General features: G+C 58.1%; 109 protein-coding genes and 2 pseudogenes (2 of these 111 running past the window's edge). 80 read left to right on the top strand and 31 right to left on the bottom strand.

Features of this window, described 5'->3' with window-relative positions:
• Positions 1–1,601: the 3' portion of an ATP-dependent helicase gene (locus tag RUE5091_RS02140; protein ID WP_058280219.1), read on the top strand. Its footprint begins 796 nt before the window's first position; only the last 1,601 of its 2,397 coding nucleotides appear in the window; its start codon lies off the left edge, out of view; the stop codon is at positions 1,599–1,601.
• Positions 1,602–1,605: 4 nt separating this feature from the next.
• On the opposite strand, the gene RUE5091_RS02145 is transcribed toward RUE5091_RS02140, so the two are convergent.
• Complete coding sequence (locus RUE5091_RS02145) at positions 1,606–1,896, bottom strand: DUF1330 domain-containing protein (RefSeq protein ID WP_058280220.1); 291 nt, start codon at positions 1,894–1,896, stop codon at positions 1,606–1,608.
• A gap of 486 nt (positions 1,897–2,382) precedes the next feature.
• Positions 2,383–2,607, bottom strand: a complete 225-nt coding sequence (locus tag RUE5091_RS02150) for a DUF1127 domain-containing protein (protein WP_058280368.1) — start codon at positions 2,605–2,607, stop codon at positions 2,383–2,385.
• An 891-nt stretch (positions 2,608–3,498) separates the two neighbouring features.
• Between RUE5091_RS02150 and mraZ the strand changes: the two genes are divergently transcribed.
• From mraZ to RUE5091_RS02200, 9 genes are all read left to right on the top strand, one after another.
• Entirely contained in the window at positions 3,499–4,002 is a 504-nt protein-coding gene (gene mraZ / locus RUE5091_RS02160; protein ID WP_082643521.1) for a division/cell wall cluster transcriptional repressor MraZ, read from the top strand.
• Positions 4,003–4,006: 4 nt separating this feature from the next.
• Positions 4,007–4,999, top strand: coding sequence for a 16S rRNA (cytosine(1402)-N(4))-methyltransferase RsmH (gene rsmH, locus RUE5091_RS02165; protein ID WP_058280370.1), 993 nt, complete (start codon positions 4,007–4,009; stop codon positions 4,997–4,999).
• Positions 4,996–5,364: a cell division protein FtsL gene (gene ftsL, locus RUE5091_RS02170; protein ID WP_058280222.1), complete on the top strand. Its 369-nt coding sequence runs from the start codon at positions 4,996–4,998 to the stop codon at positions 5,362–5,364. Before rsmH ends, ftsL begins: the two co-directional genes overlap by 4 nt.
• A complete protein-coding gene (locus RUE5091_RS02175) occupies positions 5,361–7,148 on the top strand; it encodes a peptidoglycan D,D-transpeptidase FtsI family protein (protein ID WP_058280223.1) in 1,788 nt (595 codons plus the stop codon). Before ftsL ends, RUE5091_RS02175 begins: the two co-directional genes overlap by 4 nt.
• A 21-nt stretch (positions 7,149–7,169) precedes the next feature.
• On the top strand, positions 7,170–8,651 hold the full coding sequence (locus tag RUE5091_RS02180; RefSeq protein WP_058280224.1) for a UDP-N-acetylmuramoyl-L-alanyl-D-glutamate--2,6-diaminopimelate ligase: 1,482 nt from the start codon (positions 7,170–7,172) through the stop codon (positions 8,649–8,651).
• Complete coding sequence (locus RUE5091_RS02185; protein WP_058280225.1) at positions 8,648–10,042, top strand: UDP-N-acetylmuramoyl-tripeptide--D-alanyl-D-alanine ligase; 1,395 nt, start codon at positions 8,648–8,650, stop codon at positions 10,040–10,042. The genes RUE5091_RS02180 and RUE5091_RS02185 overlap by 4 nt, the downstream gene beginning before the upstream one ends.
• Positions 10,043–10,066: 24 nt before the next feature.
• On the top strand, positions 10,067–11,149 hold the full coding sequence (gene mraY / locus RUE5091_RS02190) for a phospho-N-acetylmuramoyl-pentapeptide-transferase (RefSeq protein ID WP_058280226.1): 1,083 nt from the start codon (positions 10,067–10,069) through the stop codon (positions 11,147–11,149).
• Between the two features lie 151 nt (positions 11,150–11,300).
• Positions 11,301–12,701, top strand: a complete 1,401-nt coding sequence (gene murD, locus RUE5091_RS02195; protein WP_058280227.1) for a UDP-N-acetylmuramoyl-L-alanine--D-glutamate ligase — start codon at positions 11,301–11,303, stop codon at positions 12,699–12,701.
• Positions 12,702–12,806: 105 nt separating this feature from the next.
• On the top strand, positions 12,807–13,181 hold the full coding sequence (locus tag RUE5091_RS02200) for a glycine zipper family protein (RefSeq protein WP_243470694.1): 375 nt from the start codon (positions 12,807–12,809) through the stop codon (positions 13,179–13,181).
• Here the strand turns inward: RUE5091_RS02200 and RUE5091_RS02205 are convergent.
• Complete coding sequence (locus RUE5091_RS02205; RefSeq protein WP_058280228.1) at positions 13,178–14,356, bottom strand: BaiN/RdsA family NAD(P)/FAD-dependent oxidoreductase; 1,179 nt, start codon at positions 14,354–14,356, stop codon at positions 13,178–13,180. The genes RUE5091_RS02200 and RUE5091_RS02205 overlap by 4 nt on opposite strands.
• A 181-nt stretch (positions 14,357–14,537) precedes the next feature.
• On the opposite strand from RUE5091_RS02205, the gene RUE5091_RS02210 reads away from it, so the two are divergent.
• From RUE5091_RS02210 to RUE5091_RS02285, 16 genes are all read left to right on the top strand, one after another.
• Complete coding sequence (locus RUE5091_RS02210) at positions 14,538–14,873, top strand: cupin domain-containing protein (RefSeq protein WP_058280372.1); 336 nt, start codon at positions 14,538–14,540, stop codon at positions 14,871–14,873.
• Between the two features lie 215 nt (positions 14,874–15,088).
• A complete protein-coding gene (gene ftsW, locus RUE5091_RS02215; protein WP_058280229.1) occupies positions 15,089–16,252 on the top strand; it encodes a putative lipid II flippase FtsW in 1,164 nt (387 codons plus the stop codon).
• On the top strand, positions 16,252–17,349 hold the full coding sequence (locus RUE5091_RS02220) for a UDP-N-acetylglucosamine--N-acetylmuramyl-(pentapeptide) pyrophosphoryl-undecaprenol N-acetylglucosamine transferase (protein ID WP_058280230.1): 1,098 nt from the start codon (positions 16,252–16,254) through the stop codon (positions 17,347–17,349). Before ftsW ends, RUE5091_RS02220 begins: the two co-directional genes overlap by 1 nt.
• Positions 17,346–18,755, top strand: coding sequence for a UDP-N-acetylmuramate--L-alanine ligase (gene murC, locus RUE5091_RS02225; RefSeq protein ID WP_058280231.1), 1,410 nt, complete (start codon positions 17,346–17,348; stop codon positions 18,753–18,755). The genes RUE5091_RS02220 and murC overlap by 4 nt, the downstream gene beginning before the upstream one ends.
• 75 nt (positions 18,756–18,830) lie before the next feature.
• Entirely contained in the window at positions 18,831–19,079 is a 249-nt protein-coding gene (locus RUE5091_RS02230) for a DUF2484 family protein (RefSeq protein WP_207383707.1), read from the top strand.
• On the top strand, positions 19,076–19,324 hold the full coding sequence (locus tag RUE5091_RS02235; RefSeq protein WP_058280233.1) for a DUF2484 family protein: 249 nt from the start codon (positions 19,076–19,078) through the stop codon (positions 19,322–19,324). Before RUE5091_RS02230 ends, RUE5091_RS02235 begins: the two co-directional genes overlap by 4 nt.
• Before the next feature lie 368 nt (positions 19,325–19,692).
• Positions 19,693–20,622, top strand: a complete 930-nt coding sequence (murB, locus tag RUE5091_RS02240) for a UDP-N-acetylmuramate dehydrogenase (protein ID WP_058280373.1) — start codon at positions 19,693–19,695, stop codon at positions 20,620–20,622.
• A gap of 101 nt (positions 20,623–20,723) precedes the next feature.
• The gene (locus RUE5091_RS02245) at positions 20,724–21,647 is read left to right on the top strand and encodes a D-alanine--D-alanine ligase (RefSeq protein WP_112297131.1); all 924 of its coding nucleotides are present in this window, start codon (positions 20,724–20,726) and stop codon (positions 21,645–21,647) included.
• On the top strand, positions 21,635–22,636 hold the full coding sequence (locus RUE5091_RS02250; RefSeq protein WP_082643522.1) for a cell division protein FtsQ/DivIB: 1,002 nt from the start codon (positions 21,635–21,637) through the stop codon (positions 22,634–22,636). Before RUE5091_RS02245 ends, RUE5091_RS02250 begins: the two co-directional genes overlap by 13 nt.
• An 8-nt stretch (positions 22,637–22,644) precedes the next feature.
• Positions 22,645–23,979: a cell division protein FtsA gene (gene ftsA, locus RUE5091_RS02255; protein WP_058280235.1), complete on the top strand. Its 1,335-nt coding sequence runs from the start codon at positions 22,645–22,647 to the stop codon at positions 23,977–23,979.
• Positions 23,966–24,382, top strand: coding sequence for a hypothetical protein (locus tag RUE5091_RS02260; RefSeq protein WP_058280236.1), 417 nt, complete (start codon positions 23,966–23,968; stop codon positions 24,380–24,382). The genes ftsA and RUE5091_RS02260 overlap by 14 nt, the downstream gene beginning before the upstream one ends.
• A 347-nt stretch (positions 24,383–24,729) precedes the next feature.
• Positions 24,730–26,352: a cell division protein FtsZ gene (ftsZ, locus tag RUE5091_RS02265; protein WP_058280237.1), complete on the top strand. Its 1,623-nt coding sequence runs from the start codon at positions 24,730–24,732 to the stop codon at positions 26,350–26,352.
• Between the two features lie 213 nt (positions 26,353–26,565).
• Complete coding sequence (lpxC, locus tag RUE5091_RS02270; protein ID WP_082643523.1) at positions 26,566–27,486, top strand: UDP-3-O-acyl-N-acetylglucosamine deacetylase; 921 nt, start codon at positions 26,566–26,568, stop codon at positions 27,484–27,486.
• A gap of 127 nt (positions 27,487–27,613) precedes the next feature.
• Positions 27,614–28,456 carry an outer membrane protein assembly factor BamD gene (locus RUE5091_RS02275; RefSeq protein ID WP_058280239.1) on the top strand — a complete coding sequence of 281 codons (843 nt, stop codon included), beginning with the start codon at positions 27,614–27,616 and terminating at the stop codon, positions 28,454–28,456.
• A 35-nt stretch (positions 28,457–28,491) separates the two neighbouring features.
• The gene (gene recN, locus RUE5091_RS02280) at positions 28,492–30,141 is read left to right on the top strand and encodes a DNA repair protein RecN (RefSeq protein ID WP_058280240.1); all 1,650 of its coding nucleotides are present in this window, start codon (positions 28,492–28,494) and stop codon (positions 30,139–30,141) included.
• 100 nt (positions 30,142–30,241) lie between these two features.
• Complete coding sequence (locus RUE5091_RS02285) at positions 30,242–31,927, top strand: chloride channel protein (protein ID WP_058280241.1); 1,686 nt, start codon at positions 30,242–30,244, stop codon at positions 31,925–31,927.
• On the opposite strand, the gene RUE5091_RS02290 is transcribed toward RUE5091_RS02285, so the two are convergent.
• Positions 31,924–33,288: a DUF3179 domain-containing protein gene (locus RUE5091_RS02290; protein WP_058280242.1), complete on the bottom strand. Its 1,365-nt coding sequence runs from the start codon at positions 33,286–33,288 to the stop codon at positions 31,924–31,926. The genes RUE5091_RS02285 and RUE5091_RS02290 overlap by 4 nt on opposite strands.
• A gap of 226 nt (positions 33,289–33,514) precedes the next feature.
• Between RUE5091_RS02290 and RUE5091_RS02295 the strand changes: the two genes are divergently transcribed.
• Positions 33,515–34,459 (top strand): ornithine cyclodeaminase family protein, encoded by a 945-nt coding sequence (locus tag RUE5091_RS02295; protein WP_082643524.1) that lies wholly within the window; start codon positions 33,515–33,517, stop codon positions 34,457–34,459.
• Positions 34,460–34,561: 102 nt separating this feature from the next.
• Here RUE5091_RS02295 and RUE5091_RS02300 read toward each other — a convergent pair whose 3' ends face one another.
• From RUE5091_RS02300 to cobS, 7 genes and pseudogenes are all read right to left on the bottom strand, one after another.
• A complete protein-coding gene (locus tag RUE5091_RS02300; RefSeq protein WP_058280243.1) occupies positions 34,562–34,903 on the bottom strand; it encodes a DUF427 domain-containing protein in 342 nt (113 codons plus the stop codon).
• A gap of 60 nt (positions 34,904–34,963) precedes the next feature.
• On the bottom strand, positions 34,964–36,745 hold the full coding sequence (locus tag RUE5091_RS02305) for an aminopeptidase P family protein (protein ID WP_058280244.1): 1,782 nt from the start codon (positions 36,743–36,745) through the stop codon (positions 34,964–34,966).
• 74 nt (positions 36,746–36,819) lie between these two features.
• Positions 36,820–38,697 (bottom strand): cobaltochelatase subunit CobT, encoded by a 1,878-nt coding sequence (gene cobT, locus RUE5091_RS02310; protein ID WP_058280376.1) that lies wholly within the window; start codon positions 38,695–38,697, stop codon positions 36,820–36,822.
• 144 nt (positions 38,698–38,841) lie between these two features.
• The gene (locus RUE5091_RS02315) at positions 38,842–39,561 is read right to left on the bottom strand and encodes a sulfotransferase family 2 domain-containing protein (RefSeq protein ID WP_058280245.1); all 720 of its coding nucleotides are present in this window, start codon (positions 39,559–39,561) and stop codon (positions 38,842–38,844) included.
• 127 nt (positions 39,562–39,688) lie between these two features.
• Positions 39,689–40,462 (bottom strand): hypothetical protein, encoded by a 774-nt coding sequence (locus RUE5091_RS23495; protein ID WP_243470695.1) that lies wholly within the window; start codon positions 40,460–40,462, stop codon positions 39,689–39,691.
• 279 nt (positions 40,463–40,741) lie between these two features.
• A pseudogene (locus RUE5091_RS23835) lies at positions 40,742–41,176 on the bottom strand (glycosyltransferase family 25 protein); the annotation flags it as partial.
• A 6-nt stretch (positions 41,177–41,182) separates the two neighbouring features.
• Positions 41,183–42,169: a cobaltochelatase subunit CobS gene (gene cobS / locus RUE5091_RS02330; RefSeq protein ID WP_058280248.1), complete on the bottom strand. Its 987-nt coding sequence runs from the start codon at positions 42,167–42,169 to the stop codon at positions 41,183–41,185.
• 387 nt (positions 42,170–42,556) lie between these two features.
• Here cobS and RUE5091_RS02335 point away from each other — a divergent pair, with 387 nt between their 5' ends.
• Positions 42,557–43,441, top strand: a complete 885-nt coding sequence (locus RUE5091_RS02335) for a Hint domain-containing protein (RefSeq protein WP_058280249.1) — start codon at positions 42,557–42,559, stop codon at positions 43,439–43,441.
• A 6-nt stretch (positions 43,442–43,447) separates the two neighbouring features.
• On the opposite strand, the gene RUE5091_RS02340 is transcribed toward RUE5091_RS02335, so the two are convergent.
• A complete protein-coding gene (locus RUE5091_RS02340; protein WP_058280250.1) occupies positions 43,448–44,071 on the bottom strand; it encodes a J domain-containing protein in 624 nt (207 codons plus the stop codon).
• A 107-nt stretch (positions 44,072–44,178) separates the two neighbouring features.
• On the opposite strand from RUE5091_RS02340, the gene RUE5091_RS02345 reads away from it, so the two are divergent.
• Positions 44,179–44,433, top strand: coding sequence for a BolA family protein (locus tag RUE5091_RS02345; RefSeq protein WP_058280251.1), 255 nt, complete (start codon positions 44,179–44,181; stop codon positions 44,431–44,433).
• A 461-nt stretch (positions 44,434–44,894) separates the two neighbouring features.
• Here the strand turns inward: RUE5091_RS02345 and RUE5091_RS02355 are convergent, their stop codons facing one another.
• The 5 genes from RUE5091_RS02355 to pepN form a co-directional block, all read right to left on the bottom strand.
• Positions 44,895–45,302, bottom strand: coding sequence for a DUF4177 domain-containing protein (locus RUE5091_RS02355; RefSeq protein WP_058280377.1), 408 nt, complete (start codon positions 45,300–45,302; stop codon positions 44,895–44,897).
• A gap of 136 nt (positions 45,303–45,438) precedes the next feature.
• Complete coding sequence (gene gatB, locus RUE5091_RS02360; RefSeq protein ID WP_058280253.1) at positions 45,439–46,950, bottom strand: Asp-tRNA(Asn)/Glu-tRNA(Gln) amidotransferase subunit GatB; 1,512 nt, start codon at positions 46,948–46,950, stop codon at positions 45,439–45,441.
• 70 nt (positions 46,951–47,020) lie between these two features.
• The gene (locus RUE5091_RS02365; protein WP_058280254.1) at positions 47,021–48,280 is read right to left on the bottom strand and encodes a hypothetical protein; all 1,260 of its coding nucleotides are present in this window, start codon (positions 48,278–48,280) and stop codon (positions 47,021–47,023) included.
• A 132-nt stretch (positions 48,281–48,412) separates the two neighbouring features.
• A complete protein-coding gene (locus RUE5091_RS02370) occupies positions 48,413–48,841 on the bottom strand; it encodes a hypothetical protein (RefSeq protein WP_058280255.1) in 429 nt (142 codons plus the stop codon).
• Entirely contained in the window at positions 48,838–51,390 is a 2,553-nt protein-coding gene (gene pepN / locus RUE5091_RS02375) for an aminopeptidase N (RefSeq protein WP_058280378.1), read from the bottom strand. The genes RUE5091_RS02370 and pepN overlap by 4 nt, the downstream gene beginning before the upstream one ends.
• A gap of 206 nt (positions 51,391–51,596) precedes the next feature.
• Here pepN and RUE5091_RS02380 point away from each other — a divergent pair, with 206 nt between their 5' ends.
• From RUE5091_RS02380 to RUE5091_RS02390, 3 genes are all read left to right on the top strand, one after another.
• The gene (locus tag RUE5091_RS02380) at positions 51,597–53,729 is read left to right on the top strand and encodes a malate synthase G (RefSeq protein WP_058280256.1); all 2,133 of its coding nucleotides are present in this window, start codon (positions 51,597–51,599) and stop codon (positions 53,727–53,729) included.
• 25 nt (positions 53,730–53,754) lie between these two features.
• Positions 53,755–54,180 carry a GlcG/HbpS family heme-binding protein gene (locus RUE5091_RS02385; protein ID WP_058280257.1) on the top strand — a complete coding sequence of 142 codons (426 nt, stop codon included), beginning with the start codon at positions 53,755–53,757 and terminating at the stop codon, positions 54,178–54,180.
• A 220-nt stretch (positions 54,181–54,400) separates the two neighbouring features.
• On the top strand, positions 54,401–55,180 hold the full coding sequence (locus tag RUE5091_RS02390; RefSeq protein ID WP_058280258.1) for a gamma-glutamyl-gamma-aminobutyrate hydrolase family protein: 780 nt from the start codon (positions 54,401–54,403) through the stop codon (positions 55,178–55,180).
• Positions 55,181–55,220: 40 nt separating this feature from the next.
• Here RUE5091_RS02390 and RUE5091_RS02395 read toward each other — a convergent pair whose 3' ends face one another.
• Both RUE5091_RS02395 and RUE5091_RS02400 read right to left on the bottom strand, forming a co-directional pair.
• Complete coding sequence (locus tag RUE5091_RS02395) at positions 55,221–57,461, bottom strand: xanthine dehydrogenase family protein molybdopterin-binding subunit (RefSeq protein WP_058280259.1); 2,241 nt, start codon at positions 57,459–57,461, stop codon at positions 55,221–55,223.
• Positions 57,462–57,464: 3 nt separating this feature from the next.
• Positions 57,465–57,929 carry a (2Fe-2S)-binding protein gene (locus tag RUE5091_RS02400; RefSeq protein ID WP_058280379.1) on the bottom strand — a complete coding sequence of 155 codons (465 nt, stop codon included), beginning with the start codon at positions 57,927–57,929 and terminating at the stop codon, positions 57,465–57,467.
• A gap of 99 nt (positions 57,930–58,028) precedes the next feature.
• On the opposite strand from RUE5091_RS02400, the gene RUE5091_RS02405 reads away from it, so the two are divergent.
• Positions 58,029–58,607, top strand: a complete 579-nt coding sequence (locus RUE5091_RS02405) for a TetR/AcrR family transcriptional regulator (protein ID WP_058280260.1) — start codon at positions 58,029–58,031, stop codon at positions 58,605–58,607.
• Here RUE5091_RS02405 and kynU read toward each other — a convergent pair.
• Positions 58,600–59,793: a kynureninase gene (gene kynU, locus RUE5091_RS02410; protein ID WP_058280261.1), complete on the bottom strand. Its 1,194-nt coding sequence runs from the start codon at positions 59,791–59,793 to the stop codon at positions 58,600–58,602. The genes RUE5091_RS02405 and kynU overlap by 8 nt on opposite strands.
• A 166-nt stretch (positions 59,794–59,959) precedes the next feature.
• Between kynU and RUE5091_RS02415 the strand changes: the two genes are divergently transcribed.
• The 7 genes from RUE5091_RS02415 to RUE5091_RS02445 all read left to right on the top strand — a co-directional run bounded on the left by RUE5091_RS02415 (position 59,960) and on the right by RUE5091_RS02445 (position 67,902).
• Positions 59,960–60,409, top strand: a complete 450-nt coding sequence (locus tag RUE5091_RS02415) for a methyltransferase family protein (protein WP_058280262.1) — start codon at positions 59,960–59,962, stop codon at positions 60,407–60,409.
• Between the two features lie 129 nt (positions 60,410–60,538).
• Positions 60,539–62,110 carry a Re/Si-specific NAD(P)(+) transhydrogenase subunit alpha gene (locus RUE5091_RS02420; RefSeq protein ID WP_058280263.1) on the top strand — a complete coding sequence of 524 codons (1,572 nt, stop codon included), beginning with the start codon at positions 60,539–60,541 and terminating at the stop codon, positions 62,108–62,110.
• Between the two features lie 13 nt (positions 62,111–62,123).
• Positions 62,124–63,578, top strand: a complete 1,455-nt coding sequence (locus tag RUE5091_RS02425) for an NAD(P)(+) transhydrogenase (Re/Si-specific) subunit beta (protein ID WP_058280264.1) — start codon at positions 62,124–62,126, stop codon at positions 63,576–63,578.
• A gap of 156 nt (positions 63,579–63,734) precedes the next feature.
• On the top strand, positions 63,735–64,091 hold the full coding sequence (locus tag RUE5091_RS02430; RefSeq protein WP_058280380.1) for a VOC family protein: 357 nt from the start codon (positions 63,735–63,737) through the stop codon (positions 64,089–64,091).
• Between the two features lie 107 nt (positions 64,092–64,198).
• The gene (locus RUE5091_RS02435; protein ID WP_058280265.1) at positions 64,199–65,476 is read left to right on the top strand and encodes a DUF3422 family protein; all 1,278 of its coding nucleotides are present in this window, start codon (positions 64,199–64,201) and stop codon (positions 65,474–65,476) included.
• 60 nt (positions 65,477–65,536) lie between these two features.
• Positions 65,537–66,679 carry an MFS transporter gene (locus tag RUE5091_RS02440; RefSeq protein ID WP_058280266.1) on the top strand — a complete coding sequence of 381 codons (1,143 nt, stop codon included), beginning with the start codon at positions 65,537–65,539 and terminating at the stop codon, positions 66,677–66,679.
• Positions 66,680–66,738: 59 nt separating this feature from the next.
• The gene (locus tag RUE5091_RS02445; protein WP_058280267.1) at positions 66,739–67,902 is read left to right on the top strand and encodes a M20 aminoacylase family protein; all 1,164 of its coding nucleotides are present in this window, start codon (positions 66,739–66,741) and stop codon (positions 67,900–67,902) included.
• 52 nt (positions 67,903–67,954) lie between these two features.
• On the opposite strand, the gene RUE5091_RS02450 is transcribed toward RUE5091_RS02445, so the two are convergent.
• Both RUE5091_RS02450 and moaA read right to left on the bottom strand, forming a co-directional pair.
• Positions 67,955–69,277 carry a 3-deoxy-D-manno-octulosonic acid transferase gene (locus RUE5091_RS02450; protein WP_058280268.1) on the bottom strand — a complete coding sequence of 441 codons (1,323 nt, stop codon included), beginning with the start codon at positions 69,275–69,277 and terminating at the stop codon, positions 67,955–67,957.
• A gap of 1 nt (position 69,278) precedes the next feature.
• Positions 69,279–70,286, bottom strand: coding sequence for a GTP 3',8-cyclase MoaA (gene moaA, locus RUE5091_RS02455; protein WP_058280269.1), 1,008 nt, complete (start codon positions 70,284–70,286; stop codon positions 69,279–69,281).
• Between the two features lie 90 nt (positions 70,287–70,376).
• Between moaA and RUE5091_RS02460 the strand changes: the two genes are divergently transcribed.
• Positions 70,377–70,808 (top strand): hypothetical protein, encoded by a 432-nt coding sequence (locus tag RUE5091_RS02460; RefSeq protein WP_058280270.1) that lies wholly within the window; start codon positions 70,377–70,379, stop codon positions 70,806–70,808.
• On the opposite strand, the gene RUE5091_RS02465 is transcribed toward RUE5091_RS02460, so the two are convergent.
• Genes RUE5091_RS02465 through glmU form a run of 3 tightly spaced genes read right to left on the bottom strand, consistent with a single transcriptional unit; the run spans position 70,796 to position 74,707 of the window.
• Positions 70,796–71,479, bottom strand: a complete 684-nt coding sequence (locus tag RUE5091_RS02465) for a DNA alkylation repair protein (protein ID WP_058280271.1) — start codon at positions 71,477–71,479, stop codon at positions 70,796–70,798. The genes RUE5091_RS02460 and RUE5091_RS02465 overlap by 13 nt on opposite strands.
• 51 nt (positions 71,480–71,530) lie before the next feature.
• Positions 71,531–73,351: a glutamine--fructose-6-phosphate transaminase (isomerizing) gene (gene glmS / locus RUE5091_RS02470; protein ID WP_058280272.1), complete on the bottom strand. Its 1,821-nt coding sequence runs from the start codon at positions 73,349–73,351 to the stop codon at positions 71,531–71,533.
• A gap of 3 nt (positions 73,352–73,354) precedes the next feature.
• Entirely contained in the window at positions 73,355–74,707 is a 1,353-nt protein-coding gene (gene glmU, locus RUE5091_RS02475; RefSeq protein WP_058280381.1) for a bifunctional UDP-N-acetylglucosamine diphosphorylase/glucosamine-1-phosphate N-acetyltransferase GlmU, read from the bottom strand.
• 134 nt (positions 74,708–74,841) lie between these two features.
• On the opposite strand from glmU, the gene RUE5091_RS02480 reads away from it, so the two are divergent.
• Positions 74,842–75,513 carry an HAD-IA family hydrolase gene (locus RUE5091_RS02480; RefSeq protein ID WP_058280273.1) on the top strand — a complete coding sequence of 224 codons (672 nt, stop codon included), beginning with the start codon at positions 74,842–74,844 and terminating at the stop codon, positions 75,511–75,513.
• Positions 75,514–75,552: 39 nt separating this feature from the next.
• Entirely contained in the window at positions 75,553–76,743 is a 1,191-nt protein-coding gene (locus RUE5091_RS02485) for a DegT/DnrJ/EryC1/StrS family aminotransferase (RefSeq protein WP_058280274.1), read from the top strand.
• Here RUE5091_RS02485 and RUE5091_RS23505 read toward each other — a convergent pair.
• Both RUE5091_RS23505 and RUE5091_RS23510 read right to left on the bottom strand, forming a co-directional pair.
• Positions 76,744–77,364 (bottom strand): annotated as a pseudogene (locus RUE5091_RS23505) (Hint domain-containing protein).
• A gap of 218 nt (positions 77,365–77,582) precedes the next feature.
• Positions 77,583–77,807 (bottom strand): hypothetical protein, encoded by a 225-nt coding sequence (locus tag RUE5091_RS23510; protein WP_243470697.1) that lies wholly within the window; start codon positions 77,805–77,807, stop codon positions 77,583–77,585.
• A gap of 178 nt (positions 77,808–77,985) precedes the next feature.
• On the opposite strand from RUE5091_RS23510, the gene RUE5091_RS02495 reads away from it, so the two are divergent.
• Positions 77,986–79,149 carry an isovaleryl-CoA dehydrogenase gene (locus tag RUE5091_RS02495; RefSeq protein WP_058280275.1) on the top strand — a complete coding sequence of 388 codons (1,164 nt, stop codon included), beginning with the start codon at positions 77,986–77,988 and terminating at the stop codon, positions 79,147–79,149.
• A gap of 44 nt (positions 79,150–79,193) precedes the next feature.
• Here the strand turns inward: RUE5091_RS02495 and RUE5091_RS02500 are convergent, their stop codons facing one another.
• Positions 79,194–79,796, bottom strand: a complete 603-nt coding sequence (locus RUE5091_RS02500) for an OmpW/AlkL family protein (RefSeq protein ID WP_058280382.1) — start codon at positions 79,794–79,796, stop codon at positions 79,194–79,196.
• A 136-nt stretch (positions 79,797–79,932) separates the two neighbouring features.
• Between RUE5091_RS02500 and RUE5091_RS02505 the strand changes: the two genes are divergently transcribed.
• From RUE5091_RS02505 to RUE5091_RS02650, 31 genes are all read left to right on the top strand, one after another.
• On the top strand, positions 79,933–81,459 hold the full coding sequence (locus RUE5091_RS02505; RefSeq protein ID WP_058280276.1) for an AMP-binding protein: 1,527 nt from the start codon (positions 79,933–79,935) through the stop codon (positions 81,457–81,459).
• Positions 81,460–81,591: 132 nt separating this feature from the next.
• Positions 81,592–81,933 (top strand): hypothetical protein, encoded by a 342-nt coding sequence (locus tag RUE5091_RS23025; protein ID WP_131726262.1) that lies wholly within the window; start codon positions 81,592–81,594, stop codon positions 81,931–81,933.
• Positions 81,930–83,534, top strand: a complete 1,605-nt coding sequence (locus RUE5091_RS02510; RefSeq protein ID WP_058280277.1) for a carboxyl transferase domain-containing protein — start codon at positions 81,930–81,932, stop codon at positions 83,532–83,534. The genes RUE5091_RS23025 and RUE5091_RS02510 overlap by 4 nt, the downstream gene beginning before the upstream one ends.
• A 1-nt stretch (position 83,535) precedes the next feature.
• Positions 83,536–83,994, top strand: a complete 459-nt coding sequence (locus RUE5091_RS23030) for a hypothetical protein (RefSeq protein ID WP_131726263.1) — start codon at positions 83,536–83,538, stop codon at positions 83,992–83,994.
• The gene (locus RUE5091_RS02515) at positions 83,984–85,912 is read left to right on the top strand and encodes an acetyl/propionyl/methylcrotonyl-CoA carboxylase subunit alpha (protein WP_058280383.1); all 1,929 of its coding nucleotides are present in this window, start codon (positions 83,984–83,986) and stop codon (positions 85,910–85,912) included. Before RUE5091_RS23030 ends, RUE5091_RS02515 begins: the two co-directional genes overlap by 11 nt.
• Positions 85,913–85,990: 78 nt before the next feature.
• Positions 85,991–86,845, top strand: coding sequence for a hydroxymethylglutaryl-CoA lyase (locus tag RUE5091_RS02520; protein ID WP_058280278.1), 855 nt, complete (start codon positions 85,991–85,993; stop codon positions 86,843–86,845).
• A 9-nt stretch (positions 86,846–86,854) separates the two neighbouring features.
• On the top strand, positions 86,855–87,643 hold the full coding sequence (locus tag RUE5091_RS02525; protein ID WP_058280279.1) for a crotonase/enoyl-CoA hydratase family protein: 789 nt from the start codon (positions 86,855–86,857) through the stop codon (positions 87,641–87,643).
• A gap of 54 nt (positions 87,644–87,697) precedes the next feature.
• Positions 87,698–88,729: a hypothetical protein gene (locus RUE5091_RS02530; RefSeq protein ID WP_131726264.1), complete on the top strand. Its 1,032-nt coding sequence runs from the start codon at positions 87,698–87,700 to the stop codon at positions 88,727–88,729.
• Between the two features lie 150 nt (positions 88,730–88,879).
• Positions 88,880–89,245 (top strand): NADH-quinone oxidoreductase subunit A, encoded by a 366-nt coding sequence (locus RUE5091_RS02535; protein ID WP_050602775.1) that lies wholly within the window; start codon positions 88,880–88,882, stop codon positions 89,243–89,245.
• Entirely contained in the window at positions 89,236–89,769 is a 534-nt protein-coding gene (locus RUE5091_RS02540; protein ID WP_010442777.1) for a NuoB/complex I 20 kDa subunit family protein, read from the top strand. The genes RUE5091_RS02535 and RUE5091_RS02540 overlap by 10 nt, the downstream gene beginning before the upstream one ends.
• 11 nt (positions 89,770–89,780) lie before the next feature.
• Complete coding sequence (locus tag RUE5091_RS02545; RefSeq protein WP_058280281.1) at positions 89,781–90,380, top strand: NADH-quinone oxidoreductase subunit C; 600 nt, start codon at positions 89,781–89,783, stop codon at positions 90,378–90,380.
• Positions 90,381–90,385: 5 nt separating this feature from the next.
• Positions 90,386–90,562: a hypothetical protein gene (locus RUE5091_RS23210; RefSeq protein WP_058280282.1), complete on the top strand. Its 177-nt coding sequence runs from the start codon at positions 90,386–90,388 to the stop codon at positions 90,560–90,562.
• A 123-nt stretch (positions 90,563–90,685) separates the two neighbouring features.
• Positions 90,686–91,909, top strand: coding sequence for an NADH-quinone oxidoreductase subunit D (locus RUE5091_RS02555; RefSeq protein ID WP_207383708.1), 1,224 nt, complete (start codon positions 90,686–90,688; stop codon positions 91,907–91,909).
• Positions 91,909–93,042 carry an NADH-quinone oxidoreductase subunit NuoE gene (gene nuoE, locus RUE5091_RS02560; protein ID WP_058280284.1) on the top strand — a complete coding sequence of 378 codons (1,134 nt, stop codon included), beginning with the start codon at positions 91,909–91,911 and terminating at the stop codon, positions 93,040–93,042. Before RUE5091_RS02555 ends, nuoE begins: the two co-directional genes overlap by 1 nt.
• A gap of 33 nt (positions 93,043–93,075) precedes the next feature.
• Positions 93,076–93,303 (top strand): DUF5337 domain-containing protein, encoded by a 228-nt coding sequence (locus RUE5091_RS02565; RefSeq protein WP_058280384.1) that lies wholly within the window; start codon positions 93,076–93,078, stop codon positions 93,301–93,303.
• Positions 93,304–93,310: 7 nt separating this feature from the next.
• Entirely contained in the window at positions 93,311–94,609 is a 1,299-nt protein-coding gene (gene nuoF / locus RUE5091_RS02570) for an NADH-quinone oxidoreductase subunit NuoF (protein WP_058280285.1), read from the top strand.
• A gap of 5 nt (positions 94,610–94,614) precedes the next feature.
• Positions 94,615–95,031 carry an MAPEG family protein gene (locus RUE5091_RS02575; protein WP_058280286.1) on the top strand — a complete coding sequence of 139 codons (417 nt, stop codon included), beginning with the start codon at positions 94,615–94,617 and terminating at the stop codon, positions 95,029–95,031.
• Positions 95,028–95,426, top strand: a complete 399-nt coding sequence (locus tag RUE5091_RS02580) for a hypothetical protein (RefSeq protein ID WP_243470698.1) — start codon at positions 95,028–95,030, stop codon at positions 95,424–95,426. The genes RUE5091_RS02575 and RUE5091_RS02580 overlap by 4 nt, the downstream gene beginning before the upstream one ends.
• A 98-nt stretch (positions 95,427–95,524) precedes the next feature.
• Complete coding sequence (locus RUE5091_RS02585; protein ID WP_058280287.1) at positions 95,525–95,929, top strand: DUF5333 domain-containing protein; 405 nt, start codon at positions 95,525–95,527, stop codon at positions 95,927–95,929.
• Between the two features lie 3 nt (positions 95,930–95,932).
• Positions 95,933–97,954 (top strand): NADH-quinone oxidoreductase subunit NuoG, encoded by a 2,022-nt coding sequence (nuoG, locus tag RUE5091_RS02590; protein WP_058280288.1) that lies wholly within the window; start codon positions 95,933–95,935, stop codon positions 97,952–97,954.
• A 195-nt stretch (positions 97,955–98,149) separates the two neighbouring features.
• A complete protein-coding gene (gene nuoH, locus RUE5091_RS02600; RefSeq protein ID WP_058280290.1) occupies positions 98,150–99,187 on the top strand; it encodes an NADH-quinone oxidoreductase subunit NuoH in 1,038 nt (345 codons plus the stop codon).
• Position 99,188: 1 nt separating this feature from the next.
• Positions 99,189–99,683: an NADH-quinone oxidoreductase subunit NuoI gene (gene nuoI, locus RUE5091_RS02605; RefSeq protein WP_058280291.1), complete on the top strand. Its 495-nt coding sequence runs from the start codon at positions 99,189–99,191 to the stop codon at positions 99,681–99,683.
• The gene (locus tag RUE5091_RS02610; RefSeq protein WP_058280292.1) at positions 99,680–100,090 is read left to right on the top strand and encodes a carboxymuconolactone decarboxylase family protein; all 411 of its coding nucleotides are present in this window, start codon (positions 99,680–99,682) and stop codon (positions 100,088–100,090) included. Before nuoI ends, RUE5091_RS02610 begins: the two co-directional genes overlap by 4 nt.
• Entirely contained in the window at positions 100,087–100,689 is a 603-nt protein-coding gene (locus tag RUE5091_RS02615) for an NADH-quinone oxidoreductase subunit J (protein WP_058280293.1), read from the top strand. Before RUE5091_RS02610 ends, RUE5091_RS02615 begins: the two co-directional genes overlap by 4 nt.
• A gap of 4 nt (positions 100,690–100,693) precedes the next feature.
• Positions 100,694–100,999 (top strand): NADH-quinone oxidoreductase subunit NuoK, encoded by a 306-nt coding sequence (gene nuoK / locus RUE5091_RS02620; RefSeq protein WP_005984024.1) that lies wholly within the window; start codon positions 100,694–100,696, stop codon positions 100,997–100,999.
• Between the two features lie 6 nt (positions 101,000–101,005).
• Positions 101,006–103,156, top strand: coding sequence for an NADH-quinone oxidoreductase subunit L (nuoL, locus tag RUE5091_RS02625; protein ID WP_058280294.1), 2,151 nt, complete (start codon positions 101,006–101,008; stop codon positions 103,154–103,156).
• Positions 103,156–104,703 (top strand): NADH-quinone oxidoreductase subunit M, encoded by a 1,548-nt coding sequence (locus RUE5091_RS02630; protein WP_058280295.1) that lies wholly within the window; start codon positions 103,156–103,158, stop codon positions 104,701–104,703. The genes nuoL and RUE5091_RS02630 overlap by 1 nt, the downstream gene beginning before the upstream one ends.
• A gap of 15 nt (positions 104,704–104,718) precedes the next feature.
• A complete protein-coding gene (gene nuoN, locus RUE5091_RS02635) occupies positions 104,719–106,161 on the top strand; it encodes an NADH-quinone oxidoreductase subunit NuoN (protein ID WP_058280296.1) in 1,443 nt (480 codons plus the stop codon).
• Between the two features lie 54 nt (positions 106,162–106,215).
• Positions 106,216–106,965, top strand: coding sequence for a biotin--[acetyl-CoA-carboxylase] ligase (locus RUE5091_RS02640; RefSeq protein WP_058280297.1), 750 nt, complete (start codon positions 106,216–106,218; stop codon positions 106,963–106,965).
• A gap of 11 nt (positions 106,966–106,976) precedes the next feature.
• Positions 106,977–107,756 carry a type III pantothenate kinase gene (locus RUE5091_RS02645; RefSeq protein WP_058280298.1) on the top strand — a complete coding sequence of 260 codons (780 nt, stop codon included), beginning with the start codon at positions 106,977–106,979 and terminating at the stop codon, positions 107,754–107,756.
• Complete coding sequence (locus RUE5091_RS02650) at positions 107,753–109,420, top strand: ribonuclease J (RefSeq protein WP_058280299.1); 1,668 nt, start codon at positions 107,753–107,755, stop codon at positions 109,418–109,420. The genes RUE5091_RS02645 and RUE5091_RS02650 overlap by 4 nt, the downstream gene beginning before the upstream one ends.
• Positions 109,421–109,423: 3 nt before the next feature.
• On the opposite strand, the gene RUE5091_RS02655 is transcribed toward RUE5091_RS02650, so the two are convergent.
• Both RUE5091_RS02655 and RUE5091_RS02660 read right to left on the bottom strand, forming a co-directional pair.
• Complete coding sequence (locus RUE5091_RS02655) at positions 109,424–110,125, bottom strand: NUDIX hydrolase (RefSeq protein ID WP_058280300.1); 702 nt, start codon at positions 110,123–110,125, stop codon at positions 109,424–109,426.
• Between the two features lie 25 nt (positions 110,126–110,150).
• Positions 110,151–110,549, bottom strand: coding sequence for a DUF983 domain-containing protein (locus tag RUE5091_RS02660; RefSeq protein ID WP_058280301.1), 399 nt, complete (start codon positions 110,547–110,549; stop codon positions 110,151–110,153).
• A gap of 198 nt (positions 110,550–110,747) precedes the next feature.
• Between RUE5091_RS02660 and RUE5091_RS02665 the strand changes: the two genes are divergently transcribed.
• The 4 genes from RUE5091_RS02665 to RUE5091_RS02680 are packed head-to-tail and all read left to right on the top strand — an operon-like array spanning position 110,748 to position 112,646.
• Positions 110,748–111,215 carry an EF-hand domain-containing protein gene (locus tag RUE5091_RS02665; RefSeq protein WP_058280386.1) on the top strand — a complete coding sequence of 156 codons (468 nt, stop codon included), beginning with the start codon at positions 110,748–110,750 and terminating at the stop codon, positions 111,213–111,215.
• Between the two features lie 6 nt (positions 111,216–111,221).
• Positions 111,222–111,833 carry an RNA polymerase sigma factor gene (locus tag RUE5091_RS02670; protein ID WP_058280302.1) on the top strand — a complete coding sequence of 204 codons (612 nt, stop codon included), beginning with the start codon at positions 111,222–111,224 and terminating at the stop codon, positions 111,831–111,833.
• On the top strand, positions 111,826–112,176 hold the full coding sequence (locus RUE5091_RS02675; RefSeq protein ID WP_243470699.1) for a hypothetical protein: 351 nt from the start codon (positions 111,826–111,828) through the stop codon (positions 112,174–112,176). Before RUE5091_RS02670 ends, RUE5091_RS02675 begins: the two co-directional genes overlap by 8 nt.
• Positions 112,173–112,646, top strand: a complete 474-nt coding sequence (locus RUE5091_RS02680) for a periplasmic heavy metal sensor (RefSeq protein ID WP_058280304.1) — start codon at positions 112,173–112,175, stop codon at positions 112,644–112,646. Before RUE5091_RS02675 ends, RUE5091_RS02680 begins: the two co-directional genes overlap by 4 nt.
• Positions 112,647–112,651: 5 nt before the next feature.
• Here the strand turns inward: RUE5091_RS02680 and RUE5091_RS02685 are convergent, their stop codons facing one another.
• A complete protein-coding gene (locus RUE5091_RS02685; RefSeq protein WP_058280387.1) occupies positions 112,652–114,052 on the bottom strand; it encodes a diguanylate cyclase in 1,401 nt (466 codons plus the stop codon).
• An 87-nt stretch (positions 114,053–114,139) separates the two neighbouring features.
• Here RUE5091_RS02685 and RUE5091_RS02690 point away from each other — a divergent pair, with 87 nt between their 5' ends.
• Positions 114,140–114,217 carry the beginning of a DUF3572 domain-containing protein gene (locus RUE5091_RS02690; protein ID WP_058280305.1) on the top strand. Its footprint extends 207 nt past the window's final position, so the window shows 78 of its 285 coding nt (coding positions 1–78); it begins with the start codon at positions 114,140–114,142; its stop codon lies off the right edge, out of view.

A 114,217-nucleotide genomic window follows, 5' to 3' on the forward strand; every position in this document is an offset into this window, starting at 1 on the left:
TCTGCTGCGTCGGTGACGATGACCAGTCAATCTATGGCTGGAGAGGGGCTGAAGTGGGCAATATTCTGCGGTTCGAAAAAGACTTTCCCGGTGCCTACGTGGTGCGGCTGGAACAGAATTATCGCTCGACCCCGCATATTCTGGCGGCAGCGTCCAACGTGATCCGAGGTAACGAAAACCGGTTGGGTAAAGAACTTTGGACCGACGCGGAAGAAGGTGAAAAAGTCCGTCTGATCGGCCATTGGGATGGCGAGGAAGAGGCTCGCTGGATCGGTGAAGAGATTGACGCGATGCAAGGTGGGACGCGGGGGGCGCGGCCCTTCAATCTGGATGAGATTGCCATTCTGGTCCGGGCCTCGCATCAGATGCGCGCGTTCGAAGATAGGTTCTTGACCATCGGCCTGCCTTACAAAGTGATTGGTGGCCCACGTTTCTATGAGCGGATGGAGATCCGCGATGCCATGGCCTATTTCCGGTTGGTGGTCAGCCCCGGCGATGATCTGGCGTTCGAGCGGATCGTGAACACTCCCAAACGTGGCCTTGGAGACAAGGCACAGCAGACGATTCAGGCGACGGCGCGCGAAAACGGCGTATCTCTGGTCGATGGCGCGCGGATCGCAGTCGACAACGGATTGATCAAGGGCAAAGGCGGCAACGCACTGCGCGAGTTGATCGACGGGTTGGCGCGGTGGAATGCGATGACTCGCGGGCCGCGAATTGAGGTCGACGACGATTCTGTCATTGACGACGGCAGAGCGCCTATGCGGTTCGGTGAGCCGGAGGTGTCGCATATCGAACTGGCCCAGATCATATTGGATGAATCTGGCTATACCGCCCATTGGCAGAACGAAAAATCGCCCGAAGCACCCGGACGGCTGGAGAACCTGAAGGAACTCGTCAACCAGTTGGACAATTTCGAGAATCTGCAGGGGTTTCTGGAACACGTCAGCTTGGTCATGGACAATGAGCAAGAGGGTGACGGGGCCAAAGTCTCGATCATGACCTTGCACGCGGCCAAGGGGCTGGAGTTTCCCGCCGTCTTCCTACCGGGTTGGGAGGACGGGCTGTTCCCTTCGCAACGGTCGATGGACGAATCCGGCCTTAAGGGTCTCGAGGAAGAACGACGGCTAGCCTATGTGGGCATCACCCGCGCGGAGGAAGTCTGTACGATATCTTTCGCTGCCAACCGGCGCGTGTTCGGTCAGTGGAAGAACGCGATGCCGTCGCGGTTTATCGACGAACTGCCCGAAGATCACGTTGAAGTGCTGACTCCTCCGGGTCTTTATGGCGGGAGTCAACCGGCGGCGGGGATTGAAACCCGCGCGGCTGAGGCGAATGTCTACAACTCTCCGGGTTGGAAGCGGATGCAGGCGCGGCAAGGGCAGTATGGAATGTCTCAGCCTCGCGAAACCCGAAATACGGTGATCGACGCAACGGCCGTCGCCAGCTTTACCCTTGGTGAGCGCGTTTTCCATCAGAAGTTCGGCTATGGCGCGGTGGTCGGTATCGAAGGCGACAAAGTCGAGGTGGACTTTGACAAGGCGGGCACCAAAAAGGTGGTGTCGCGTTTCCTGTCAACCAAGGACGACGTGCCGTTCTAAACGGCTACAGACCTTCGACCAGTACCATGTTTGCTGTGGCTGTCTGATGCCGGATCTTGGCGAGTTCTATATAGTCGGGGTCGTCTTTCCACGCCCTGGCGGCCTCAAGCGACGGAAACTCCATCAAGACAATGCCGTTTTCCGCCCAGGTGCCCTCGATCACCTCTACAGGCTTTGAGGATACAGTCAAAAGCCTGCCTCCATGGCGGTCAAAGATCGGCATGAAGCCTTCAAGATATTTCTGATAGCCATCCGGGTCGTGAATGGAGATCTGGGCGATGAAATAGGCGGCCATGGGAAGCTCCTGACATTCAGTTCAGGGCTTCATTCTACACGTGTGGGCAAAAAGAAAAACGGCGGTTCCCAGGGAGGAGGAGGGGAACCGCCGTTCTTTTCAACATCAAGGCAGGGAGGAGAATAGCCCCGATGTATCTGAACCCGGGTTTGATCCCGGTATGTGTAAGTCGCGGCGACACCAGGGAGGAGGAGAGGTGTCGCCGCGCGCTTTCAACATCAGGGCAGGGAGGAGGAGAGCCCCGATGTATCTGCACCCGGGTTTGATCCCGGTATGTGTAAGTCGCGGCGACGTCAGGGAGGAGGACGACGCCGCCGCGCGCTTTCAACACCGGGAAAGGGAGGAGAAGTACCCGGTGTGTTAGTGTCCGGCATTCGGGGCCGGTATAAGGCGCGGCGATATCAGGGAGGAGGAGAGATATCACCGCTGAAATACAGGTCCTAAAGGGAGGAGGAAGGACCTGATCTCGGTTATGTCGGTGCGCGCTTACTGCGCGACGTATTCTTCGGCCGCTTGCAATGCTACGCGGCGGATCATCGAACGGTGTAGGCCCAGATCGGCCAGCTCTCGGTTCGATAGGTCGGACAGTTCGTTCACAGTCCGGCGGTAGACCCGGTGCCGAATGAACCTGGTCTTTGCGGCTTCAATCAGCGATGCCAAGCCGATTTCCGGTGCGCCTTTGAGCGCGGTTCGATGCGTTGCTACAGCCATTTGCATTACTCGATATGTTTAGTTGTTGCCGGGGTGTTCCAGCGTTTGGTTGAGGATGAAGATAGGCAAATGCTGCGCATGCACAATAGGTGAAGTCATCAATGCTGCTATGCAGCAATTGCATAGATATCAATTCGGTAATGCGCTCGTGTATTTTGTAGGGGCCTTGAAGCAGAAGTTTCGAGGGTGTTTTGCCCGCTGCAATGATTTCTGCTTCCTTGAGCGCGTTGATCTTAAGTTGACTGTTCTGTCAATCAGTAGCGGCGCTGGCCCGGCATAAAGAGCGTTATGGAGTGCATGGGAAATCATGGGCTAAGCGTTGAGCTGTCTTCACGCATGGCATCGATTACCTTGGATGTAAGGTGATTCGCGCTGCGAAATCTGAGGAATTGGCTGCTAAGTCAGAAAATAATTCAATAATAGAGAAATATTTGGGAATTTATGGGGCACAGTAATTTTCAGATCACTTTTACTACATATAGGGTTATTAATTAGTTTAACGTCTATCAGTGGTGTAATGCGGGTGGTTTTCAATCGGTTTTCAATCGGTTTTCATATGGGTATATTGCGATTCTTGATTTGAGATTTTGAATTTTCCTGTTGATTTCCATGAATTCCCATGGCATCCCTTATTTATCCGATGAGGACGAGGCACATGGGGCACCAAACGACCCCGAAACAATAAAACAGGTTTCATACAGGCATCTCGCTTTCATCAATCAAGAGATCCGGCGCGCGGGCGAGCAGACATCCCCCCAGGTGGCGCGCGCAGCTGGACATCCCGCACAGCGGGTCAATGCGGCGGGTTGATCAGTGGCAGCAGATCAACCCGCCGTTTTTCATCTGGGGGTGTGAATTTTAAGTGGGGCGCAAGCGGAAGGGACAGTCGTCTTGGCGCGCAGGTTTAGAGGTGAAAGCCACCACAAGGTGGATACGAAGGGCAGGGTGTCGATCCCGGCTTCGTTTCGCCGTGTGCTTGAGGCCTCGGACCCGAACTGGCAGCCCGGTGATACCCCCGAACTGGTGATCGTATACGGTGATCATCGCCGGAAATTCCTTGAATGTTATACGATGCAGGCGATTGACGAGGTCGATCAAAAGATTGATGCGCTTCCGCGTGGCTCAATGCAGCGGAAGATGTTGCAGCGCATGTTCCACGGTCAATCCTTCCCCACCACAGTGGATGAAACCGGCCGTCTGGTTTTGCCAGCCAAGCTGCGTACCAAGATCGGATTGGAAAACGAGGCGTTCTTTATCGCCGCGGGTGATACGTTCCAGATCTGGAAACCCGAGACATATGAATCCGAAGAGTTGGCCTCCACCGAAGAATGGCTGGATGAACAGCCCGAGGATTTCGATCCTCTAGAGTTCCTAGATGGCGTCGGGGACGCGTAACGGCATGGCCGGCGCTGACACCCCTTCTGAGAAGCCGCATATCCCTGTACTGCTGCGACCGTTACTGGCTGCGGTGGCACCGGTGTCTGGTGTTTGGCTGGACGGGACGTTTGGAGCGGGCGGCTATACCCGTGGCTTGTTGGAGGCCGGGGCTGACAAGGTTATTGGCGTGGACCGTGACCCGCTGGCTTTTGAGATGGCGGCTGACTGGGCGGATGGTTATGGCGACCGTCTGGTGATGCAGCCCGGTGTATTTTCCGGACTAGACGAATATGCGCAGGATCTGGATGGGGTTGTTCTGGACCTTGGTGTCTCTTCCATGCAGTTGGATCAAGCCGAGCGCGGCTTTTCCTTCATGAAGGACGGCCCGCTGGATATGCGGATGAGCCAGGAAGGCGAGAGCGCCGCCGATCTGGTGAACACGGCGACCGAGGCACAGCTAGCCGACATTCTGTTTCACTATGGTGAGGAGCGTGCCAGCCGCCGTATCGCGAAGGCTATCGTTAAAGCGCGGGCAGAGGAGCCGGTCACCACAACTCTGCGCCTGGTCGGGATCATCGAATCCTGCCTGCCGCGTCCAAAGCCAGGGCAATCGCACCCGGCAACGCGCAGCTTTCAGGGGCTTCGGATTGCAGTAAACGCGGAATATGATGAACTATTTCAAGGTCTTATGGCCGCAGAACGCGCATTGAGGCCGGGCGGGCAGTTGGCCGTTGTGACTTTCCATTCCATCGAGGATCGGATGGTCAAACGGTTCTTTCAGTCCCGCGCAGGCAAGACCGGGCGGGCCAACCGTTATGCGCCTGAAATGGAACAGGAGCTGCCGCAATTCACACTCAAGACCCGCAAAGCCGTGGGGCCGGATGAGCAGGAGTTGCAAGAAAATCCACGCGCGCGCTCAGCCAAGCTGCGCGTGGCAGTACGGACCGAGGCTCCGGCAGGGGAAATTGATGCCCGCGCCATCGGGATGCCGCAACTGGGGGGAAGGGCAAGATGAAAAGTGTTTTGTATGCGTTAACAGCTCTGTCCGTGTTTGGACTGGCGCTTTGGGCGTATCAGGAGAATTACCGCACTCAGCAGGTGGCGAAGGAAACACAGAAGTTACAGCGCGAGATTGGCATGGCGCAGGTGCGGCTGGCCGTTTTGAACGCGGAATGGGCCTATCTGAACCGTCCCGACCGATTGCGCGAACTGGCCGACCTGAACTTTGAACGTCTCGGCCTGTTGCCGCTGCGCGCTGAACAGTTCGGGCGCGCGGACCAGATTTCTTATGCCGAAGACCCGGACCTGCCTATCGTCGACCCGATTGAATTGCAGGCAATTACCAGTACTCAGGCGCTGGGCGAGGTGCAGATTCCATGACCCGTACCCCTCTGCGTCCTTTGGCCCGTGTTCTTGATGCTCGCGCCCGTGGGGAAAACCCAAAGGCGATCGAGCGGGAAAACATTCGTCAACGTCACGAAAACATGAAAGACCGCGCCCGCGCCCGCGCCGAAGGGCGTCTGTTGGTGCTGGGCCTGTTCTTTTTCTGCGCGTTCTCGGTGGTCGGTGTCCGCATGGGCATGCTTGCCACCTCAGAGGCGCAAGAGCCACTGGCCAGTGCCCCCGGTGCTGCGATTGCGATGCAGCGTGCCAATATCGTGGATCGCGAAGGGCGCATTTTGGCGACCAATCTGGACACGTATTCTGTCTATGCCCAGCCGCCTGCGATGATCGACCCGAATGCGGCCGCAGATCAGCTGGTGGCGATCTTTCCAGATCTGGACAAAGAGCGTCTGGTCAAAGATTTTACCGGCACCCGCAAGTTCCTGTGGATCAAGAAACGTATCTCGCCGGAACAGAAACAAGCGGTGCATGATATCGGCGATCCGGGCATCCTGTTCGGTCCACGCGAGATGAGGTTGTATCCAAACGGACGTCTGGCCGCGCATATTCTGGGTGGATCGGGTTTTGGCCGCGAAGGCGTCAGCGCCGCCGAAGTTATTGGTGTGGCGGGTGTTGAAAAGCAATTCGACGACTATCTGCGTGACCCGGCCAATGGCAACAAGCCGCTGCAACTTTCGCTGGACCTGACCATTCAGGCAGCGGTCGAGCAGGTTCTGTACGGCGGCATGAAAATCATGAACGCAAAAGGGGCCTCGGCCGTGTTGATGAACGCGCACACGGGCGAGGTAATCTCGGCCGCGTCACTGCCATCCTTTGACCCGAACGACCGTCCGCGCCCGCCGACCTCGGGGTTTGATCCGTCAGACAGCCCTTTGTTCAACCGCTATGTGCAGGGCGTGTATGAGCTTGGATCGGTGTTCAAAATCTTTACTGCTGCGCAAGCTGTTCAACTGGGTTTGGTGAATTCTGAGACGATCATCGATACCTCTGGTCCGATGCGGATCGGGCGGTTCCCGATTGGTGAGTTCAACGGCAAGAACTACGGCAAGATCAGCGTTGCGGATGTGATCGTCCACAGCTCGAACCGTGGCACGGGCCGATTGGCGTTGCAGATCGGCGCGCGCCGTCAGCAGGATTTCCTTGAGGCGCTGGGTATGTTCGAACCCACCCCCTTTGAAATCGTCGAGGCCGCCGGCGGTGAACCGCTCAAGCCCAAGAAATGGGGCGAGCTGAGCACGGTGACCATTTCCTATGGTCATGGTCTGTCAACCAGCCCGATGCATCTGGCGGCCGGATATGCGGCGATTGCCAATGGCGGGCATTATGTCAGCCCGACTATTCTGCGTAAGAACGGTGCGCAGTACGGACCGCGGGTCATGTCTGAAAGCGCTGCAAAACAGGCGCAGAACATGCTGCGGCGTGTGGTGACAGATGGCACGGCCAGCTTTGGCGATGTTGCTGGATATGACGTGGCTGGCAAAACTGGTACGGCGGATAAGCCCAAGCCACGCGGTGGGTATTACGATGACAAAGTGATCGCGACCTTTGCGACGTTCTTCCCGGCCTATGATCCGAAATATGTGCTGATCGTCACGCTGGATGAGCCGTCGATTGTTGCCTATGGCGAAAAGCGCCGGACGGCGGGTTGGACAGCTGTTCCGGTGGCCGCCGAGTTGATCGGACGGATCGCCCCGTTGCTTGGGTTGCGTCCCCGGCTTGAGCCTGAGGCACGCGCTGCTATAACCCTGACCTCAAATTAGGCTGTCCAGCAGAGGTGGGTCATGGGCACAAGGACGAAAACACTTAGCCAACTGGCCCTGACAGCGCGGGGCGGAGCGAATCCCGACATCACCGGACTGGCCGTTGATAGCCGCGAGGTAAAGGATGGCTATCTGTTTGCCGCGCTTCCCGGCACTCGCGTTCATGGCGGAGAATTCATCCAATTTGCCCTGCGAATGGGGGCTGCTGCGATCCTGACGGATGCTGAGGGCGCTGAAATTGCGGCCGACGAGTTGGCCGCCTCAGATGCTGCATTGATCGTGGTCGAAGACCCCAGGCAGGCGCTGGCCGGATGCGCCGCGCTTTGGTTTGGGGCCCAGCCGAAGACCATCGTAGCCGTCACCGGGACCAACGGCAAAACGTCCGTGGCCACCTTTGTGCGCCAGATCTGGATGGAACTTGGCTTGGCCGCTGTCAATCTTGGAACAACGGGAGTTGAGGGGACCTGGACCGCACCCTTGGCGCATACCACGCCTGAGCCGATCACTCTGCACCGCTGTTTAGCTGAAGCTGCTGAAAACGGCGTGACCCATGCTGCGATGGAAGCGTCCTCGCACGGGCTCGAACAGCGTCGTCTGGATGGTGTGCATCTGGCCGCCGCAGGCTTTTCGAATTTCACACAGGATCATCTGGATTATCACGAAACCTTCGAGGCTTATTTCTCCGCCAAGGCGGGGTTGTTTGATCGGGTTTTGCCACAGGATGGCACGGTGGTGATCAACATGAGCGATCCAAAAGGTGCCGAGGTTCGCAATATTGCCGAAGCGCGCGGTCAGAAAATCCTGACTGTCGGGTTGGGCGATGCCGATCTGTGTCTGATCGGTCAGCGCTTTGACGCGACGGGGCAGGATTTGCGGTTCTCGTGGCAGGGGAAGGTACTCCAAACCCGTCTAAACCTGATCGGAGGGTTTCAGGCCGAGAATATCCTGCTCGCCTGTGGGCTGGTCATCGCCGCAGGGGAAGAGCCCGAGCGCGTGTTCGAAACCCTGCCGCATCTGACAACCGTCCGGGGCCGGATGCAGCTGGCCGCGACCCGCGACAACGGCGCAGCGGTTTTTGTCGACTATGCCCATACTCCAGATGCGGTAGCGACAGCACTTAAGGCGATGCGGCCGCATGTCATGGGCCGCCTGATTGCAATTGTTGGCGCGGGCGGGGACAGAGATGCCACCAAACGCCCGTTAATGGGCAAGGCGGCGGCTGATCACGCGGACCTTGTCTTTGTTACCGACGACAACCCACGTAGCGAAGACCCGGCCACCATCCGCGCCGCTGTTTTGCTAGGCGCGCCGGAGGCCACCGAAGTTGGTGACCGGGCCGAAGCCATCCTGCGCGGCATTGATGCTCTGCAACCTGGTGATGCGCTGTTGATTGCCGGGAAAGGGCATGAGACCGGGCAGATCGTCGGTGATCAGGTGCTGCCGTTCGACGATGTGGAACAAGCCAGCATCAGCGTGGCCGCGCTGGACGGGAGGGTTGCATGACGCTTTGGACAGCAGCCGAGGCGGCAGAAGCCACTGGCGGGTGCGCCACCACCGATTGGGTGGTAAATGGCGTGTCGATCGACACCAGAACCATTCAGCCAGGCGATATGTTCGTGGCCCTCAAAGACGTGCGTGACGGGCATGATTTCGTGGCGCAGGCGCTAGAAAAAGGCGCGGGCGCGGCGTTGGTGTCGCGTATCCCCGAGGGTGTTCCGGACGACGCGCCTCTATTAATTGTCGATGATGTTCAGACCGGACTTGAGGCGCTGGGGCAGGCGGGCCGTGCCCGGACCGGTGCGCGCGTGGTCGGTGTGACCGGCAGCGTCGGTAAGACGTCCACCAAGGAAATGCTGGCCACCATTTTGGAAACGCAAGGAAAAACCCATGCCAGCGTGGCCAGCTACAATAACCATTGGGGCGTTCCCCTGACGCTGGCGCGGATGCCGCGAGACACCGAATTCGCGGTGATCGAGATCGGCATGAACCACCCCGGAGAGATTGCCCCACTGGCACGGCAGGCACGCCCGCATGTGGCGCTGGTGACGACCGTTGCGGCGGTACACCTTGAGGCTTTTGAATCCGTTGCGGGCATCGCTGAAGAAAAGGCCGCAATATTTGAGGGGCTCGAGCCCGGTGGCGCGGCCATCGTGAATGCCGATATCCAGCATGCAGAGATTTTGCGTCAGGCCGCGCAAGACCATGGGGCCGGGATCGTTGATTTTGGTCGTCAAGCTGTGGACTTCGGTCTGATCGACGTTTCGCAAGGGGGCGACTCGGTCCGTGCTAGTGCTACGGTGCGTGATGTGACTATCACCTATGAGGTACAGTCCGCTGGTACCCATTTTGCCATGAATGCGTTGGGAGCATTGGCGGCTTGTGTTGAAATGGATGTTGATCTTGATGACGCTATTGCGGCTCTGCGCCAATGGTCTCCGGTCAAGGGGCGGGGCGTGCGTGAAGTGATGCCGCTGGCGACGGGCGGGCAGATTGAATTGTTGGACGACAGCTACAATGCCAATCCCACCTCGATGGAGGCGGCGCTGGATGTACTGGCCGCGGCCCAGGGAACGCGCCGGATCGCTTTTCTGGGCGATATGAAAGAGTTGGGCGCGCAGGAAACCGCCATGCATGCCAGCATGGCGGATGTCGCGGCAATGGCTCAGATCGATCAGGTTCACTGTATCGGTCCATTGATGAAGGCGCTGCATGAAGCGCTGCCCGAGGGCAAGCGCGGGCTGTGGAGCAAAACAAGCGCCGAGATGGTCGGGCACCTGCCGGATTTGATCCAGGCCGGTGATACAGTTCTGGCCAAGGGTTCTCTGAGTATGGCGCTGGCTCAGATTGTTGACGGTTTGCGGAAAATGGGGCAAGGGAGCGCGCTTGACCCATGACCTCCGCGTGAGAAAGGTTTTGACATGCTCTATTGGTTGACCGCCCTGTCGGATGGGGGGGATTTCTTTAACCTCTTCCGCTATATCACCTTCCGTGCGGGCGGAGCCTTTATGACCGCGCTGATCTTTGGTTTCATCTTCGGCAAACCGCTGATCAACGTGCTGCGCAGGAAGCAGGGTAAAGGCCAGCCGATCCGGGATGACGGGCCCGAGGGACATTTCTCCAAAGCCGGAACGCCAACTATGGGCGGATTGCTGATCGTGGGCGCGCTGGTGACGTCAACGCTGGTCTGGGCGCGGTGGGACAATCCGTATGTCTGGATGGTGCTGTTCGTTACGTTGGCCTATGCGGCCATTGGCTTTGCGGATGACTATGCCAAGGTGTCCAAGCAGAACACCAAGGGTGTGTCTGGCAAGATGAGGTTGGCGCTGGGTGTTATAATCGCAGTTCTAGCATCACTCTGGGCCTCTCTTCACCACCCCGAAGCCTTGCAATATCAGCTCGCGGTACCGGTGTTAAAAGATACATTGCTCAATCTGGGGGTTTTCTACATTCCCTTTGCTATCGTGGTGATCGTTGGGGCCGCCAATGCCGTGAACCTGACCGACGGGCTGGATGGGTTGGCGATCATGCCAGCGATGATTGCCGCCTCGACACTTGGCATCATTGCCTATGCGGTCGGCCGGGTCGACTTTACCGAATATCTGGACGTGCATTATGTGCCGGGCACGGGTGAGATATTTATCTTTACCTCGGCGCTGTTCGGCGCGGGGCTTGGGTTCCTTTGGTATAATGCGCCGCCTGCTGCCGTGTTTATGGGCGATACCGGTTCGTTGGCTTTAGGCGGTGCATTGGGTGCGATTGCCGTTGCCACCAAACACGAGTTGGTGCTGGCTGTCGTTGGCGGACTTTTCGTTGTAGAGGCGCTGAGTGTGATCATTCAGGTGCTCTATTTCAAACGAACAGGGCGCCGCGTGTTTCTGATGGCGCCGATTCATCACCACTATGAGAAAAAAGGTTGGGCTGAGCCGACTATCGTGATCCGGTTCTGGATCATCTCTCTGATCCTGGCGATGATCGGTTTGGCGACATTGAAAGTCCGGTAACGCTCCCGCCAGGTTCGGCGAACCTGCGGTCCACCTGCCACCTGTTGGGCCCGGCTCGCGCTGATGCGCGAGCCTTTTGCCACCCTTGCCAATGGGGATTTCTTCTGCGCAGTGTGACGGCCAAATTGGACGTCAGAAGAAGGTAGGTAGCATGATCCCGGTCAAAGGGTTTTCGGGGCAGAAGGTTGCGGTTCTGGGGCTTGGCCGATCGGGTCTGGCCACGGCCCGTGCATTGCGGGCGGGCAAAGCCGAACCGGTCTGTTGGGATGACAATCCTGCTGCCCGTGAGCAAGCCGAGGCGGAAGGGTTCACTTGTACCGATCTGCACCGGCATGGGGCGTTTGACGAAATAGCCTCGCTGATCGTGTCGCCGGGTATTCCGCATCTTTACCCGGAACCGAACCGGGTTGTGGCCGCTGCGTTGGAAGCCGGAGTTCCGGTGGACAACGATATCGGGTTGTTCTTCCGATCCTTTGCGGGACCGGAATGGAACAACTATGACACCCCGCCCCGCGTGATTGCGGTGACCGGTTCGAATGGGAAATCAACCACTGCCGCCCTGATCCATCACATCCTGACCGAGGCCGGGCGCGAGGCGCAACTGGCCGGGAATATCGGGCGTGGAGTGCTGGATATTGATCCGGGCGGAGACGGATCGGTGGTTGTGCTGGAACTGTCCAGCTATCAAACCGACCTGGCCCGCGCCCTGACACCCGACGTGGCGGTGTTTACGAACCTATCACCGGATCATCTGGACCGGCATGGCGGGATGGGTGGTTATTTCGCGGCCAAACGCCGGTTGTTTGCCGAAGGTGGACCGGACCGTGCGGTGATTGGTGTGGATGAAAACGAAGGCGCGTTTCTGGCAGGCCAACTGGCCGAAGGACCGACTGATGACCGGGTGATCCGTGTCTCGGTGGCGCGCAAGCTGACCGGGCCGGGTTGGCAGGTCTTTGCGCGCAAGGGGTTTTTGTCGGAATACCGCAAGGGGCGGCAGGCCGGATCAATCGACCTGCGGCAGATCAAGGGGCTGCCCGGCGCGCATAACCACCAGAACGCCTGCGCCGCCTATGCGGCCTGCCGCGCGTTGGGGCTGGCACCGCGCGTGATCGAGGATGCGTTGCATAGTTATCCCGGCCTGCCACATCGCAGCCAGATCATCGCCGAAGCGGATGGCGTGACCTATGTCAACGATTCCAAGGCCACCAATGTGGACAGTGCGTTGAAAGCTCTGAACGCGTTCAAAAAGATCCGCTGGATCTGCGGCGGGCTAGAAAAAGAGGGGGGAATTGGGGCGTTGAACGGCGCAGCGGATCAGGTGCTCAAGGCCTATGTGATCGGGCGTGAGGCCGCGAATTTTGCGCTTCGACTTGAGGTCGAGACGCATGTTTGCACCACCATGGCGGAAGCAGTGGCGCAGGCGATGGCAGACGCGCAACCGGGCGAGACAGTGTTGCTAGCCCCGGCAGCGGCCAGTTTCGATCAGTACGACAATTTTGAACAACGCGGAGAGGATTTCGCCGAACAGGTTCGGCGAGGGCTTTCAGACTAGTCATTTGCAATAGACCGCCGGTTGGGCCAAGCTGAGGCGCTATCAGCTTGACGCGCCATGATTATTGGTTTTGCCTGCCTGCAAATTCAACACGAGGTAATGAATATGCCATTTCGTAAGTTTTCTCTGATCTTGCCTGCCGTTCTGGTGGCAGGTGCCTGCACGAATGTTGGTGCCAACTATCAGCCGATTGTTGATGGTCCGATCGGCCCCAACTACAACGTGGACCTGCAGCAATGCCAACAGTTGGCCGCATCGCAAGCCAGCGTTGATGGCTCTACCGCCGGGAACGCCGCAATCGGCGCGGCCGGTGCTGCCGCTGTCACCGGGATCGTTCAGGACAGCAGCGACAATCTGGGTCGTGCAGCGGTTGCCGGTGCCCTGGTTGGTGCGGGTGCAGACGTGATCAACAAGAATCAGAATAAAGAAGTCATTGTGCGCAATTGCATGCGCGGACGTGGCTACAACGTCGTCGGCTAACGGGTTGCGATTGCAGTTCCAGCGGCGTGGCCCGAGGACCACGCCCATTGGAAATTGTAGCCGCCCAACCAACCGGTGACATCCACCGCTTCGCCAATTGCATAGAGGCCGGGGACATCCCTGGCCTCCATCGTTTTTGACGAAAGATCATCTGTGTCGATCCCGCCCAGCGTAACCTCGGCCGTGCGATACCCTTCGGTCCCTGAAGGCGACAGTGGCCAATCGGACAGAGCAGCAATCAACTCGGTCAGTGCCGCGTCGGACTGATCGGCCAGATTACCCTGCATCGGGATATGCTGGCTCAGGTACTCCACCAGCCGCGTTGGAAGGTGGCGTGCCAGTTCAGTTGTCAGGGCCTTGCGCCCGCCGCATTGCCGCTGATCGCGCAGCAAGTCGAACAGGGGCAGGTCAGGGATCAGGTTGACCCGGATCGTTTCACCCTCGCGCCAGTAGGAAGACAATTGCAGCACGGATGGCCCGCTGAGGCCGCGATGGGTGAACAGCAAGGCCTCGTTGAATGTGGTTCGGTTGTTAGACAGGCGCGCAGGTAAAGAGACACCGGACAGATCCTTGAATTTCCCGTCCGAGAAAGTGAACGGCACCAGTGCTGCGCGTGTTTCTGTCATGCGCAGCCCGAACTGACGGGCGATATCATAGGCCAACCCGGTTGCACCCATCTTGGGGATCGATTTGCCACCCGTGGCCAGCACCAGATTTGTGCAGGTCAGGCTCAGGCGTTGCCCTTCGCGGTCAACCTCCAGCGCGAACCCGGTCTCAGTCTTGTGCAGGTCTTTCAACTCGGTTCGTACCCACAGCTCGGCCCCGTTACGCGCCATCTCGTCCAGCAGCATCTGGATGATCTGTTTCGACGACCCGTCGCAGAAGAGCTGTCCCAGCGTTTTCTCATGCCAAGCAATGCCGTGACGCCCAACCAGATCGACGAAATCCCACTGCGTGTACCGCGCCAATGCGGATTTGCAGAAATGCGGGTTTTGCGACAGGAAATTTCCCGGCCCGGCGTACATATTGGTGAAATTGCAGCGCCCGCCGCCTGAGATGCGGATTTTCTCTCCGGCCGCTTTGGCATGGTCGATCACCAGCACGCGTCCGCCGCAATGGATCGCGCACATCATTCCGGCAGCACCGGCACCAAGGATGATCGTGTCATAGCTCATGGGGTGCGCATGGCGTGGAATGACGGGGATAGCAAGAGGCAGAACGACTTCTGGGTCCAGCAGAAGCCTTGTTGTTCAACGGGGGGGTAAGGCGTCTTAGCCAGAAGAAATGCAGATTGCCAGTTGTCCAACTCGCTGTCATGCTGCCCTTTTAGGCATGTTTTCAAAGAAGGATAAATGGATGCAATTTCCCGGCTTTATTACTGCATTTCCCAAGTTGGACGTGCCTTTCCCCGAGGATGTCGTGCAGACGGCGGTCATAAGATCTGATGCTGGCCTCGCGGCGTTTTTTACGTTTCTCAAGGATATGGAACTTCCATTGCATTCACATGGGGCCCAATGGGGGACGGTCATCGAAGGTGAGGTAGAGTTGACTATCGGAGGAACTACCAAAACTTACCGCCCCGGTGACAGTTATTCGATACCGGCCGGGGTGGAGCACGGCGGTCAGATCAAGGCCGGGACCCGTGTGATCGACGTGTTTGAAGAGCCGGATCGATATCCAATCAAAGAGTGACGTACTTTCTGCCGCTGTCCTGCGCGGGCAATTTGCGGCCCCTTAGACATCGCGATGCGAACGGGACCGTTTGTCCATTTGCTGAGGTCACCGCCTCTGGCGGGCCGTTTTCCGCATACCCGTTCATTCCGCTAGCCCAATTGCAAAAATGTCTGTAGACTCTCAATCAGATCCCGAAAACGGGACATGAACGAGGCAGTAAGTGGCGGTATCTCATGACTGAGATGGTGTATGGCGCGGTCCAGGACCAGCGCGGAGAACCGATTCTACCAAAGTGGTGGCGGACAATTGATCGCTGGACCATGTCCTGCGTGCTGATCCTGTTTGTCATCGGGCTATTGCTGGGGCTGGCCTCGTCGCCGCCACTGGCGGGGCGCAACGGGTTTGATCCGTTCCACTATGTCGAACGACAGGCGATCTTTGGCGGGCTGGCCTTGGTTGCGATGCTGCTGACTTCGATGATGTCTCCGACATTGGTGCGGCGACTGGCGGTGCTGGGCTTTCTTGCGTCGTTTGTTGCGCTGGCCTTTCTGCCGGTCTTCGGCACAGATTTCGGCAAGGGCGCGGTGCGCTGGTATTCACTGGGCTTTGCCTCGATGCAGCCATCCGAGTTTCTGAAGCCCGGTTTTATCGTCGTGGCCGCGTGGCTGCTGGCCGCGTCGCAGGAAATTAACGGTCCACCAGGGCGGTTGTGGTCCTTCGCGTTGTGCATGGCCATCGTTGGCATGCTGGTTCTGCAGCCTGATTTCGGTCAAGCCTGTCTGATCCTATTTGGCTGGGGCGTTATGTATTTCGTGGCTGGGGCGCCTATGCTGCTGCTGCTGGGTATGGCCGGGGCGGTCGTGCTGGGCGGCATGCTGGCCTATTCGAACTCGGAACACTTTGCGCGTCGCATCGACGGGTTCCTGAACCAAGAGGTCGATCCGACCACACAGCTTGGCTATGCCACCAACGCCATCCGCGAAGGTGGATTATTCGGTGTCGGTGTAGGTGAGGGGCAGGTGAAATGGTCGCTGCCCGATGCGCATACCGATTTCATCATTGCGGTGGCCGCCGAAGAGTACGGCCTGATCCTGGTGCTGATCATCATCGCACTTTACTCGATCATCGTTGTACGCTCGCTGCTGCGGCTGATGCGCGAGCGGGACATGTTCATCCGTCTGGCAGGCACCGGTCTGGCTTGCATGTTCGGCGTGCAGGCGATGATCAACATGGGTGTTGCGGTGCGGTTGCTGCCCGCCAAGGGCATGACGCTGCCGTTTGTCAGCTATGGTGGCTCGTCCCTGATCGCGGGTGGTATTGCCGTTGGCATGTTGCTGGCCTTTACCCGTGCCCGTCCGCAAGGCGAACTTGGCGATATTTTGCGCGGAAGAGGTTGATGAGCAAACCCTATCTTCTGATTGCGGCTGGCGGCACCGGGGGCCACATGTTCCCGGCGCAGGCGCTGGCCGAGGCGATGTTGCAAAAAGGTTGGCGCGTGCGCCTGTCCACCGATACGCGCGGTGCGCGGTATACCAGCGGCTTTCCGCATTCGACCGAAATTGTCGAGGCGTCCTCGGCCACTTTCGCGCGGGGTGGTTTGGTCGCCAAAGCGTTGGTCGGTCCCAAGATTGCGGGCGGCGTGACCAGCATGTCGCTGCAAATGATGCGCGACCGACCGGACGTGGTCGTGGGGTTCGGTGGCTACCCTTCGATCCCGGCGTTGGGCGCAGCGACGATGCTGAAAATCCCACGCATGATCCATGAGCAGAACGGCATTCTGGGGCGGGTTAACCAGCTGTTTGCCACCCGTGTGTCTCAGGTGGCTTGCGGTATTTGGCCTACGGATCTGCCTGAGGGGGCAAGGGGCATTCATACTGGAAACCCGGTCCGTGCAGCTGTGCTTGAACGCGCCGCGGCAGGTTATATTCCGCCCGGCGATTACCCGATGTCGATTCTGGTGATGGGCGGGTCGCAGGGCGCACGTATCCTTAGCGATGTCGTGCCCGGCGCGATTTCTGCCTTACCCGCCAATATGCGTGATCATATCCGCGTTGCTCATCAGGCGCGCGACGAGGATGGCGAGCGTGTGACAGCATTCTACGCCGATCATGGTATCCGGGCCGAGGTCAAGCCATTCTTTCACGACGTTCCGCGCCGCATGTCAGATGCACAATTGGTTATCTCGCGTTCAGGCGCGTCGAGTGTTGCCGATATCTCGGTCATCGGGCGACCTTCGATCCTAATCCCGTTTGCCGCCGCCGCTGGCGACCACCAGACCGCCAATGCACGCGGGTTGGTACAGGCGGGTGGGGCGATCATGATTCCTGAAAACGCCCTTGACGTTTCCTCGCTGACCGAGCAAGTCACGGCAGTTCTGACAAACCCTGAAGCCGCGCAAAAGATGGCCCATGCCGCCCTTTCGACCGGTGCGCCGGATGCAACCGAGCGTCTGACAGCCCTTGTCGAACAACTGGCGCAGAAGGAGACCGCATGAATCCTGCAACCAAATTGCCGCAAGACGTAGGGCCGATCCACTTCGTAGGGATCGGCGGGATCGGGATGTCAGGCATTGCCGAGGTTCTTTTGAACCTGGGGTACCGGGTGCAGGGGTCTGACCTGAAAGCGTCGAAGATCACGGACCGACTGGCCAGTTTGGGGGGCGAGATTTTTGTCGGTCAGCGCGCCGAGAACTTGGAAAACGCCGCCGTTGTGGTGGTGTCGACCGCGATCAAGCCGGGCAACCCGGAACTGGACGGCGCCCGCGCTCGTGGATTGCCGGTGGTGCGCCGCGCCGACATGCTTGCTGAACTGATGCGCCTGAAGTCCAACATCGCCATCGCCGGAACTCACGGCAAGACCACCACCACCACCATGATGGCCGAGTTGATGGTGGCGGGTGATTTCGACCCGACCGTAATCAATGGCGGTATCATTCACGCTTATGGTTCGAACGCGCGCATGGGGCAGGGCGAATGGATGGTGGTCGAGGCCGACGAATCTGACGGTTCGTTCAATCGCTTGCCCGCGACCATTGCCATCGTCACCAATATCGACCCCGAGCATATGGAGCACTGGGGCGACTTCGACAAACTGCGGGATGGGTTTCACGAGTTTGTCTCGAACTTGCCATTCTACGGTCTGGCCGTGTGCTGCACCGATCATGCCGAAGTGCAGACGCTGGTTGGTCGCATCACCGATCGGCGCGTGCGCACGTATGGTTTCAACGCCCAGGCCGATGTGCGGGCGGTGAACCTGACCTATGAAGGCGGCATTGCGCATTTTGACATCCACCTACAATACGAAGATACGGTGATCGAAGGATGCACCCTGCCGATGCCCGGTGATCACAACGTGTCGAACGCGCTGTCTGCGGCTGCCGTGGCGCGGCATCTGGGCATGAAGGCTGCGGAAATTCGCGATGCGCTGGCCAATTTCGGCGGCGTCAATCGCCGCTTCACCAAGGTGGGTGAGGTCGACGGGGTCACTATTATTGACGATTATGGCCATCACCCGGTGGAAATTGCGGCAGTGCTTAAAGCGGCCCGTCAGGCGACCGAAGGTCGGGTGATCGCCGTGCATCAGCCGCACCGTTATTCCCGCCTGTCCAATCTGTTCGACGATTTCTGTACCTGCTTCAACGACGCCGATGTCGTAGCCATTGCTGACATTTTCGCTGCCGGAGAAGACCCGATACCGGGGGCCTCGCGTGATGATTTGGTGCAAGGCCTGATCCGCCACGGCCACCGCCATGCCCGTGCATTGCTGGATGAAAGCGATCTTGAACGCCTCGTCCGCGAACAGGCCCGCCCCGGAGATATGGTCGTCTGCTTGGGCGCGGGTACAATCAGCGCCTGGGCCAATGGATTGCCTGTGCGATTGCAGCAAAAACAGGCTGTCTGAGGCAATGGACTCTCTAGCGCCGCAACTCTAAAGTGTGGCGTCGCAACCGCAGACGGGGTGTCCTCGGAGGGGCAATTGGCATATTCGGTAATGTTTGCAGCCTTGTGGGTCGTGGCCTCGACGATTGTGGCCATGTTGCCTATGCGTCTGCAATTCCCGCCTGGGGTTTTGCTGTTTGTCTCTGCGCCTGCATTGATTGTCTGGCTGGGCCATGATTACGGCTGGGTGATTTCCCTGCTGGCCTGCGCTGCGTTTGCATCAATGTTCCGCAATCCCATCCGTTTTTATTGGCGCCGGTGGACCGGTGCGGAGGTTCAGGAATGAACTGGTCTATCGCCCTTGCGGCGCTTTGGGGACTTGCCGCAAATGTGTTGGCGATGATCCCCAGCAAAGACAATCACTGGACCCGCGCCTATATCCTGATCGCTGTGGGTATTCCGATTTTGGGGTACGTGACACTTCAAAACGGGCCATGGATCGGGTTGATGGTGATGGCGGCGGGCATGTCAGTGCTGCGCTGGCCGGTGATCTATCTGGGGCGGTGGGTGCGGCGTATGGTCGGAGAATAGAATTGGACCCCAGAATATTCGCGTTTCTCTGCGGGCTTACCTTAGTTTCTGTTATGGTCGCGATTTATTCGCATTTATGCACAAAAGCAGGTAAACTTCGCGGCCCACTCATTTTGTTTTTGTTTTTGACTGCGTCGGGACTCTACGGCTTTGTTACCCGCGTACATTTCGAGCCAGTATCTATCGATGAACAAACCGCAATGATAGACGCTTGGATTGTGATCTACATGCTTGCGGTCTCCATTCCGTTGATTGCCGCCTTATTCGTTGGGTTTATCACCGGGAGGGTGCACCGGGTTCTGGCGCGGTGGAAGAACAATTCCAAGCAATTGGGTGACAAAACCGCCCAAGCAGACTACCAGAGCACCATGGATCAATTGCTTCCCAAGCCACGCGGCAAACTCTCGGAAAAACGGGCTCTTAATGACTTGACTTGGCTGCGTGTTGGCGGCCCGGCTGACTATTTGTTCCAGCCTGCCGATATCGAAGATCTGCAGCATTTCATGAAAGAATTGCCAGCAGATGTCGTGATCTTTCCGATGGGCGTAGGCTCGAACCTGATCGTGCGGGATGGCGGTTTGCGCGCAGTCGTCATACGGCTTGGGCGTGGGTTCAACGGCATCTCGGTCGAAGGCAACACCGTCACCGCAGGCGCGGCTGCGCTGGATGCGCATGTGGCGCGTAAGGCCGCGGATGCGGGTGTTGATCTGACTTTTCTACGCACCATTCCCGGCTCGATTGGTGGGGCAGTGCGGATGAATGCGGGGTGTTATGGCAGCTACACGGCGGATGTGCTGCGCAAGGCTACCATCGTCACACGACAGGGTGAGGTCTTGGACCTGACCCCGGAGGATCTGAACTTCCGCTACCGTCAATCCGATCTGCCCGATGGTGCGGTTTTGATCTCGGCCACGTTCGAGGGCTCATCAGGCGATCCGGAAGAACTGCACGCCCGCATGGCAGCGCAATTGCAAAAGCGGGATGAAACCCAGCCCACCAAAGATCGCAGCGCCGGGTCAACCTTTCGCAACCCGGCAGGTTTTTCGTCCACGGGCCGCGCCGATGATGTGCATGACCTGAAAGCATGGAAGGTCATCGACGATGCCGGCATGCGCGGGGCGTCTCTGGGTGGGGCGCAGATGAGTCCGAAGCATTCAAATTTCCTGATCAATACCGGCACGGCCACTGCTGCGGACCTGGAAGGTCTGGGCGAAGAGGTGCGAAAAAAGGTTTACGAAACAAGCGGCATCACGCTAGAGTGGGAAATCATGCGGATCGGTGATCCGTTGAAGGAATAAAGCCCCAACCGTCAGACCATAACAGGCAAATTCAGGCGACGGATCAAAGGCATAACGCAGTACGGACCACCACATAAGGTCCGGGGACATTGAGGCGCACGTTGGGTATGTCGAGCAGGACAAACCCCAAAGTGGCGGTATTGATGGGTGGCCCCTCGGCGGAACGCGAGGTGTCTCTCAGCTCTGGGCGCGAATGCGCAGCCGCCCTGCGGGGAGAAGGCTTTGAAGTAGTTGAACTGGACGCAGGTCCCGATCTTTACGCGCGCCTTTTGGAAATCAAGCCGGGTGTGGTTTTCAACGCCTTGCATGGCCGCTGGGGCGAGGATGGTTGCGTGCAGGGCTTGCTGGAATGGATGCGGATTCCGTACACGCATTCCGGCGTGCTGGCCTCGGCGCTGGCGATGGATAAGCAGCGCAGCAAAGAGGTGTATCAGGCCGAAGGACTGCCCGTTGTGCCTAGCGTGATCGTGCCTAGGGTCGAGGTGATCGAGGCTCACGTGATGGAACCTCCCTACGTCGCCAAGCCCAATAACGAAGGATCAAGCGTTGGTATTTATATCGTGCATGAAGGGTCGAATGGACCGCCGCAATTGTCTGCGGAAATGCCAGAATTCGTGATGGTCGAGAAATACATCGCGGGGCGCGAATTGACGGTGACCGTGATGGGCGACCGCGCCCTGACCGTAACCGAGATCATGACCGATGGCGGCTGGTACGACTATGACGCCAAATACAAGCCGGGCGGATCGTGGCATGTGCTGCCCGCCGATATCCCGCAGGATATCTTTGACCGCTGCCTGGATTACGCTGTGCGCGCTCACAATGCATTGGGATGCAAAGGGGTCAGCCGCACCGATTATCGCTGGGATGACAGCATGGGGGCCGATGGGCTGTTCCTGCTGGAAACCAACACGCAGCCCGGTATGACGCCGACGTCGCTGGTGCCGGAACAGGCCGAGCATTTCAGCATGAGCTTTGGCCAGCTTTGCGCATGGATGGTGGAGGACGCCTCATGCGACCGCTAAGAGCCACCCGCGCGCCGGTAATTCACCGCTCAAAACCTCTGGCGGGGCCGGATGCGGATTTTAGCTCGGGTGCACGGTCTGAGGCAGAGCCAAAGCTACGGCTGAGTGGTGTAAAGCTGTTCGGCCGTAAATCGCAACGCTTTGACCCGACGCCGTCGCGGCTGAATTACCGATTGCAGCGCTGGATGCTGACGCCAGGTGTGCGCCGAGGCTTGCGGGTTGGGTTGCCTATTTTCGCGATTTGCGCCGCGGCCGGGATTTACTTCGGTTCGGCGGAACGGCGCGAGGCGGTTGTGGCGTATGTGGCCGACGTCAAAACCTCGATCCAACAGCGCCCGGAATTCATGGTCAATCTGATGGCCATTGACGGCGCGGGCACCAACCTGTCAGAGGATATCCGCGAAGTGGTGCCGTTGGATTTCCCGATCAGTTCCTGGGATCTGGATGTCGAACAAATCCGCGACACGATCACTGGGTTGGACCCGGTGAAATCCGCCTCGGTCCGGGTACGCCCCGGTGGCATCCTGCAAGTGGATGTTGAGGAACGTCAGCCGGTCATCGTCTGGCGCACGCGTCGCGGGATCGAACTGTTGGACGAAACCGGTGCGCATGTGGAACGCATCGCTTCGCGTAAGGAACACGCCAACCTGCCGTTGATCGCGGGTAAGGGCGCGGATGCGCATGTGGCAGAAGCACTGCAATTGGTGAATACCGCCCGCAGTCTGGGCGGTCGAGTGCGCGGCATTGTGCGGATTGGCGAACGTCGCTGGGATCTGGTTCTGGATCGCGGCCAGCGCATCATGTTGCCAACCGAACGTCCTGTGCGCGCGTTAGAGCGTGTGCTGGCAGTGAACGAGGTGCAGGACCTGTTGGAACGCGACGTGGCCGTGGTGGACATGCGGCTTGGGCAGCGCCCGACAATCAGAATGACTAAAGCTGCCAGCGAAGACTGGTGGAATACAAAAGTGACAGTGGGTAACGGGCAGTAACGACTATGATGACCGATCTTTATCAGTCCCAACGGGCCATGCGGCAGATGCGCAGACAGGCGATGCAACGTGGTGTTGTCGCCATTCTGGATGTCGGCAGTTCCAAGATTGCCTGCCTTGTACTGCGCTTCGACGGGGCAAACCGCCTGAGCGAGGATAACAGCATCGGGTCTCTGGCAGGGCAGACCGGGTTTCGGGTGATCGGCGCAGCGACCACTCGGTCGCGTGGCGTGCAGTTTGGCGAAGTCACTGCCATGCAGGAAACCGAACGCGCCATTCGGACCGCATTGCAGGCGGCGCAAAAGATGGCAGATATCCGGGTGGATCACGTGATCGCCTGTTTTTCGGGCGCAAACCCGCGTTCTTATGGTCTGGACGCGCAGGTTGATCTGGAAGGGCAGGTTGTGTCCGAGTCTGAGGTTGGCCGTGTGCTGAACGCCTGCGACGTGCCCGATTACGGGGTGGGGCGTGAAGTGCTGCATGCCCAGCCGGTGAACTTTGCGTTAGATAACCGATCTGGCCTGATCGACCCTCGCGGGCAAATGGGGCAAAGCCTTGCGGTCGACATGCACATGCTGACCGTCGACGCTGTGGCCATCCAGAACATCGTGCGCTGCATCAAGCGCTGCGATCTGGAACTGGCGGGGATCGCGAACTCGGCCTACGTGTCGGGTGTTTCAGCGCTGGTCGAGGATGAGCAGGAACTGGGTGCGGCATGTATCGACATGGGCGGTGGTACGACCAGCGTGTCGATCTTTATGAAAAAACACATGATCTATGCCGATTGCGTGCGCATGGGCGGCGACCATGTGACTGCCGATATCTCGATGGGGCTGGGTGTTCCGGCAGCTGTGGCCGAGCGGATCAAGACCTTCAACGGCGGTGTCCACGCGACCGGAGCCGATGACCGCGATTTGATCGACATCGGCGGTGATACCGGTGACTGGGAGCATGACCGCCGCACCGTCAGTCGGGCCGAGTTGATCGGTATCATGCGCCCACGTGTCGAGGAGATTCTGGAAGAGGTGCGTGTGCGTCTGGATGCAGCAGGTTTTGAACATATGCCCAGCCAGCAGATCGTTTTGACTGGTGGCGGCAGTCAGATTATGGGGCTGGATGGCCTTGCGACCCGGATTCTGGGTCAGCGCGTGCGTTTGGGGCGCCCCCTGCGGGTTCACGGCCTGCCGCAATCGGCGACGGGGCCGGGGTTCTCGTCGGCGGTGGGGCTCAGCCTGTTTGCGGCGCATCCGCAGGACGAATGGTGGGATTTCGAGATCCCGGTCGACACCTATGCCGCGCGTCCCTTCAAACGCGCCATGCGCTGGTTCCGTGACAATTGGTAAGGCAGTTGGAGTTGCGACGCTGATCGCCGCGATTCCTTTTGCCGCACACGCCCAAACCCGCATCACGCCCGAGGCTTTTCTGGCCGCTGTTCAGGGCAAGACCGTCACGTTTCATGACTATCCCAGTGGTATTCTGGTGGGGACCGAGGAATTCCTCAGCCGCAAATTGTCTGTCTGGCGAATGGAGGGGCGGGGCTGTGTCTATGGGCAGATCACCACACCCAACGGGCAGATCTGCTTTCTATACGACGATGATCCGGATGACGTGCCGGTGTGTTGGTGGACCTTTGAGCACGAAGGTCGCCTGATGGTGCGGCTGGCCAACTTCGAAAGACGTGAAATTCAAGAAGTCAGCAGCATAACCGAGGACGGTCTAAATTGCCCAAGTACCCCAATTAACTAAAGAAATAGGTTGCAGCCAGCGGCTATATCCCGCAAGATATCCACAAGGCCCGTTAGAGGCCCCGCGGCAGGACCTGAGCAGTTTTCCGCATCTGAAATCAGTGATTCTCTCAAGTGACGTGCATGTTGGCCACGGCGCAAGTGTCGCTTGCTTTGTGGTGGATTGAGTTCATTCCGCAACATCTGGCAATGAATGCGAAATACCGCAGTCAGCTGCCTTAATTCCTCCATATTTTGTGGGATTCGGCGATTTTTGGCGTGACGTTTGCCGTTTCGATCGGTAGGATTGTTGGCGGATAGGTAAGAAAAACACCGCTTTGGCGGGTCAATAAAACAGGCGGACAGAGCATGACATTGAATCTTTCGATGCCCGGGCACGACGAACTGAAGCCTCGGATTACAGTATTTGGCGTTGGTGGTGCGGGCGGTAACGCTGTCAACAACATGATTGAGAAACAGCTGGACGGCGTTGATTTTGTCGTCGCTAACACAGACGCGCAGGCGCTGCAGCAAAGCCAGTCCTCGGCGCGGGTGCAACTGGGCGTGAAAGTGACCGAAGGTCTGGGGGCAGGAGCCCGTCCGACCGTAGGTGCTGCGGCAGCCGAAGAAAGCATTGAGCAGATTGTTGATCACCTGGCCGGTGCACATATGTGTTTCATCACGGCTGGAATGGGTGGCGGTACCGGTACGGGTGCCGCACCGATCATCGCGCAGGCCGCACGGGAATTGGGCGTCCTGACAGTTGGCGTTGTCACCAAACCCTTCCAGTTCGAAGGCGCCAAGCGGATGCGTCAGGCCGAAGACGGCGTTGAGGCGCTGCAACGGGTTGTCGACACGCTGATCATCATTCCGAACCAGAACCTGTTCCGACTGGCCAACGAAAAGACCACGTTTACCGAGGCGTTCTCAATGGCTGATGACGTTCTGTATCAGGGCGTTAAGGGTGTGACAGACCTGATGGTCCGTCCGGGCTTGATCAACCTCGACTTTGCTGATGTTCGCGCCGTGATGGACGAGATGGGCAAGGCGATGATGGGCACGGGCGAAGCCACTGGCGAAGACCGCGCGGTTCAGGCCGCCGAGAAGGCAATTGCCAACCCGCTGCTGGACGAAATCAGCCTCAAGGGTGCCAAGGGCGTGCTGATCAACATCACCGGCTCGCACGACCTGACCCTATTCGAACTGGACGAAGCCGCCAACCGCATTCGTGAGGAAGTGGATCCTGAGGCCAATATCATCGTCGGTTCGACCCTGGATACCGCGATGGAAGGCGGTATGCGTGTGTCGGTTGTGGCCACTGGTATCGACGCCAGCGAAAAACCTGTCGACGTTCCCGTTGCGCGCCGCTCGATGTCCGAGCCGCTGACCCGCACCGTTTCTGCGGAAGATGCGCAGCAAGAAGAGGTCCCAGCCGATATGACCGAAGTAGCAGAAGCTGCTCCGCAGTCGGAAGTGAACCGGGAGCCGTCTCTGTTCGAAACGACAGAAGAGCCTGCGCAACCGCAGTTTCAGCCTCGGGTTGAGCGGGACGATGACGGCTTGCCACCGCCGGCTTACCAACCACGTGTGGCTGAGTTCGAGCCGACGCCAGAACCGGTCGAGCCCGCCCCGGAAAGCTTTGTTGCACCGCAACCGCAGCCCGCAGCTGGCACACCGTCACCAGAAGCGATGCAACGTCTGCAGGCCGCGGTTCAGAATATCCCAGCGTCCGAACGCGCCCAAGCTGCAGCGCGTCAACAGCCACCGCAACCGGCCCCTGCACCGCAGGCGGATGAGCAGGATCGCCCCCGGTTTGGCTTTAACCGCCTGATCGACCGGATGACCGGTCACGCCGCTGACACACCGGCCCAGCCAGTGCGCCAGCAACCTCCGATGCGCCAAGCTGACGCTACGGCACCTGCACATGATGAGGCAGACCCCGAACAGGACCGCATTGAAATTCCGGCCTTCCTGCGTCGCCAGGCGAACTGATTACGGTAACAAATTAACGAATTGGGACCGCCATTTGGCGGTCCTTTTCTTTTTAAATACACGGCTTTAAGGGCATGTAAGCAGGGTTTTGCCGATCTGTTACATTCATGTTTCAATCGGTTATAAAGAGTGAGTTGAGCCTTGACGCTTGCTTCCTTAGGTGAGTGTCCAACACGGACCGTAAAGGCCGGAAACCACTCACCGAGGTTCACCTTGCAACATACGCTCAAATCTCCGATCACGTTTACAGGCGTCGGGCTGCACAGCGGTAAGCCTGCGACGATGGTGTTGAAACCGGCGGCCGCCGGTCATGGCATCTGGTTCAAACGTACGGATATCGAGCTTGGCAACGCGCTGATCCCAGCGATCTATGATGTGGTCGAGCGGACACCGCTCTGCACCCGTCTGGTGAATGATGCAGATGTTTCGGTATCGACCGTTGAGCATATCATGGCTGCGCTGGCAGGATGTGGTGTACACAATGCCCTGATCGAGATTGATGGCCCCGAAGTTCCGATCATGGACGGTTCCTCGATTGATTTTGTGCGCGGTATCATGGCCAAGGGTGTACGTCGTCAGGCCAGCCCTGTTCTTGCGTTCGAAGTTCTCAAGCCCGTCACTGCCACGCGCGAAGGTGCCAGCGCGTCAATCGCGCCCGCGGATGGTCTTATCATCGATTTCCACATTGATTTCGAAGACAGCGCTATTGGAAGCCAGGCTAAAACGCTGGACATGCGCAACGGCTCGTTCGCGCGCGAACTTAGCGATTGCCGCACGTTCTGCCGCCGCACTGATGTCGAAGCGATGCGCGAAAACGGTCTGGCCCTAGGTGGAACGCTGGAGAATGCAGTAGTCGTTCAGGGTGACGAAGTGCTGACCCCGGGCGGTTTCCGCCACGCAGATGAAGCGGTACGTCATAAGATGCTGGACGCTTTGGGCGATCTGTATTTGGCTGGCGGCCCGATTTTTGGTCACTTTACCGGTGACAAATCCGGCCATGCGATGACGAATACCTTGCTGCGTAAGTTGTTTGAAACACCCGGCGCTGTACGTCCGGTGCTGTGTACCCCGGAACAGGCTGCGCGTCTGCCGGGCCAGGGTCTTGTTTGGAACGAAATTCCGGAAGTTGCCTGATTGGATCAAGTCCGCCGACAATTCCGTCAGCAGGTGTACTAAGACGTTTTGCCCCGGAATTATATATGCTAGACCAAGGGCCAATCCGGGGCTTGCCCCGATAAGCAATACGACAAGGATAGGCGGAATGGTTGGCACCAAAGCGGCAGTCAGATTCGCAGGCGCGATACTTCTGACAGCAGTTTTGACGGCGTGCAGCGGCAAAGGAGCAGACCGCAATCAGAATCTGGAAGGCTTTACGCCTGAACAGATTTACACGCGCGGCGAATTTGAGCTGTCACAGAATCGCTCGGATGATGCGGCGTGGTACTTTTCAGAAGTCGAGCGTCTGTATCCCTATTCCGACTGGGCGAAACGGGCACTGATCATGCAGGCGTTCTCGTTCCATACGGATAAAAACTACGAAGAAAGCCGGGCCGCAGCGCAGCGCTATATCGACTTTTACCCGGCGGATGAAGATGCGGCCTATGCCCAGTATCTTCTGGCGCTCAGCTACTATGACCAGATTGACGAAGTTGGTCGCGATCAGGGACTGACCTTCCAGGCGCTGCAATCCTTGCGTACGGTGATCGAGGTTTATCCTGACAGCGAATACGCCACGTCGGCGGTATTGAAGTTTGATCTTGCATTCGACCACCTGGCTGGCAAGGAAATGGAGATCGGACGCTATTACCTGCGTCAGGATCACTATACCGCGGCCATCAACCGATTCCGTGTTGTGGTCGAGGATTTCCAGACCACGACTCATACCGCCGAAGCGCTTTATCGTCTGATTGAGGCCTACCTGTCCCTTGGTCTGGTGGATGAGGCGCAGTCAGCCGGTGCCATTCTGGGGTACAACTATCAATCGTCGGAATGGTATGACGCAGGCTATTCCCTGCTGACTTCGCGCGGGTTGGACCTGAAGAGCCGCGGCAATAACTGGTTGAGCCAGATTTACCGTCAGACGATCAAAGGTGAGTGGTTGTAATCGCCATGGCTACAGGCGTGGGACGCTAAGACCCGATGCTGCGCGCCCTTGATATCCGCGACATGCTGATCATTGACCGGCTGGAACTGACGTTTCAGCCGGGCCTGAACGCGTTGACTGGAGAGACCGGTGCGGGAAAGTCCATCTTATTGGATTCACTGGGCTTTGTTTTGGGTTGGCGTGGGCGGGCCGAACTGGTCCGGCAGGGTGCCGCGCAAGGTGAGGTCGTGGCCGAGTTCGAACTGCCTGAAGGACACCCCGCACATGCGGTTCTGGCCGAGGCCGGCCTACCTGGTGGCGAGGAACTGATCCTACGGCGCGTCAACACGGCCGAGGGGCGCAAGACAGCCTGGGTCAACGACCGACGTTGCTCGGGCGAGGTTTTGCGCGCGCTGTCAGAGACTTTGATTGAACTACACGGCCAACATGATGACCGCGGATTGCTGAACCCGCGCGGGCACCGGGCGATGTTGGATGATTATGCGGGGGCAGCGGGTCATCTATCAGCGGTGCGCACCGCTTGGACGGATATGTCCCGTGCGCGGAAGGCTTTGACCGAAACCGAGGCGGCACTTGCCGCCATGCGCGCCGAAGAGGAATTCCTGCGCCACGCTGTTGCCGAATTAGACAAGCTGGACCCGCAGGCGGGTGAGGATGCCGAACTGGACGCTCGTCGACGCATGATGCAGGGGGCCGAACGTATTCGCGACGATGTCGCCCGCGCGTTTGATCTGCTGGGCAGCGATGGGGCCGAGGGTGCGATGTCAGATGCCGTGCGTTGGTTGGAAGGCGTCTGCGACAACGCGGGGGGGCAGCTTGAGGGCCCGATTGCCACATTGGGGCGTGCCTTGATCGAATTAGGTGAGGCACAGGACGGGGTGAATGCCTGCCTTCAGGCTTTGGATTTCAACCCGGCAGAGCTTGAGGCTGCCGAGGAACGCCTGTTTGCGATCCGCGCACTGGCCCGCAAGCATGATGTGGCGCCGGACGATTTGGGCATCTTTGCCGATACACTGCGCGACCGCTTGAACCGTTTGGAAGCAGGCGACGCCGATCTGGCGGACCAGCGTGCTGCGGTTGAGGCCGCGCGGGCGGCCTATGATAAAGCCGCGGCCGCACTCAGCGCTGCGCGCCAGCAGGCCGCCGGGCAATTGGATGCCGCTGTGATGGCCGAACTCGCGCCGCTAAAAATGGAGCGTGCAGTGTTTCAGACCGAAATCACCGCCGCTGATCCCGGCCCTGAGGGGGCCGATGCCGTGGCTTTCACCGTCGCCACCAACCCGGGTGCACCCTCTGGTCCGCTGAACAAGATCGCTTCGGGCGGGGAACTCAGCCGGTTCTTGCTTGCGCTCAAGGTGTGTCTGACCGGCGACGACAGCGCCCGGACCATGATCTTTGATGAAATCGACCGAGGCGTTGGCGGGGCCACGGCTGATGCGGTTGGACGCCGTCTGGCGTCTCTGGCGCAGGGTGGGCAGGTTCTGGTGGTGACGCATTCGCCCCAGGTAGCCGCCCGCGCGGCGCATCACTGGCGGGTGCAAAAACAGGTGACCGATGGGCAGACCTTGTCGACGGTCATTCCCCTGGCCGATCCTGACCGCGTGGACGAGATTGCCCGGATGGTCGCCGGAGACATCATCACGGATGAGGCGCGAGCCGCCGCTCGCGCCCTTTTGGACGCCTGAGGTAAATCTGCCGCTTTCTGCTTTTCACACCGTCGCGATCTCACTATTATCAAGCGGCTCGGTGGCTTACTAAGGAACAAACCTTGATCCCCGAGAGCCAATGACCCAAACAACCCGCACCGTTCTGCGTAACCAGCTCAATCAGGCTCTGGCCGCGATGAAAGACGCGTGGCGAGTAATGTTGCGGCGTGGGCCCAGTCAGATTCAGTTCTGGTTCATCGCCTTGGCGATCGGGATTGCGGCCGGGTTCATGGCGCTGGGATTTCGCAAAGTAATCCGCGCGTTGCAGGCTTATGTCTACGATACAGACGATGTTTCACTGCTGCATAGCCATGCCGAGAAACTGCCTTGGTTCCTGATTTTGATCACGCCGATCATTGGTGGGCTGATCGTTGGCGTTATCCTGCACAGGTTTACTGATGACGGGCGTGTTCGCTCGGTCGCGGATGTAATCGAAGGCGCAGCGCTGACCAATGGTCGGGTCGAGGGGAAGGCCGGGATCGCTTCGTTCTTTGCTTCGTTGATCACGCTCAGCACAGGTGGGTCGTCGGGTCGTGAAGGTCCGGTTGTGCATATGGCAGGAGTAATCTCGACCTGGGTCAGCGACAGGATCCATGCGGATGGTATCACCGGTCGCGACCTGTTGGGTTGCGCCGTGGCAGCGGCGGTGTCGGCCAGCTTCAACTCACCCATCGCGGGCGCGTTGTTCGCGCTTGAGGTGGTGCTACGCCACTTTGCAGTGCACGCTTTTGCGCCCATCGTCATCGCCTCGGTTGCGGGTACTGTGATCAACCGGCTGGAATATGGCGACGTGACAGAGTTCGTTCTGGACACACCCGGATCGCTACAATTCTACGTGGAATTGCCCGCCTTTCTGATACTAGGCCTGATCTGCGGGCTGGTGTCTTTGTTGTTAATGCGCTCGATCTTCTTCGCCGAGGATATTGGCAGTCACATCCAAAACCGCTTGTCGCTGCCACGTTGGCTGCGACCCGCTGTTTCCGGTGCAATGTTGGGCCTGCTGGCGATCTGGTTCCCTCATATCATCGGGGTCGGGTACGAGACAACGATCCGCGCCCTGACCGGCGACCTGACCCTGACGGTCGCGATCCTGTTTGCCGTGATCAAAACGGTTGCGCTGGCCATCACCATGGGCGGGCGTATGGGCGGCGGTGTGTTTTCGCCTTCGTTGATGATCGGCGCACTGACAGGCTTGGCCTTTGGCTTGATCGCCACCGGGCTGCTGCCGGACGTTTCTGGGACCCATACACTCTATGCCTTTGCTGGAATGGGGGCCGTGGCAGCCGCGGTGTTGGGCGCACCGATTTCTACCACGATGATCGTGTTTGAATTGACCGGCGACTGGCAGATCGGGCTTGCTGTGATGGTCTCGGTTTCGATGTCCACGGCATTGGCCTCGCGCCTTGTGGATCGGTCGTTCTTCCTGACACAGTTGGAACGGCGCGATGTCCATCTTGCCGCCGGGCCGCAGGCCTATCTGTTGGCGATGCTACGCACCGGAGCAGTGATGCGTCCGATCGGTGAGCCGCGCTCGATCACCAAAGAAAAGGCGCAGGAGCTGATTGAACAGGGGCTATGCGTGCAAGCCAGTGCCACGTTAGAGGCCGCGATGCCCTATTTCGATCATGACGACATCCCCTGTATTCCGGTCGTCGTGACGGATGACGATGGCAACGAATCTCCGGTCGGCGCGCTTTTTCATATCGACGCGCTGAAGGCCTATAACCGTGCGCTGGCGGCTACGGCCGCCGAGGAGCATTCCTAACCGCCATACACCGTACCCGCGTCACCCAGATAATTGTCCCAGGCAAACCAGTAAGAGATGTGCCCGGCAACTCGCGGCAGCTGTGTCCCGTCCGGTCCGATCAGAACCTCTTCGGTTATGGTCCATTTCTGACCCGCCTGATCTACTAGACCTCCGTCTGACACGGTGAACCTGTGCGATTTGCGCTCATAAGCCCGCACGGCACGCTTATCGGAATTGCCGATCAGAACCAGTGGCCGGTTGGAAATCGCGTCATTTATCACACGCGTTCTGGTAAACGCATCCAAAGGCCATGCCCGCGCAGCACCGAACTGGCGGATAGCGAAGACATAATCTTTCTGCTGATGTGCGGATTGATCGACCAGCGCTGGAAACATCAGTTCGGAGGAGGCGAAATAGTCGCGATACACCACGCCCGAGCCATAGTTGCGCCGGTGGCCGGTGTTTAGGGATAGAACGCGGCTATCGGGATGCGAAGTCTTCCAGCTTGCCCATGTGGTGATGACCACCGGGCGCTGTTTCAGCTCGATCCCACTGTTGACCAATGGACCAACGACCGGCTTTCCGGTGTATTGGTTCCACAGCGAATGAGTCTCGCGATCAAACATCAGCTTGTTGGACCGATACAGGAAGCCAGATGAGCCAAAGACCAGCGGTTTTCGCCGTCCTGCCACTTGCGTTTCGAACAGGATACCTGACCCGCACAGCGTACAATAGGCCAGCGCCACCGGGACGCCGCCGATCACCTCGTTGAACATCTCATGCCATCCCATGATCCGCAGCGGATAAGCACGCTCATCCCCGTTGATCGAGACACCAAAGACCAGATCATCATCCTTCAGATAACTGGCACCTGATGCCGGGATCAGTGTGGGATTGTCGAGGGACGGGATGCCGTCTTTGTACACACCTCCCCATGTGATCTCCTCCAGCCGAATTTTCATCTTGTCGCGCTGCAGATATTCCGGGCGCAGGAAATCGTCGAAATTCGAGTCAATGCCCAGCAGAACCTCGCGCTTGAACGGGATTAACGAGGGGTGGGGGACCACTTGCGGGTTCTTTTCCTGCCACAACATCCAGTCAAACCAATCGGTGCCGATGTTCTGACCAGTCAGGGTTTGCATGGTCTTTGCGATCTCATCCCTGCGCCGTTGTCCATATCGCAGCCCGGTCAGAAGCGCTGGGACCACATCCGGGTTGCCGCGCTGCACCAGAAAGGCCATGCCCTGTTCGAATTCAGTTCTGCTGCCGTATAAGCTGGACCTGACGGCTTCAAACACGGGGTCTTGCTGCGCTGAAAGAGTGCTGGGTAACGCGGCGGCGACCAGCATTCCAGTGAAGCTGCGGCGAGTGATCGACATGGCATCCTCCGATGGTATCCATGTCCAGTGTGCCCTGCGCGTTGATCACTTGCATGCAACAGGTGCGTGAGCAGCGTATGAGACCGGTGCGATGCCTGCCGTTCAAGCTGAGTAATGAACCTTTTGAACCTTCTGCGGTTCTTGCGAACTTTGGCCAAGCATACGAGACTAGCTACGATTTCGACCACTTTCGGAACGCTAGTTACCAGAATAGGGAGGCAGCTACATGATGTCCGAAAAGGCACTGGTCTATCTGTCTGACAATGACCTCGAAGAATTGGGTATCCAACCTTACGAAGTCGCGGATGCCATCGAGGACACCTTGATGGCCAAAGCAAAAGGAAACTTCTACGCGGCACCCAAGACAGCCATCCTGCCCGGTGACGGACGTTATGCGATGTCAACTCTGGCCGTTGGGGATGATGGGTTCATCGTGACGAAACAGGTGACTGTGTGCCCCAAGAACCCTGAGAGGGGGCTTCCCTCGATTAATGGCGCAATCATGGTCTTGGATTCGCAAACAGGAATTCTGCGCGCTGTCTTGGATGCGAATTGGATCACGGCAATCCGAACGGCGGCCCTTTCTACGGTGGCCGCACGTCGACTTGCCGACCCAGATTCCGAAACGGTTGGATTTATTGGTACTGGCGTTCAGGCTCGTTCGCATCTTGCTGCCTTTGCCGAAGCCTTCCCGCTAAAGCGGGTTCGCGTATTCGGGCGCGGTAAAGCGAATGTCGACAAGCTGTGTGAGCTTGCACAAGGCCTGGGGCTGGAGGCCGAAACAAGCACCGAGGCCAGAGACGTTTTGCGGGAGGCCGACCTTGTTGTGACATCCATTACGCTGGATTATTCCATCGTGCCTTTTCTGGATGCCCGATGGCTGAAGCCCACGGCTTTCGCAGCCATAACGGACGCGTGCATACCATGGAAGCCAGAGGGCATGCCTGCGTTCGAAACTGTGATTGTCGATGATCGAACGCAGGAACGCGAAAGCGAAAAGCCAATGTTGCCTTACCAGAGTGTAACTGGTGATCTGATGGAACTGGTTGCAGGGCAAATCGACAGTTCTGAAATCGAGAAACCAGCTGCCTTTGCTTTTCGAGGAATCTCCTTGGGCGACTACGCTGCTGCAGTCCTTGCAGTTCGCCGCGCCTCTGACAGAGGATCGTAGATTTCTTGCAGGCCGGTCAGGACGTCTTGCAGCCGCTTTTTGCACAAAGCGGCCTAGGCAAAACACCGTTTAGAAGGGTGGTGAGGACCGCTCCTTCCTTTGTTAAATCTGCTCAACCTTTACGGACTCGACCGGGTAAAACGCCACATAGCCCTTGATCTCGGCCATGGCGGGGACGGGGTTTTCATAGCTCCACGCGGCGTTTTCGGTCACCGAGGATTTGTTGACGATCGAGAAATGCGAGGCATTCCCTTTGTGCGGGCAATGGGTGACTTTGTCGGTGCTGTCCAGAAAGGCCATCGCGATGTCAGTGCGAGGGAAATAGATTACCGGGGTCAGATCACCTTCGGCCAGTTCCAGCGCGCCAGTGCTTTCGCCCAGAACGGCACCACCGGAACGGACGCTCCATTTGCCCGGAGCTTTACGGATCGTGATCTCAACCATATTTCTTCCCTCGTCCTGTTTTGCACCTCTCCTCTGCCCTGTTTGCATGACAGGTCGATGTCAGATCGGCGCGGTTGCGGCATCCAACCACAGTTGCGCGTCATCGCCCAGCCTTGCGCGCAATTTTTCCGTAACGTCGTGGTGATAGGTGTTCAGCCAGTCACGTTCTGCCGACGTCAACATGTCTGTCACGATCAGCCGTCTGTCGATCGGGACATAGGTCAGCGTTCGCCAGTTCAGCATGGCGCGTTCCGCGTCACCGCCGGGCAGGGCCGGGGCCTCTTGCACGACCACCAGATTTTCGATGCGGATGCCAAACGCGCCCTCGCGGTAATAGCCCGGTTCGTTGGATAGGATCATACCCGGTTGCAAAGGCACATGGCTGACTTTGGATAGGCGCTGGGGCCCTTCGTGGACGCTCAGGTAAGCACCGACGCCGTGCCCGACGCCGTGGTTAAAGTCCTGGCCCGCGACCCACAGCGGAGCCCGAGCGATACATTCGATGTCACGCCCGGCCAGCCCAACGGGCCAGCGCAGCATTGACAGGTTAATCATGCCCTTCAACACACGGGTAAAGCACGCTTTTTCCTCATCGCCAACTTCACCGATGGCGATGGTGCGGGTGATGTCTGTGGTGCCGTCCAGATACTGCCCTCCACTGTCCAGAACCAGAATATGACCGTCTTCAAGGCGGCAGTCGGTTTCTTCGGTCACGCGGTAATGCATGATCGCGCCGTTTGGACCAGTGCCAGCGATTGTATCGAACGAGATGTCCTGCAGCGCGTTGTCCTTGCGCCGGTTCTCTTCAAGACGCGTCACCACCTGCGTTTCGGTCAGGGTGCCCAGTACCTGCTTATCCAGCCAGCACAAGGTTTCGATTACCGCCACCGCGTCGCGAAGATGTGCCTCAGCGCTGCCTGCTATTTCGGCCGCGTTCTTGCAGGCCTTGGGCAGGGCACAGGGATCGCCGCCATCTACCATCTGGTCTTGCAATACGTCCGCTACGGCCTGCGGCAGCGTTCCAAGATCAACCTGAACCTTCTCCTCAAGCGTAGCGGCGGCGTTCAGAAATGCCTCGGGGGCGTGGATCGAAACCTGATCCCCCAATGGTACCGACAGTTTTTCCCGGGCCATAAACAGATTCACCTGACCATCGTCATGCAAAATGGCAAAGCCATGCGCCACCGGGTTGTACCCGATATCCGAGCCGCGAATGTTCAGAAGCCACATAATTGAATCCGGCAAAGTGATCACCGCAGCTGTGCAATCAGCCTCGTGCAGGGCTTCGGCCAGGCGGGTGATTTTGCTGTCTGCGGTTTCACCTGCAAACTCAATCGGATGGGCCTTGACCGGGTTCATCGGGGCGGCGGGCTGATCTGCCCACACGCGATCTACCAGATTGTCACAGCGCACCAGTTCGATACCGCTGTTGGCCAGGTCTTTCTGCACGCTTGCGATCTGACCTGCTGCGTGCAGCCACGGATCAAAGCCAACCTTGCCGCCATTGGGAAGATGTTCCTGCAGCCAGGCGCTCAGACTGACCTCGGGCCACGGGACCGGAGTGAATTCAGAAGCGACCTGGGCCTTGACCTGCGTGCGATAGCGGCCATCGACGAAGACCCCTGCTACATCTGACAGCACAGCGCAAAACCCTGCTGAACCAGTGAAGCCCGTCAACCACGCCAACCTCTCGTCCCGAGGGGCCACGTATTCGCCCTGATGCGCGTCTGCGCGTGGGATCAGAAACCCGTTCAACCCTTCGTTCGAAATCTCGTCCCGCAGAGCAGCCAGCCGGGGCGGTCCCTGTTCCGGGCGCGCGGTCACTTCAAAGGACTGAAACATCACAAACCTCTCCCAATTGGGGTCGCACCCCTTGTTCTTTTTGGAAAAAACTTTGGCGTGAGGCAAGGCCAGTCTCAGCTGGCCCTTTTCATGCCCATCACCCGAGCACGTGCGCGTGGATCACTGTCGAACAAGGCCGCCAGTTGCTCGGTCATCGCGCCTGCCAGTTGTTCAACATCGGTGATCGTCACTGCGCGGTCATAGTAACGCGTTACATCGTGACCGATGCCGATAGCCAATAGTTCCACAGCTTTGCGTTTCTCCACCATGGCGATCACATCGCGCAGGTGTTTTTCCAGATAATTCGCGGGGTTAACGCTGAGTGTTGAATCGTCGACCGGCGCGCCATCCGAAATCACCATCAGGATTTTGCGTGCCTCACGCCGGGCCAGCATCCGGCGGTGTGCCCATTCCAGCGCTTCACCGTCGATGTTTTCCTTTAGCAGGCCCTCTTTCATCATCAGGCCCAGATTTGGTCGCGCGCGCCGCCATGGGGCATCTGCGCCTTTGTAGATAATGTGACGCAGGTCGTTTAGACGTCCGGGCTGTTGCGGGCGGCCATCGTTCAGCCATGCCTCGCGCGCCTGACCGCCTTTCCAGGCGCGGGTGGTAAAGCCCAGAATCTCGACCTTCACATTGCAGCGTTCCAGCGTCCGGGCCAGAACATCCGCGCAGATCGCGGCGATGGAAATTGGACGTCCGCGCATCGAGCCCGAATTGTCCAACAGTAGCGTCACCACCGTGTCGCGGAATTCGGTGTCCTTCTCGACCTTGAAGCTCAGCGGCGTGGTCGGGTTCGCTACAACACGCGCCAGACGACCGGCATCCAAAATGCCTTCCTCGCGGTCGAACTCCCAGCTGCGGTTCTGTTGCGCTTGCAGGCGGCGCTGCAACTTGTTGGCCAACCGGCTGACGGCACCTTTCAGCGGCTCCAACTGCTGATCCAAGTAAGCCCGCAGCCGTTCCAGTTCGGCCGGTTCGGCCAAATCCTCGGCGGCGATCTCTTCATCGTACGTGTTCAGATAGACCTTGTAGTCCGGATCAGCCTCGGATGCAGGTTGGGGGGCAGGGGGTTCCAGCGGAGCCTCACCTTCGGGCATCTCTGCCTCATCGCCCATCTCATCCTCTGCCATCTCGTCCATCGAGACCTGCGCCTGAGATTGGTCCTGCTGTTCTTCCTGCGTTTGTTCAGGAGAGGCGTCGGCGTCCTGTTCGTCCTGATCATCCTGCCCGGTGCTGTCCGGGTCTTGCTGTTCCTCGGCGTTTTCTTCGGCCTGATCTTCCTGTTCGTCGTCCAGTTCATCGGGGTCGTCGCCCAGCTGGTCGCCGTAGCCCAAATCCTTGATCATCTGACGGGCAAACTTGGCGAATTCCGTCTGATCCGACAGAACGTCATCAAGATTTTCAAGCGCTCCACCGGCCTGCTCTTCGATAAATCCACGCCACAGGTTCATGACGTTTGCAGCCGCCGGAGGTAGATCGCGCCCGGTGGCAAGGTGCCGTATCAGGTACCCCGCGGCCACCGGCAGTGGCGTATCGGCGGGTTGCGTACATTGATCGTAACCGCGCCGCAGCGCCTCGTGACCAATCTTGACGTCGATGTTAGAGGCTGTGCCGGGCATATCCCGCGCGCCCATTGCCTCGCATCGGGCCGTTTCCATGGCCTCATACAAATCACGCGCCAAATCCCCCGGTGGGGCATAGCGCGCGTGGGTCGCGTCGTCGTGGTATTTGCGCTGCAATGCCAGAGCATCCGCCGTACCCCGCGCCAGCAAAACCTCTTCGCGGATCATCCGGCGGCTGACTTGCGGCAAACGCATCGACTCGCCCGAAATGCCGGATGGGTCGACAGTGTAGGTAACGTTCAGCTCGCGATCATCGGCCATTACTTTGGTGGCCTCGGCCAAAGCCTTCTTGAACGGATCGGCGGGGTTGTCGTTAGGTTTGCTCATCAGCGGCAGTCCGGTCTTGTTCTGTCCCGGCAACCTAGTGCCAATCCAAGGTCTTGACCATAGGGCCAACCCCGAATTCGCATGAAACCAGAATGATGCGTAAAGCAAAACCCTGGCTGAGGTTTCATTGCAGGACGCGCTGTCTTATCTGAACCATCCCGCAATATTGTCCATTGCACCCCGAAGCCCACCGGAGCTAAAAAACCGCTGATCCTGGCCGTGATGTGAATTCAGAACGATATCCGTCAACATATTTAATTGCCCGGCGTTAAGTGTCATTGGGTCAGTGACGGCGCTTGAATTCACGCGTTTGGCGGGCATGTCGGACAGGTCGAAATCATTTACGCGCGCGAATTTCTTTAACCCCTTTTGCAGATCGGCAAAGTCCAACAACGAGACACGCGCTCCGGATACATGCCGAGCACTCTTGTTGATCAACAGCCTGCCGGAAATATTTTCGGCGTCCAGCAATTCTGAGATGGATTTGTTCGACGAGACAAGCGCCTCAAACTGTTCGGGGTCAATAGGCTCATCCCGGGCATCGAGATCAAAGCCGCCATCTTCCTTTGCGCGCATCCAGCGATGGGGTGAATAATAAAGAGAAATCATCCGCTCGACCGGAGGGCGGGCAAAGGCATAGGCGGTATAGTCGGCAAAGGCTGGACCAATTAGTGTGTTGTAGTCCGTGAGTGTCTGATGCTTGGACTTGGTCGCATCACCGCTCAGCTCAAACCGATCGGTGCCGTCCTGATGACCTTTGACGACGATGGCGTCGTCTGAAAATCGAAGGAAACAACGTGTAAAAAAGTTTCCCCCGGTCTTCGGTACGTGGATGAACACGCATTTTTGCTTTGCAAAATGCACGCAACTACTCCTGAAAAACGCTCGGGGCTTTTTCTGACAATTCTACGTCAACATAGCGTTGATTCACGTCAATCAGAGTCTTGAACATCAACTCAGTAGTATTGCTGCAGGGATTGGTCATTTTCGTCTACTTCGTTGCACCAGCCGGAATAGTGTAGCCGTACAGTGTGCAGTATTCTTGCAGAAGCTTTTTCGGAACTGGACCGATTTTACCCCAATCCGTGTCTGCGACTTTTGGTTTTTCGTAGTGGACGCCCTTGTACAGTTTTTCGGCGTTTACCGGTTCCAAATCCAGCTTTTCCTTGTGGACGTCAAAGCCTGTGTCGTGAAGAAAATCAATCAGCGCTTCGCTGTCGTGCTCGATACGAAAAACAAAATCTGGCTTTTGCTCTCGTATGATTTGCGCCCATAGGCACAATGATGCGATTGCGCGCTCAGCCTCGGTGTTGAAGTCGTCCAAATCAATTCCAGTTTCGCTTTTTATGTGGTCGCGGCGGAAGGAATAGGACGCCGGGGCATGTTCGTTTTCGCGCATGATGGAAGGTATCGCCGTAGCTGGATCGCGCACTGTTTGTATCAGGATACGCCAGTGCAATGCCCTACGAGTGCGTGCGATAGGATCCAGCGCCCATGGGTTTTCGTCAGCGTCGACGGCAAACATCCAAGAACTGATACCATCCGCACCATCGGTCTCATGCCCTATGTCCAGGCCGGACTTCGTGCAAAGCTCTGCGACGTATCCTGTGCCGGTTCTTGGGTGCCCTACGCACAGAATTGGACGACTAAACATGCGTTGGACGTGACGTCTCAGCCGCTGCTCATGTTCGGTGTGCTCGTCCACCCGGTTATGCGCGGCAAGAAACGCCAGGCGATTTTTTTTGGGGTGGATTTGAGAATCCACTGACCCATCCGACCAAGACAGTTCGGACGCAATCGGAGGGAATACTGTCCAAGAGTTGCTTTCATCAGCAACCTGTTTGTGCATGAAGATGTCAGAAGTCGTTTCGACCCGTGTGAAACGGTCAAGCAACAACCGGGCAAATGCAGGCGTCAGCGCATAGCAGGGATTCGACAATCGATCCTTGTGTTTCACACGAAAGAGTCGAAATGCACTATGATCTCGCGATTTGGCCCACCCCATTCTCAAAAGCATTGAGGTTTGTGCGTCAAAGGCGATACTACCGTTTTGAATTTTCTTCCTAAGCCGGTGGACGACCCGGTTTGTCCAAGGGTGGAAAAAGACGTCATCCTCTATGACCAACGTACGTTGACCGGACTGGCTGATCGATTCCCAAATATCCAGATGGCTGGCGAAATTGGCAACCTGCGAAGGGATCAAAACGTTATTTTCGCAGTCGCAACATTTCTGCCCGCAGCGAAAGCAAGGTGGAAAGGAGGCGACCAGCCCCTGCTCCTGCAAGGCCTGAACCTTTGGGTGATCTGGGCTGAAAGCGTCATGCCATTCGAACGCGGATATACCAAACTCGGCAAGATGCTGTGGCAGACGTTCTCGCCGCTCGGTGGCATCGGGCAGGCTAAGCACGATGACTTTTGTTACAATGCCTTCAAAAGCCCCCAATCCTTCGGCGATATCTGATTGAGAGCCTGCCCTCACGATCGCTTACCCCAGGCTTACGCTTGCGGCACTTTCCGGCAGTTCCTCATCAAAGCAACGCTGATAGAACTCGGCCACGGTCTGACGTTCCAGTTCGTCACATTTGTTCAGGAAGGACAGGCGGAAAGCATAGCCCACATCGCGGAAAATCTCGGCGTTCTGGGCCCAGTTGATCACGGTTCGCGGGCTCATCACGGTGGACAAATCACCATTCATGAAGGCGGTCCGGGTCAGGTCGGCGACGGTCACCATCTGGCTGACGGTCTTGCGGCCCTTTTCGGTGTTGTAATGCGGTGCCTTGGACAGCACGATCATCGTCTCGGCATCATGGCTCAGGTAATTCAGGGTCGAGACCAGTGACCAGCGGTCCATCTGCGCCTGGTTGATCTGCTGCGTGCCGTGATAGAGGCCAGTGGTGTCACCAAGACCCACGGTGTTTGCTGTGGCGAACAGGCGGAAATTCGGGTTCGGCGTGATGATTTCGTTCTGGTCCAGCAGGGTCAGCTTGCCGTCATGTTCCAGTACGCGCTGGATCACGAACATTACGTCAGCGCGTCCTGCATCGTATTCGTCGAACACAATGGCAACAGGGTTGCGTAGGGCCCATGGCAGGATGCCTTCGTGGAATTCAGTGACCTGCTTGCCGTCGCGCAGTTTGATCGCGTCCTTGCCGATCAGGTCGATCCGGCTGATATGGCTGTCCAAGTTCACACGCACTGCGGGCCAGTTCAGGCGGGCGGCAACCTGTTCGATATGGGTCGATTTACCAGTACCGTGGTAGCCCTGAATCATCACCCGGCGGTTATGGGAAAAGCCTGCAAGAATCGCCAGTGTGGTTTCGGGGTCAAATTTGTAGGTCGGGTCGATCGCCGGAACCCGGTCACTGCGCTCTGCAAAGCCTTTGACCGCCATGTCTGTATCAATGCCGAAAACGTCCCGAACCGAGATTTCTTCGGTGGGTTTTGCGTTGATATCAATCGATCCGTCAGCCATTCGCCTTGTCCTTATCCTTTGGCCCGTCTTGCCGGGTTTGAACCAGTGTGTGGTGCAACATATTGACAGGAAGGGCAAGGGAAAGAGGCGCAAGACGAAGGCTGAGAGGATGTTTCTTCGAAACTGGCCTTATCGGTGCGTGCCAAGGAATATTCGAGCGTAACTCTGGTGCATACGGGGAAGAATTTTACTCAGTCAGGTGTAAACATCATAATATTTAAATTGGGTTAAATTTAAATCTTGTAGACTGTGCACACGGGGTCAGTTTGATTGTTCCAGTGTGTGAGGGTCTTTTGAAAAACAAAAGTAATTGCGAAAGGGTGCTTAGCCGCTTTTCGCGCAGGGGCGTGCCTGTTTCGGTTACTATTGACGCAATAGGTGTATGCAATGGCGTTTAGTGTTCTTCTTCACACGGTCAACACTGCCAATGGTGACCTGGTCGTTCAAAACACGACACTGCCAGCAATTGTTGATGGGCAAACGATTTCCTTTGACGGGGGTGTGACGTTTCAGCCCTATACTTACCTTGGGCAGGGTACCAGGCTTAGTAACGGCGAGTCCGGCGAATTCATTCAGATCGGTGGGCAAATTTACGCTTGGGATACGGACGATCCCACGGGGCCGATGAGCACCGGTAACTGGAAAATCACCGAAGACGACCTGGATCCGACTGATCCCCCGTGTTTTGTAGCCGGTACACTAATCGACACCGACTCTGGGCCGCGACCGGTCGAAGAATTGGCGGTTGGCGACAGGGTATGCGTATCCAATGGAGAAACATTGCCGATAGTATGGATCGGAAAACGAACACTCAGCGCGCAAACATTACGCCTTCAACCGAAATTCCGACCTGTCCTGATTCAGTGCGATGCGCTGGGCAAAGGTTTGCCTGACTGCGATCTATACGTGTCCCCGCAACATCGGATTGTGATTGAAGGCTGGCGGGCCGAGTTGCTGTTTGGTGAGCAGATGGTCTTTTCTGCCGCGATTCATCTGGTTAATGATCACACGATCCGTCAGATTGGTGCGGATGAACCCGTTACTTATTTTCACATCGCTTGCGAAGAACATGCCATTTTGACATCGCATGGTCTGCAAAGTGAGAGCCTGTTTATTGGTGGTCGGGCATTAGGCTCTTTTAGTCGCGCAGATGTTGACGAATTGCGCGTGCTTTTTCCCGATCTCAGTGATGGCGCGCGGGTACGAAAAACCAAACTGCGCTGCTTGAAACGCCCCGAAGCGCAGGCACTGCGGGGCATATTTCCGGCGTAGCGGAGCCTACTTGAAGTTCCGGCTGTCCTTGATCTGATCCCAGGCCCAGACAACCTCTTGCAGCTGTTCCTCTTGGGACCGATCACCACCGTTCATGTCCGGGTGCAGTACCTTGATCAGCTTTTTATATGCCTTGCGCACCTCGGCCTTGGACCAGCTGTCCTGTGCTTCAAGAATCTCGATAGCACGACGTTCGGTGGGCGGCAGGCGGCGGCCGCCGGAATTGGCGCGGCCGGGGTTCTTGGTGGCGTTCTCGCCCAGAACCTGATGCGGGTCCTCGATGCCCAGACGAGCCCAGGCGCGCGCCTCGGGGTCGCCCATCGGCTTGGTCTCGCGCTCCCACACTTTGTCCTTGGAACGTTGCGCGTTCAGTTCGGCCTCGGTCGTGCCGTCGAAAAAGTTCCACTTGTTGTTGTATTCGCGGACGTGCTGTTGGCAGAACCAGAAGAAGTCGTCCAATACATCCGGCGCCTTGGGCGCACGGAACTTACCGGCCTCTTCGCAACCCTCGTGATCGCAGATACGCGTCGAGGTTTCAGACGCACCCGACATGCCCCGGCGCCCACGCGGGTTCTTTTTCTTGGCGTTGGAAACGGACATATCGAATCCGAAGGGGTCTGACTTCACCATGCTCTGATCCTCAAGAACGCATCTTTTCGACTCGGAGGCAGCAGTTTAGTCTAAGCAGCCGAAAGTAGAAGAGGGGGGCGGTAAATTTTTTGCCGCTGAGCGAAAAAATGAGCGTGACCGACGAAATCCATAAGCGCCTTGAGGCCGCGTTCAATCCGCGCGAGCTGGAGGTAATCGACGACAGCGAAAGCCATCGTGGCCACGCCGGGTATCAGGACGGCGGCGAAAGTCATTTCAACGTCCGCATTCGCGCCAGCGCGTTCGAGGGCCAGTCCCGCGTCGCCCGCCACCGCTCGGTGCATAAGGCGTTGGGCGATATCGTACCGCGCATTCATGCGCTGGCGCTGGATATTGGAACATGAGAGAGTCTTAATCGCCCATTGAGGCCGCATTTTTCCCTGCTGGGTGTGGGCATGAAAATACTGTGTTTGGGGACCGCTATTCCCGACAATTCGATTGCTGCAGAAACTAAAGGTTTCGACGCCGCCGATGAAAGTCAGTACAAATGGCTGTCAGAATACTGAAACCTAGAAGCGGGCGCCTTTCTCTGGAATTCGACGAGTTGGATATTTAGGGTGTCAAATCGAAAATCGAACGGCTGTTCGGCACAGCCACTCAAAGATAGTTTGTTGTGGAAAGCAATGTCAGGTTTGGACGTGCGGATTTCACTTTCTGGAATGAGTGGAATGACCCTTGTCTCATCTCGGGAACCGCTCAGGGTGATGCGCACCTTCGGCAAATTCATGACGAATTGACCAAATGTTAAGCTGAGTTAGGCTAAAATAGGCTTCAATCTGCGCTTGTTGTATTGGAACAAACGGGATCACGCCTTTTCGGGGTTTTCAGTGTCTTCTTGTTCAGGGTGTCTCAGAAACAGTGGCGGCTCTTTGGCCTCTTCCGAAATCGGTGCGGGTGCCACAACGTTACCTGGCCCAGGAACCGATCGCGCCACCGCAACAGTGTCTGTCGTTTCTACTGGTGCCAGAGTTTTTGAGTCTTCTAATTCACGGCGAAACACCAACACATTGCGCCAGTTCACTGTCGATCCAGTCAGGCCTGCGCGTTCCTCGCTGGGCAGCAATTCGGCGCGCCGATATTCCCAGCCGTCTTGCCCCATCTCGTTCAGTACCTGTTCCACGGAAGCAGCGAACCGGCCTTCGGCGGATTTGACGCCCTTGGCCTTGGTGCCTTTTTGCGGAGCTGGGACAACTTTGTATTCGTAGCGCTGCATCGGATTTTCCTGGTTGCCGGGTTCCGGCAATCTAACATGTTGGTGATTTTGGGAAAGTCATCATCGCATGGACGTAGCGGAAAGAAAAACGGCAGGGTTTATGCAAACCCCGACGTTTTTCGAAAACTTAAGCGCCTTACGAGCCCAGCTTTTTGCCGACCAATTCGTTCACCGCCTTGGGGTTGGCCTTGCCGCCCGTGGCTTTCATCACCTGACCGACGAACCAGCCCGCCAGTTTCGGGTTCACCTTGGCCTTTTCAACCTGTGCTGGGTTGGCGGCGATGATCTCATCAAGTGCGGTTTCAATCGCGCCGGTGTCGGTCACCTGTTTCATGCCGCGCTCTTCCACGATCTGCGCCGGATCGCCGCCTTCGGTATAGACGACCTCGAACAGGTCCTTGGCGATCTTGCCCGAGATCGCTTCCGAAGCGATCAGGTCGATGATCCCACCCAATTGCGCCGGAGACACGGGCGATTCCGTGATGTCGTGGTCTTCTTTCTTAAGCCGACCGAATAGTTCGTTGATGACCCAGTTCGCGGCCAGCTTGCCGTTACGGCCCTTGGCGACTTCTTCAAAATAGGCGGCAGATTCCACCTCGGCGGTCAGCACGGACGCGTCATAGTCGGTCAGGCCAAACTCGCTGATAAACCGCGCCTTTTTGTCGTCGGGCAGTTCAGGCAGTTTGGCAGCAATTTCGTCCACCCATGCCTGCTCGATCTCCAGCGGCAGCAGATCGGGGTCGGGGAAGTAACGGTAATCATGCGCCTCCTCCTTGGACCGCATCGAGCGGGTCTCGCCCTTGTCTGGGTCATACAGGCGGGTTTCCTGATCGACTTTGCCGCCGCCTTCGACGATGGCAATCTGACGGCGGGCTTCAACCTCGATCGCTTGCTGGATAAAGCGCATCGAGTTCATGTTCTTGATCTCGCAACGGGTGCCCAGATGCGAGAAATCCTGCGTTTCCTGATACTTTTCGTACGCCCCCGGCAAACAGATCGAGACGTTCACGTCCGCCCGCAGGTTGCCGTTCTGCATGTTGCCATCGCAGGTGCCCAGATACCGCAGGATCTGACGCAGTTTGACGATATAGGCAGCCGCTTCTTCGGGTCCGCGAATATCGGGACGCGACACGATCTCCATCAGACAAACACCGGTCCGGTTCAGATCGACGAAGGACATATGCGGGTCCATATCGTGGATCGACTTACCGGCGTCCTGCTCCATATGGATGCGTTCGATCCGCACATTGCGCGCGGTGCCGTCACCCATTTCAACCAACACTTCACCTTCGCCCACGATGGGATGGTACAGCTGGGAAATCTGATAGCCCTGCGGCAGGTCAGGGTAGAAATAGTTCTTGCGGTCAAAGGCCGATTTCAGGTTGATATCCGCCTTCAGGCCCAGCCCGGTGCGTACCGCTTGTTCCACGCAGTATTCGTTGATGACCGGCAGCATTCCCGGCATTGCCGCGTCCACAAAAGCCACGTTCGAATTCGGCTCGGCCCCGAATTGGGTCGACGCGCCGGAAAACAGCTTGGCATTGGACGAGACCTGAGCGTGCACCTCCATCCCGATCACCAGTTCCCAATCGTGCTTGGCCCCGGCAATGGTTTTGGGTTTGGGCATTTCGTATGTCAGGTCGAGCATGGCGCGCCTCATTTCCGCAGAAGTCTAAGCCTGCGTATTAGGCCCGGCAGGGACGAGGGGCAAGGGGGAATCAGTGCTGCGACAGGCGCAGGCCCGACGGCGTAAAGGTCACGTCCATTCCGTTGTGCAATTCCTCGCGGAACAGATTGCGGATAGCAAGCAAAGCATCGCGCTTACCACGGGCCGCAAACCGCTCGGCCGAATTGATGCGGACCGAGTTGTTGAACCCGTTCGCGGCATGCGCCCAGATAAGCGGATGCAGCTCGGTCATGTGGTCGCGGATCAGCCCGTTTGCGGCCTCGTGAATTTGCGAGCGCACAAGATCGGCCTTTTCGTTCAGGCCTTGACCGTTCTGAATCGTGATAGCGCAATAGGCAGACAGCATGTTGACGGTCTGCTGATCAGGGCGACGATGCAGAATGTCGTGAAAACCTTCCAGGAAATACTCAACATCCAGCCGGGCGCAGGCCTCTTCGTCCAAAGCGATAGCGTCAAACTGGACCCAAGTGTAGCCGCCGGCGCCCCAGATGTCGGCAGTTCGTGCCGCGTTGCGCAGCGCCTGAACCTCTAGTTTTTCATAGCTGCCGAACCAACGTGGCAGCAGATGTGTACCCATCGCCCGCATATGTCGCTGATTGTGCGGGTCTAACGTGATCAGATGTTCGTATTCTTCGGCGACGCGCTGGTTGGTTTTCCGTTGACCCGCCAGCAGGGCGCAACTTGCGGCTGCGACAATCGGGCTGTCTGGCAGCGCGGCGCGGCATGTCGGCAAAAGGTCCGCAGCCCGGTCGAAATGCGCGGCACAGCGTGACTGGTGAAGCGGGGGCAGGGTTGCATCCGTTGCAATCCCGCGCCACGCCCAGGCCAGGTCGATATGCGCTAAGGCCACGACCAGAGTGATCATCGGATCATCCGGATACTCACGCATTTCGTCTTCGAGCTCTGAGATGCCGCCCAGCAAGTCATATTCGCACAGCGCGTTGCCGTCTGTCAGCGCGTGTTCCGCGGCCAGCACAACGTCCGAGCGCGCACCAAAAGCCAGTAAATCTGCAATCGGTGTCCCATCGGGCGCGGTTTTGCGATCTTGGTCAGCGGCGCGCATCTTTTTGGACAATTCAGCCCAGCGATCCTGTCTGGCTAGCGTGCGACCTTCTTCAATGGTGTTCCAAGCGATCAGATCTTCCGCCAGCATGCTTGCCACAGGGATATTCAGTTGCCCTTTGTCCGGCAGTGCCGCTGGGACGGCAAAGTCGTTGGCGCGCATGTTCTGCGTGCAATGACGGGATGACAAAGGTGAACGGGCCTGACGTGCCCTGAAAAACCGAAACATGGTAACACTCGTAACCGAAACATATAGGCAGCTTGGCTTTAAAGTTTGTCCGAAAATTACCTCAAATTCAAGCTTTAGGGGGGGTATTGGGTGGCGGGTTGGCGTGAATTATCTCTTCCGCTGGTGATTGTTTCAAAAAACGGTGAAATGGTGCCGTTCGACCCGCAACCCAGCCTGCTGCAGTGCTGTCTCAAATGTCTTGTGGGGCGGTGTGGCCTCATCCGGCAACCGAATCCTCTTGCCTGTGGTCAGAACCAGCGACGTGCGCACCGAAAAATCCCAGCGTGTGTCGAGTCGGACATGGTCAATGTCAGCCAAAACAACCTCGGCCTCACGCTTGCCGGAAAACCATCGTATCACATCGCGATCCAGAGTGAGTCCAGCCTGCGTGCCCTGTGCGATGTCCCAAAGGGCGGGCAGGGTGGGCAGGCTGAGCAACCCGACCAGCCACCACGCCGCATCGAACAGGATCACCAACGCGATCAGCCCCGCGTAGACGCACATCACGATCACGACGGCGCGTGAGGTCCTGTTGAGGCGTTTGAAGGTAAACGGGGTCATGCGCCGAGGATGCGAGACACCATTTCCGTTGTATCCCGCGACAGGTTAGGGGTGTCCGCGATGCGCGTTAGCTGAGCCTTCATCAGGTCCTGACGGTCGGCGTCATAGCGTTTCCAGGTCTGGAAGGCGGAACACATCCTGGCGGTGGTCTGAGGGTTAACCGGGTCCAGCCGGATCAGCCAATCGGCTAGCACCGCGTACCCGGCACCGTCCGCACGATGGAACCCGGCGTGATTCATCGCCAGTGCGCCCATGACGGCTCGGAATCGGTTTGGGTTTTTCCAATTGAAATCAGTATGCTCAGTCAGATCGCGCGCAGTGTCTGCAGTCGCTTCGGGGGAGGCTGTGGTCACCTGCAGGCCGAACCATTTATCGACCACCAGCCGGTCGTGCTGCCACTGCGTGTAGAAATCCGCCAGTTCCGTCTGGCCTGTACCCGCCCGCAACAGGCAAGATAGGGCGGTCAGTTGGCGGGTCATGTTGTCAGCTGCGGCGTATTCCTCGGCCGCTTTGGCACCGCCATCCAGCCGCGAAGTCAAGTACAGTACTGCGCCACCAAGCGCCCGCTTGCCGGCCTGATCAGCATCGGGGCTGAACGGCGCGTCGATCAGTGTTTCGCTGTGCAGCCTTGGCAGCAGGTCCTGCACATGCTGTGCGGTTGCTTGGCGCAGGGTTTCCACGGAGGTCCATATCGCCATCGGATCCGGTATTTCACCGCTTTCAAACAAGGCTGCAGCCAGTTCGGATTGCGTTGGCAGTCCCAACATCAAAGAGCGGTAGTCTGGGTCCAGATCGCCGTCACGCAACACGGCCAGCATTCCATCCAGATAGTCCGTGCCCGGCGCTGCATCTTCGCGGATCATGCACATCAGCGTATCTTGCGCAAGCGACCGCCCCGCCTGCCAGCGATTGAACGGATCGGTGTCGTGGGCCAGCAGGAACGCGCGTTCGGCATCCGTGTGGTCATGTTCTAGAATGACCGGGGCCGAGAAATCGCGCAGGATCGAGGCCACAGGTTTGGCCGCCAGTCCGGTGAAGGTAAAGCTCTGTTCGGCTTCAGTCAATTCCAGCACCTCGGTTGCGCGCACCTCGTCGCCGTTCGGGCCCAACAGGCCTGCGGCGACAGGGATCACCTGAGGCAGCTTCTCGGACTGGCCGGGTGTTGGCTCGGTACGTTGCGACAGGGTCAAGGTATAGGTGCCATCCTGCCAGTCTTCGCCAACTGTAACGCGCGGTGTTCCGGACTGGCTGTACCACCGTTTGAACTGGGTCAAATCACGGCCTGTCGTATCCTCGAACACCTTGATCCAGTCTTCGATGGTGCAGGCCTGCCCGTCATGGCGGTCGAAATAGAGGTCCAGCGCCTGCGCATAGGCACCGTTCCCTACCAGACGCTTGAGCATACCGATCAATTCGGCACCTTTCTCATAGACGGTGGAAGTGTAGAAGTTGTTGATCTCTTGAAAACTTTCAGGGCGAACGGGGTGTGACAGAGGCCCGTTATCCTCAGGGAACTGCCGCGCGCGCAGGTCGATGGCATCGTGGATACGTTTCACCGGGGCCGAACGCATATCGGACGTAAACTGCGCATCGCGGAACACGGTCAGGCCTTCTTTGAGACACAGCTGGAACCAGTCGCGGCAGGTGATGCGGTTGCCGGTCCAGTTGTGGAAGTATTCGTGCGCGATGATCGCCTCGATCCGCTCGAAATTGGCGTCGGTCGAGGTTTCGGGGCTGGCAAGTACGGCCGAGGAGTTGAAGATGTTCAACCCCTTGTTCTCCATCGCGCCCATGTTGAAGTCATCGACGGCCACGATATTGAACACATCCAGATCGTATTCACGGCCATAGACGTCTTCGTCCCATTTCATCGACTTCTTCAGCGCTTCCATCCCAAAGGCGCATTTGCCTTCGTCTCCGGAGCGCACCCAGAGGTTCAGGTCCACGTCACGACCCGACATTGTGGTAAACTGACCGGGATGAGCGATCAGGTCGCCTGCGACCAACGCAAACAGATAGGCGGGTTTGGGCCAGGGGTCGATCCATTCAGCCCAGCCTTCACCTTTGCCCGAGGGATTGCCGTTGGACAGCAGCACCGGCAAATCACCGTTGATGCGCACGGTGAACACGGACATCACGTCTGGCCGGTCAGGGTAGTAGGTGATCTTGCGGAAGCCTTCAGCCTCGCACTGAGTGCAATACATGCCGTTCGACATATATAGGCCCTCAAGCGCAGTGTTGTTGCCCGGGTCGATCTCGACGACGGCCTCCCAGATAAAGGGGGCATCGGGTACGTCAACCGTCAGGCCTTTCTCGGTGACATTGGGGGTGACTTCGACTCCGTCAATAACCGCCCGGATCAAGGTCAGGTCTTCGCCATGCAGAAAAAACGTACGATCCCTCGCATCGGGGTTGGGGCGGAACGCGATACGCGAGGTGACATGAGTGGTATGTTCGGCCAGATCAAAGGTCAAATGCACGCTGTCCACAAGATAGCCAAATGGAGTGTAATCTTTCAGATAGATCGTGGTTGGGGCAGCGTCACGCATCGGGGGCCTCATATCGGTTGAGTTCGAGCGCGACGTTATGGGGATCACTTGTAAGCTGCAAGCTGTTGCTGGGCATTCGGAGGCACCAAGCAGGTCAAATTGATCTTCTAATTCCATCGGAAACTTGAGGGGTCTGTTGCCTATCGGAAACTTTCGCACTAATTGACGCTTGCATGCCAACGTACACAATGCGGGAGAATTGACTTATGAGCGGCAGAGAAACCCGGAAAGGGCTGCAGATTGCCTGGGAACTGGCGGATTTCATCGAAAGTCAGGCTTTGCCTGGAACAGGTGTTACGCCCGAGCTGTTCTGGTCCGGTTTCGCCCGCTTGGTCGATGAGCTCGGCCCAAGAAACCGGGAATTGCTTGCAAAGCGGTCGGACATTCAATGCCGTCTTGATGGTTGGCATCTGGAACGCAAGGGGCAGACCTATGATGCCGCCGCATATGAGTCATTTCTGCGTGAAATCGGATATCTGGTAGAGGAAGGACCCGATTTCCAGATTGAAACGGCAAATGTCGACCCCGAGATCGCAGTGACCCCGGGGCCGCAACTGGTTGTACCAATCACCAACGCCCGTTTTGCCCTCAACGCGGCCAACGCACGCTGGGGCAGCCTGTATGATGCGTTGTATGGCACTGATGCGATGGGCAATCTGCCTGCTGGCAAAGGTTACGACGCAGCACGCGGTGCGCGAGTGATTGCCTGGGCCAAAGGTTTTCTGGATGCTGCTGCACCTCTGGCCAGCGGGTCGTGGGCGGACGTATCCGTACTGCGCGTTGAAAACGGCGCACTGGTGCCTGCGCTGGCCGACGCATCGCGTTTTGTCGGTTTCGGCGGCGCGACTGAAAAGCCCGAATTCGTGCTGCTGAAGAATAACGGCCTGCACGTCAAAATTGTGATCGACCCGTCCAGCACGATTGGTGCGTCCGATCCGGCAGGCATCGCGGACGTCGTAGTTGAAGCGGCCTTGTCAACGATCATGGATTGCGAAGACTCGGTCGCTTGTGTCGATGCCGAAGACAAAGTTGTGGCCTATGGCAATTGGCTGGGCCTGATGAAGGGCGACCTGACGGAAGAGGTCTCGAAAGGCGGCAATACCTTCACCCGTAAACTGGCAGATGACGTGGTTTACACCTCCGCGAGTGGCGAGCAGGGCACGCTGAAAGGCCGCTCGCTAATGCTGGTGCGGAACGTAGGTCACCTGATGACCAACCCCGCCGTTCTGGATGCTGAAGGCAATGAGATCGGCGAGGGCCTGATGGATGCGCTCTGCACCACGCTGATCGCAATGCACGATCTACAGCGCAAAGGCGGCAATTCGGTCAATGGGTCGGTTTACGTGGTGAAACCCAAGATGCACGGACCAGAAGAAGTTGCATTCGCGGTCCAGATTTTCGACATGGTCGAAGACATTCTTGGTCTGCCCCGCAACACCGTGAAACTGGGCATCATGGATGAGGAACGCCGCACCTCGGTCAACCTCAAGGAATGTATTCGTGCTGCGAAATCGCGCGTGGCCTTCATCAATACCGGTTTCCTTGACCGGACAGGGGACGAGATTCACACCTCGATGGAGGCAGGTCCTGTGCTGCCCAAGGGCGACATCAAGAGCACGCCCTGGATTGCGTCTTATGAAGATCGCAATGTCGATATCGGTTTGGCCTGCGGCCTGAAGGGCAAGGCCCAGATTGGTAAAGGCATGTGGGCTATGCCCGACCGGATGGGCGAGATGCTTGAGACCAAGATTGGCCACCCGCAATCTGGCGCGACCTGCGCCTGGGTGCCGTCGCCGACCGCCGCAACCCTGCACGCGACGCATTACCACAAAGTCGACGTTCTCTCCCGTCAGGACGAGCTGGCTGCCGCTGGTGCCCGTGGCACTTTGCAGGATTTGCTGACCATTCCGCTTTTGGGCGGCCGCAACCTGAGCACCGAAGAGATCACGCTTGAGATCGAAAACAATGCGCAGGGCATTCTGGGATATGTCGTGCGTTGGGTCGATCAGGGTGTGGGCTGTTCGAAAGTGCCGGACATAAATGATGTTGGTCTGATGGAGGATCGGGCAACCTGCCGGATTTCTTCGCAGGCTCTGGCCAACTGGCTGCATCATGGTGTCGTCAGCGAAGATCAGTTGATGGCTGCGATGCAGAAAATGGCCGCCGTGGTGGATCGCCAGAACGAAAACGATCCTTCATACTCGCCAATGGCGCCGGGGTTCGACGGGGTCGCGTTCCAGGCGGCTTGTGATCTGGTGTTCAAGGGACGTATCCAGCCTTCGGGGTATACTGAGCCGGTTCTGCATGCGCGTCGACTTGAACTGAAAGCCAGCCTTTAATTTCGTAAGAACGTTAGGACACAACATGACCATTTCTTTACGCAAAGCCCGCACGATCATTCGCAAAACCCTGGAAAAAGGCCGTGGGATGGAGTTGAAGCCGCTCTCTGTCGTGGTGTTGGATGCGGGTGGGCACGTCATCGCGTTCGAACGTGAAGATGGTGCAGCGCCCGGCCGTTTCGCAATTGCGCAGGGCAAGGCCTATGGTTCGGTCATGCTGGGCATGGCAGGAACCGCGCAGATGCAGCGCGCCGAAGCCCAGGCCTATTTCATGGCTGCCGTGAACGGTGTCTATGGCGGTCAGGTTGTTCCGGTTCCGGGCGGTATTCTGCTGCGCGACCGCAAGGGTGCGGTGATCGGTGCTGTTGGGGTTACTGGCGATACATCGGACAATGATGCGGTCGCAGGTATGACCGGGGTTGAAGGCGCGGGCTTGACCGGAGAGGCTTGATTTTGATCGGCCTATGGTTCTGATATTTGCAGGGGTTTGGGAATAATTTCTGCAAATTGCCAAGTGAAAGAAACTTTGTTCCGGTAATTGCAAGAAAACTGGAACGATATGTGCGCACCTGAACACGTCCCTGCGCTGTGGTGCAGGGCGTGTTTAGTTGCACGTTTATTCTGCTGCGGATAGCTTTCTTTTGAATTAAGGAAACTGCAAGGAAAGCGGAATGTCTCGACCTGTCGTCGGTATCATCGGCAACTCTTACCTAATGAACGATGAATACCCTACCCACGCGGGTGGGACGATGAACTCTGAAGCCGTGGCGAACGTTTCTCATTGCCTGCCGCTGCTGATCCCATCCGACCCGCGTTTTGTCACGGTTGAGGAATTGCTTGAGGTCTGCGACGGGTTTTTGCTGACCGGTGGACGCCCGAATGTGCACCCAGAAGAATATGGTGAAGACGCGACTGACGCGCATGGAGAATTCGACCGGGCGCGGGATGCGGTCACCTTGCCTTTGATCCGCGCTTGTGTTGAACGCGGCCAACCCTTCATGGGTATCTGCCGAGGGTTTCAAGAGGTCAACGTGGCCATGGGTGGCACGCTCTATCCTGAAATCCGCGATTTACCGGGCCGGATGAACCACCGCATGCCTCCGGACGGGACATTGGAAGAGAAATTCGCCCTACGTCATGTGGTGGCGCTGGACGAAGGCGGCATATTCCACCAACTATTCGGCGCGCCCGAGGTGATGACGAACACGCTGCACGGGCAGGGTATCAAAACGGTCGGGGATCGCGTGGTTATCGACGGCCACGCGCCGGATGGCACGCCCGAGGCGATCTATATCAAGGATGCCCCGGGATTCACTCTGTCGGTGCAATGGCACCCTGAATGGGATGCGATCAACGATCCTGTTTCCCGGCCTTTGTTCGAAGCGTTTGGTGCAGCCGTGCGCGCTTGGGCGACCGGATCGGACGCAAGTCTGATACAGCAACGGGCGTGAGTTGCGCACCGGTCCGCAAGAAGGGACCAGTGCGCCGGAATCAAATCAACAGATCAAACTGCTGATTCAGCGGCAGTTTTCGGGCACGTTCTCCGGTCAGATCAAACAGTGCATTCCCAAGCGCGGGCATCGACGGCGGCGTTCCGGGCTCACCGGCGCCGCCCATATGGCGGTTGGTCTCTAGCACGCGCACCTCGACTTGTGGGGCGCTGTGCATCCGGATCGCGTCATAGTCAGGGAAGTTATACTGTTCGACCTCGCCTTCGGCAAAAGTGATTTCACCGTAGCATGCCGCTGACAGGCCATACATCATACCGCCAAACATCTGCGCCTTGACGTTTTCCGGGTCCAGAGCCAGACCCATATCGCAAGCAATCCACGCCTTGTTGATGCGGATAGTGCCGCCTTCGTCGACCACCTCGATCACCTGCGCGACCGGGGTACCGAAACTGTAGGTGAACGCCACGCCGCGCCCGAAGCCATCCGGTGTCTGCCCGGTCCAGCCGGACATTTCGCGAACCGCTTCAAGGCACCCGGCCGAGGGGGCGTGTTCGCTCTTCATCAGTTCCAACCGGAATTCCAGCGGGTCATGGCCTGCGGCATGGGCCATCTCATCCATGAAAGTTTCGTGGAAAAAGCCATTGTGGCTGTTGCCGACTGATCGCCAGAACCCGACGGGGACGTCCAGTTTGGCGATGTGGCCGCTCATGCGGTAGTTCGGTACTGCGTAGGGCTGATTGAAAAAACCTTCAACCAGCACCTTGTCTGGTCCTGCGCCGGGCATGCCGGTATAGCGCGTCACCGCCTGCTGCGTACAGGATTGCGCCGCAACCTTGCCATCAACCAGGACCGCCTTGCCGTCTTGCACCGCGCCGCGCATCCGGGCGATGGCGCCGGGGCGGTAATAGTCGTGGCGCATATCTTCTTCGCGGCTCCAGGTCGTCTGAACCGGGGTGCCGGGCATGGCCATAGCAACCTTGGTGGCAATCTCGCTGAAATCCAGTTCACCTCGGCGACCAAACCCACCACCCAGATATGTGGTGTGGATTTGCACGGCTTCGGTGTCCAAATTGGCTGTGTTGGCAGCACGGAATCGGATCAGGGTTGGGGCCTGATTGCCGCACCACAACTCCAACGCATCGCCGGTATACAGCGCGGTGGCGTTCATCGGCTCCATCGTGGCGTGAGCCAGATAGGGCACTTGGTACTCTGCGGTAATCTCGGTCGCACCGTCAGGTGTGACACTGACATCACCAACATCGCGCATGGTCGAATTTGCCGAGTCATCAAATGCCTCGGCAATTTTGGCGAATATGCCATCCGTCTCGGGCGGGTAGGGGGCGTCGCCCCAATCCACGTCGATAGCCTCGACCGCCTGATTGGCGAGCCACGTATTGTTGGCAATCACGGCGACACCTGTGCCCAGATCGACGATTTTCTCGACCCCCGGCATGGATTGCGCGGTGCTGTCGTCATAACCGTGCATTGCACCGCCCAGCTTGGGGTTCATGCGCACAGCCGCGAATTTCATCCCCGGCAGGCGTACATCGACGCCAAACTCTGCGGTGCCAGTTACCTTTTCGACCATGTCCAGACGCGGCTGGGTTTGGCCCAGATAACGCCATTTGGACGGATCGCGCAGGGGCACTTCGACCGGCTCAAGCCCGGCGGCGTCCACGGCCAAGTCCGAATAAGCGAACTTGTCGCCATTTGGCGCGATGACATGCCCCGAGGCAGTTCCCAGCTCTGAAGGTTCGACACCCAAACGAAGGGCCGCAGCACGCTTGAGTGTCTCGCGAGCCGAGGCACCGGCCTGTCGCATCCGCTCGAACCCATCTTTCATCGAGGTCGAGCCACCTGTGACCTGAAGGTGCAGAGCTTTGCCAAGCACACCCAGCGCCTCACCCAGATTGTGCTGGAAGTCCGAGATGTCATAGCCCTTGTTGGGCAATCCTTCCCCCAACATGGCAGAATTATAGTAGGCCGCTGCTGCCGGACCGTGCAGCACAGTGATCTGGTCCAGACCCACGTCCAGTTCCTCGGCAATCAAAGCGGCCCAAGTGGTCTTGACGCCCTGACCCATCTCGGCGCGCGGTGCAAAGAGGGTTACGCCATTCTGGTCGATCAGAACAAACGGATTCAGCGCCGCCTGACCTTCGCCAGGTTTCAGCGGGTTCGCAGCGGGGCGGCTGACATAATACGCGCCGAATGCTACGCCGCCGACAATTGCGGCCGAACCGATCAGGAAAGTGCGGCGAAGGATTTTGCCAACAGAAGCCATGGGTTACGCCTCCTTCAACTTGCCAGCCGCGTCATGGATTGCAGCGCGGATACGGGGGTAGGTGCCACAGCGACACAGGTTACCTTGCATCGCCTCATCAATATCGGCGTCCGAAGGTGCAGGGTTTTCGGCCAGCAACGCCGCTGCCTGCATGATCTGGCCCGACTGGCAATATCCGCATTGCGCCACCTGATGATCGACCCAAGCTTGCTGTATCGTCGCCATCGTATCCGGCGTCCCGATACCTTCAATCGTGATGACATCACCCCACACATCCGACAGGCTCACCTGGCACGAGCGCACAGCCTCGCCATCAATATGAACCGTGCAGGCCCCACAGGCCGCCACCCCGCAGCCGAATTTGGTGCCGGTCAGGCCGACCTCATCGCGCAAGACCCAAAGCAGGGGGACGTCATCGGGCAGATCGACTTGGTGTTGGTTACCGTTAATCTTCAGGGTGGTCGCCATGGCGCACCTCATCTGGCTGTGGCTGGTTTCTGACATATTTAGCGCAAAGTGTCAGTATGTCAATTGACAAAATAAACAAAAAGTGTCAGAGATTCTGGTATGACCGAAGCAGTTGACGATCCACGGCAAAAAACCATCCTGAACTCGGCTTTTCAGGCTTTTGCCGCCTATGGTTACCGAAAAACCTCAATGGATGACATTGCGCAGGGGGCGGGAATGTCACGGCCGGCGCTGTATCTGCATTTCAAGAACAAAGAGGCGATCGTCAGTAAACTGACCGAGGTCTACTATGTCGAGAAATACGCGGCTGTTGCCGAGGCGCTGGCAACGTCAGGATCAGTGTCCGAGGTTCTAGCCAGAGCGATTCAGGCGCAGACGGCAGGGATGGCTGCGATACTGGCCTCGCCCCACGGGCTTGAGATGCTGGACAACACCAAATCCTTATCCGCCGAAATCATCGCGGAGGGCGAGGCCAAACTGTCAGGGCTATACGCGGATTGGCTGACACAGCAAGAACAGGCCGGGCGGGCGCGCCTGCAAGCTGACGCAGCCGAGACTGGTCGGACGATTGCGGCCACGCTTAAGGGGCTCAAGCTGATCGGTGCGGGCGCTGAAGTGTATGAGCGGCAGGTAGCGCAGATCGCAGCGTTGATCGGTGCGGGGCTTGAGGTCAGGTAACCCGCTGACGCACTTTGTATTCGGGTGCATCCCACAAACGGTTCTGCATGATGTCAGCCAGAATTTCGACCGCGCGCTCGACATCCCGAGCGTCGATAAAAAGCGGCGTGAACCCAAAGCGCATGATATCGGGGGCTCGGAAATCTCCGATCACTCCGCGCGCGATCAGCGCCTGCATGGCGGCGTAACCGTCGGCAAAGCGGAACGAGACCTGACTGCCGCGTTGGTTCGGATCGCGCGGGCTGGCCAGTTCCAGATCGGGGCAGGTGGCCTCAACGCGGGTGATGAACAGCTCGGTCAAGTCGATGGATTTGGTGCGCACTTCAGTCATATCGGCCAAGTCCCAAATGTCCATCGCAGCAGACAGAGCGGTCATCTGAAGGATCGGAGGGGTGCCGACCCGCATCCTCTCAATTCCACCGCCGGGTCGATAATCCAAATCGAATGCAAAAGGGGCCTCGTGCCCCAGCCAGCCTGACAAGGCCGGGCGGGCGCGATCTGCCAAGCGTGGTGCGACATAGATAAAGGCTGGCGCACCAGGGCCGCCGTTGAGGTATTTATATGTGCAGCCTACGGCGAAATCGGCGTTGCAGCCGGAAAGGTCCACCGGGATTGCTCCGGCGGAATGTGCCAGATCCCAGACAGTGACCGTCCCGTTTGCATGTGCCAATTCAGTCAACGCCTTCATGTCGTGTATGCGACCACTGCGATAGTCGACCTCAGTCAGCATCAACACGGCGATGTCTTCGGTGATGTTTGCAGCTACATCCTCGGGCGCGACAACGCGCAGTTCGTAGTCCGGCCCCAGCGAACGCAGTAGCCCGTCGACCATATACAGATCGGACGGGAAGTTGCCGTTGTCCGACAGGACCACCTTGCGATCCGGGCACAGTTCCAACGCTGACGCCACGGCCTGATACACTTTGATCGACAGGGTGTCGCCTGTCACAACTGTTCCAGGCTCAGCGCCAATCAGGCGACCAATGCGACCGCCCAGACCGGACGGCAAACCCATCCACCCAGCCTTGTTCCAGCCAGTAATCAGCATTTGCCCCCATTCTCTGACCATCATCTCGCTGACCCGGTCGCTTGCGGCCCGCGGCAGCGGGCCCAGCGAATTGCCGTCCAGATAGATGACACCTTCGGGCAGATCGAACATGGCTTTGGTTGCGGCAAAGTCGGTCATGGGCGGCTCACTACCTTGTGTTGAGTTGGTCTCCTTCGGCCTAGCCGATCTGTATCGGCCTGTCCATTGATGCGACAACCTGAGCTTTTGCCAATTCGGTTCGAAAGCGGTAGGACATCGGCCAGAAACGACATGCCTGCGCATGTTGTCAGTTGCGGGGACGCGCATGCACCGGATCGACATACCGCCCGTCTGGCTTGTTGGGTTCGCTTTTTTGGCCTGGCTTCAGGCGCGTCATTTCCCTTTGGGGTTGTCGCTGGACGGCGGATTGACGGATTTGCTGAGTGGCTTGCTGATCGGGGGCGGCATCCTTATCGCCGTGCTGGCGATCATGGAGTTTCGCCGTCACAAAACGACCGTTATCCCACACGAAACACCTTCGGCGCTGGTTCAGTCAGGCATATATAAACGCAGCCGCAACCCGATCTATGTCGGCGATGTTTTGATTTTGGCCGGTTTGGTTCTTCGCTTTGATGCGGTACTGTCTCTGATCTTGGTCCCAATCTTCGTCTGGGTGCTGGAGCGCCGATTCATTCTGCCCGAAGAAGACCGCCTGCGCCGCAACTTTCGTGCCGATTTCGCCCGTTATGAACGTAAAACCCGCAGGTGGGTTTAGGATGCGCAGAACAATAGCATCATATCGTGAATGCTGCGCTTGCGAAATAATGTTGCGCGAGATACATGTTTGCTTAACGAAGAATACCGACCACCCGCTCGGCTTGAGTGAGAACTAGGGGGATTGCCAGTGAAGATAGGCACACCGAAGGAAAAATATGAGGGCGAGAACCGCGTTGCGATGACGCCGGATTCTGCTGTGCAGTTGCAGAAATTGGGCTATGTGTGCCTGATTGAGAAAGGCGCGGGCGCTGCCGCGGGCTTTTCGGATGCGACGTACGAAGCGGCGGGTGTGACGGTCATCAAGACCGCAGCGGCCTTGTGGAAAGAGGCCGACATTGTCGCCAAGGTGCGCCAGCCGGATGCGACCGAGTTAAAGCGTCTGACCAAAGGTAAGACTTTGATTTCGTTCTTCAACCCGGCTGGGAACGAAGAGGGAATGGAGGCAGCCAAAGCCAAAGGCGCCAACGTCATCGCCATGGAGATGGTGCCGCGCATCAGCCGCGCGCAGAAGATGGACGCGCTGTCGTCGATGGCCAATATCGCCGGTTACCGCGCGGTGATCGAAGCGGGCAACAATTTTGGCCGGTTTTTCACCGGTCAGGTGACGGCGGCTGGTAAGGTGCCGCCGGCCAAGGTGCTGATCGTGGGGGCCGGCGTGGCTGGTCTGGCGGCGATCGGGACCTCGACCTCGCTGGGTGCGATTACTTACGCGTTCGACGTGCGCCCCGAAGTGGCCGAGCAGGTTGAATCGATGGGGGCCGAGTTCGTCTATCTGGATTTCGAGGAAGACCAGCAGGATGGCGCGGCCACCGGCGGTTATGCCAGCGTCCAATCGGATGAATTCCGCGAGGCGCAGCTGGCCAAGTTCCGTGAGCTGGCCCCCGAGATGGACATCGTCATCACCACGGCGCTGATCCCGAACCGCGAAGCGCCCGAGCTTTGGACCAAGGATATGGTCGAAGCGATGAAGCCGGGTTCGGTCATTGTTGACCTGGCGGCGGAAAAGGGCGGCAACTGCAAGCTGACCGTCGCGGATGAGAAGATCGTGACCGACAATGGCGTGACCATCATCGGCTATACCGACTTCCCCAGCCGGATGGCGGCGCAGTCGTCGTCGCTTTACGCCACCAATATCCGTCACATGATGACCGACCTGACCCCTGAAAAGGACGGTCAGATCAATCATGACATGGAAGATGACGTGATCCGCGGCGCGACCGTGACCCATGAGGGTGAGATCACCTTCCCGCCGCCACCGCCCAAGGTGCAGGCGATTGCGGCGCAGAAAAAACCCGAGGTCAAAGAACTGACCCCGGAAGAGAAAAAGGCGCAGGAAATTGCGGCCTTCAAGGCGCAGACCAAGCAGCAGTTCACCCTGCTGGGTGTTGGTGGCGCGCTGATGCTGTTGGTGGGGCTGGTTGCTCCGGCCAGCTTCATGCAGCACTTCATCGTCTTTGTGCTGGCCATTTTTGTGGGCTTCCAGGTGATCTGGGGTGTTGCGCACAGCCTGCACACACCGTTGATGGCGATCACCAACGCGATCTCGTCGATCATTATCGTTGGGGCGTTGATGCAGATCGGGTCAGGATCGTTCCTGGTCATTCTGCTGGCGGCGTTGTCTGTCTTCATGGCCGGGATCAACATCTTTGGCGGCTTCCTCGTAACCCGGCGCATGCTTGCCATGTTCCAGAAATCTTAAGGAGGCCGGGCACATGGATTATGGCTTCACTACTGCCGCTTATGTTGTTGCGGCTGTTCTGTTCATCCTTTCGCTCGGCGGTCTGTCGAACCAGGAAAGCGCCAAGCGCGCGGTCTGGTATGGCATCGTCGGTATGGCGCTGGCGGTCTTTGCCACGCTGGTTGGTCCGGGTTCCGGCCTGTGGTTGCTGTCGCTGCTGCTGATCGCGGGCGGTGGCCTGATCGGTCATTACGTGGCGCAGCGCGTGCAGATGACTGAGATGCCTCAGCTGGTGGCCGCGATGCACTCGCTGGTGGGTCTGGCGGCTGTGTTCGTCGGCTATAATGCGCATTTTGAAGTCCTGAACGTCGCCGAAATGTTTGCGGTTTCGGACGCATCAAAGGACGTGCTGTTCACGGGTCTTGGCGGGTTCGCCAAATTAATTGCCAAGAAGACACCGGCAGAAGTGTCTATTCTGCATGTGGAACTGTTCCTGGGTATCTTCATCGGTGCGATCACCTTTACCGGTTCGGTTGTGGCCTATGGCAAGCTGGCGGGTAAAGTCACCTCGGCGGCGACCAAACTGCCGGGAGGCCATGCGCTGAACGCGGCGGCGGCAGGTTTGTCGCTGATCTGCCTGATCTGGTACACCGCCTCGGGTGGCTTCTTCCCGCTGTTCCTGATGACGCTGGCAGCCCTGTTCATCGGCTATCACCTGATCATGGGCATCGGCGGCGCCGACATGCCGGTGGTTGTGTCGATGCTGAACAGCTATTCGGGCTGGGCGGCTGCGGCGATCGGCTTCTCGCTGGGCAACGACCTGCTGATTGTGGTCGGCGCGCTGGTGGGCTCGTCGGGTGCGATCCTGTCCTACATCATGTGCAAGGCGATGAACCGTCACTTTGTCAGCGTGATCCTGGGCGGCTTTGGTGGCCCACAAGGTGAGCAGATGGCTGTTGAGGGCGAGCAGATCGCCATCGAGGCCGACGGTGTGGCTGCGGCCCTGAACGACGCCGACAGCATCGTCATCATCCCGGGCTATGGCATGGCCGTGGCGCAGGCGCAGCAGTCTGTATCCGAGTTGGTCCGCAAGCTGCGCGCCAAGGGCAAGAACGTCCGCTTTGCGATCCACCCTGTTGCCGGCCGTCTGCCGGGGCACATGAACGTGCTGCTGGCCGAGGCGAAGGTGCCGTATGACATCGTTCTGGAAATGGACGAGATCAACGACGACTTCCCCGAAACGGATGTGGCCATCGTGATCGGTTCGAACGACATCGTGAACCCGGCGGCGCAGGAAGATCCCAACAGCCCCATCGCCGGCATGCCGGTTCTGGAATGCTGGAAGGCCAAGCAGGTGTTTGTGTCCAAACGCGGTCAGGGCACGGGTTACTCGGGCATCGAAAACCCGCTGTTCTTCAAGGAAAACACCCGCATGTTCTACGGCGACGCAAAGCAATCGCTGGATAAACTGCTGCCCATGATCGACTGATCACGAGACATAGCAAAGTTGCAAAGGGCGCCTAAAGGCGCCCTTTTCTTGTTTGTGGCGCAGGAGGCTCTGCCTCCTAGCTTACAGGATATTTGTAGCCAGATGAAGCAGGCGGGATGTGATACACTGACGGAATGTTTGGATGGGGAGAAGGTGATGGAGAAAGTGAACGGCATAGGCGGCGTGTTCTTCCGTGCCCGAGACCCAAAAGCGTTGAGCGCATGGTATGAAAAGCATCTGGGCGTCAATCACTACGATCCTGTGCCCTGGAAACAGCGCGAGGGGTATACTGTCTTTGCCCCTTTTGCAGAAGACACCGATTATTTCGGCCGTGCGGGCCAACAATGGATGATCAACTTTCGTGTAGACGATCTGGCGGCGCTGATTGCGCAGCTTAACGCCGCCGGGATCACCGTGGAAACACGCGCCGAGTGGGACAGTGAGGTGGGAAAATTTGCTCGTATTCACGATCCCGAGGGCAATCCGGTCGAGCTGTGGCAGCCAAATCAATAAGATAGCGGAAATGTATACAGCTGTATCCACTTAAGTGTATGAAATAAAAAGATAATTGATGTATTTTTTGGGTGGCGTATAGTGCCCCGGACAAAACGGAGCCCTAGATGACGCCCATTGATGACCACCCGCTGCGCTATGCGCTGGCCAATGAACTGCACGCACGCCCTTTTCCGGTGGCGGCGACGCCGTGCACGGTGGTGTTTCTGGCGATCAAGAAACCAGACGCTGCCGTTGCACGGGACCGAAATGAGGATCTGGCTCATCTGATCAATCTGCTGGATCGCCACGGCGCGCAGCATCCGCAGCCGGAGGCGACGCATTACGCCGGTCAGATCGGCCGCCATTGGTTGAAATGGGAGCAGCATACCGAATTCGTCACCTACACTGCGATTACGCAAAACGTCAGTGATCGCCCTTTCAACCCGGCCGATTTCGAAGTCTTTCCCCCAGATTGGCTGATGGCCAGCCCGGGGCAACGGGTGACCTCGGCCATGCTCCGCGTGGTTGAACGGCAGGAAGATGACGCGGTTCGGTCTGCTCTGGCAAACTGGTTCGAGCCCGAAAGTCTTGCTGTGGCGCGGGTGCTGGACGATGCGGCCATCTGTGCCAGCGACTTCCGCATCGACCCGGCTGGGCATATGCGCTTTGCGCTGTTTGTCACCAAAGGCACAGGGCGTCGTCGGACCGGGCGGATCATTCAGCGTCTGTGTGAGATTGAAACCTATAAGGCGATGTCGATGCTGGGATTTGCCCGCGTCAAACAGCTGACCCCGCGTATCGGCGAATTGGACGGCAGGCTGACCGAGCTGATGGGGCAAATGACCGACAATGCGGCCCACCCTGACGAGTTGCTGCCTGATTTATTGTCTACGTCGACTGAGCTGGAAACCTTGTCCGCCCGCTGTTCTTTTCGGTTTGCGGCCACGGGGGCCTATGAGGCTATCGTGAATCAACGGATCGAAGTTCTGCGAGAGGAGCGGTTTGAAAGCCGGCAGAGTTTCGCCGATTTCATGATGCGCCGATACGATCCGGCAATTCGAACCGTCAAATCCACAGAACGCCGTTTGCGGGCCTTGTCCGACAGGGCGATCCGGGCCGGGGAACTGTTGCGTACCCGGGTTGATGTGGAGCGCAGTGCGCAGAACCAGGCGCTGCTGGAAAGCATGGATCAACGGGCTCAGATCGCGCTGCGGCTCCAGCACACGGTCGAGGGGCTGTCAGTGGTGGCTATCAGCTTCTATGCGGTGACGCTGGTCAGCGACTTCCTGTACCCGCTGACCGAGGACGGGATCAGTCAGGGACGGCTGACATCGGTTGTAACGATTCCTGTTATTGTTTGCGTCTGGGTTGCCATTCGTCAGATCCGAAAGCGTTTGCAATAGTCCGCAATTGCGACTTACCTAGGGCGCTGTAGTATCAGTAGGTTGCGCGCGGGGGTTTCTGTGATCGGAATTGTGACTGCATGGCGTGCAGTGGCGGCCATCTTCATCCTGAATGGCGCTTTGTTCGGCATCTGGGCGTCCCGAATTCCCGCAGTGCGCGACCATCTGAACCTTAGTCATGAGGCGCTGGGCTACGGCTTGCTGTTCATGGCGGCGGGGGCTGTATGCTCTTTTCCGGTGACGGGGCGGTTGACCGACAGGTTCGGTGCCGTTGCCATCACGCGGGTCATTGCGGTGCTCTACACATTGTCTCTGATCCTGCTGGCCGTAGCCGACGGGTTTTGGGCCTTGGCAGGGTTCTTGTTTGTTTTCGGTGCCTTTCACGGGTCGATGGATGTGGCCATGAACGCCTGGGCCGCTGAAGTCGAGCAAGCCTATGACAAACCCGTCATGTCCTCATTCCACGCAATGTGGAGCCTTGGGGCCGGGCTAGGGGCGCTCAGCGGCTACGGAGCGGTGCAGGTGGGGCTGACGGTGATGCAGCACTTTCTGCTGGCTGGTGGGGTTGTTGTGGTGCTGGCGCTGGCTCTGTCTTGGGTAAAGTGGACGTCGCGTAGGGCGGCTTCACACAGCGGTGGCGTCTTCGCTCTGCCGTCCGGCGCGTTGATCCTGGTCGGGTTTACTGCGTTATGCGGTGCTTTGGGCGAAGGCGCTGTGGCGGATTGGAGCGCGATTTTTCTGCGCGATGTGACTGGAGCCGTCGAAAGCGTCGCAGCACTGGGATACGCGGTGTTCTCGGTGACAATGGTAGCGTTCCGACTGGCCGGTGGCTTTGCCATTACACGTTTTGGTCCTGTTGCGACGGCCCGTTTCGGAGGCATTTGCGCGGCACTGGGCGTATTCGGTGTGGTCTCGGCATCAGAGGCAGGGCTGGCCTTGGTAGGCTTTGCTCTGATGGGGATAGGCTATGCGGTGATCATGCCGCTGGCCTTCAGCCGGGCAGCCAATGATCCGAATGTGCCACCGGGGCAAGCGATCGCCAGTGTGGCCACGCTGGGCTATGGAGGGTTGTTGATTGGCCCACCGCTTATTGGGATTCTGGCCGAGATGCTTACATTACGATTGGCGTTCATGGTTTTACTGCCTTTGGCCGTCCTAATTGTCTTGTTGTCTGGCGCGTTGCGGCCTGCCTCATTGGACTGACATTAAGATACCGCGCCGGGGGAGAGCCTGGGGCAAAGAGAAAAAGACGGGAGATGACTATGCCGATCAAAAATCGTTTTGCCGAACTGCAGGGGGAAATCACTGAATGGCGGCGCGACATTCATGAAAACCCCGAGATTCTGTTCGATACGCATCGCACCAGCGCGCTGGTCGCCGAAAAGCTGAAGGAATTCGGCTGCGATGAGGTTGTTACCGGCATCGGCCGTACAGGGGTTGTCGGGGTGATCAAGGGCAAGGCCGACACGGGCAGCAAGGTGATCGGCCTGCGGGCCGACATGGACGCGCTGCCGATACATGAGGCGACGGGGCTGGACTATGCCTCAAAGACCGATGGGGCGATGCACGCCTGTGGCCATGACGGGCATACGGCGATGTTGCTAGGCGCGGCAAAGTACCTCTCGGAAACGCGGAATTTCGATGGCACGGTCGTGGTGATCTTTCAGCCAGCCGAAGAGGGCGGCGGCGGCGGTCGCGAGATGTGCGAAGACGGTATGATGGACCGCTGGGGTATCCAGGAAATCTATGGCATGCACAACTGGCCAGGTCGTCCCGTGGGCAGTTTCGCCATTCGTCCTGGTGCGTTCTTTGCGGCCACAGATCAATTCGACATCACCTTTGAGGGCAAGGGCGGTCACGCCGCCAAACCGCATGAAACGATCGACACGACAGTGATGGCGGCGCAGGCGGTTCTGGCGCTGCAGACGGTGGCGTCGCGCAATGCGGATCCGGTGGATCAGGTCGTGGTTTCGGTCACGTCCTTTGAAACCTCGTCCACGGCCTTCAACGTGATCCCGCAGACGGTGCAGATCAAAGGGACTGTCCGCACGATGAGTACGCAGATGCGGGAAATGGCGGAAAAGCGCATCAAAGAGATCTGCAGTGGTATCGCGGCGACGTTTGGTGGAACGTCTGACGTGACCTATTACCTGGGCTATCCGGTGATGGTGAACAGTGATGAGCAGACAGATTTCGCTGCGGATGTTGCACGTTCGGTGGCTGGCAATTGCGACGAGGCACCGTTGATCATGGGCGGCGAGGATTTCGCCTTTATGCTCGAAGAACGGCCGGGCGCGTATATTCTGGTTGGCAATGGTGACACGGCGGCGGTGCATCACCCAGAGTACAATTTCAATGACGAAGCCATTCCGGCCGGGTGTAGCTGGTGGGCGGAAATTGTCGAACAGCGGATGCCGGCGGCTTGATCTTGGCATTGGGCGGCAGTGGGGCAGCCCCTCGCGCTCTCCAGGATACTTTTTAGCCAGGTGAATTCGATTCCGGCTCAGCCAAGTTGAGTTTGGTACACAGGGTCTCGACAATTGCATCCAGCGCCGATTGTTGAGTGTTCACGCAGGATTTCGCGGCAGCACGAGCTGTGTCCAATGCGGCTTGGTTCGACAGCCAGGTTGCCACGGCCTCAGTCAATTCGGCGGCGGATTGAACTTGCAGCGCTCCGCCGGTTTCGATCAGCGGGGAGAAGGTTTCTGCAAAGTTGAAATAACCGGGCCCGGTGATCACTGCGGCACCTGCCTGAGCCGGTTCGAACGGGTTGTGGCCTCCGATCTCTTTCAGCGATCCCCCAAGGAATACGATGGGGCACAGCGCGTACCATGTGCCGGTTTCACCCAACGTGTCGGCCATATAAACCTGAGTATTGTCGGTAATCTTGTCGTCGTTCGATCGGATGGCCACGGTTTGCCCGAATTGGGCTACCAGGGCGGCCACTTCGGCACGACGCTCGGGGTGACGCGGGATCAGCAGCAGCAGCAGGTTGGGCCAGCGTTTGAGCAACTCTGCGTGGGCTGCGAGAACAGTTTCCTCTTCACCCGCATGGGTCGAACTGGCGATCCAGACAGGGCGGGTGCCGATCTGTACGCGAATGTCGGACAAGGTGATCTGATCTACCGGCAAAGGGTCAGACATGGCTTTCAGGTTTGTGCCCGGTTGCACGCGATCGGCGCGCGCGCCGATGGCGATCAAGTTTTGTGCAGTCTTATCGTTCTGGGTAAGAAACAGGAGAAAATGATCCAGAATGAAACGCGCCGTCTCTGGGCGCTTCTTCCAGCCTACGACGGATTTATCCGACAGGCGGGCATTTAGCAGCGCCAGGGGGATGCCGCGGCTGGCACCCTCGACTATCAGGTGGGGCCAGATTTCGCTTTCGACAAAAATGCCCGCATCCGGGCGCCAATGTTCCAGAAACCGACGCACGGGGCCAGCCGTATCCAGCGGCGGGTATTGGTGACGGGTGCGCGGCGGCATTCGCTTTTCAATGAGCGCCGCCGAAGTGGGCGTGCCAGAGGTGATCAGAAACTCGGCATTCGGCAGACGTTCACCCAAGCGTTTGATCAGACTGATGACCGAGAGTGTTTCGCCAACGCTGGCGGCGTGAAACCAAATCAGTTGTCCGTCAGGGCGGGGCAGGCTGGCATGGCCCTGACGTTCCTGCTGACGAGTCTCGGGAACATCTGCAGCCTGCAGCTTGTTTCGCACGGTGCGCCAGACGAGTGGTCCCGCGATAGAAGTCAGGCTGCAATACAGATGATACAGCAGCGTCGGTCGGCCCACCTGATCCGGCACGTCAGCCGCCTGTGTGGCTCATGTGACGGCTCATCTTGCCGTCGACCGCCTGGCGGGAATAGTCGAAATCATGCCCCTTAGGCTTGAGGTTGATCGCTGTACGGATCGCGTCTTCAAGCGGTAGCTCGGTATCGGGATGATCACGCAAGGGACCGCGCAGGTCGGCCATGTCCTCTTGACCCAGACACATATACAGCTCGCCGGTGCAGGTCAGACGCACGCGGTTACAGCTTTCGCAGAAGTTATGCGACAGCGGCGTGATGAAGCCGATTTTTTGCCCGCTTTCTTCAAGGCGAACATAACGCGCTGGCCCGCCAGAGCGCTCAGCCAGATCGGTCACGGAATAATGGTTCTCGTATTCCTTGCGAACGTCCTTGAGCGACCAGTATTGATCCAGTCGGTCTTCGTTGCCGATATCACCCATGGGCATGACCTCGATCCAGGTGAGGTCCATGTCGCGTTCCGCACACCATTTCGTGATCGTGGGCAATTCTTCTTCGTTGAAGCCTTTCAGGGCAACGGCATTAATCTTGATCCGCAGCCCGGCCTTTTGCGCCGCGTCGATTCCGTTCAGCACTTGCTTCAGACGACCCCAGCGGGTGATCTCAGCAAATTTATCGTCGTCCAGCGTATCCAGCGAGATGTTCACCCGACGCACACCTGCGGCATACAGGTCATCGGCAAAGCGATGCAGTTGTGAGCCATTAGTGGTCAGCGTCAGTTCTTTCAACGCGCCGCTGTCCAGATGCCGGGTCATGCTGTTGAAAAACGTCATGATATTTCGGCGCACAAGCGGCTCACCACCGGTTATACGCAGCTTTTCAACCCCCAGCTTTACGAAGGTTGAACACATGCGGTCCAGCTCTTCCAACGTCAGCAGGTCTTTCTTCGGCAGGAACTTCATGTCCTCGGACATGCAGTAGACACAGCGGAAATCGCAGCGGTCCGTGACGGAAACGCGGAGATAGGTAATCGCACGTGCGAATGGGTCGATAAGCGGAGCAGTCATGCGACATACGTAAAGCCGCGACCAGCCTGCGACAAGGGCGAACTTTCCTTTGCGCTGGAACAGATGCGCACAGGGCGATAGGTTGAGGGCATGAGATATATGCTATTCGCTTTGTGTATTCTGGTGGCCGGATGCGACACCGTTCGGTCGACAAAAGATCGTCTGTTCGGGGGCGACAAAACTCCCGTTGAAGCCGAAGAAGCCGTAGTTGAAGAGGTCGCCGCAGAAGAGCCGATTGAACCAGAACCCGTTGCGACCACTGCTGTCGGCTGGGTGGGTGCGAAGACGACGATCGCCGGGCTGGGTGACCCGACAACACCGGGCCGTTGGTTGGAAACTTCGCTGGTCGATGTTGAAGTCACCGGTCGCGTGGTTGTTCCAAAAACCGGATCTCAGGCCTATATCACGCTGGTTCCCGCGCCGGGGCCGGAAAGCGGTGGCAGCCGGTTGTCCCTGGATGCGATGCGGGCCTTGTTGTTGCCGTTCGACGAGTTGGTCGAACTTGAGGTCTATTCCAACTGATCTTTCAGGTATTTTCCGGCTTCGCGGCGGGCAAAAGGCTTCATGGCGTCGCCATGCGTGGCCAAAAAGGCGATGACGCGGTTAGGATCGTGTTTTGACAGCTCGCGCAGCCACCAGGCGATAGCTTTCTGGATGAACCAGTTCCGATCCGGAACATAGCTTGCAGCCCAGCTTAATATTCGGTCGCGCCGTGCCAGATCGTCGGGTTTGGGGTGATTCTGCTTGGTCCAGGGCAGGGTGGCAACCAGCGCTGCGCGCCGTGTCCACATATGGCCTGAGGTGGTCCAGGTTTCCACCTGATCCAAACGGGACGGGTCGGCTGATAAACGTTTTTGCATCGCCATGCAGGCATGATCGGCCGCTGCCCAGGCGTCAAAATCGGGCAACCAGCTTTGAAGTAAATCCCAAACCGCTTCATCGGGGCGGATCCGAGCCTGGGTCAGCAGTTTGGCTGCGGCCAGACGCCCCTCGTGTATATTGGTCTGCCACAAGGCATCCGCCAGTTCCACACGCTCAGATACATCCAGGTCTTGACGCCAAGCTTTCGTCAGGTCGTTCAGAATGGGGTTCGCGACACCAAGATAGGGGCGGTCGACCTTGTGATAGGCTGCCATTTGGCTCGCTCGCTCGGGGTCGGCATGAGCTTTGATCTGGTCAAGATAGATATTCAATGTTTGCCGCCCTGTTGGTGAAACGGGCCGTGGGTGCGGCCCGATCTTGGCTTACTCGACGGTGACCGATTTCGCCAGATTGCGGGGCTGATCCACATCCGTACCCTTGGCGACGGCCGTGTGGTAGGCCAACAGCTGCGCCGGAACGGAATACAGGATCGGGGCCAAACTAGGGTGGATGCGGGGCATGCGAATGGTGCTCCAAACGCCGTCCTCGGCCTCGGCAACGCCGTCATCGTCCGAGACCAGGATGACCTTGCCCTTGCGTGCCATCACCTCTTGCATATTCGAAACGGTCTTGTCGAAAACCGCATCGCGCGGAGCCATGACCACAACCGGCATGTGTTTGTCGATCAGGGCGATGGGTCCGTGTTTCAGTTCACCTGACGCATAACCTTCGGCATGGATATAGCTGATTTCCTTGAGTTTCAGCGCACCTTCCATCGCCAGCGGATACATCAGACCCCTCCCCAGAAACAGTACGTCGCGCGCTTCGGACAGGCGCTGGGCCGAGGCCTTGATAGACTGGTTTTGATCCAGTGCAGCATTCAGCGCCGTCGGCAACCCACGCAGCGCGGCGGTGTGGTCGATGAGTTCCTCATCGCTCAGGGTACCGCGATCTGCGGCCGCCTTGAGCGCCAGCATCAACAACACGCTCAGCTGGCAGGTGAAGGCCTTGGTCGAGGCCACACCGATCTCAACCCCGGCATGGATCGGCAAAGCGATGTCGCTTTCGCGTGCGATTGAGCTTTCGGGGACATTGATCACCGATACGATCTTGTCGGCCTTGCCCTCGCAATAGCGTAGCGCGGCCAGCGTGTCGGCGGTTTCGCCCGACTGGCTGACAAACAGCGCTGCCGTACGTTCCGGGATCGGTGGTTCGCGATAGCGGAACTCGCTGGCGATATCGACCTCGACGGGCAACCTGGCCAGTTGTTCGAACCAGTATTTTGCCGTCAGACAGGCATAGAACGCGGTGCCACAGGCAACCATCGTCAGACGGTCCAGTTTACAGAAATCCAGCTCACACGGCAGGGTGATCGTATCGCCACCCGAGGGCAGGTAGGATTGGATCGCCTCGGCTACTACCACGGGCTGTTCGGCAATTTCCTTGGCCATGAAATGTTTGTGACCGGCCTTGTCGGCGCGTGTCTGATCCAGTTTGATCCGGCGGGTCTCACGGTTGGCCAACTCACCGGCTTCGTTGCGGATTTCAAGCGAGGTGCGGGTCAGGACCGCCCGGTCGCCTTCCTCAAGATAGGTGATACGGTCGGTCAGCGGGGCCAATGCAATAGCGTCCGAGCCCACGAACATCTCGCCATCCCCATGCCCAATGGCCAGAGGCGAACCCTTACGTGCTGCGACGATCAGGTCGTCCTGACCGTCGAATAGGAAGGCCAGAGCAAATGCGCCCTGAAGCCGGTCGATGGTCTTGAAGGCGGCATCTACGGGCGACAGACCGTTGTTCAGATAATATTCGGCCATCAGAGCCACGGTTTCGGTGTCGGTCTCGGTCTCGAAATCGATGCCATTTTCGGCCAGTTCAGCCCGCAATTCACGGTAGTTTTCGACGATACCGTTGTGCACCACGGCCACCGGACCCGCCTTGTGCGGGTGGGCGTTCGTAACAGTGGGCGCGCCGTGCGTGGCCCAACGGGTGTGCCCAATACCCGACTTTCCGCGCAGCGGATTGTGCACCAGCAAATCGCTGAGGTTAACCAGCTTGCCAACCGCCCGGCGCCGCCCAAGTTCACCGTCATTGACCGTGGCGATACCCGCGCTGTCATAGCCGCGATATTCCAGCCGTTTCAGGGCTTCAACCAAAATGGGGGCGGCTTCGTGTTGCCCCAGAACTCCTACAATTCCACACATGGATCAGGCTCCTTTGTCGCGGCGAGCCTTCTTCGCCTTCAACATATCAAACAATTTACGTGCATAACCGGGTTTGTTGTCCTGCTTGGCGCGGGCCACGGCCAGCGCGTCGGGCTCGACGTCTCGCGTCACGACTGTGCCAGTCGCCGTCATTGCGCCATTTCCCACAGTCACTGGGGCCACCAGCATAGTGTTCGAGCCGACAAAGACATTCTCTCCAATCGTGGTGCGATGCTTCATCACACCGTCATAATTGCAGGTGATCGTGCCCGCCCCGATATTCGAGGCGGCACCGACCGAGGCGTCGCCGATATAGCTGAGGTGGTTGACTTTGGCCCCTTCGGCGATCTCGGCGTTCTTGATCTCGACAAAATTGCCGATGCGAGTGTTTTCTGCCAATTCGGCACCGGAACGCAGGCGGGCGTAGGGGCCGACGATGGCACCGCGGCTGACATGGCAGCCCTCCAGATGTGAAAACGCCCGGATTGTTGCGCCGCTTTCTACCGTGACACCGGGGCCAAAGACGACATTGGGCTCGATCACCGTATCGCGGCCGATGATGGTGTCGGCGGCAAGATAAACAGTCTCGGGTGCCATTAGGGTGACGCCAAGATCCAACAGCTCGGAACGGGCATTGGCCTGAAACACCGCATCTGCCGCCGCCAAATCGGTGCGCGAGTTCACACCTAACGTCTGGGCTTCGTCACAGGCGACAGCTGTGACTTTCAGGCCGCGCGCACGCGCGATTTCCACGACATCGGTCAGATAGTATTCACCTGCCGCGTTGTCATTTCCTACTGCGTCGATCAGGGAAAACAACGTCTGCGCATCGCAGGCTAAAAGACCAGAGTTGCAAAAGGTTATCGCGCGCTCTTCATCTGATGCATCTTTGAATTCAACGATGCGCTCTAGGTTGTCGCCCTGCATTACAAGGCGACCATAACGCGCAGGGTCGGCAGCCTCGAACCCTAGAATGATCAGATCGTTTTCTGCCCGCGCAGCAATCATGCGTTCCAGCGTATCGGGTTGCAGAAACGGCGTGTCGCCATACAGAACCACAACATCGCCTGTGAAACTGTCCAGTGCTTGTCGCGCCTGCGCGACGGCATGAGCGGTGCCCAGCTGCTCTTCCTGAACCGCGATTTGCGCCGCATCATCCTCGGCGGTGGCGACCTTGGCCACGGCTTCCGCCCCGTGTCCGGTGACAATTACGGTACGCTCGGGCGACAATACGGCCCCGGCGCGCATGGCGTGGACCAGCATCGGGACCTGCGCGATGGGATGCAGAACTTTGGGTATATCCGAATGCATCCTGGTGCCTTTTCCAGCGGCAAGGATGACAAGGGCAGTGCTCATGAAACCGATTTCTCTTTGTGTTTTGTTGCGGTCCGTTTTATCCGCTGAGGGCAAAGGCGCAAGCGGTTCGCGGATCAAACAAGATTGCCGTTTGCAACAAGAGACGGCAATAAACCGCCGAGGCAGGAGAGACAATGCGCACGGTTATCTTTGATCTGGACGGAACTTTGGCCGATACGTCAGGTGATCTTTTGGCGGCGGCCAACCACTGTTTTCGTCAGATGGGGCATGGAGATGTTCTAGTTCATGATGACGACGCAGCAGTAGCTTTGCGAGGTGGGCGGATGATGTTGACCCACGGGTTGAAGCGGGTTGGGGCGTATCACGAGAATACCGTTCACGCCTATTACCCAACGCTGCTTGAGGCCTATGCGCAGGACATCGACACCCATACCCAGTTCTACCCCGGTGCGCTTGAGGCCGTCGAGATGCTGAAATCCCAAGGTTATGGCGTGGGTATCTGCACCAATAAACCCGAGGCTTTGGCCGATCAGTTGCTGACCCAGATGGGCGTGCGAGGCCAGTTTGCGTCTTTGGTAGGGGCTGATACGTTGCCGGTGCGCAAACCGGACCCCGAACCGCTGCGCGAGGCCGCGCGTCGGGCAGGGGGGCATCCCGATTTGTGTGTGCTGATCGGCGATTCCGACACCGACCGAAATACTGCGCGGGCGGCGGGCGTGCCCTCGGTGCTGGTGACGTTTGGCCCGTCCGGAGACGACATGGCCGCGTTAGAGCCCGAAGCACTGCTGCATCACTTTGATGATCTGCCCGAGCTGGTCACCGGTCTGATCGGTGCGGCGGCGTAATTTCTTGACCCCAACCCTTTGCAGGATAAGAACTAGCCCATGACCGAGACATTCACCGGCAGCTTCACCCAGCAGGAACCCATCCCCGACGAGGCGATAGAGGCCGCCATGGCCGTTCTGCGGCACGGGCGTCTGCACCGCTACAACGTCGTGCCCGGAGAGTTGGGGGAAACCGCGCTGCTTGAGCAGGAGTTTGCGGCCCAGATGGGGGCAAAATACTGTCTGGCCGTGTCATCCGGAGGATATGCACTAGCAACCGCATTGCGGGCAGTCGGGGTGCAGCCGGGTGATCCAGTCCTGACCAACGCTTTCACGCTGGCGCCGGTGCCGGGGTCGATTGCCTCGGTCGGGGCAAAGCCGGTTTTTGTGGGCGTGACTGAGAATCTGACGATTGATCTGGATGATCTTGAGGCCAAGCTGGATCAGGCGCGGGTGCTGATGCTCAGCCACATGCGCGGACATTTGTGTGATATGGACCGGCTGATGCAGATGTGTGATGCGGCGGGCGTTGCGGTGATCGAAGACTGCGCCCACACAATGGGTGCCGCTTGGCGCGGCCAATTGTCGGGGCGTCAGGGTGCGATTGGGTGCTATTCCTGCCAGACGTATAAGCACGTCAATTCCGGTGAAGGCGGTCTGTTGATCACCGATGATGAAGTACTTGCGGCCAAGGCCACGATGCTATCGGGATCCTATATGTTGTATGAACGCCATCTCGCCGCGCCGGGGCCCGAGGTATTCGAAAAGATCAAATACACCACCCCCAACGTGTCCGGCCGCATGGATAACCTGCGCGCCGCGATCCTGCGCCCGCAGCTACGTGACCTTGACCGGCAAGTGCAACGCTGGAATGAGCGCTATGATGAAATCGCAAGCGTCCTGCGGGACACCCCAGGTCTGACGATTGTAGAACGTCCCGAGCCTGAGACTTACGTTGGCTCATCAATCCAGTTCCTGCTGCTCGACTGGTCGCCAGAACGCATCGCCGAAGTCATCCGGCGCTGTGCCGCGCGGGGGGTCGAGATTAAATGGTTCGGTGGGGCCGAGCCGACCGGGTTCACCTCGCGCTATGACAGTTGGCGCTATGCCGAAAGTACGCCTTTGCCCGCAAGCGACCGTATTCTTGCCGGGGTAATGGATATGCGTGTGCCGTTGACCTTTTCACTGGACGATTGCCGCGTGATCGCGCGCATCATCCGGGCCGAGGTTGGCGCGGTCTATCAATCCTGATCAGGAAATCCGTGTTTCGAGCACGGGTTTTTGGTTCTTCAGCAACCGCTCGACCAGGCGTTTCTGTTGCAGGTTTTCGGGAATCATGTGCGGGGGCAGGGTGATGCCCTGATCTGGCAGGTCAGGAAAGATCATCCTGATTTCCTGCCGGGCCTGTGGTGTGACAGATGCCAGGGCGGTATCTGCCCGCAACAGGCTTTCACTTGGCGCGCCATTGGCAAAGACGATCTCATGCGTGTCAAATAGCAGGTGGAAATACCCGACCTGATCAGCGCTTTGGTCAACTTCGATCCCGGGCAGTTCGGTCAGCTTGATGGCCGAAACCAAAACATCCGGCGTTCCGAACATTCGCTGCGCCACAGCTGACGAGGTCTGCATTCGGTGCTGTCGCGACAGGGACAGGTCCTGCTGTAGCAACCCGTTCCCCATTGCCTCCTTGGCGATTCGAATCGGTCAAAGTTTCAGGTTCATCTCAAGTTCGGCTGCTGACAAACGCCGTTGCCCGACCCATTGCAGTGGTTTCAACCTCGAACGGGTCAGAACACGATCACCCGCGCGCAGAGATTCGATGGGTCGTTCGCCGAATTCAGTTTCGATCAGCTTGCCTTTGCAGAAACACACGATCAGCGAGATTTTTTCGATAATTGCCCCAAGGCTGTCGTCAGGATCCAATTCAGAAAAGCGCAGGAATAGTCCCCAGCACTTGGAAAATCTACGTCGACAGAGATAGTTGAAAAGCTGTATTGCGTTGGTAGGACCGTCATCGACGCAATAGCGACTCCGTTTGAGTCAAGCACTTCGACGGTGAAGCCTTTGCCTGCAAACTGGCTGGACGCGTTTCATAGTGCGGTATCAAATGTCAGCTGGCCCGATTTGGGGTCGGTCAGCGTAAAGCTTTGTTCCAGAACAGTGACCGCGTTCCTGTTGCCATCAAGTTCAGTGACTGTGTTTGAGGGCCCTTTTCCAAGAAAGGCACATTCGGATTTGAACTCCAGATCCGTGCCTGTCCAATTGGCATCACCATTGTCGAAGGTCTCGTTAATAATAACGTTGGTTGGGGGCATCGTGATATTCCGCAGTGCGAAACAATATGCATTATCAGTTGGTTGGATGAGTATTTGTTTAACGATTGTCGCAAAATCAAGTCATCTCGGTAACAATTGTGAATGTGACTGCGCTTGACCCCTGAGCATGGTCGTGGCAGATTATTTGAACAACTGTTCATTAACTGGGGAGGGGTGGATGTTCACGGCCACTATGCAATTCGATCTGGGTGAGGATGTGAATGCCCTGCGCGAGATGGTGCATCGCTGGGCGCAGGATCGGGTCAAACCGATGGCGGCCAAGGTCGATCAATCGAACGCCTTTCCCAATGAGTTGTGGAAAGAGATGGGTGATCTTGGGATGCTGGGGATCACGGTGTCCGAAGAATACGGCGGGGCGGGAATGTCCTATCTGGCCCACACCGTCGCGGTGGAGGAGGTGGCGCGGGCCTCGGCCTCGGTCTCGCTATCTTACGGGGCGCATTCGAATCTGTGCGTCAATCAGATCAAACTGAACGGTACAGATGAACAGAAGGCCAAATACCTGCCGCGCCTGATTTCGGGTGACCACGTGGGCGCTTTGGCAATGTCTGAGGCCTCGGCCGGATCGGATGTTGTTTCGATGAAGCTGCGCGCGGAAAAGCGCAACGATCATTACCGGCTGAACGGCAGCAAATACTGGATAACCAACGGGCCGGATGCAGACACTCTGGTCGTTTACGCCAAGACGGACCCGGATGCAGGCTCGAAAGGGATCACCGCATTTCTGATCGAGAAAGAGATGAAAGGTTTCTCGACCTCTCCGCATTTCGACAAGTTGGGGATGCGGGGGTCCAACACGGCCGAACTGATCTTTGATGATGTCGAAGTGCCATTCGAAAACGTTCTGGGCGAAGAGGGCAAGGGCGTTGCGGTTCTGATGTCGGGTCTGGACTATGAACGCGTCGTGCTGGCCGGGATCGGCACCGGCATCATGGCAGCCTGTCTGGACGAGGTCATGCCCTATCTGGCTGAGCGTAAACAGTTCGGCAAACCGATCGGTAGCTTCCAACTGATGCAGGGCAAGATTGCCGATATGTACACCGCGATGAATTCGGCACGGGCCTATGTCTATGAGGTTGCCAAGGCCTGCGACAGAGGGGACGTGACCCGTCAGGATGCTGCGGCGTGCTGCCTCTATGCCTCAGAGCAAGCGATGACACAGGCGCATCAGGCAGTGCAGGCGATGGGCGGGGCCGGGTTTTTGGCGGATTCGGCGGTCAGCCGGATATTCAGGGACGCCAAACTGATGGAGATTGGCGCAGGCACCAGCGAAATCCGTCGGATGTTGATCGGGCGTGAGTTGATGAGCGAAATGCGTTGAAAAAACGCCCCGCCCAAGGGGGGCGGGGCGTCGATTGAGAGGGATCAGAAGCGATGGACGTAGGACAGACCGACCAGCCAAGGGTCGATTTCCGCTTTGCCGATATCCACGCCGTCCAGCTTGACGTCCGAGTCGATGTCGAACCAGCGCACATTCAGACGCACGGCTCCTTTTTCGGTGATCATGTAATCCAGACCGGCCTGCAGCGAGACACCGAGGGAATTGTCGATGTCCAGATCGCCCAGCGGTGTCTTCTGATCGAAGAAGATGGTGTAGTTCAGACCGGCGCCGACATAGGGCTTCCAAACGCTGTTGGTCGGGAAGTGATAGTTCAGCGACAAGGTGGGCGGCAGCTGTTTGGTGCTGGCAATGTCAGTGCCACCAAGCGCGATGTTGTGATTGAACGGGGTTGCCGCCAGCAGCTCGATGCCCAGATTGTCGCGGACGAAGTATTCGGCGGTGAAGATCGCGCTGACATCCGAGCTGACATCAGCCTCAAAACCGGCAAGCGTGCCATTGTCGGATTTCGGGTCGAGGTAAGCGACGCCGACACCCAGGGTCCAGTCACCCTGGTTCTGGGCAATGGCTGGGGCGGCAAATGCGACAAGCGCAGTCGAGAGCGTCAAGGCGGCGAGTGTTCTAGTCATTTTCTGGCCTTTGAATTTGTTGATGGGCCGCTTGTGCAGGACCGGGTCGCCACGATCTCTGATCTGCATCAAGTTTCTGTGGTTTCAGAACGTTATGCGCGCGGGCAAACGGTAAGAAAAACAAGGGGTTCTATACATGCATCCCGATAGGTGCATACCCGGTATGCGGGAAGTTGGTGTCTGGGATACCCCGGCGCGACTCAATATGGCACAGCAATGTCTGGGACATCCTCGTGACCGCGTGGCGATCATTGATCTGACAGACGGGGGCCGCGAGGTTGTGACCTTTGGCCAACTCACGCGCATGACCGATAGGATCGCGCACGAATTGCAACAGCAGGTGCAACCCGGCGAGCGTGTGGGCGTGTTGCTGAGTCAGTCGCCTTGGTGTGCTGCGGCGCATCTGGCGATCTGGAAGCTTGGGGCGATTTCGGTGCCGCTGTTCAAACTGTTCAAGCGGGATGCGTTGGCCTCGCGCGTCGGGGATGCAGGCGCGCATCTGGTTCTGACCGATGCCGAAGGCGCCGCGTTGTTGGGCGACCTGGCCCGCCCTGTGCTGGTCGATCAGATTGCACCCTCGGATGATCCGTTTCCTTGCGCTGAGACCGGCCCCGAGGACCCCGCAGTGTTGATTTATACCTCGGGCACCACGGGCAGCCCCAAGGGTGCGCTGCATGGGCACCGGGCTTTGACCGGCCATCTGCCGGGTGTCTCGATCAGCCACAATCACCTGCGCGACGGTGATTGCCTGTGGACACCTGCCGACTGGGCCTGGATCGGTGGACTGTTTGATGTATTGATGCCTGGGCTGGCGCTGGGCATTCCGGTGGTCGCGGCACGGTTTGCGAAGTTCACGCCGGAAGCTTGCGCTCATGTGATCGCACGCGGCGGGGTGCGGAACGTATTCTTCCCGCCGACCGCGTTGCGAATGCTGAAGGCGGCGGATCAGGCAATCCCCGGTTTGCGCTCGGTCGCTTCGGGCGGTGAGCCGCTGGGGGCCGAGATGCTGGCATGGGGGCAACAGGCGTTTGGCCTGACGATTAACGAATTCTACGGCCAGACCGAATGCAACATGGTCGTGTCCTCCTGCGCCGAGGATTTCCCGGTGCAACCCGGGTGCATTGGGAAACCAGTGCCAGGGCATGAGGTGGCGGTGATCGACGAAGACGGCAATCCGACCGATGAAGAGGGCGACGTGGCCATCCGGCGCGGCTCGGCCTCGATGCTGCTGGAATACTGGAACCGCCCCGAAGCGACGGCTGAGAAGTTCCGCGGCGACTGGCTGATCACCGGCGACCGCGGCGTGTGGGAGGGCGACTACCTGCGCTTTGTCGGCCGCGATGACGACGTGATTACGTCTGCCGGATACCGCATCGGCCCGGCCGAAATCGAGGATTGCCTGCTGACCCACCCGGCGGTGGCGACGGTGGGCGTGGTCGGCAAGCCCGACCCGCTGCGGACCGAGATCGTGAAGGCCTATGTCGTGCTGAAACCGGGGGCTGAAGCCTCAGGGGCCGATTTGCAGGATTGGGTCAAGGACCGTCTGGCGCAGTATTCCTATCCGCGCGAGGTGGCGTTTCTGGAGGAGTTGCCGATGACGGTGACGGGGAAGGTTATTCGGAAGGAATTGAAGGCGCGGGCGGCGGGGGAGTCCATTGAATGAAACATTTGATGCTCGCCTTTTCTCTTATATTGGCAGGCGTTTGCACGGTGCGGGCAGAAAAGCTCGAGCAATCCGATCGAAGTTTTGGAGTGGTTCGACGGTTGCGCGCTACTAACCCAGCATAACAATGGAATGACCATGGATACCAACTGTATTAGTATCGCCGTCGACTATTGCACAATAGGCCGTGTCGTCGAAGAACGGGTGCAATGTCTTGTCAGACTTACTGAGCATGTCGATGCACTTTCGACAGAAATCAAAACAACTGTGCCTAAAAGTATTGGAAAGTCGGGCAGAGCGGCACGTAGCTACGAGCGACAGTACCTTCAATTGGTCGAAGGCGTTTCCGATGTTTGTGATGCATCTTCTAGCGAAGAAATTCCCCCAGATACATGGTGCGAAATGCACTTGAATGCAGGGAGCTGGGTGAATTGGCGGCACCTGCAAAGACTTGCTGGAGAGGTAGCCAAATGAAACTCACATCCAAAGCCATGCCCGCCTCTGAGGGCTTTAAGACAAATCGCGCGGCGCATCTGGACGCGCTGGCGCAAATCTCTGCCGCTGCCGAAGCGGCCCGCATGGGCGGGGGTGAGAAATCCCGCGCGCGGCATGAATCTCGGGGCAAGATGCTGCCGCGCCGGCGGGTTGCGAACCTGCTGGATCCGGGGTCTCCGTTTCTGGAAATCGGGGCGACGGCGGCGCATGGGATGTATGGCGATGCAGCCCCGGCGGCGGGGGTGATCGCGGGCATTGGCCGGGTGCAGGGGCGCGAGGTTATGGTGGTCTGCAACGACGCCACCGTGAAGGGGGGCACCTATTACCCGCTCTCGGTCAAGAAACACCTGCGCGCGCAGGAGATTGCTGAGGAAAACAACCTCCCCTGCATCTATCTGGTCGATAGCGGCGGCGCGAACCTGCCCAATCAGGATGAGGTTTTCCCTGACCGCGATCATTTTGGCCGCATCTTCTATAATCAGGCGCGGATGAGCGCGAAGGGGATTGCCCAAATCGCCGTGGTCATGGGGTCGTGTACGGCGGGCGGGGCTTATGTGCCCGCGATGTCGGATGTGACGATCATCGTGAAAGAGCAAGGCACGATCTTTCTGGCCGGACCGCCCTTGGTTAAGGCCGCGACCGGAGAAGTTGTCAGTTCCGAAGATCTCGGCGGCGGCGACGTGCACACCCGCCTGTCCGGCGTGGCGGATTATCTGGCCGAGGATGACGCCCATGCGTTGGCTCTGGCACGGCGGGCGGTCGGATCGCTGAACCTGCGCAAGCCGCAAACGGTGGATTGGGCCAGCCCCGAGGAACCGGCCTATGACCCCAAGGAAATTCTGGGCGTTGTCCCTGCGGATTTGCGCACGCCTTACGACATCCGCGAGGTTATAGCGCGGCTGGTCGATGGCTCTCGCTTTGACGAATTCAAACCACGCTTTGGCGAGACTTTGGTGACCGGTTTTGCCCATGTAAAAGGCTGCCCAGTGGGGATCATCGCCAACAATGGCGTGCTGTTTTCCGAGGCTGCGCAGAAGGGTGCGCATTTCGTTGAGCTTTGTTCGCAGCGCAAAATTCCTCTGGTGTTTTTGCAGAACATCACCGGGTTCATGGTTGGTCGTAAATACGAAAACGAGGGCATCGCACGACACGGGGCTAAAATGGTGACAGCCGTGGCGACGACGAATGTGCCGAAGGTTACGATGTTGGTTGGCGGCTCCTTCGGGGCCGGTAATTACGGCATGGCGGGACGGGCCTATCAGCCGCGTTTCCTCTGGACCTGGCCGAACTCTCGGATTTCCGTGATGGGAGGTGAGCAGGCCGCGGGCGTTCTGGCCACCGTAAAACGCGACGGGATCGAGCGGCAAGGCGGCACGTGGTCGGCTGAGGAAGAGGCCGAGTTCAAACGCCCGACGTTGGAGATGTTCGAGGAGCAATCCCACCCCCTCTATGCCTCGGCCCGGTTGTGGGACGACGGCATCATCGACCCGCGTAAAAGCCGCGATGTGCTGGCCCTGTCGCTGAGCGCCGCGCTGAATGCACCGATTGAGGAGACACGTTTCGGCGTGTTCAGGATGTAGTATGCCTACTGTTTTTGAAAAACTGAGTAATGGTTGGAATGCTGATCCAAACGCTCCATTGCCAGCTGTAGGTTTGGACAAAGATCACTGTTGGCTGCGCTTTGCGCCGAACACTTGGAACAATCCGTCTGAGTTGTCTCAAGGCGCGTTATATTTGCAGTTCCAAGACTGCCATCGATTTCGATTTTTACCAATCAATGATGAGAGTTGGTACAAGGGACAATGCCGTTTCAGCAAGCTCGCGCCTGCATGGGGAGAGTTCTTCTCTGTGACTGGTAATCTCTTAGAAGAACAAGAAAAAACGCCATGGATTACCGTGGGCCATAGGCCGACATGCGCCAATCACTACTTGTTCTATTTCCGTGATGAATTGTTCGAATGTACGGCTTCTTCATGGGAACTCAAAACCGAAAAGCCTGATGGCTTGGCATTTGAAGGGCCGGTTTACCATGTTCAATAAAATCCTGATTGCCAACCGGGGCGAGATTGCCTGTCGGGTGATGGAAACAACTCAGAAAATGGGTGTCTCCTGTGTCGCGGTCTATTCCGACGCGGATGCCTCGGCAAAACATGTGCAGATGGCCGATGAGGCTGTCCGTATCGGCGGCGCAGCCCCCGCTGAAAGCTACCTGAAGGGCGACTTGATCATTAAGGCTGCGCTGGATACCGGGGCTCAGGCGATCCACCCGGGCTACGGCTTTCTCTCGGAAAACCCCGAATTCGTGGATGCGGTCAAGGCGGCTGGTCTGACGTTTATCGGCCCTTTTGCGGATGCGATCCGCAAGATGGGCCTCAAGGATGCGGCCAAGGTATTGATGGAGCAGGCAGGTGTGCCGGTTGTGCCGGGGTATCACGGCGACAATCAGGACCCTGAGCATCTGGCCGGGGCTGCTGAAACCATCGGCTACCCGGTGTTGATCAAGGCTGTTGCAGGTGGCGGCGGCAAGGGCATGCGGCTGGTCGAACGCCCCGAGGATTTCGCAACTGCGCTGGACAGCGCGCGGGGCGAGGCGAAAACCGCCTTTGGCAATGACGCAGTTCTGGTCGAAAAATTCGTCGCCAAACCTCGCCACATCGAAGTGCAGGTGTTCGGTGATGGCACCCACGCGGTGCATTTGTTCGAACGCGATTGCTCGTTGCAACGCCGCCACCAGAAGGTGATCGAAGAAGCACCGGCCCCCGGCATGACGCCCGAGATGCGCGAGGCGATGGGGCAGGCGGGCGTTCGCGCCGCTGAGGCGATTGGCTACAAAGGGGCAGGGACGGTTGAATTCATCGTCGACGCCTCGGACGGGCTACGCCCGGACCGGTTCTGGTTCATGGAGATGAACACCCGCCTGCAAGTGGAACATCCCGTGACCGAGGCGATCACAGGTGTCGATCTGGTCGAATGGCAATTGCGCGTCGCTGGCGGAGAAAACCTACCGAAACGTCAGGAAGAACTCTCCATCACCGGTCATGCATTTGAGGCTCGCCTCTATGCCGAGGACGTGCCCAAGGGGTTCCTACCTGCAACGGGCACCCTGACGCATCTGCGTTTTCCTGCAACGTGCCGTGCCGATAGCGGCGTGCGTGCAGGCGACACGATCAGCCCGTGGTATGATCCGATGATCGCCAAAGTCATCGTTCACGGCCCCACGCGAGCAGTTGCGTTAAAGCAGTTGCACCGCGCTTTGCGGCAGACCGAGGTGGCCGGAACCGTCACCAACCTTGCCTTTCTGGGTGCGCTGACGCGACATGAGGGCTTCGCTGCGGGGGATGTTGATACCGGTTTGATCGGGCGGGACATTGATGTGCTGACACTGGTTGCGCCGGTTTCGGCCGCGACATGCGTGGCGGCGGCTATGACGGCGCTGGATTTGGTCGATACAGACCAAGAGACCGGGTTTTCCCTGTGGGCTCCGCTGCATCGCGCGGTGCAACTCATGGCGGATGATATCATTGATCTGGATGTTCAGGTCGAAGGACCGGATTGCCAGATTTGGCAAGTCGGGGAAGAAACCGTCATCGCCGAACGCAGCAACAGTACCTGGTCCATAGGCGGAAGCCCAATGCCGCGCGTTTCGGTTTCGGGCGGGCGGATTACGGTCTTTGATAGCTACGGTCAGGCTTTTGACATCGTTGATCCGCTGGATCGCGATGCCAGTGCCGCGGGTGATACCAACGTGATCGAGGCCCCGATGCCCGGTTTGGTCAAGGCAGTGTTTGCCTCTGTGGGCCAAGAGGTGAGTGAAGGGGACAGGCTGGCCATCTTGGAAGCGATGAAAATGGAGCATTCCCTGCTGGCCGCCCGCGACGGTATCGTGGCTGAGGTGCTGACCGAAGACGGCGCACAGGTCGAAGCCGGAGCGGCGCTGATCAGGTTGAAAGAAGAGTAACCTGTTCCCGTGCCACAACACGTGGCACAGTCAGGCCATCCGAACAGGAAACGAGACAAAACCGGAAGGAGAGCAGCCATGGGTGAGCGGGTCGAGATTTTCGAGGTAGGTCCACGCGATGGCCTGCAAAATGAACAACGTGAGATCCCGGTGGCCGAGAAAGTGGCGCTGGTCGACTGCCTTAGCCGCGCAGGGTTCAACCGGATCGAGGTGGCCAGCTTTGTTTCGCCCAAATGGGTGCCGCAGATGGCCGGCAGCGCGGATGTGTTGGCAGGGATCAAGAGGGCTGACGGAGTGCGCTATGCTGCTCTGACACCCAACATGCGTGGGTACGAGGACGCCTTGGCTGCCAAGGCGAATGAAATTGCGGTGTTCGCATCGGCGTCCGAGGGGTTCTCGAGAGCCAATATCAACGCCACGATTGCCGAATCCATCGAACGGTTTACACCAATCCTCGAGGCAGCGCGCCACATTGATTTGCCGGTGCGGGGCTATGTGTCTTGCGTGACCGACTGTCCCTATGACGGCCCAACCCCGCCTGAGAAGGTGGCCGAGGTCGCGGATCAACTGTTCAGCTTGGGCTGCTATGAAGTTTCATTGGGCGATACCATCGGACAGGGAACGCCAGACACCATCGCGCATATGCTGCTGGCCGTACGTGAACGCGTGCCGGTAACTCGTCTGGCTGGGCATTTCCACGACACCAATGGCCGGGCCATCGACAATATCGATGCTGCTTTGGCGCTGGGCGTGCGGACTTTTGATACGGCGGTTGGCGGCCTGGGCGGCTGCCCGTATGCGCCCGGAGCGGCTGGGAACGTCGCTACTGAGGCCGTGGCCGCCCATCTGGAGCGGTTGGGCTATGAGACTGGGCTTGATCTGGAAATTGTAGAGCAGGCGGCGCAGATGGCGCGCGCCATGCGGCCGGAATGAGGGGCAGGCATGTTTGAAACGATCTCGGTAGCCACGGATGCGCGTGGGGTTGCGACTTTGACGCTCGATCGGGCGGAAAAGCACAACGCGATGTCGGCGCAGATGATTTCCGAACTGACGCAAGTGGCCGCGCAACTGGGTGCTGATGACACGGTGCGCGTGGTGGTTCTGACCGGGAAAGGCAAGAGTTTCTGCGCAGGCGGTGATCTGGGCTGGATGCAGGACCAGATGGCCGCCGATCCAGAAACGCGATTTACCGAGGCGCGTAAGCTGGCCGAGATGCTGCAAGCGTTGAACACGATGCCCCGTCCGCTGATCGGCGCGATTCAGGGCAACACCTTTGGTGGCGGCGTCGGGCTGGCCGCCGTTTGCGATGTGGCCGTTGGAGTGAATGGCCTAAAGATGGGCCTGACCGAGACTCGGCTGGGTCTGATCCCGGCCACGATTGGCCCATATGTGATCGCCCGCATGGGCGAGGCGCGGGCAAGGCGCGTGTTCATGTCGGCCAGAATGTTCGATGCTGCCGAGGCCGTCGAGCTTGGTTTGCTGGCCCGCACTGCTCCCTCCGATGGGTTGGCCGACGCCGTTGAGGCGGAAGTCGCCCCTTATCTTATCTGCGCCCCGGGTGCTGTGGCCTCGGCCAAGGAACTGGTCAGAACACTGGGGCCTTGCATTGACGATGCGGTGATCGACCAGACGATCCGAGCGCTGGTGAATCAGTGGGAGACCGAAGAAGCCCACGAGGGAATCGACGCGTTCTTCGATAAACGAAAACCCGATTGGGTAGCAAATTCCTGACTTCTAAAGACAATTGTAAAAACCTAGCATCATCACTCTCATAGGGAGAGTGCCATGCCAACGCGTTTACTAAAAACCGCATTTCGAATTTCTGTTGCCCTAAATCGTACAGTTCTAACGACGCTCATATGCCTCAATATTTGTGCTGCAGGGGCACTTTGGATTATGCCGGATTCCGGACAGGCAACCATGTCCGCTACATCGATGATATTCGTCTCGTTTTTCTTGGCGTTTGTACCAGTAATTGTTTTTTGCCTCGCGGTGTTTTCGATCGGTGTCGCGCTTCGCGGATTTAAATTGGCGCTACCGGCTAGCCTTGTTTTCTGGACCCTGTTCGGATGGGCTTTACTGGGTCGCATTGGAGGCTTTCTCGATGCCTTGACTGCTGTCGCTATCGGCGCGCTTGCAGGTCTGGTATTCTGGCTGTTGTTGGCGGGTGTCAAACATTCTTCGGATGTAGGCGGCCCAAAGTTTCTTACCGGTTCGCGATTGGACCGCCTAATCTCAGCGGCGTTTGTCGTGGCCGGAGTGTTCTTCCTCGGTAAAGGCATGGCTGACCGGATTGAAACACTCTTTTTTTCCGAGGACATTGCGGCCCCCGCTTTTCAGGATGAGTACTTCCGCCCATTGACCACAGGAGAGCGAAGGGCCGCGCAGCAATTTCCAACGATTGACGCTTGCGTGCGACCGGGCCTGGCAGACGGAACTCTGCCTGAACTCGATTGGTCACTAATTCACAACTCTCACGAAGCCAAAATCTGTGTCTTTCGTGTATTGCAGCTTTCTAAAAATGTAGATGAGGCGGCGGACTGGCTTGCTCTGCAAGGATTAAGGGTAAGCCGGGAAAACGTAGACGGATCGCCTCGAAAACTCCCCAAGGGCAGGGAGGGCGATTATTATATCCACGCAGGACGTACTATTCGCCGGTCTGTGGGTGCCTCTTATGCTTACACGCCGCTGTACCAGGCCAGGACACCACTTGGGCAGTTATTTTCTTTAATGGCCTATGGCATGACTTTTTATGTCTACTACAAAGCAGGTGAGACACGACCTTACGCCGTCTCGATCAGTTCCAGCACGGTTTGAAACGCTGAATCTCAAAGATAAATCAAAAATGAACATTTTTTGAAGGGTTGGTTGCCGTTGACCCTCTGACCCCGCGCGGATAGAGAATGTCCAGTCAACACGCCAATTGACGGCGCCCCCTGACTGGGTTGCGCAGGAAAGGAGCTATTCGTGGAAGACCTGCTACGGGAGTATCTCCCGATTCTGGTGTTTCTGGCCGTTGCTGTCGGCCTTGGAATCGTCTTGATTCTGGCGGCTGTGGTTCTGGCAGTCCGTAACCCCGACCCTGAAAAGGTCAGCGCATATGAATGCGGCTTTAACGCCTTTGACGATGCGCGGATGAAATTCGACGTCCGATTCTATCTGGTCTCGATTCTTTTCATCATCTTCGATCTCGAAATTGCGTTCCTGTTCCCGTGGGCCGTGGGCTTTAAGGACATCAGCGATGTGGGGTTCTGGTCGATGATGGTGTTTCTGGGTGTTCTGACCATCGGCTTTGCCTATGAATGGAAAAAGGGAGCCTTGGAATGGGAGTGATGACGGGTGCAAACACTGCTGGTGTCGACAAAGAAGTCGCCACGCAGGCCCTTAACGCCGAGTTGCAGGACAAAGGCTTCCTGCTAACCTCGACAGAAGACATTATCAATTGGGCGCGCACCGGATCGCTGCACTGGATGACCTTCGGTCTGGCCTGTTGCGCGGTCGAAATGATGCACACCTCGATGCCGCGCTATGATGCCGAGCGGTTTGGGATTGCTCCGCGTGCCTCTCCACGTCAGTCGGACGTGATGATCGTGGCTGGAACGCTGACCAACAAGATGGCCCCGGCGCTGCGCAAGGTTTATGACCAGATGCCTGAGCCGCGCTATGTGATCTCGATGGGCTCCTGCGCGAATGGCGGTGGGTACTATCACTATTCCTATTCTGTCGTGCGTGGCTGCGACCGTGTGGTTCCAGTGGACATCTACGTGCCTGGCTGCCCTCCGACTGCTGAGGCATTGCTGTACGGCTTGATGCAGCTGCAACGCAAAATCCGCCGCACCGGCACCATCGTACGCTGAGGAGAGGGTAGATGAGCGAAGCACTCAAAGAACTCGGCGCGCAGCTTGAACTGAAACGGGCCGATTGCGTTCTGTCTTGGGATGTAACCCATGGCGAACTGAACGTGGATGTCGCGCCATCGAACCTAGTGGAATTTGTGGAGTTCCTGAAATCCGACCGGAATTGCCAGTTCTCGTCGCTGGTTGACATTACCGGCGTGGACTACCCGGAACGGGCCAAGCGGTTCGACGTGGTGTATCACTTCTTGTCGATGTACCGGAACCAGCGCATCCGCCTGCGGGTTTCGATCCGCGAGGAAGACATGGTGCCCTCGATCGTTGACGTTCACCCCTCGGCCAACTGGTTCGAGCGTGAGGTGTTCGACATGTTCGGCATCCTGTTCACGGGTCATCCGGACTTACGCCGTATCCTGACCGACTATGGATTCCGCGGCCATCCGCTGCGTAAGGATTTCCCGACCACGGGCTATACCGAGGTACGCTATGACGAGGCGCAAAAGCGCGTTGTCTACGAACCAGTCAGTCTGGTGCAGGAATATCGGCAGTTCGATTTCATGTCCCCTTGGGAGGGCGCGAACTACATTCTGCCTGGGGATGAGAAACAGGAGTAGCCATCATGTTTGAGTTCCTGATCTGGATCATTCTGGTGGTGGCAACGGTCGTACCGATGCTGAAACTGCTGCCGCATTTCGGGATCAACAAGAACTGGGCGTTTGCATGCATCATCTCCCCGGCTGTGATTGTCCTGCTGTGGATGATGGCGATGAAACTGCAAGAGATGGAGCGCCGCTGACTTGATGGGCGAACTGATCATATTGGGCGCATTGGGCGTCTTGCTTGCAGGGGCTGCTGCCAAAGCGGCCGAAGCTGAAAAGGTCCGGGTCCGGGCCGAAGCAAAGAAGAAACGAGGGCGTTGATGGACGGCTCAAGATACGATGACGGCAGCACGGATGCGCTGAGCGGAGAACAGAAGATCCGCAACTTCAACATTAATTTCGGACCGCAACACCCTGCGGCACATGGAGTTTTGCGTCTTGTGCTTGAACTGGACGGTGAGATCGTCGAGCGCTGCGATCCGCATATCGGCCTGCTGCACCGTGGTACCGAAAAGCTGATGGAAAGCCGGACGTATCTGCAGAACCTGCCGTATTTCGACCGGCTGGATTATGTGGCGCCGATGAACCAGGAACATGCCTGGTGTCTGGCCATCGAAAAGCTGACTGGGGTCGAAGTGCCGCGTCGTGGTTCGCTGATCCGGGTTCTGTATTCCGAGATTGGGCGCATCCTGAACCACCTGCTGAACGTGACCACGCAGGCGATGGATGTTGGCGCGCTGACCCCACCGCTCTGGGGCTTCGAGGAACGCGAAAAGCTGATGGTGTTCTATGAGCGTGCCTGTGGCGCGCGCCTGCACGCCGCCTATTTCCGCCCCGGGGGCGTGCATCAGGACCTGCCACCCGAACTGTTGGACGATATCGAGTCCTGGAGCCACGAATTTCCCGCCGTTCTCGATGACATCGACGGTCTGCTGACCGAAAACCGCATCTTCAAACAGCGCAACGCTGATATTGGTGTGGTGACCGAGGACGATATCCAGAAATACGGCTTCTCGGGCGTGATGGTGCGCGGGTCTGGTCTGGCCTGGGACCTGCGTCGTGCGCAGCCCTATGAATGCTATGACGAGTTTGAATTCCAGATTCCCGTCGGCAAAAACGGCGACTGCTATGACCGCTACCTCGTCCGTATGGAAGAGATGCGCCAATCGTTGTCGATCATTCAGCAGGCCATCGCCAAAATCCGCGACTGCCCCGGAGATGTTCTTGCACGAGGCAAGATCACCCCGCCGAAACGCTCGGACATGAAGACCTCGATGGAAAGCCTGATCCATCACTTCAAGCTTTACACCGAAGGCTTCCACGTCCCGGCAGGCGAGGTCTACGCCGCCGTCGAAGCCCCAAAGGGTGAATTTGGCGTCTATCTGGTCGCCGATGGCACCAACAAACCCTACCGCGCCAAACTGCGCGCGCCGGGTTTCCTGCACCTGCAAGCCATGGACCACGTCGCCGGAGGGCACCAACTGGCCGACGTCGCCGCCATCATCGGTACCATGGACGTCGTATTTGGAGAGATTGACCGCTAATGCTCCGCCGTCTTCATCCCGAACAACCCGAAAGCTTTGCCTTCACCGCTGCCAACCAGCAATGGGTCAAAGCGCAGATCACCAAATACCCCGAGGGGCGTCAGGCAAGCGCGGTTATTCCGCTTCTATGGCGCGCGCAGGAGCAGGAGGGCTGGCTGAGCCGTCCGGCGATTGAGGCGGTGGCTGATTTGCTGGGCATGGCCTATATCCGCGTGCTCGAAGTTGCGTCTTTCTACTTCATGTTCCAGCTGCAACCGGTTGGATCAGTGGCGCATATTCAGGTCTGCGGCACGACCTCCTGCATGATCTGCGGGGCGGAGGACCTGATTGCGGTCTGCAAGGAAAAGATCGCGGCCAAGCCACATGAACTGTCGGCAGATGGCAAGCTGAGCTGGGAAGAGGTGGAATGCCTTGGCTCCTGCACCAATGCGCCGATGGCGCAGATCGGCAAGGACTACTACGAAGACCTGACCGCAGAGAGCTTTGGCAAGATCCTCGATGATCTGGCGGCTGGCAAGGTTCCGACACCCGGTCCGCAGAACGGGCGCTATGCCGCAGAACCGCTCAAAGGACTGTCCAGCCTTACTGAGCATGAGGTGGGGAAACCCGCTCAGAATGCCAGCGTCGCGTTGGCGACGGATATTGGCGATACGGTTAAGCGCATCGACGGGACCGAGGTTCCAATCCTGACGCCTTGGCTGGGCAAAGACGGCAAACAGGCGGGTGCGTCGGCGTCGGCGAAACCTCCGAAACCACCAGAAACGCCGAAACCAGCGGTGAAGCAGGCGGAAGAGGCAAAAGCCAAGCCTGCGCCTGAGCCGGCGAAGGGAGACCAGCCCAAAACCCTGACTGAGGCGCGCGGCGGGTTGCCGGATGACCTCAAGCTGCTGAAAGGTGTGGGGCCGAAGCTGGAAGAGACGCTGAACGGCCTGGGCTTTTTCCACTATGATCAGATCGCCTCGTGGACGCCCGAACAAGTGGCCTGGGTCGATGCCCGGCTGAAGTTCAAGGGCCGGATCGAGCGGGACGGCTGGATCGAACAGGCCGCCAAGCTTGCGGTGGGCGATGAAACCGAATTCGCCAAACGTGCCAAGGAAGAAGGCACGTATGATGAACAGACCGACGAAGACTAAATGACGGGTGCCCATACGGGGTATCAGGGAATGATGGACAAGGACAAAGAACTGGCCATAGCCCGCAAGGGGCGTCACATAGGCATCGTCATCGCGGTGACGATGGCGGTTTGGCTTGCCATGAACCTGTTCATCGGACCCGCATTGGAACTGACAACGCGCCACGCGTTGTTGTTTGATCTCGCCGCTCTGGCCGGGTTCATCTATGCGGGCGTCAACATATTTCAACTCTGGCGCATGCGTCAGGATAGCCAAGGGTAACTGAACGATGCTGAAGGATCAGGACAGGATCTTTACCAACATCTACGGGATGCACGAACGCACCCTACGCGGTGCGCAGGCCCGAGGGCATTGGGACGGCACGGCTGGCCTGATCGACAAGGGGCGCGACTGGGTCATCCAGACAATGAAAGACTCAGGGCTTCGTGGTCGTGGTGGCGCGGGTTTCCCGACCGGTTTGAAATGGTCGTTCATGCCCAAGGAAAGCGACGGTCGTCCGTCGTATCTGGTGGTGAATGCGGACGAATCCGAACCCGGCACCTGCAAAGACCGCGAGATCATGCGTCACGATCCGCATACGCTGATCGAAGGGTGCCTGATCGCGTCTTTCGCGATGAACGCGCATACCTGTTACATCTACTTGCGTGGCGAATATATCCGCGAGCGTGAAGCGCTGCAGGCCGCGATTGACGAAGCGTACGACGCGGGTCTGTTGGGCAAGAACGCCGCTGGCTCGGGCTGGGATTTTGATCTGTTCCTGCATCACGGGGCCGGGGCGTATATCTGCGGTGAGGAAACGGCTCTGATCGAAAGCCTTGAGGGCAAAAAGGGTATGCCGCGGATGAAACCTCCGTTCCCGGCGGGGGCGGGGCTTTATGGTTGCCCGACCACAGTGAATAACGTGGAATCCATCGCTGTTGTGCCGACCATATTGCGCCGGGGTGCCGACTGGTTCGCGGGCTTTGGTCGTCAGAACAATGCAGGGACCAAGCTGTTTGCAATCTCGGGCCATGTGAACAACCCCTGCGTGGTCGAAGAGGCGATGTCGATCCCCTTTGAGCAACTGATCGAAACCCATTGCGGTGGCATCCGTGGCGGTTGGGGCAATCTGTTGGCTGTGATCCCGGGTGGCTCGTCTGTTCCGTGCGTGCGCGGTGAGAACATGCGCGACGCGATCATGGATTTTGATTATTTGCGCAACGATCTGGGTTCAGGTCTTGGTACGGCGGCAGTGATCGTGATGGACAAGTCCACTGACATCATCAAAGCAATCTGGCGGCTGTCGAAATTCTACAAGCACGAAAGCTGCGGTCAGTGTACGCCATGTCGTGAAGGCACCGGCTGGATGATGCGGGTGATGGATCGTCTGGTGCGCGGTGAGGCTGAGTTGGAAGAGATCGACATGCTGTTCGATGTCACCAAGCAAGTCGAAGGCCACACGATCTGCGCCCTTGGCGATGCGGCGGCCTGGCCGATCCAGGGCCTGATCCGCAACTTCCGTGAAGAAATCGAAGATCGCATCAAGGCTCAGAAATCGGGCCGTATGGGTGCGATGGCGGCGGAGTAATCCTGATGGAAGCACTTTCAGAATACGGACACGCGGTTGCGTCAGTTGTGATCTTCACGCTGATCATTCTGCTGCTTGCTCCCTTTTCGGCGCTGGCCAAAAATGCCAAAGGGCTGGCGCCGGGGGCGACGCCGGATCAGGACTATGCGGATAAAGCTTATCGCCTGAACCGCGCCTATCTAAACGGGACCGAGACATTGCCTGCTTATCTGACGGTCATTGTCGCGGCTATTCTCATGGCGGTTAGCCCATTTTGGGTCAACCTGTTGGCTTCGGTTGCATTGCTGGCGCGGCTGGCAATGCTGGTGGTACATATTCGTGGTATCGGCAAGCCAGCAACTGGTTTGCGCTCGGTCCTTTATGTCGTCGCCTGGGCCTGCATGGTCGTGATGGGGATCATGGCAATTGTGGCGGCGTTTTGAAGTTGGTTTGGGGGAAAAATCAAATGTTCGGACGTAAAGATGTTGCGGTCCGTATGCCCTTGTTGGGCGGGGTCATTGCGATGTCGGTCGTTTCGGCATGCGGGGGCATCACTTCGTCTAGCGATCGCGTTTTCTTTGACGGGCAATTCTTTCGGGCCAAAGCAAAACCTGTTGATAAAAAGAAGATGCCGACCGAGTTCACCGTGGTTGTAAATGGGGTTTCAGCCTCGTTGGACGGTGCACGCGAGGCGGGGCGGTATGAGGGGACGAAATTCTGTATCAATAATTTCGGCTCTTCCAGCATCGTTTGGAAGGTCGGCCCAGATACCGAGCCACAAAACTTGCGCATCAGCGATGACAAGCTGACCTTTGCTGGAACCTGTCAAAGACCATGACACGGTTGCCTGCATATCACCGGATGACAGGGAGCATGTTATTGCATAGCACCCCGGCTGCCGCTCGTCTTGGGTTTCCCAAGACGAAAGGAATTGTCATGTCCAAAGTGAATATGCTGGCGCTGCTGTCTGTGTTGGCTCTGCCAACCATCGCAGAAGCGAAACCGCCCTTGCGCGAAGTCAAAGAGATCGACAACGAACTCTATTACATCGCTATTGCAAATGAGATTTCGGAATATTGCCCCTCGATCAGCGGGCGGCGTCTGAAAGCAATCGGTGTGCTGTGGGGTTTGAAGTCGAAAGCGAACAAATTGGGGTACTCAGATAACGAAATCCGGGCCTATGTGGATTCGGATGCCGAAAAAGACCGGATGCGCGCCAAGGGCGAGGCTTATCTGGCCCAACATGGCGTTACCTACGAAAACCCCAATTCCTTCTGCACGCTGGGGCGGGCAGAGATTGAAAGAAACAGCGCCGTTGGCGTGTATTTGAGAGCGAACTAGACGATGTCTGACCTCCGCAAAGTGAATATCGACGGGCAGGAAATCGAAGTCGATGGTGCGATGACCCTGATCCAGGCTTGCGAGCAAGCTGGGGTTGAGGTGCCGCGTTTCTGTTATCACGAGCGTTTGTCGATCGCTGGCAACTGCCGGATGTGCCTGGTTGAAGTTGTAGGTGGCCCACCTAAGCCTGCCGCATCTTGCGCGATGCAGGTCCGCGATCTGCGTCCGGGGCCGGAAGGACAGCCACCTGAGGTCAAGACGAATTCACCCATGGTCAAAAAGGCCCGGGAAGGGGTGATGGAATTCCTGCTGATCAACCACCCGCTGGATTGCCCGATCTGTGATCAGGGCGGCGAGTGTGACCTGCAGGATCAGGCCATGGCCTATGGTCTGTCGGGCAGCCGGTTCAAGGAAGCCAAGCGCGCGGTGGACGATCTGGATCTGGGGCCGCTGGTTGGCACAGCCATGACGCGCTGTATCAGCTGCACCCGTTGCGTGCGGTTCACGACCGAGGTCGCCGGGATCACTCAGATGGGTCAGACTGGACGGGGCGAGGATGCCGAGATCACCTCATATCTGAACCAAACGCTGGATTCGAACCTGCAGGGCAACATCATTGACCTGTGCCCGGTTGGGGCGCTGACCTCGAAACCTTACGCATTCACAGCCCGTCCGTGGGAATTGACCAAGACCGAGAGCATCGACGTCATGGATGCCTTGGGCTCGAACGTCCGCGTGGACACCAAGGGGCGTGAAGTCATGCGCTTTCTGCCGCGAAACCATGATGGCGTGAACGAGGAATGGATAAGCGACAAGACCCGTTTCGTCTGGGACGGATTGCGCCGTCAGCGTTTGGACAGGCCATATGTCCGTGAAAACGGTAAACTGCGCCCAGCCTCTTGGCCCGAGGCACTGACCAAAGCGGCTCAAGCGCTGAAAGGTGCCAAGAAACCGGCAGGTATCGTGGGTGATCTGGCGCCAGTCGAAGCGGCCTTTGCGTTGAAACAATTGATCGAGGGGCAGGGTGGTGTCGTTGAATGCCGCACGGATGGGGCCAAGTTGCCAGCAGGTAACCGTGGGGCCTATGCCGGGACTGCGGCGATTGAGGATATCGACACAGCCGAGCGCATTCTGCTGATTGGTACCAACCCGCGTGAGGAAGCTCCGGTTTTGAACGCGCGTATCCGCAAGGCATGGGCGCACGGGGCCGAGGTTGCTCTGGTCGGCTCGGCGGTCGATCTGACCTATGCGTATCACCACATGGGCGACGACCGCGCAGCACTGCAAAAAGTTGTCGACATGGGCGGCGATGATGAAATCAAGGGCAAGGCATCTCTGGTCATTATCGGTCAGGGTGCGCTGCAGGAAGCGGACGGCGCCGCTGTTTTGGCTGCTGCGCAAACCATTGCTGCCAATACCGAAAGTGGCCTGATCGTTTTGCACACGGCTGCCTCGCGAGTGGGTGCGCTGGATGTGGATGCGACCAACGAAGCGGGCATGGACGCGATCAGCGCAGCGGACGTGATCTATAACCTCGGCGCGGATGAGGTTGAGATCGGCGACGGTGCCTTTGTGATCTATCAAGGCAGCCATGGCGACCGGGGCGCACACCGCGCCGACGTGATCCTGCCGGGCGCGGCCTATACCGAAGAAAACGGGTTGTTTGTGAACACCGAAGGCCGCCCACAACTGGCCATGCGTGCCGGATTTGCCCCAGGTGAAGCCAAGGAAAACTGGGCCATTCTACGGGCCTTGTCGGCCGAGTTGGGCGCAACGCTGCCCTACGACTCGCTGGCGCAACTGCGCTCCGCGCTGATCGAGGCAGTGCCGCATCTGGCGCGCATCGACGAGGTGATCGAAAATGAAGCGCAAGCGGTAGAGGCGGGGCCGCTGGGCACAGCCACCTTCCGCAACGCGGTCAAGGACTTCTACCTGACCAATCCGATCGCACGTGCCTCGCAACTGATGGCTGAGCTGTCAGCGCAGGCACAGGCACGCAAAGCCGGAAAGATCGCGGCAGAATGAACCAGACCAGTTTCATATCGCCTTTGAGCGCCGACTCTTCGGCGGCCGTGAAAATGCGCGTGAGACGCAACAATAAGGGTGGCGAAAGTGCGGCGGATGCTGTTTACACCAACGCGCCGACCCAGACGCAGTTTGCGCAGGCAGATGGCCTTCGCAACACACGCGGAAAACGGAATACCCACGGTGTGAGGACCAATGGCTGATTTCTTTAACACCCCAGGCGGAATAGCCATCATCATTCTGGCGCAAGTGCTTGCAGTCGTTGCCTTTGTGATGATCTCGCTGTTGTTCCTCGTCTATGGCGACCGCAAAATCTGGGCGGCAGTTCAGATGCGCCGCGGCCCCAACGTGGTGGGCGTTTATGGCCTGCTGCAATCGGTGGCGGACGCGCTGAAATATGTGGTGAAAGAGGTGGTCATCCCCGCCGGGGCTGACCGCACGGTATTCATGCTGGCACCATTGACAAGCTTTGTGCTGGCGATGATCGCCTGGGCTGTGATCCCGTTCAACGACGGTTGGGTCTTGTCGGATATCAACGTCGCCATCCTGTACGTTTTCGCCGTATCCTCGTTGGAGGTTTATGGCGTGATTATGGGCGGTTGGGCGTCGAACTCAAAGTACCCTTTCCTTGGTTCACTGCGATCTGCGGCGCAGATGATTTCGTACGAAGTTTCCATCGGTCTGATCATCATTGGCGTCATTATCTCGACCGGTTCAATGAATTTCGGCGAAATTGTACACGCTCAGGATGGCCGCTTCGGCTTCTTCAGCTGGTACTGGTTGCCGCACTTCCCGATGGTCTTCCTGTTTTTCATCTCGGCACTGGCGGAAACCAACCGCCCACCGTTCGATCTGCCCGAGGCGGAATCGGAACTGGTCGCTGGATATCAGGTCGAATACTCGGCCACGCCCTTCTTGCTATTCATGGCTGGTGAATACATCGCCATCTTCCTGATGTGCGCCCTGACCACGCTGCTGTTCTTTGGCGGCTGGCTATCACCGATCCCGGGCTTGCCGGACGGCGTACTGTGGATGGTCGCCAAGATGGCGTTCTTCTTCTTCCTCTTCGCAATGGTCAAAGCGATCACGCCGCGCTACCGCTATGACCAATTAATGCGGCTGGGCTGGAAAGTGTTCCTGCCATTCTCTTTGGCTTGGGTAGTATTCGTCGCCTTTGCGGCAAAATTCGACTGGTTCTGGGGCGCGTTTGCCCGTTGGAGCGTAGGAGGCTGATATGACCCAAATCGACTACACTCGCGCTGCCAAGTACTTTTTACTGCAGGACTTCTGGGTCGGTATGAAGCTGGGGTTGAAGTATTTCTTCTCTCCCAAGGCCACCTTGAACTATCCGCACGAGAAGGGTCCACTTTCCCCGCGGTTCCGCGGTGAACACGCACTGCGCCGCTATCCGAACGGCGAAGAACGCTGCATCGCCTGCAAACTGTGCGAGGCCATCTGCCCGGCACAAGCGATCACTATCGACGCCGAACCGCGCGAAGACGGCAGCCGCCGCACCACCCGGTACGACATCGACATGACCAAGTGCATCTATTGCGGTTTCTGCCAAGAGGCTTGCCCGGTTGATGCAATCGTCGAAGGCCCGAATTTCGAGTTCGCCACAGAAACCCGCGAAGAACTGTTCTACGACAAGCAAAAGCTGCTGAACAACGGTGAACGCTGGGAAGCCGAGATCGCCCGCAACTTGGAAATGGACGCACCGTACAGATGAGCGATACTCCCAAGAACCCATTTGAGCAGATGCTCCAACAGGCACAGGAGATGGCCAAGGCGATGAACCCGGGGCTCGAAAATTTCTCGCCCAAAGGGTTCGAAGCGCTGTGGCCGACCATGCCCAAAGAGGTCATGGAGATGATGTTCGGCAACACCGTCAACAAGGACGGTCTTGATGCCAAAACCCGCCTGCTGCTGACGCTGGCTGGGCTGACCTGTCAGGGCGCGCAGGCGGATGCGGCCGTAAGGCAGACCGTGCGCCATGCACTGGAGGCGGGCGCAAGGAAACAAGAGATCGTGGAAACGATCGGTCAGATGTCGGTCTTTGCCGGCATCCCGGCCATGACTCGCGCGCTGGATCTGGCGCAAGAGGTCATGGGCGACAACGAGGATGAGGATCAATGACCGTCTTTGCCTTCTACCTGTTTGCCATCAGCGCCATCACCGGTGGGCTGTTCACGGTGATCAGCCGCCAGCCGGTGCACTCGGTGCTGTGGCTGATCCTGTCCTTCCTGTCCGCGGCGGGGCTGTTCGTGCTGCTGGGGGCCGAATTTGTGGCAATGCTGCTGATCATCGTCTATGTCGGCGCGGTCGCAGTGCTGTTTCTCTTCGTTGTGATGATGCTTGATGTGGACTTTGCCGAGCTCAAGGCCGAGATGGCGCGCTATATGCCGCTGGCCTTGCTGATCGGTCTGGTCATCCTAATGCAGTTTGTCATGGCCTTTGGGGCTTGGGACAGCGCGCAAGGCGTTGAGGCCAATCTGGCCCAGCCGGTTCCAACAGACCGCCACAATACCGAGGCGCTGGGCGTCATCCTTTATGATCAATACTTCCTTCTGTTCCAACTGGCGGGCCTGATCCTGTTGGTGGCTATGATCGGCGCCATCGTGCTGACCCTGCGCCATCGCAAGGACATCAAGCGTCAGGACATCGTCGGCCAGATGATGCGCGACCCGGCCAAGGCGATGGAGTTGAAGGACGTGAAACCGGGGCAGGGACTTTGAGACGATGATCGGACTTGAACACTATCTTACGGTCGCGGCGACGCTGTTCGTCATCGGCATCTTCGGTCTCTTCCTGAACCGCAAGAACGTCATCATTCTGCTGATGAGCATCGAACTGATGCTGCTGGCGGTGAATATCAACCTCGTGGCGTTTTCCAGTTTTCTCGGCGATCTGGTCGGGCAGGTGTTTACGCTGTTCGTGCTGACCGTTGCGGCGGCCGAGGCGGCGATTGGGCTGGCCATTCTGGTCTGCTTCTTCCGCAACCGCGGCACCATCGCGGTTGAAGACGTCAATATGATGAAGGGGTAAGAGAATATGGAAACCACCATCCTCTTTGCCCCGCTGGTGGGCGCGCTGCTCTGCGGGTTCGGCTGGAGATTCATTGGCGAGAAGGCCGCAATGTGGACCGCCACGGGCCTGTTGTTTCTGGCCTGTCTACTATCGTGGATCGTGTTCTTCACCTTTGACGGGGTGACCCAGCAGGTCGAGATCATGCGCTGGATCGAGAGCGGGTCGCTGTCGACAAGTTGGGCCGTGCGTCTGGACCGTCTGACCGCGATCATGCTGATTGTGGTGACGACCGTTTCGGCGCTCGTGCATCTTTATTCCTTCGGCTACATGGCTCACGATCCGCAGTGGCGCGAAGGCGAGAGCTATAAGCCGCGCTTCTTTGCTTATTTGTCCTTCTTTACCTTCGCCATGCTGATGCTGGTGACGGCGGACAATCTGGTTCAGATGTTCTTTGGTTGGGAAGGCGTGGGCGTCGCATCTTACCTGCTGATTGGGTTCTATTACCGCAAGCCATCGGCGAATGCGGCGGCGATGAAGGCTTTCATTGTTAACCGAGTGGGTGATTTTGGCTTTGCGCTGGGAATCTTTGCGCTGTTCTTCCTGACCGACAGCATCAATTTTTCGGACATTTTCGCATCAGCCCCCGAGCTTGCAGAAACGCAGCTGCACTTCCTGTGGGGGGAATGGACAGCAATCGAGGTGATCTGTGTCCTGCTGTTCATCGGTGCGATGGGTAAGTCGGCGCAGTTGATCCTGCACACCTGGTTGCCGGACGCGATGGAAGGCCCGACACCCGTTTCGGCGCTGATCCACGCCGCGACGATGGTGACGGCAGGTGTCTTCCTGGTTTGCCGCATGTCGCCGTTGATGGAATTCGCGCCGGGTGCGACCGGGTTCATCACCGTGCTGGGTGCCTCAACCGCGTTCTTTGCCGCGACCGTGGGTCTGGTTCAGACCGACATCAAGCGCGTCATCGCCTATTCGACCTGTTCGCAGTTGGGCTACATGTTCGTGGCTGCTGGTGTGGGCATGTATTCGGCGGCGATGTTCCATCTGTTCACGCACGCTTTCTTCAAAGCGCTGCTGTTCCTTGGGGCCGGCTCGGTGATCAACGCTATGCATCACGAGCAGGAGATGACCGAATATGGCGGCCTGCGGAAGAAAATCCCCTATACTTTCTGGGCGATGATGATTGGCACGCTGGCCATCACCGGCGTTGGCATTCCGCTGACAACCATCGGTTTTGCCGGGTTCCTGTCGAAGGACGCTATTATCGAGAGCGCTTATGCCGGCGGTTCAGCCTATGGCTTCTGGCTGCTGGTAATCGCGGCTGCATTCACCTCGTTCTACAGTTGGCGTCTGATTTTCCTGACGTTCTACGGCAAACCGCGCGGTGATCAGCATACACATGACCACGCGCATGAAAGCCCGGTGACCATGTTGGTACCTTTAGGTGTGTTGTCCTTGGGCGCGGTCTTTGCCGGGATGATTTGGTACGGCAACTTCTTTGGCCATGCCGACAAGGTTGGCAAATTCTACGGCATCCCGGTGGCTGAGGCCTCGGAGCACGCCGAGGCGGGCGAACACGGTACTGCGGATACAGCTCATGCTGATGAAGGCCACGCCGAAGACGCTCAGGCGGATGAAAACAATGCTGAGGATGGCCACGGCGAGAAGGACGCGGATGGTGGGGATCATCATTATGTCTTCGCGGGTGAGCCGGGCGAGGGCGCAATCTATATCGCGCCGGACAACCACACTCTGGACGATGCGCATGCCGCCCCGAAATGGGTCAAGGTCTCGCCCTTTGTTGCGATGTTGCTGGGGTTCGTGGTCGCCTACTGGTTCTATATCGTGAACCCGTCCCTGCCAGGACGTTTGGCACAGAACCAGCGGCCGCTTTACCTGTTCCTGCTGAACAAGTGGTACTTCGATGAAATCTACGATGCGATCTTCGTCAAACCCACCATCGCGCTTGGCCGGTTCCTGTGGAAACGCGGCGATGGCAACACTATAGACGGCTTCCTGAACGGGGTTTCGATGGGCGTCATTCCCTTCTTTACCCGCCTCGCGGGCAAAGCGCAGACGGGCTACATCTTTACTTACGCCTTCTGGATGGTTCTGGGTATCGCGGCCCTGGTCACCTGGATGTCGATCGGCGGAGGCGCACACTAATGGATAATGTTATCCTTTCGATCGTCACCTTTATCCCCGCTGTCGCGGCAGGCATTCTGGCCTTGTTCCTGCATGGCGAGGACGCGGCAGCGCAGCGCAACGCCAAATGGGTGGCGCTGGTGGCGACCACGGCAACATTCCTTGTCTCGATCGGAATCTATACGGGCTTTGATCCGTCCAATACCGGTTTTCAGATGGTGGAAGAGGCCGAGTGGCTGCTGGGTCTGAAATACAAGATGGGTGTGGACGGGATCAGCGTTCTGTTCGTGCTGCTGACCACGTTCATTATGCCGCTGACCATTCTGGCCAGCTGGAATGTGACCAACCGCGTCAAAGAATACATGATCGCCTTCCTGCTGTTGGAAACGCTTATGCTGGGCGTATTTATGGCGCTGGATCTGGTGCTGTTCTACCTGTTCTTCGAAGCGGGCCTGATCCCGATGTTCCTGATCATCGGCATCTGGGGCGGGGCGAACCGGATTTATGCGAGCTTTAAGTTCTTCCTCTATACCTTCCTCGGCTCGGTGCTGATGCTGGTGGCGATGGTTGCTATGTATGCGGATGCGGGCACCACCGATATCGAGGTGTTGATGGGGCATCATTTCTCATCCGAGGGGTTCAGCGTGCTGGGCGTCTACATTGTCGGCGGCATGCAGACGTTGATGTTCCTGGCGTTCTTCGCCTCGTTCGCGGTGAAAATGCCGATGTGGCCGGTGCACACCTGGTTGCCGGATGCACACGTGCAGGCGCCGACCGCGGGCTCGGTCGTGCTGGCGGCAATCCTGCTTAAGATGGGTGGTTACGGCTTCCTGCGGTTCAGCTTGCCAATGTTCCCGGTGGGCTCGGCAGTGATGACCGATCTGGTGCTCTGGATGTCGGCTATTGCCGTAGTCTACACCTCGCTGGTGGCGCTGGTGCAGGAAGATATGAAAAAGCTGATCGCTTATTCTTCGGTCGCGCATATGGGCTTTGTGACCATGGGCATCTTTGCGGCGAACCAGCAGGGCATTGACGGCGCGATCTTCCAGATGCTCAGCCACGGGTTTATCTCAGCCGCGCTCTTTCTGTGTGTTGGCGTGATCTATGACCGTATGCACACGCGTGACATCGACGCCTATGGAGGTCTGGTAATCCGGATGCCTGCCTATGCGTTGGTCTTCATGCTGTTCACTATGGCGAATGTCGGCCTGCCGGGAACATCTGGGTTTATTGGCGAATTCTTGACCCTGATGGGTGCGTTCCAGGTTAACACCTGGGTGACCGCTGTGGCTGCATCCGGTGTGATCTTCTCGGCAGCTTATGCGCTATGGCTGTATCGTCGGGTGGTGTTTGGCGATCTGATCAAGGAAAGCCTCAAGGCGATGACGGATATGAGCTCGCGTGAGCGGTTGATATTCGCACCGCTGATCGTGATGACCATCCTGCTGGGTGTTTACCCGTCGCTGGTGACCGATGTGATCGGCAATTCGACTGCCGCGCTGATTTCGAACTATGACTCGGCTCTGGCCGCGGTTGAGGCCGCGACCCAGACGGCCGCCTCGCATTAAGGGAGCTTTGGAGACATGATCCAGGCTGATCTGACTATAATCCTGCCGGAAATCATTCTGGCCGTGTATGCGATGGCCGCTTTGATCGGGGCCGTCTACACGACGAAAGACGCGCTGGCGCCAATTCTGGTGTGGGCGACTGCGGGGCTGATGGTGCTGCTGTCCTTCTGGATTGCCACCAATGGCGACGGAACCAACGTGGCGTTCAACGGCATGTTTATCGACGACGGGTTCTCGCGCTTTGCCAAGATCGCCATCCTGCTGTCTGCAGCTGCCGTTTTGGTGATGAGCCAGGAATATATGGCCCGTCGCGATCTGTTGCGGTTCGAATATCCACTGTTGGTGGCCTTGGCTGCCGTGGGTATGATGATGATGGTCAGCGCAGGCGACCTGATGTCCCTGTATATGGGGTTGGAACTGCAATCGCTGTCTCTCTACGTCGTGGCCGCGCTGCGCCGTGACAGTGCCAAATCCACAGAGGCGGGTCTGAAGTACTTCGTGCTTGGCGCGCTCAGTTCGGGCCTGCTGCTGTATGGCGCGTCGCTGGTTTATGGCTTTACCGGCACCACGCTATTCTCGGGCATCATCCAGACGGTTCATCACGATGATATCTCGGTTGGGCTGCTGTTTGGTCTGATCTTCCTGATCTCTGGTCTTGCCTTCAAGGTTTCCGCCGTGCCGTTCCATATGTGGACACCGGACGTGTACGAAGGCTCGCCCACGCCCATCACGGCCTTCTTTGCCACCGCGCCGAAAGTTGCAGCGATGGCGCTGTTTGCCCGACTGATGCACGACGCCTTTGGCGGTGTAGTCAAGGACTGGCAACAGGTGATCGTGCTGCTCTCGGTCCTGTCGATGTTGCTGGGTGCGGTTGCCGCGATTGGTCAGCGCAACATCAAACGGCTGATGGCGTTTTCGTCTATTGCTCATATGGGCTATGCGCTGATCGGCCTAGCGGCGGGTACGGAATTGGGCATCAAGGCGATGCTGATGTATCTGGCCATCTATGTGACCATGAATATCGGTACCTTTGCCTTCATCCTGATGATGGAGCGTGATGGCAAACCCGTCACCGATATTGATGCGCTGCGCCAGTTTTCCAAACGCGATCCGGGCAAGGCCTTGGCGGTTCTGATCCTGATGTTCAGCCTCGCCGGCGTTCCGCCCATGCTTGGCTTTTTCGCCAAGTTCGGCGTCTGGCAGGCGGGTATTGGCGCGGGTCTGACCGGGTTGGTGATCGTATCGGCCATCGCCTCGGTAATCGGTGCGTTCTATTATCTGCGGATCGTGTTTTACATGTATTTCGGGGACGAAAACGAGGACCCGATCGAAACTCATTCAACACCGGTTCTGTGGGTCGCACTAATGGGGTCGGCGGCGCTAATGCTGGTTGGCGTTTTCTATCAGTTCGGTATCGAGGGCGCGGCTGCTGCTGCGGCAGCGACGCTTGTCAACTGACGTGCTTAACATCCAATTACAGGGGGCTCGGTCAGCAGACCGGGCCTTTTTGACATGACCGATTGGCCACATGGATATGGCCTGCACATCGTGCAGGAAGTCGATAGCACGTTGAACGAGGCCGCCCGGCTTGCTCCCACGGCGCCTGGTCCGGTCTGGATCATGGCGCATCACCAGACGGCCGCGCGGGGACGGCGGGGCCGTGTCTGGGCCAACCCTAAAGGCAACTTGGCGGCAACCCTGTTGATGCGACCGCAGGGTAATCCGGAACAGGCGGCACTGCGCAGCTTTGTGGCGGCGTTGGCGTTGTTTGATGCTTGCGTTGCGGTCACCGGGCGCGCGGACGGGTTGTCACTGAAATGGCCCAATGACGTGCTGCTGAACGGAGGCAAGCTGGCGGGTATCCTGTTGGAAAGCACCGGGAAGGGCGGGGGCGTATCACATCTGGCGATTGGCATAGGTGTAAACCTTTCCGAGGCACCCCCTGCCTACGCGGTAGAGCAAAGCGCGGTGCGGCCGGTCTCGCTGTTGTCGGAAACTGGTGCCGCTGTGTTGCCCGAGGATTTTCTGACCGAATTGGCCGCCGCCTATGCGCGATATGAAACTCAGTTCGTGACTTACGGGTTCGAGCCGATCCGAACTGCTTGGCTGTCCCGCGCCGCCCGTTTGGGCGAGGTGATCACCGCCCGCACCTCTACGTCCGAGACGGTGGGAACCTTTGAAACCGTGGACTCGAACGGCAACCTTGTCCTAAAGACCGCCAAGGGCCGCGTCAGTATCCCTGCGGCGGATGTGTTTTTCTGAAGGGGGCTCAGATGCTTCTGGCTATCGACTGCGGCAATACCAACACCGTTTTCTCGATCTGGGACGGCGAAAAGTTCCTGTGTACCCTGCGCACTTCGACCCACCATTCGCGCACGGCGGATGCCTATTTCACCTGGTATTCGACGTTGGTGAAACATTACGGGATCGAAGCGGAAATCACCGATGTGGTGATCGCGTCGACGGTGCCGCGCGTGGTTTTCAATCTACGTATCTTTGCCGATCGTTTCTTTGGGTGTCGCCCGCTGGTTGTGGGTAAGCCTGAATGCCTGTTGCCCGTTGCCCCGCGCATCGACGAAGGTACTATCCCCGGCCCGGATCGGCTGGCCAACGCAGTGGGCGCGTTTGATCGCCATGGTGGCGATGTGGTGGTCGTCGATTTCGGAACGGCCACGAATTTCGACGTGGTGGCCCACGACGGGGCCTATGTCGGCGGCATCATTGCGCCTGGTGTGAACCTCAGCCTTGAGGCGTTGCATCAGGGCGCGGCGGCTTTGCCGCATATCGACATTACCCGCCCGGAAAAAGTGATTGGTACGAATACGGTTGGCTGTATCCAGTCCGGCGTGTATTGGGGCTATTCCGGCTTGATCGAGGGGCTGATTGCCCGGATCAAGGCAGAGTACGGCATGCCGATGAAAGTGGTCGGCACCGGTGGGCTTGCGCCTTTGTTCGATCAGGCGGATGTCGGGTTTGACGCGATCGAAGACGATCTGACGATGCACGGGCTGACCGTGATCCATCGCTATAACAAGGATAATGGCTCGACATGAGCAGTGAACGACTGATCTATCTGCCGCTGGGTGGTGCCGGCGAAATTGGCATGAACGCTTACGTCTATGGCTATGGAAAGCCAGGGAAAGAACGTCTGATCCTCGTTGATCTTGGGGTGACTTTCCCGGATATGGACACGACGCCGGGCGTTGATCTGATCCATGCTGATATCTCATGGCTGGGTGAACGGGCGGACCGGCTTGAGGCTGTGTTCGTCACCCACGCACATGAAGATCACGTTGGCGCGGTGGCACATTGCTATGAGGCATTGGGCGCTCCGATCTACGCACGCGCCTTTTCCGCCAATATCGCGCGCCGCAAGATGGAGGAGCATGGCCATCCCGAAGACGCCGTTCGCACGGTTTCGGCCTGGCCCGAGCAGGTCTCGGCGGGTCCCTTCACGGTTGGCTTTCTACCGGTGTCGCACTCGATCCCGGAAAGCGCCGGGCTGGTGATTGATACGCCCGAGGGGCGGATTGTGCATACTGGCGATTTTAAACTGGATGAAAACCCCATGGTGGGTGAGCCGTTCGATCCCGACCTGTGGGCCGAGGTCGCGAAATCCGGCGTCAAAGCGTTGGTCTGTGACAGCACCAACGTGTTCTCGGATCATGCGGGCCGGTCAGAATCTGAAGTTGGCCCCGAGATCACCAAGCTGGTTGAAGGCGCCGAGGGTATGGTAGTTGCAACCACCTTCGCGTCGAACGTGGCGCGGGTGAAAACTCTGGCCGAAGCGGGCCAGCGTGCCGGGCGTTCGGTCGTGTTGCTGGGCCGCGCGATGCGACGGATGATCGAAGCTGCAACCGAAACGGGCATCCTGACGGACTTCCCTAAGGTCGTCAGCGCCGAAGAGGCTGTGGACCTGCCGCGCCAGAACCTGATGCTGATCGTGACCGGCAGCCAGGGCGAGCGCCGTGCGGCCAGCGCCCAACTGGCACGGGGCAAGTATCGCGGACTGGAACTGAAAGAGGGCGATCTGTTCCTGTTCTCCTCCAAAACCATCCCCGGGAACGAGCGTGGCGTGATTTTCATCATGAACCAGCTCAGTGAAAAGGGTGTGGATGTGGTGGATGACAGTTCGGGCCTGTACCACGTGTCCGGCCATGCCAACCGACCGGATCTAGAGAAAGTACACGCACTGATCGACCCGCAGATAGTGATCCCCATGCATGGCGAACATCGCCATCTGCGTGAACACACCAAACTGGCCGAGGCTGGCGGGCGCACGGGCATTCTGGCCGTCAACGGAACGATGGTCGACCTGACGGGCAATACACCGCAGGTGGTGGATTATATTGAAACCGGCCGCACCTATCTGGACGGAACTGTCAAGGTCGGGGCATTGGACGGCATTGTCCGCGACCGCATTCGCATGGCGCTGAATGGGCATGTGACGGTGACTGTCATTCTGGACGAGGAGAATGAACCGCTGGGCGAGCCGTGGTGCGACACCATGGGTCTGCCCGAGATTGGAACGTCCCGGGCCGCGCTGGTGGAGGTGTTGGAAGAGGACCTGAACCAGTTCCTGATGCGGGCCGACGCTAAGACGTTGCGTGACGATGACAAGCTGGAAGAAGCCATGCGTCGCATCGTGCGTCAGACCGCCAAGGCAGAGATTGGTAAAAAGCCCGAAGTGACCACGGTCATCAGCCGGATGAAGTGAGGCCTAGTCCGCTTCGGGCATTGGATAGCCTTTAAGCTGCAGGAACAGGCTTTGTTCTTCGGTATGCAGGTATAAAGGCACAGTGGCGGGCGGTTCGGGATTTGTGACCCGGGCCGCTATTTCTGCCAGAACGACCTCGGTAATGAACGGCAGGTCCAATTCGCGAGCGCGATCCAGCGGGACCCATTGCAGATGGGACAGTTCGTCCGAGGCACGGCTGAAATCGTCCAGATCCCCTTGAACGGCACTGGCATCGACCAGAAAGAACCGTGCGTCGAAACGGCGGGGACGACCAGGAGGGGTCACGGCGCGGAACACAAATTGAAGTGCATTGGCCGACGGGCGGTATCCCATGGTGGCGAAGTCCTGCCAATCTTCGGGGGTCGCATCGGTCCACGTACCGGGATCGCCCAGGATCAACCCTGTTTCCTCCCACAGCTCTCGAATTGCGGCTGCGGCCAATGCGTTTTGCAAGCCCGGCTCGGACCTTTCGCCCAGCCTGTCGCTGCACAGCGCGGGCAGGGGGGAGGCCAAAGAAACTGAACCGTCCTCGGCATCGACCGCGCCGCCGGGAAACACGAACTTGTTGGGCATGAACACGGCTTTTGCGCCGCGTTGCCCCATCAGGATCGTCGGATTTGTCATACGATCCCGCAGGACGATGACCGTTGCCGCATCCCGTATTGCTGTTTTGTCTATTGTCATGCGATGTGCGACCTGATGTTTGAGGTCATTGTGCTTTCTCAAACCCGTGCATACGGCGCGCCCACTGATAAGCAACCACTGCCCCTTTCAGGCGGGGCAACAGAAACAGTGACAGAGCAGTACAGCCGATTGCAAAGATCAGGAACATGGTCAACGGTTCGGGGCGCCATTCCACATAGGTCACGTGCAGCGCCGGTGCCAGTAGGTGACCGACCAGCAGAATGGTCAAATATGCCGGGCCGTCATCCGCCCTGTGGTGAAAAAGCTCTTGCCCGCAAGTGTCGCAGCTGTCCTTGACTTTCAGATAGCCCTTCAGAATTTTCCCCTCGCCGCATTTTGGGCAACGGCAACGGAAACCTTTAACCAGTGCAGGCCAGGTCGGGCGATCATTCTCGGTCGTGGTGTCGATCGTCTGATCGGTCATGGTGAAACTCGCGCGTTCGTTCGTGCGGGATATTGCGCTTGTTTTGCCGTTCAGAAAAGGGGGGTGCGTCGCTTTGTGACGTGAGCCGGTTGCAGAAGGCGAAAATTTTTTCGGGTTTTTGCGACGGAACCCACGCGCCGTCCCGTTTGAACCTATGTGAGCAGCGGCGATGGGGCCGCTAAACAAAAGGAAAACGACATGAAAAGCGCCAAGTTCATTCCGGCCATCCTTATCTCGGCCGTTGCAATCACAGGCACATCCGTATTGGCAGCCGGACCAAGGGACCGCGAACCTGCAAGCTTTCAGGAACTGGACGCCAATGGCGACGGTCAACTGACGCAAGAGGAATTGGAGGCCCATCGCGCGCAGCGATTCTCTAACGCCGACACCGATGGCGACGGTCAGCTGAGCGTCGAGGAAATGCAGGCCGCCGGTCAAAAGCGGGCAAGTGACCGAGCGACTAAGATGTTCGAAAAGTACGACGCCAATCGGGACGGCTTTCTGAGCGACGACGAGTTGCCCAAGCCGCGCCGCGCTGGCAAGATGTTTGACCGTATCGACGCGGATAACAGTGGGACGATCTCGGAACAGGAATATGCCGATGCGAAAGAGCGGATGGGTCGCAAGCACAAGAAACACGGCAAGGCGGACTCTGACGACAGCTGATGAAGGATGGAGGATCTGACCTCTCCATTACAGGATGTCCGCGGCGCAGAATGTGCCGCGGATACATCGGACGATGCGTTGCTGCGGCAGTTTGCGGATGGTGACGCTGTGGCTGCCCGTCAACTGACTGATCGGTTGGGGCCGCGCTGCTTCTCGGTCGCTATGCGAATGCTGGGTAACCGGGCTGAGGCCGAAGATGTAACGCAGGACGCTATGATGCGGCTGTGGCAGATGGCTTCGAACTGGGTGCCAGGGCAGGCCAAGGTGTCCACCTGGCTTTATCGTGTCACTCTGAACCTATGTGTGGATGTGCAGCGCAAGAAAAAGCCGGATCGTCTGGACGATGCGCCCGAGCCCGAGGATGAAGACCTCAGCGCGGCTGAGCGGTTGCAGAACGCAGCGCGCAAGGATGCGCTGCAGTCGGCGTTGTCGCAATTACCGGACCGTCAGCGACAAGCGGTCATTTTGCGGCATATCGAAGAACTGCCCAACCCCGAGATTGCCGGGATCATGGGTATTTCGACGGAAGCGGTGGAAAGCCTGACCGCGCGCGGAAAACGCGCCTTGGCCGCAATTTTGGCCGGACGGCAAGATGAACTGGGGTATGACGATGGCTGAAGACGATATGGAACTGGATCAGTTGTTTGCACAGGCACGGCGAAACCGGCCTGAAATGCCCGATGATCTGGTGGTTCGCATTCTGACGGATGCCGAAATGGTACGACTTGATCGGATGAGACCTGTAATTCCACCGCGTTCTGTCTGGGCACGAATATTGGATGGTATCGGTGGTTGGCAGAGCATGAGTGGTCTGGCTGCGGCCAGCGCCGCTGGGGTCTGGATCGGCTTTGCCGCACCTGACTTCTTGCCCGACCCGGCAACGATTATCTATCCGCAGGACACCAGCTTTGTGGTCGCTGACCTTGGACTGGATGCAACTTTTCTGGAGGACGCCGAATGAGCGATAATACCAAACCCAAAAGACGGTGGGTGACGGTTCTGCTGTCCGTGTCGCTGGCGCTGAACCTGCTGGTGGCCGGGGTCGCTTTGGGCACTGCCTACAGGGTCAAAGGTGGGTATCAGGGCAAAGCACCACCTGGTTTTGCCCCAACGCTGTATCGGGCACTGCCTAAAGAAGAACGGAAAGCGCTGCGCGGTGAATTGTCCGTGCGGCACGTCAAAGGGGCGAGGAAGCGATCTCAGGATTTTGCAGCGCTCGAAGCAGCTTTGCGCGCGGAACCATTCAATCCCGAGACCGTGAAGGCGTTGCTGCAGCAACAAGCGCGGGCTATGGCAGAGTTGCAAGGCGCATTGCAGGATGAATGGCTTGCCCGGATCACCGGGATGACGGACGCGGAACGTCAGGCCTATGCAGACCGATTGCAAGAGGTGGTCAAGCGCAAGCCGCACGGACGCAAGCACAAGGATTGATCGGTTTAGGCCGCGCTCTGTCGAACCCAAACCTGATTACGCCCGGCCGATTTTGCGGCATAGAGTGCGGTGTCGGCAGATTTAATCAACCCTTCAAGCCGAGGCGGATGATAGGATTGCGACACCACGTTTGGTTGGGCCATGATCAGCCCGACACTGATCGTGACCGGAATGGGCGCAGATGCGTCAGGTAAGTCAAACGGTGTATCGCGAATGCAGTCGCACAGCTCGCGTGCCAGATCCAACGCATTGGCTTGTGTTGTGTTTGCAAGACCAACCATGAACTCTTCACCGCCGATTCGTGCGACGAACCCGGCCGCACCTACCGTTTGTTTCATCCGCTTGGCTGCCTCGGTAAGAACCAAGTCCCCTCCGGTATGGCCGAAAGTGTCGTTAATGCTCTTAAAGTGATCTAAGTCTGCCAGCATTATGGCAAAGCCTTGTCCGGCTCCTCCGGCCTTGTGCATGATCTGATCCATCGCACGCATCGCATACCGGCGATTGTGCAGACCGGTCAGCGGGTCGATCCAGGATTCGACCAACCTGCGCCGAAGCGAAGCACGCATCTGGTCCAGCTGGGTTTTACGTGCAATCTGTTTTTCCAGTCGCAGCAATGTCTCTTCGGCGCAGAAGCCACCCATGCAGATCGCGTCTGCACCCCGATCAAGCGCTTCCGAGGCCAGTTCGGCATTCTCTTCCTCAAGAACACCAATCAGAACCGCATGCCGCGTGGTGCCGCGCGATTTCAGATCGGCCAGCAAGTTGAGACCTGATGGATTCGCGCTGATCTCGAACACTATGGCGTCGGGGACGGGGCCCGATAGAACGCCCTGTAGGTTTGATGTCGTATGAGTGGACAGATTATACGTCGCCTGTTTCGACAGAGCCTTTTCCCACAATGCGCTGGTGCAGGAAGATTTCGTCAGGATAGCGACTTGAGCTGTTTTCGCAGGCATGATCAACACGCCACTGGGTTCGGCAAAACCTACGGGGTTCGAACTGGTTCCAACCTGCAGCTCTTGTGTATCTGCACGCGCGCGCAAAAGGCTGCGTACCCGTGCCAGCAAAAACGTATCTTTGAACGGGTAGGCCAGAACATCGTCCAACCCGTCAGAAAGTGCTTTTAATCGGGCGGCTTTATCGTTTTGCTGTGCTATCGCAACCACCGGCACGTCAATCAGATCCGGATCAGTCATGACAAGTCTTTTAACGTCGGCCGCAGTCCCGTCCGGCAAAGTCTGAGAGGTGAGCACCAGATCAGGCTTGGCCCGCCGCAACAACCCAGGCAGGCCCCGAAGCCGTTCACCCTGAACAACGTGATACCACGCCGCAGTCAGCTGAACCTTCAGCATGATGCGATTGGTTGAGGTCCCGTCGAGGACAAGGATGGTTCCCTGCACGGACATATCATTCACCGTTGATTGCATGCGTTGCCAAAGTGTTTATGAGTCTGGTTAACAAACCCTTTCCAAGACCTGATCCGGGGCTACTTTATGTCAATCACCGCCCAATCTGCCGAAACGCTGGCGCTCAATGTTCTTGGCTGGCTGGTGGGTAATGAAGAATTGCTG

The organism is Ruegeria denitrificans (assembly GCF_001458295.1).
GTDB lineage: Bacteria > Pseudomonadota > Alphaproteobacteria > Rhodobacterales > Rhodobacteraceae > Ruegeria > Ruegeria denitrificans.

Coding starts and splice junctions, on each gene's coding strand:
- ftsZ (WP_058280237.1), top strand. CDS start 24,730: ATGACATTGAATCTTTCGATGCCCGGGCACGACGAACTGAAGCCTCGG.
- RUE5091_RS02645 (WP_058280298.1), top strand. CDS start 106,977: ATGCTTCTGGCTATCGACTGCGGCAATACCAACACCGTTTTCTCGATC.
- RUE5091_RS02565 (WP_058280384.1), top strand. CDS start 93,076: ATGGACAAGGACAAAGAACTGGCCATAGCCCGCAAGGGGCGTCACATA.
- RUE5091_RS02180 (WP_058280224.1), top strand. CDS start 7,170: ATGGGCACAAGGACGAAAACACTTAGCCAACTGGCCCTGACAGCGCGG.
- ftsL (WP_058280222.1), top strand. CDS start 4,996: ATGAAAAGTGTTTTGTATGCGTTAACAGCTCTGTCCGTGTTTGGACTG.
- RUE5091_RS02425 (WP_058280264.1), top strand. CDS start 62,124: ATGGATTATGGCTTCACTACTGCCGCTTATGTTGTTGCGGCTGTTCTG.
- RUE5091_RS02150 (WP_058280368.1), bottom strand. CDS start 2,607: ATGGCTGTAGCAACGCATCGAACCGCGCTCAAAGGCGCACCGGAAATC.
- RUE5091_RS02235 (WP_058280233.1), top strand. CDS start 19,076: ATGAACTGGTCTATCGCCCTTGCGGCGCTTTGGGGACTTGCCGCAAAT.
- gatB (WP_058280253.1), bottom strand. CDS start 46,950: ATGCTCGACCTGACATACGAAATGCCCAAACCCAAAACCATTGCCGGG.
- RUE5091_RS02340 (WP_058280250.1), bottom strand. CDS start 44,071: ATGGTGAAGTCAGACCCCTTCGGATTCGATATGTCCGTTTCCAACGCC.
- recN (WP_058280240.1), top strand. CDS start 28,492: ATGCTGCGCGCCCTTGATATCCGCGACATGCTGATCATTGACCGGCTG.
- moaA (WP_058280269.1), bottom strand. CDS start 70,286: ATGACTGCTCCGCTTATCGACCCATTCGCACGTGCGATTACCTATCTC.
- RUE5091_RS02495 (WP_058280275.1), top strand. CDS start 77,986: ATGTTCACGGCCACTATGCAATTCGATCTGGGTGAGGATGTGAATGCC.
- cobS (WP_058280248.1), bottom strand. CDS start 42,169: ATGGCTGACGGATCGATTGATATCAACGCAAAACCCACCGAAGAAATC.
- rsmH (WP_058280370.1), top strand. CDS start 4,007: ATGGCCGGCGCTGACACCCCTTCTGAGAAGCCGCATATCCCTGTACTG.
- pepN (WP_058280378.1), bottom strand. CDS start 51,390: ATGCGTGACGCTGCCCCAACCACGATCTATCTGAAAGATTACACTCCA.
- RUE5091_RS02480 (WP_058280273.1), top strand. CDS start 74,842: ATGCGCACGGTTATCTTTGATCTGGACGGAACTTTGGCCGATACGTCA.
- RUE5091_RS02210 (WP_058280372.1), top strand. CDS start 14,538: ATGCAATTTCCCGGCTTTATTACTGCATTTCCCAAGTTGGACGTGCCT.
- RUE5091_RS02145 (WP_058280220.1), bottom strand. CDS start 1,896: ATGGCCGCCTATTTCATCGCCCAGATCTCCATTCACGACCCGGATGGC.
- RUE5091_RS23025 (WP_131726262.1), top strand. CDS start 81,592: ATGACCATGGATACCAACTGTATTAGTATCGCCGTCGACTATTGCACA.
- RUE5091_RS02390 (WP_058280258.1), top strand. CDS start 54,401: ATGTCTCGACCTGTCGTCGGTATCATCGGCAACTCTTACCTAATGAAC.
- cobT (WP_058280376.1), bottom strand. CDS start 38,697: ATGAGCAAACCTAACGACAACCCCGCCGATCCGTTCAAGAAGGCTTTG.
- RUE5091_RS02395 (WP_058280259.1), bottom strand. CDS start 57,461: ATGGCTTCTGTTGGCAAAATCCTTCGCCGCACTTTCCTGATCGGTTCG.
- RUE5091_RS02615 (WP_058280293.1), top strand. CDS start 100,087: ATGACCGTCTTTGCCTTCTACCTGTTTGCCATCAGCGCCATCACCGGT.
- RUE5091_RS02380 (WP_058280256.1), top strand. CDS start 51,597: ATGAGCGGCAGAGAAACCCGGAAAGGGCTGCAGATTGCCTGGGAACTG.
- RUE5091_RS02650 (WP_058280299.1), top strand. CDS start 107,753: ATGAGCAGTGAACGACTGATCTATCTGCCGCTGGGTGGTGCCGGCGAA.
- RUE5091_RS02520 (WP_058280278.1), top strand. CDS start 85,991: ATGGGTGAGCGGGTCGAGATTTTCGAGGTAGGTCCACGCGATGGCCTG.
- RUE5091_RS02555 (WP_207383708.1), top strand. CDS start 90,686: ATGGACGGCTCAAGATACGATGACGGCAGCACGGATGCGCTGAGCGGA.
- RUE5091_RS02220 (WP_058280230.1), top strand. CDS start 16,252: ATGAGCAAACCCTATCTTCTGATTGCGGCTGGCGGCACCGGGGGCCAC.
- nuoL (WP_058280294.1), top strand. CDS start 101,006: ATGGAAACCACCATCCTCTTTGCCCCGCTGGTGGGCGCGCTGCTCTGC.
- RUE5091_RS02500 (WP_058280382.1), bottom strand. CDS start 79,796: ATGACTAGAACACTCGCCGCCTTGACGCTCTCGACTGCGCTTGTCGCA.
- RUE5091_RS02355 (WP_058280377.1), bottom strand. CDS start 45,302: ATGCAGCGCTACGAATACAAAGTTGTCCCAGCTCCGCAAAAAGGCACC.
- RUE5091_RS02630 (WP_058280295.1), top strand. CDS start 103,156: ATGGATAATGTTATCCTTTCGATCGTCACCTTTATCCCCGCTGTCGCG.
- RUE5091_RS02290 (WP_058280242.1), bottom strand. CDS start 33,288: ATGTCGATCACTCGCCGCAGCTTCACTGGAATGCTGGTCGCCGCCGCG.
- RUE5091_RS02665 (WP_058280386.1), top strand. CDS start 110,748: ATGAAAAGCGCCAAGTTCATTCCGGCCATCCTTATCTCGGCCGTTGCA.
- RUE5091_RS02660 (WP_058280301.1), bottom strand. CDS start 110,549: ATGACCGATCAGACGATCGACACCACGACCGAGAATGATCGCCCGACC.
- RUE5091_RS02655 (WP_058280300.1), bottom strand. CDS start 110,125: ATGACAATAGACAAAACAGCAATACGGGATGCGGCAACGGTCATCGTC.
- RUE5091_RS02515 (WP_058280383.1), top strand. CDS start 83,984: ATGTTCAATAAAATCCTGATTGCCAACCGGGGCGAGATTGCCTGTCGG.
- nuoF (WP_058280285.1), top strand. CDS start 93,311: ATGCTGAAGGATCAGGACAGGATCTTTACCAACATCTACGGGATGCAC.
- RUE5091_RS02200 (WP_243470694.1), top strand. CDS start 12,807: ATGCCATTTCGTAAGTTTTCTCTGATCTTGCCTGCCGTTCTGGTGGCA.
- nuoG (WP_058280288.1), top strand. CDS start 95,933: ATGTCTGACCTCCGCAAAGTGAATATCGACGGGCAGGAAATCGAAGTC.
- RUE5091_RS02675 (WP_243470699.1), top strand. CDS start 111,826: ATGGCTGAAGACGATATGGAACTGGATCAGTTGTTTGCACAGGCACGG.
- RUE5091_RS02540 (WP_010442777.1), top strand. CDS start 89,236: ATGGGAGTGATGACGGGTGCAAACACTGCTGGTGTCGACAAAGAAGTC.
- RUE5091_RS02335 (WP_058280249.1), top strand. CDS start 42,557: ATGGCGTTTAGTGTTCTTCTTCACACGGTCAACACTGCCAATGGTGAC.
- RUE5091_RS02505 (WP_058280276.1), top strand. CDS start 79,933: ATGCATCCCGATAGGTGCATACCCGGTATGCGGGAAGTTGGTGTCTGG.
- RUE5091_RS02365 (WP_058280254.1), bottom strand. CDS start 48,280: ATGTTTCGGTTTTTCAGGGCACGTCAGGCCCGTTCACCTTTGTCATCC.
- RUE5091_RS02400 (WP_058280379.1), bottom strand. CDS start 57,929: ATGGCGACCACCCTGAAGATTAACGGTAACCAACACCAAGTCGATCTG.
- RUE5091_RS23210 (WP_058280282.1), top strand. CDS start 90,386: ATGTTTGAGTTCCTGATCTGGATCATTCTGGTGGTGGCAACGGTCGTA.
- RUE5091_RS02285 (WP_058280241.1), top strand. CDS start 30,242: ATGACCCAAACAACCCGCACCGTTCTGCGTAACCAGCTCAATCAGGCT.
- RUE5091_RS02295 (WP_082643524.1), top strand. CDS start 33,515: ATGATGTCCGAAAAGGCACTGGTCTATCTGTCTGACAATGACCTCGAA.
- RUE5091_RS02430 (WP_058280380.1), top strand. CDS start 63,735: ATGGAGAAAGTGAACGGCATAGGCGGCGTGTTCTTCCGTGCCCGAGAC.
- RUE5091_RS02680 (WP_058280304.1), top strand. CDS start 112,173: ATGAGCGATAATACCAAACCCAAAAGACGGTGGGTGACGGTTCTGCTG.
- RUE5091_RS02300 (WP_058280243.1), bottom strand. CDS start 34,903: ATGGTTGAGATCACGATCCGTAAAGCTCCGGGCAAATGGAGCGTCCGT.
- murD (WP_058280227.1), top strand. CDS start 11,301: ATGATCCCGGTCAAAGGGTTTTCGGGGCAGAAGGTTGCGGTTCTGGGG.
- RUE5091_RS02175 (WP_058280223.1), top strand. CDS start 5,361: ATGACCCGTACCCCTCTGCGTCCTTTGGCCCGTGTTCTTGATGCTCGC.
- ftsA (WP_058280235.1), top strand. CDS start 22,645: ATGACCGATCTTTATCAGTCCCAACGGGCCATGCGGCAGATGCGCAGA.
- RUE5091_RS02385 (WP_058280257.1), top strand. CDS start 53,755: ATGACCATTTCTTTACGCAAAGCCCGCACGATCATTCGCAAAACCCTG.
- RUE5091_RS02205 (WP_058280228.1), bottom strand. CDS start 14,356: ATGAGCTATGACACGATCATCCTTGGTGCCGGTGCTGCCGGAATGATG.
- RUE5091_RS02525 (WP_058280279.1), top strand. CDS start 86,855: ATGTTTGAAACGATCTCGGTAGCCACGGATGCGCGTGGGGTTGCGACT.
- nuoI (WP_058280291.1), top strand. CDS start 99,189: ATGACCCAAATCGACTACACTCGCGCTGCCAAGTACTTTTTACTGCAG.
- RUE5091_RS02610 (WP_058280292.1), top strand. CDS start 99,680: ATGAGCGATACTCCCAAGAACCCATTTGAGCAGATGCTCCAACAGGCA.
- RUE5091_RS02435 (WP_058280265.1), top strand. CDS start 64,199: ATGACGCCCATTGATGACCACCCGCTGCGCTATGCGCTGGCCAATGAA.
- mraY (WP_058280226.1), top strand. CDS start 10,067: ATGCTCTATTGGTTGACCGCCCTGTCGGATGGGGGGGATTTCTTTAAC.
- ftsW (WP_058280229.1), top strand. CDS start 15,089: ATGACTGAGATGGTGTATGGCGCGGTCCAGGACCAGCGCGGAGAACCG.
- RUE5091_RS02685 (WP_058280387.1), bottom strand. CDS start 114,052: ATGTCCGTGCAGGGAACCATCCTTGTCCTCGACGGGACCTCAACCAAT.
- RUE5091_RS02510 (WP_058280277.1), top strand. CDS start 81,930: ATGAAACTCACATCCAAAGCCATGCCCGCCTCTGAGGGCTTTAAGACA.
- RUE5091_RS02640 (WP_058280297.1), top strand. CDS start 106,216: ATGACCGATTGGCCACATGGATATGGCCTGCACATCGTGCAGGAAGTC.
- murC (WP_058280231.1), top strand. CDS start 17,346: ATGAATCCTGCAACCAAATTGCCGCAAGACGTAGGGCCGATCCACTTC.
- RUE5091_RS23030 (WP_131726263.1), top strand. CDS start 83,536: ATGCCTACTGTTTTTGAAAAACTGAGTAATGGTTGGAATGCTGATCCA.
- RUE5091_RS02670 (WP_058280302.1), top strand. CDS start 111,222: ATGGAGGATCTGACCTCTCCATTACAGGATGTCCGCGGCGCAGAATGT.
- RUE5091_RS02370 (WP_058280255.1), bottom strand. CDS start 48,841: ATGACCCCGTTTACCTTCAAACGCCTCAACAGGACCTCACGCGCCGTC.
- RUE5091_RS02460 (WP_058280270.1), top strand. CDS start 70,377: ATGAGATATATGCTATTCGCTTTGTGTATTCTGGTGGCCGGATGCGAC.
- murB (WP_058280373.1), top strand. CDS start 19,693: ATGGATCAATTGCTTCCCAAGCCACGCGGCAAACTCTCGGAAAAACGG.
- kynU (WP_058280261.1), bottom strand. CDS start 59,793: ATGACCGACTTTGCCGCAACCAAAGCCATGTTCGATCTGCCCGAAGGT.
- RUE5091_RS23510 (WP_243470697.1), bottom strand. CDS start 77,807: ATGCCCCCAACCAACGTTATTATTAACGAGACCTTCGACAATGGTGAT.
- nuoN (WP_058280296.1), top strand. CDS start 104,719: ATGATCCAGGCTGATCTGACTATAATCCTGCCGGAAATCATTCTGGCC.
- RUE5091_RS02485 (WP_058280274.1), top strand. CDS start 75,553: ATGACCGAGACATTCACCGGCAGCTTCACCCAGCAGGAACCCATCCCC.
- glmS (WP_058280272.1), bottom strand. CDS start 73,351: ATGTGTGGAATTGTAGGAGTTCTGGGGCAACACGAAGCCGCCCCCATT.
- RUE5091_RS02545 (WP_058280281.1), top strand. CDS start 89,781: ATGAGCGAAGCACTCAAAGAACTCGGCGCGCAGCTTGAACTGAAACGG.
- nuoK (WP_005984024.1), top strand. CDS start 100,694: ATGATCGGACTTGAACACTATCTTACGGTCGCGGCGACGCTGTTCGTC.
- nuoE (WP_058280284.1), top strand. CDS start 91,909: ATGCTCCGCCGTCTTCATCCCGAACAACCCGAAAGCTTTGCCTTCACC.
- RUE5091_RS02250 (WP_082643522.1), top strand. CDS start 21,635: ATGCGACCGCTAAGAGCCACCCGCGCGCCGGTAATTCACCGCTCAAAA.
- nuoH (WP_058280290.1), top strand. CDS start 98,150: ATGGCTGATTTCTTTAACACCCCAGGCGGAATAGCCATCATCATTCTG.
- RUE5091_RS02185 (WP_058280225.1), top strand. CDS start 8,648: ATGACGCTTTGGACAGCAGCCGAGGCGGCAGAAGCCACTGGCGGGTGC.
- RUE5091_RS02305 (WP_058280244.1), bottom strand. CDS start 36,745: ATGTTTCAGTCCTTTGAAGTGACCGCGCGCCCGGAACAGGGACCGCCC.
- RUE5091_RS02530 (WP_131726264.1), top strand. CDS start 87,698: ATGCCAACGCGTTTACTAAAAACCGCATTTCGAATTTCTGTTGCCCTA.
- RUE5091_RS02445 (WP_058280267.1), top strand. CDS start 66,739: ATGCCGATCAAAAATCGTTTTGCCGAACTGCAGGGGGAAATCACTGAA.
- RUE5091_RS02585 (WP_058280287.1), top strand. CDS start 95,525: ATGTCCAAAGTGAATATGCTGGCGCTGCTGTCTGTGTTGGCTCTGCCA.
- RUE5091_RS02405 (WP_058280260.1), top strand. CDS start 58,029: ATGACCGAAGCAGTTGACGATCCACGGCAAAAAACCATCCTGAACTCG.
- RUE5091_RS02275 (WP_058280239.1), top strand. CDS start 27,614: ATGGTTGGCACCAAAGCGGCAGTCAGATTCGCAGGCGCGATACTTCTG.
- RUE5091_RS02415 (WP_058280262.1), top strand. CDS start 59,960: ATGCACCGGATCGACATACCGCCCGTCTGGCTTGTTGGGTTCGCTTTT.
- glmU (WP_058280381.1), bottom strand. CDS start 74,707: ATGAGCACTGCCCTTGTCATCCTTGCCGCTGGAAAAGGCACCAGGATG.
- RUE5091_RS02345 (WP_058280251.1), top strand. CDS start 44,179: ATGAGCGTGACCGACGAAATCCATAAGCGCCTTGAGGCCGCGTTCAAT.
- RUE5091_RS02575 (WP_058280286.1), top strand. CDS start 94,615: ATGGAAGCACTTTCAGAATACGGACACGCGGTTGCGTCAGTTGTGATC.